The 114,051-nt window shown below is 61.0% G+C and carries 105 protein-coding genes (2 of these 105 cut by a window edge); 75 read left to right on the top strand and 30 right to left on the bottom strand.

Annotation, left to right across the window (positions count from 1 at the left end):
- From VFW72_RS09735 to VFW72_RS09700, 8 genes are all read left to right on the top strand, one after another.
- A protein-coding gene (locus VFW72_RS09735; RefSeq protein ID WP_329674092.1) for a type II secretion system protein crosses the window boundary here: on the top strand, positions 1–155 show its end. Its footprint begins 304 nt before the window's first position; the window shows 155 of its 459 coding nt (coding positions 305–459); the start codon falls outside the window, past its left edge; it ends in the stop codon at positions 153–155.
- A 67-nt stretch (positions 156–222) separates the two neighbouring features.
- The gene (locus VFW72_RS09730) at positions 223–1,047 is read left to right on the top strand and encodes a LuxR C-terminal-related transcriptional regulator (protein WP_329674091.1); all 825 of its coding nucleotides are present in this window, start codon (positions 223–225) and stop codon (positions 1,045–1,047) included.
- 3 nt (positions 1,048–1,050) lie between these two features.
- On the top strand, positions 1,051–1,908 hold the full coding sequence (locus tag VFW72_RS09725; RefSeq protein WP_329674090.1) for an ankyrin repeat domain-containing protein: 858 nt from the start codon (positions 1,051–1,053) through the stop codon (positions 1,906–1,908).
- A gap of 119 nt (positions 1,909–2,027) precedes the next feature.
- Positions 2,028–2,771, top strand: coding sequence for a PEP-CTERM sorting domain-containing protein (locus VFW72_RS09720; RefSeq protein WP_329674089.1), 744 nt, complete (start codon positions 2,028–2,030; stop codon positions 2,769–2,771).
- Between the two features lie 35 nt (positions 2,772–2,806).
- Positions 2,807–4,360: an alkaline phosphatase gene (locus VFW72_RS09715; protein WP_329674088.1), complete on the top strand. Its 1,554-nt coding sequence runs from the start codon at positions 2,807–2,809 to the stop codon at positions 4,358–4,360.
- A gap of 89 nt (positions 4,361–4,449) precedes the next feature.
- Positions 4,450–5,118 (top strand): hypothetical protein, encoded by a 669-nt coding sequence (locus tag VFW72_RS09710; protein ID WP_329674087.1) that lies wholly within the window; start codon positions 4,450–4,452, stop codon positions 5,116–5,118.
- Between the two features lie 51 nt (positions 5,119–5,169).
- Complete coding sequence (locus VFW72_RS09705; protein WP_329674086.1) at positions 5,170–6,354, top strand: MFS transporter; 1,185 nt, start codon at positions 5,170–5,172, stop codon at positions 6,352–6,354.
- Positions 6,351–7,556 (top strand): voltage-gated chloride channel family protein, encoded by a 1,206-nt coding sequence (locus VFW72_RS09700; RefSeq protein WP_329674085.1) that lies wholly within the window; start codon positions 6,351–6,353, stop codon positions 7,554–7,556. Before VFW72_RS09705 ends, VFW72_RS09700 begins: the two co-directional genes overlap by 4 nt.
- Here the strand turns inward: VFW72_RS09700 and VFW72_RS09695 are convergent.
- The 9 genes from VFW72_RS09695 to VFW72_RS09655 form a co-directional block, all read right to left on the bottom strand.
- On the bottom strand, positions 7,550–7,804 hold the full coding sequence (locus VFW72_RS09695) for a DUF2789 domain-containing protein (RefSeq protein ID WP_329674084.1): 255 nt from the start codon (positions 7,802–7,804) through the stop codon (positions 7,550–7,552). The two genes, VFW72_RS09700 and VFW72_RS09695, sit on opposite strands and share 7 nt — an antisense overlap.
- Positions 7,805–7,861: 57 nt before the next feature.
- Positions 7,862–8,809 carry a cation diffusion facilitator family transporter gene (locus VFW72_RS09690; RefSeq protein WP_329674083.1) on the bottom strand — a complete coding sequence of 316 codons (948 nt, stop codon included), beginning with the start codon at positions 8,807–8,809 and terminating at the stop codon, positions 7,862–7,864.
- A 27-nt stretch (positions 8,810–8,836) separates the two neighbouring features.
- Positions 8,837–10,588, bottom strand: coding sequence for an arsenical pump-driving ATPase (arsA, locus tag VFW72_RS09685; protein ID WP_329674082.1), 1,752 nt, complete (start codon positions 10,586–10,588; stop codon positions 8,837–8,839).
- 12 nt (positions 10,589–10,600) lie between these two features.
- The gene (arsC, locus tag VFW72_RS09680; protein ID WP_329674081.1) at positions 10,601–11,026 is read right to left on the bottom strand and encodes an arsenate reductase (glutaredoxin); all 426 of its coding nucleotides are present in this window, start codon (positions 11,024–11,026) and stop codon (positions 10,601–10,603) included.
- A gap of 22 nt (positions 11,027–11,048) precedes the next feature.
- Complete coding sequence (locus VFW72_RS09675) at positions 11,049–11,249, bottom strand: hypothetical protein (protein ID WP_329674080.1); 201 nt, start codon at positions 11,247–11,249, stop codon at positions 11,049–11,051.
- A 73-nt stretch (positions 11,250–11,322) separates the two neighbouring features.
- Entirely contained in the window at positions 11,323–12,381 is a 1,059-nt protein-coding gene (arsB, locus tag VFW72_RS09670; protein ID WP_329674079.1) for an ACR3 family arsenite efflux transporter, read from the bottom strand.
- Positions 12,382–12,391: 10 nt separating this feature from the next.
- Complete coding sequence (locus tag VFW72_RS09665; RefSeq protein ID WP_329674078.1) at positions 12,392–12,895, bottom strand: arsenate reductase ArsC; 504 nt, start codon at positions 12,893–12,895, stop codon at positions 12,392–12,394.
- Positions 12,896–12,899: 4 nt separating this feature from the next.
- The gene (locus VFW72_RS09660; RefSeq protein WP_329674077.1) at positions 12,900–13,376 is read right to left on the bottom strand and encodes an ArsI/CadI family heavy metal resistance metalloenzyme; all 477 of its coding nucleotides are present in this window, start codon (positions 13,374–13,376) and stop codon (positions 12,900–12,902) included.
- Positions 13,377–13,393: 17 nt separating this feature from the next.
- Positions 13,394–13,723, bottom strand: a complete 330-nt coding sequence (locus VFW72_RS09655; RefSeq protein ID WP_329674076.1) for a metalloregulator ArsR/SmtB family transcription factor — start codon at positions 13,721–13,723, stop codon at positions 13,394–13,396.
- Positions 13,724–14,097: 374 nt separating this feature from the next.
- Here VFW72_RS09655 and VFW72_RS09650 point away from each other — a divergent pair, with 374 nt between their 5' ends.
- From VFW72_RS09650 to ubiA, 16 genes are all read left to right on the top strand, one after another.
- Positions 14,098–15,009: a PEP-CTERM sorting domain-containing protein gene (locus VFW72_RS09650; RefSeq protein ID WP_329674075.1), complete on the top strand. Its 912-nt coding sequence runs from the start codon at positions 14,098–14,100 to the stop codon at positions 15,007–15,009.
- A 78-nt stretch (positions 15,010–15,087) separates the two neighbouring features.
- Entirely contained in the window at positions 15,088–16,398 is a 1,311-nt protein-coding gene (locus VFW72_RS09645; RefSeq protein ID WP_329674074.1) for a hypothetical protein, read from the top strand.
- Positions 16,399–16,501: 103 nt separating this feature from the next.
- Positions 16,502–18,124 (top strand): ShlB/FhaC/HecB family hemolysin secretion/activation protein, encoded by a 1,623-nt coding sequence (locus VFW72_RS09640; RefSeq protein ID WP_329674073.1) that lies wholly within the window; start codon positions 16,502–16,504, stop codon positions 18,122–18,124.
- 32 nt (positions 18,125–18,156) lie between these two features.
- A complete protein-coding gene (locus tag VFW72_RS09635) occupies positions 18,157–29,562 on the top strand; it encodes a filamentous haemagglutinin family protein (protein ID WP_329674072.1) in 11,406 nt (3,801 codons plus the stop codon).
- A gap of 177 nt (positions 29,563–29,739) precedes the next feature.
- The gene (locus VFW72_RS09630; protein ID WP_329674071.1) at positions 29,740–31,440 is read left to right on the top strand and encodes a DUF2341 domain-containing protein; all 1,701 of its coding nucleotides are present in this window, start codon (positions 29,740–29,742) and stop codon (positions 31,438–31,440) included.
- A 29-nt stretch (positions 31,441–31,469) separates the two neighbouring features.
- The gene (locus VFW72_RS09625) at positions 31,470–31,877 is read left to right on the top strand and encodes a biopolymer transporter ExbD (RefSeq protein WP_329674070.1); all 408 of its coding nucleotides are present in this window, start codon (positions 31,470–31,472) and stop codon (positions 31,875–31,877) included.
- Positions 31,878–31,898: 21 nt separating this feature from the next.
- Complete coding sequence (locus VFW72_RS09620) at positions 31,899–32,300, top strand: biopolymer transporter ExbD (RefSeq protein ID WP_329674069.1); 402 nt, start codon at positions 31,899–31,901, stop codon at positions 32,298–32,300.
- 2 nt (positions 32,301–32,302) lie between these two features.
- Entirely contained in the window at positions 32,303–33,013 is a 711-nt protein-coding gene (locus VFW72_RS09615; RefSeq protein WP_329674068.1) for a TonB C-terminal domain-containing protein, read from the top strand.
- A gap of 20 nt (positions 33,014–33,033) precedes the next feature.
- Complete coding sequence (locus VFW72_RS09610) at positions 33,034–34,587, top strand: putative porin (protein ID WP_329674067.1); 1,554 nt, start codon at positions 33,034–33,036, stop codon at positions 34,585–34,587.
- Complete coding sequence (locus VFW72_RS09605) at positions 34,574–35,230, top strand: hypothetical protein (RefSeq protein WP_329674066.1); 657 nt, start codon at positions 34,574–34,576, stop codon at positions 35,228–35,230. Before VFW72_RS09610 ends, VFW72_RS09605 begins: the two co-directional genes overlap by 14 nt.
- Before the next feature lie 63 nt (positions 35,231–35,293).
- The gene (locus VFW72_RS09600; RefSeq protein WP_329674065.1) at positions 35,294–35,602 is read left to right on the top strand and encodes a DUF1840 domain-containing protein; all 309 of its coding nucleotides are present in this window, start codon (positions 35,294–35,296) and stop codon (positions 35,600–35,602) included.
- Positions 35,603–35,653: 51 nt separating this feature from the next.
- Positions 35,654–36,319, top strand: a complete 666-nt coding sequence (locus VFW72_RS09595) for a histidine phosphatase family protein (RefSeq protein WP_329674064.1) — start codon at positions 35,654–35,656, stop codon at positions 36,317–36,319.
- Positions 36,320–36,408: 89 nt separating this feature from the next.
- Entirely contained in the window at positions 36,409–37,632 is a 1,224-nt protein-coding gene (locus tag VFW72_RS09590; RefSeq protein WP_329674063.1) for an efflux RND transporter periplasmic adaptor subunit, read from the top strand.
- 13 nt (positions 37,633–37,645) lie between these two features.
- Positions 37,646–40,771: an efflux RND transporter permease subunit gene (locus tag VFW72_RS09585; RefSeq protein ID WP_329674062.1), complete on the top strand. Its 3,126-nt coding sequence runs from the start codon at positions 37,646–37,648 to the stop codon at positions 40,769–40,771.
- On the top strand, positions 40,764–42,254 hold the full coding sequence (locus VFW72_RS09580; RefSeq protein WP_329674061.1) for an efflux transporter outer membrane subunit: 1,491 nt from the start codon (positions 40,764–40,766) through the stop codon (positions 42,252–42,254). The genes VFW72_RS09585 and VFW72_RS09580 overlap by 8 nt, the downstream gene beginning before the upstream one ends.
- Before the next feature lie 8 nt (positions 42,255–42,262).
- Complete coding sequence (gene ubiA / locus VFW72_RS09575) at positions 42,263–43,150, top strand: 4-hydroxybenzoate octaprenyltransferase (RefSeq protein ID WP_329674060.1); 888 nt, start codon at positions 42,263–42,265, stop codon at positions 43,148–43,150.
- Positions 43,151–43,181: 31 nt separating this feature from the next.
- Here the strand turns inward: ubiA and proC are convergent, their stop codons facing one another.
- Both proC and VFW72_RS09565 read right to left on the bottom strand, forming a co-directional pair.
- Positions 43,182–44,000, bottom strand: a complete 819-nt coding sequence (gene proC / locus VFW72_RS09570; protein ID WP_329674059.1) for a pyrroline-5-carboxylate reductase — start codon at positions 43,998–44,000, stop codon at positions 43,182–43,184.
- 44 nt (positions 44,001–44,044) lie between these two features.
- Positions 44,045–44,731 (bottom strand): YggS family pyridoxal phosphate-dependent enzyme, encoded by a 687-nt coding sequence (locus tag VFW72_RS09565; RefSeq protein ID WP_329674058.1) that lies wholly within the window; start codon positions 44,729–44,731, stop codon positions 44,045–44,047.
- A gap of 38 nt (positions 44,732–44,769) precedes the next feature.
- Here VFW72_RS09565 and VFW72_RS09560 point away from each other — a divergent pair, with 38 nt between their 5' ends.
- Genes VFW72_RS09560 through VFW72_RS09545 form a run of 4 tightly spaced genes read left to right on the top strand, consistent with a single transcriptional unit; the run spans position 44,770 to position 48,625 of the window.
- Positions 44,770–45,813: a type IV pilus twitching motility protein PilT gene (locus tag VFW72_RS09560; protein WP_329674057.1), complete on the top strand. Its 1,044-nt coding sequence runs from the start codon at positions 44,770–44,772 to the stop codon at positions 45,811–45,813.
- 1 nt (position 45,814) lies between these two features.
- Entirely contained in the window at positions 45,815–46,492 is a 678-nt protein-coding gene (locus VFW72_RS09555) for a Crp/Fnr family transcriptional regulator (protein ID WP_329674056.1), read from the top strand.
- A gap of 43 nt (positions 46,493–46,535) precedes the next feature.
- Positions 46,536–47,672: a PilT/PilU family type 4a pilus ATPase gene (locus tag VFW72_RS09550; RefSeq protein WP_329674055.1), complete on the top strand. Its 1,137-nt coding sequence runs from the start codon at positions 46,536–46,538 to the stop codon at positions 47,670–47,672.
- Positions 47,673–47,728: 56 nt separating this feature from the next.
- Entirely contained in the window at positions 47,729–48,625 is an 897-nt protein-coding gene (locus VFW72_RS09545) for an NAD(P)-dependent oxidoreductase (RefSeq protein ID WP_329674054.1), read from the top strand.
- A 21-nt stretch (positions 48,626–48,646) separates the two neighbouring features.
- Here the strand turns inward: VFW72_RS09545 and VFW72_RS09540 are convergent, their stop codons facing one another.
- The 3 genes from VFW72_RS09540 to VFW72_RS09530 form a co-directional block, all read right to left on the bottom strand.
- Positions 48,647–49,396 carry a BON domain-containing protein gene (locus VFW72_RS09540; protein WP_329674053.1) on the bottom strand — a complete coding sequence of 250 codons (750 nt, stop codon included), beginning with the start codon at positions 49,394–49,396 and terminating at the stop codon, positions 48,647–48,649.
- A gap of 8 nt (positions 49,397–49,404) precedes the next feature.
- Positions 49,405–49,983: an SIS domain-containing protein gene (locus tag VFW72_RS09535; RefSeq protein ID WP_329674052.1), complete on the bottom strand. Its 579-nt coding sequence runs from the start codon at positions 49,981–49,983 to the stop codon at positions 49,405–49,407.
- Between the two features lie 65 nt (positions 49,984–50,048).
- Positions 50,049–50,450, bottom strand: coding sequence for a YraN family protein (locus VFW72_RS09530; RefSeq protein WP_329674051.1), 402 nt, complete (start codon positions 50,448–50,450; stop codon positions 50,049–50,051).
- Here VFW72_RS09530 and rsmI point away from each other — a divergent pair.
- The 20 genes from rsmI to rplQ all read left to right on the top strand — a co-directional run bounded on the left by rsmI (position 50,410) and on the right by rplQ (position 62,393).
- On the top strand, positions 50,410–51,321 hold the full coding sequence (gene rsmI, locus VFW72_RS09525; protein ID WP_329674050.1) for a 16S rRNA (cytidine(1402)-2'-O)-methyltransferase: 912 nt from the start codon (positions 50,410–50,412) through the stop codon (positions 51,319–51,321). The two genes, VFW72_RS09530 and rsmI, sit on opposite strands and share 41 nt — an antisense overlap.
- 55 nt (positions 51,322–51,376) lie before the next feature.
- Positions 51,377–52,837: a metalloprotease TldD gene (tldD, locus tag VFW72_RS09520; protein WP_329674049.1), complete on the top strand. Its 1,461-nt coding sequence runs from the start codon at positions 51,377–51,379 to the stop codon at positions 52,835–52,837.
- A 228-nt stretch (positions 52,838–53,065) separates the two neighbouring features.
- On the top strand, positions 53,066–53,434 hold the full coding sequence (gene rplN / locus VFW72_RS09515) for a 50S ribosomal protein L14 (protein ID WP_088286487.1): 369 nt from the start codon (positions 53,066–53,068) through the stop codon (positions 53,432–53,434).
- A 28-nt stretch (positions 53,435–53,462) separates the two neighbouring features.
- A complete protein-coding gene (gene rplX, locus VFW72_RS09510) occupies positions 53,463–53,780 on the top strand; it encodes a 50S ribosomal protein L24 (RefSeq protein WP_329674048.1) in 318 nt (105 codons plus the stop codon).
- An 11-nt stretch (positions 53,781–53,791) separates the two neighbouring features.
- On the top strand, positions 53,792–54,343 hold the full coding sequence (rplE, locus tag VFW72_RS09505; protein ID WP_329674047.1) for a 50S ribosomal protein L5: 552 nt from the start codon (positions 53,792–53,794) through the stop codon (positions 54,341–54,343).
- A gap of 8 nt (positions 54,344–54,351) precedes the next feature.
- Positions 54,352–54,657: a 30S ribosomal protein S14 gene (gene rpsN / locus VFW72_RS09500; RefSeq protein ID WP_329674046.1), complete on the top strand. Its 306-nt coding sequence runs from the start codon at positions 54,352–54,354 to the stop codon at positions 54,655–54,657.
- Between the two features lie 30 nt (positions 54,658–54,687).
- Complete coding sequence (rpsH, locus tag VFW72_RS09495; RefSeq protein ID WP_329674045.1) at positions 54,688–55,083, top strand: 30S ribosomal protein S8; 396 nt, start codon at positions 54,688–54,690, stop codon at positions 55,081–55,083.
- A gap of 18 nt (positions 55,084–55,101) precedes the next feature.
- Positions 55,102–55,635, top strand: coding sequence for a 50S ribosomal protein L6 (gene rplF, locus VFW72_RS09490; RefSeq protein WP_329674044.1), 534 nt, complete (start codon positions 55,102–55,104; stop codon positions 55,633–55,635).
- Between the two features lie 14 nt (positions 55,636–55,649).
- Positions 55,650–56,009, top strand: coding sequence for a 50S ribosomal protein L18 (gene rplR, locus VFW72_RS09485; protein WP_329674043.1), 360 nt, complete (start codon positions 55,650–55,652; stop codon positions 56,007–56,009).
- 29 nt (positions 56,010–56,038) lie between these two features.
- Positions 56,039–56,557 carry a 30S ribosomal protein S5 gene (gene rpsE, locus VFW72_RS09480; RefSeq protein WP_329674042.1) on the top strand — a complete coding sequence of 173 codons (519 nt, stop codon included), beginning with the start codon at positions 56,039–56,041 and terminating at the stop codon, positions 56,555–56,557.
- Positions 56,558–56,573: 16 nt separating this feature from the next.
- A complete protein-coding gene (gene rpmD, locus VFW72_RS09475; RefSeq protein ID WP_329674041.1) occupies positions 56,574–56,756 on the top strand; it encodes a 50S ribosomal protein L30 in 183 nt (60 codons plus the stop codon).
- A 25-nt stretch (positions 56,757–56,781) separates the two neighbouring features.
- Positions 56,782–57,216: a 50S ribosomal protein L15 gene (gene rplO, locus VFW72_RS09470; protein WP_329674040.1), complete on the top strand. Its 435-nt coding sequence runs from the start codon at positions 56,782–56,784 to the stop codon at positions 57,214–57,216.
- A gap of 43 nt (positions 57,217–57,259) precedes the next feature.
- The gene (secY, locus tag VFW72_RS09465; RefSeq protein ID WP_329674039.1) at positions 57,260–58,570 is read left to right on the top strand and encodes a preprotein translocase subunit SecY; all 1,311 of its coding nucleotides are present in this window, start codon (positions 57,260–57,262) and stop codon (positions 58,568–58,570) included.
- A 24-nt stretch (positions 58,571–58,594) separates the two neighbouring features.
- Positions 58,595–58,813: a translation initiation factor IF-1 gene (infA, locus tag VFW72_RS09460; protein WP_009855680.1), complete on the top strand. Its 219-nt coding sequence runs from the start codon at positions 58,595–58,597 to the stop codon at positions 58,811–58,813.
- Positions 58,814–58,881: 68 nt separating this feature from the next.
- A complete protein-coding gene (gene rpmJ, locus VFW72_RS09455) occupies positions 58,882–58,995 on the top strand; it encodes a 50S ribosomal protein L36 (RefSeq protein ID WP_058086633.1) in 114 nt (37 codons plus the stop codon).
- 39 nt (positions 58,996–59,034) lie between these two features.
- On the top strand, positions 59,035–59,397 hold the full coding sequence (rpsM, locus tag VFW72_RS09450; RefSeq protein WP_329674038.1) for a 30S ribosomal protein S13: 363 nt from the start codon (positions 59,035–59,037) through the stop codon (positions 59,395–59,397).
- A gap of 65 nt (positions 59,398–59,462) precedes the next feature.
- Complete coding sequence (rpsK, locus tag VFW72_RS09445; protein WP_035036296.1) at positions 59,463–59,867, top strand: 30S ribosomal protein S11; 405 nt, start codon at positions 59,463–59,465, stop codon at positions 59,865–59,867.
- A 295-nt stretch (positions 59,868–60,162) separates the two neighbouring features.
- On the top strand, positions 60,163–60,786 hold the full coding sequence (gene rpsD / locus VFW72_RS09440) for a 30S ribosomal protein S4 (RefSeq protein ID WP_329674037.1): 624 nt from the start codon (positions 60,163–60,165) through the stop codon (positions 60,784–60,786).
- A gap of 139 nt (positions 60,787–60,925) precedes the next feature.
- The gene (locus tag VFW72_RS09435; protein ID WP_329674036.1) at positions 60,926–61,912 is read left to right on the top strand and encodes a DNA-directed RNA polymerase subunit alpha; all 987 of its coding nucleotides are present in this window, start codon (positions 60,926–60,928) and stop codon (positions 61,910–61,912) included.
- 94 nt (positions 61,913–62,006) lie between these two features.
- On the top strand, positions 62,007–62,393 hold the full coding sequence (rplQ, locus tag VFW72_RS09430; protein ID WP_329674035.1) for a 50S ribosomal protein L17: 387 nt from the start codon (positions 62,007–62,009) through the stop codon (positions 62,391–62,393).
- A gap of 93 nt (positions 62,394–62,486) precedes the next feature.
- Here the strand turns inward: rplQ and VFW72_RS09425 are convergent, their stop codons facing one another.
- The 4 genes from VFW72_RS09425 to VFW72_RS09410 form a co-directional block, all read right to left on the bottom strand.
- A complete protein-coding gene (locus VFW72_RS09425) occupies positions 62,487–63,425 on the bottom strand; it encodes a 1-phosphofructokinase family hexose kinase (RefSeq protein ID WP_329674034.1) in 939 nt (312 codons plus the stop codon).
- 70 nt (positions 63,426–63,495) lie between these two features.
- Positions 63,496–65,991 carry an adenosylcobalamin-dependent ribonucleoside-diphosphate reductase gene (locus VFW72_RS09420; RefSeq protein ID WP_329674033.1) on the bottom strand — a complete coding sequence of 832 codons (2,496 nt, stop codon included), beginning with the start codon at positions 65,989–65,991 and terminating at the stop codon, positions 63,496–63,498.
- Between the two features lie 127 nt (positions 65,992–66,118).
- Complete coding sequence (locus VFW72_RS09415; protein ID WP_329674032.1) at positions 66,119–67,294, bottom strand: cyanophycinase; 1,176 nt, start codon at positions 67,292–67,294, stop codon at positions 66,119–66,121.
- A gap of 84 nt (positions 67,295–67,378) precedes the next feature.
- Positions 67,379–67,918: a lipocalin family protein gene (locus VFW72_RS09410; RefSeq protein ID WP_329674031.1), complete on the bottom strand. Its 540-nt coding sequence runs from the start codon at positions 67,916–67,918 to the stop codon at positions 67,379–67,381.
- Positions 67,919–68,068: 150 nt separating this feature from the next.
- Between VFW72_RS09410 and VFW72_RS09405 the strand changes: the two genes are divergently transcribed.
- The 6 genes from VFW72_RS09405 to VFW72_RS09380 all read left to right on the top strand — a co-directional run bounded on the left by VFW72_RS09405 (position 68,069) and on the right by VFW72_RS09380 (position 75,332).
- On the top strand, positions 68,069–69,016 hold the full coding sequence (locus tag VFW72_RS09405; protein ID WP_329674030.1) for a fasciclin domain-containing protein: 948 nt from the start codon (positions 68,069–68,071) through the stop codon (positions 69,014–69,016).
- Positions 69,017–69,094: 78 nt separating this feature from the next.
- Positions 69,095–70,165 (top strand): HlyD family secretion protein, encoded by a 1,071-nt coding sequence (locus tag VFW72_RS09400; protein WP_329674029.1) that lies wholly within the window; start codon positions 69,095–69,097, stop codon positions 70,163–70,165.
- On the top strand, positions 70,162–72,927 hold the full coding sequence (gene rbbA / locus VFW72_RS09395) for a ribosome-associated ATPase/putative transporter RbbA (RefSeq protein WP_329674028.1): 2,766 nt from the start codon (positions 70,162–70,164) through the stop codon (positions 72,925–72,927). Before VFW72_RS09400 ends, rbbA begins: the two co-directional genes overlap by 4 nt.
- 1 nt (position 72,928) lies before the next feature.
- Positions 72,929–74,056: an ABC transporter permease gene (locus VFW72_RS09390; protein ID WP_414638789.1), complete on the top strand. Its 1,128-nt coding sequence runs from the start codon at positions 72,929–72,931 to the stop codon at positions 74,054–74,056.
- Between the two features lie 71 nt (positions 74,057–74,127).
- Positions 74,128–74,691, top strand: coding sequence for a phosphoribosyltransferase family protein (locus VFW72_RS09385; protein WP_329674027.1), 564 nt, complete (start codon positions 74,128–74,130; stop codon positions 74,689–74,691).
- Entirely contained in the window at positions 74,688–75,332 is a 645-nt protein-coding gene (locus tag VFW72_RS09380) for a phosphoribosyltransferase (RefSeq protein ID WP_329674026.1), read from the top strand. The genes VFW72_RS09385 and VFW72_RS09380 overlap by 4 nt, the downstream gene beginning before the upstream one ends.
- On the opposite strand, the gene VFW72_RS09375 is transcribed toward VFW72_RS09380, so the two are convergent.
- Positions 75,333–77,534 (bottom strand): hypothetical protein, encoded by a 2,202-nt coding sequence (locus VFW72_RS09375; RefSeq protein ID WP_329674025.1) that lies wholly within the window; start codon positions 77,532–77,534, stop codon positions 75,333–75,335.
- 175 nt (positions 77,535–77,709) lie between these two features.
- On the opposite strand from VFW72_RS09375, the gene VFW72_RS09370 reads away from it, so the two are divergent.
- Genes VFW72_RS09370 through VFW72_RS09355 form a run of 4 tightly spaced genes read left to right on the top strand, consistent with a single transcriptional unit; the run spans position 77,710 to position 82,175 of the window.
- A complete protein-coding gene (locus tag VFW72_RS09370) occupies positions 77,710–78,411 on the top strand; it encodes a DUF3348 family protein (RefSeq protein WP_329674024.1) in 702 nt (233 codons plus the stop codon).
- Positions 78,411–80,819, top strand: coding sequence for a DUF802 domain-containing protein (locus VFW72_RS09365; RefSeq protein WP_329674023.1), 2,409 nt, complete (start codon positions 78,411–78,413; stop codon positions 80,817–80,819). The genes VFW72_RS09370 and VFW72_RS09365 overlap by 1 nt, the downstream gene beginning before the upstream one ends.
- Positions 80,816–81,523, top strand: coding sequence for an OmpA family protein (locus VFW72_RS09360; RefSeq protein WP_329674022.1), 708 nt, complete (start codon positions 80,816–80,818; stop codon positions 81,521–81,523). Before VFW72_RS09365 ends, VFW72_RS09360 begins: the two co-directional genes overlap by 4 nt.
- A gap of 22 nt (positions 81,524–81,545) precedes the next feature.
- Positions 81,546–82,175, top strand: coding sequence for a DUF2894 domain-containing protein (locus tag VFW72_RS09355; RefSeq protein ID WP_329674021.1), 630 nt, complete (start codon positions 81,546–81,548; stop codon positions 82,173–82,175).
- A gap of 18 nt (positions 82,176–82,193) precedes the next feature.
- On the opposite strand, the gene VFW72_RS09350 is transcribed toward VFW72_RS09355, so the two are convergent.
- Positions 82,194–83,117: a class I SAM-dependent methyltransferase gene (locus VFW72_RS09350; protein WP_329674020.1), complete on the bottom strand. Its 924-nt coding sequence runs from the start codon at positions 83,115–83,117 to the stop codon at positions 82,194–82,196.
- A gap of 55 nt (positions 83,118–83,172) precedes the next feature.
- Here VFW72_RS09350 and VFW72_RS09345 point away from each other — a divergent pair, with 55 nt between their 5' ends.
- Positions 83,173–83,382 (top strand): hypothetical protein, encoded by a 210-nt coding sequence (locus VFW72_RS09345; RefSeq protein ID WP_329674019.1) that lies wholly within the window; start codon positions 83,173–83,175, stop codon positions 83,380–83,382.
- 28 nt (positions 83,383–83,410) lie between these two features.
- On the opposite strand, the gene VFW72_RS09340 is transcribed toward VFW72_RS09345, so the two are convergent.
- A complete protein-coding gene (locus VFW72_RS09340; protein WP_329674018.1) occupies positions 83,411–83,770 on the bottom strand; it encodes a RidA family protein in 360 nt (119 codons plus the stop codon).
- A gap of 120 nt (positions 83,771–83,890) precedes the next feature.
- Here VFW72_RS09340 and VFW72_RS09335 point away from each other — a divergent pair, with 120 nt between their 5' ends.
- Both VFW72_RS09335 and VFW72_RS09330 read left to right on the top strand, forming a co-directional pair.
- Positions 83,891–84,697, top strand: a complete 807-nt coding sequence (locus VFW72_RS09335; protein ID WP_329674017.1) for an N-acetylmuramidase domain-containing protein — start codon at positions 83,891–83,893, stop codon at positions 84,695–84,697.
- A 177-nt stretch (positions 84,698–84,874) separates the two neighbouring features.
- Positions 84,875–86,596 (top strand): response regulator, encoded by a 1,722-nt coding sequence (locus VFW72_RS09330; protein ID WP_329674016.1) that lies wholly within the window; start codon positions 84,875–84,877, stop codon positions 86,594–86,596.
- 41 nt (positions 86,597–86,637) lie between these two features.
- Here VFW72_RS09330 and VFW72_RS09325 read toward each other — a convergent pair whose 3' ends face one another.
- Complete coding sequence (locus VFW72_RS09325; RefSeq protein WP_329674015.1) at positions 86,638–87,387, bottom strand: serine protease; 750 nt, start codon at positions 87,385–87,387, stop codon at positions 86,638–86,640.
- A gap of 118 nt (positions 87,388–87,505) precedes the next feature.
- Between VFW72_RS09325 and mgtA the strand changes: the two genes are divergently transcribed.
- Complete coding sequence (gene mgtA / locus VFW72_RS09320; protein WP_329674014.1) at positions 87,506–90,082, top strand: magnesium-translocating P-type ATPase; 2,577 nt, start codon at positions 87,506–87,508, stop codon at positions 90,080–90,082.
- On the opposite strand, the gene VFW72_RS09315 is transcribed toward mgtA, so the two are convergent.
- Complete coding sequence (locus VFW72_RS09315) at positions 90,057–91,526, bottom strand: RNB domain-containing ribonuclease (protein ID WP_329674013.1); 1,470 nt, start codon at positions 91,524–91,526, stop codon at positions 90,057–90,059. The genes mgtA and VFW72_RS09315 overlap by 26 nt on opposite strands.
- Before the next feature lie 141 nt (positions 91,527–91,667).
- On the opposite strand from VFW72_RS09315, the gene VFW72_RS09310 reads away from it, so the two are divergent.
- Positions 91,668–92,111: a universal stress protein gene (locus VFW72_RS09310; RefSeq protein ID WP_329674012.1), complete on the top strand. Its 444-nt coding sequence runs from the start codon at positions 91,668–91,670 to the stop codon at positions 92,109–92,111.
- Here the strand turns inward: VFW72_RS09310 and ftsH are convergent.
- Positions 92,101–93,939, bottom strand: a complete 1,839-nt coding sequence (gene ftsH, locus VFW72_RS09305; protein ID WP_329674011.1) for an ATP-dependent zinc metalloprotease FtsH — start codon at positions 93,937–93,939, stop codon at positions 92,101–92,103. The genes VFW72_RS09310 and ftsH overlap by 11 nt on opposite strands.
- Positions 93,940–94,091: 152 nt before the next feature.
- Positions 94,092–94,643, bottom strand: a complete 552-nt coding sequence (locus VFW72_RS09300; RefSeq protein WP_329674010.1) for a porin family protein — start codon at positions 94,641–94,643, stop codon at positions 94,092–94,094.
- A 163-nt stretch (positions 94,644–94,806) separates the two neighbouring features.
- On the opposite strand from VFW72_RS09300, the gene VFW72_RS09295 reads away from it, so the two are divergent.
- From VFW72_RS09295 to VFW72_RS09265, 7 genes are all read left to right on the top strand, one after another.
- Positions 94,807–95,787, top strand: coding sequence for a helix-turn-helix transcriptional regulator (locus tag VFW72_RS09295; protein ID WP_329674009.1), 981 nt, complete (start codon positions 94,807–94,809; stop codon positions 95,785–95,787).
- A gap of 488 nt (positions 95,788–96,275) precedes the next feature.
- Positions 96,276–98,669 (top strand): EcoAI/FtnUII family type I restriction enzme subunit R, encoded by a 2,394-nt coding sequence (gene hsdR / locus VFW72_RS09290; RefSeq protein ID WP_329674008.1) that lies wholly within the window; start codon positions 96,276–96,278, stop codon positions 98,667–98,669.
- A gap of 19 nt (positions 98,670–98,688) precedes the next feature.
- Positions 98,689–99,900, top strand: a complete 1,212-nt coding sequence (locus VFW72_RS09285) for an HNH endonuclease (protein ID WP_329674007.1) — start codon at positions 98,689–98,691, stop codon at positions 99,898–99,900.
- Positions 99,901–99,926: 26 nt separating this feature from the next.
- Positions 99,927–101,396 carry a class I SAM-dependent DNA methyltransferase gene (locus VFW72_RS09280; protein WP_329674006.1) on the top strand — a complete coding sequence of 490 codons (1,470 nt, stop codon included), beginning with the start codon at positions 99,927–99,929 and terminating at the stop codon, positions 101,394–101,396.
- Positions 101,393–102,997: a restriction endonuclease subunit S gene (locus VFW72_RS09275; RefSeq protein ID WP_329674005.1), complete on the top strand. Its 1,605-nt coding sequence runs from the start codon at positions 101,393–101,395 to the stop codon at positions 102,995–102,997. Before VFW72_RS09280 ends, VFW72_RS09275 begins: the two co-directional genes overlap by 4 nt.
- Positions 102,994–106,848, top strand: coding sequence for an RNA-directed DNA polymerase (locus VFW72_RS09270; RefSeq protein WP_329674004.1), 3,855 nt, complete (start codon positions 102,994–102,996; stop codon positions 106,846–106,848). Before VFW72_RS09275 ends, VFW72_RS09270 begins: the two co-directional genes overlap by 4 nt.
- A 9-nt stretch (positions 106,849–106,857) precedes the next feature.
- Entirely contained in the window at positions 106,858–107,349 is a 492-nt protein-coding gene (locus tag VFW72_RS09265) for a hypothetical protein (RefSeq protein ID WP_329674003.1), read from the top strand.
- An 18-nt stretch (positions 107,350–107,367) separates the two neighbouring features.
- Here VFW72_RS09265 and VFW72_RS09260 read toward each other — a convergent pair whose 3' ends face one another.
- Complete coding sequence (locus VFW72_RS09260) at positions 107,368–108,420, bottom strand: XRE family transcriptional regulator (RefSeq protein WP_329674002.1); 1,053 nt, start codon at positions 108,418–108,420, stop codon at positions 107,368–107,370.
- 186 nt (positions 108,421–108,606) lie between these two features.
- On the opposite strand from VFW72_RS09260, the gene VFW72_RS09255 reads away from it, so the two are divergent.
- The gene (locus tag VFW72_RS09255; protein WP_329674001.1) at positions 108,607–109,089 is read left to right on the top strand and encodes a hypothetical protein; all 483 of its coding nucleotides are present in this window, start codon (positions 108,607–108,609) and stop codon (positions 109,087–109,089) included.
- Positions 109,090–109,154: 65 nt separating this feature from the next.
- Here VFW72_RS09255 and VFW72_RS09250 read toward each other — a convergent pair whose 3' ends face one another.
- A complete protein-coding gene (locus tag VFW72_RS09250; protein WP_329674000.1) occupies positions 109,155–109,538 on the bottom strand; it encodes a hypothetical protein in 384 nt (127 codons plus the stop codon).
- 254 nt (positions 109,539–109,792) lie between these two features.
- Here VFW72_RS09250 and VFW72_RS09245 point away from each other — a divergent pair, with 254 nt between their 5' ends.
- Complete coding sequence (locus tag VFW72_RS09245; protein WP_329673999.1) at positions 109,793–110,167, top strand: hypothetical protein; 375 nt, start codon at positions 109,793–109,795, stop codon at positions 110,165–110,167.
- A 62-nt stretch (positions 110,168–110,229) separates the two neighbouring features.
- On the opposite strand, the gene infA (VFW72_RS09240) is transcribed toward VFW72_RS09245, so the two are convergent.
- Positions 110,230–110,496, bottom strand: coding sequence for a translation initiation factor IF-1 (gene infA, locus VFW72_RS09240; protein ID WP_329673998.1), 267 nt, complete (start codon positions 110,494–110,496; stop codon positions 110,230–110,232).
- Between the two features lie 445 nt (positions 110,497–110,941).
- Here infA (VFW72_RS09240) and VFW72_RS09235 point away from each other — a divergent pair, with 445 nt between their 5' ends.
- Complete coding sequence (locus tag VFW72_RS09235; protein WP_329673997.1) at positions 110,942–111,505, top strand: hypothetical protein; 564 nt, start codon at positions 110,942–110,944, stop codon at positions 111,503–111,505.
- An 87-nt stretch (positions 111,506–111,592) separates the two neighbouring features.
- On the opposite strand, the gene VFW72_RS09230 is transcribed toward VFW72_RS09235, so the two are convergent.
- Entirely contained in the window at positions 111,593–112,198 is a 606-nt protein-coding gene (locus VFW72_RS09230; protein ID WP_329673996.1) for a YSC84-related protein, read from the bottom strand.
- A 130-nt stretch (positions 112,199–112,328) separates the two neighbouring features.
- Here VFW72_RS09230 and VFW72_RS09225 point away from each other — a divergent pair, with 130 nt between their 5' ends.
- Together VFW72_RS09225 and VFW72_RS09220 are read left to right on the top strand one after the other, a co-directional pair.
- Positions 112,329–112,733, top strand: coding sequence for a DUF4398 domain-containing protein (locus VFW72_RS09225; protein WP_329673995.1), 405 nt, complete (start codon positions 112,329–112,331; stop codon positions 112,731–112,733).
- A gap of 27 nt (positions 112,734–112,760) precedes the next feature.
- Complete coding sequence (locus tag VFW72_RS09220; RefSeq protein ID WP_329673994.1) at positions 112,761–113,654, top strand: OmpA family protein; 894 nt, start codon at positions 112,761–112,763, stop codon at positions 113,652–113,654.
- Here VFW72_RS09220 and VFW72_RS09215 read toward each other — a convergent pair.
- Positions 113,641–114,051, bottom strand: the final stretch of a protein-coding gene (locus tag VFW72_RS09215; RefSeq protein WP_329673993.1) for a GH36-type glycosyl hydrolase domain-containing protein. Its footprint extends 8,151 nt past the window's final position; only the last 411 of its 8,562 coding nucleotides appear in the window; the start codon falls outside the window, past its right edge — the gene reads right to left on this strand; its stop codon occupies positions 113,641–113,643. The two genes, VFW72_RS09220 and VFW72_RS09215, sit on opposite strands and share 14 nt — an antisense overlap.

The raw sequence follows: 114,051 nt of genomic DNA, 5'->3' as shown, positions 1-114,051 counted from the left end.
TGACGGGCCGCCCGTGGGGTCTGATTCGCGAAGGCCCCGGGATCAAGGGGGTCTACAGCCAGGCCCAGGGCCATCCTCTGCGTGGTCCGGATGGCGTGGACTCTTACGAAGCCTGGCGATTCGAGCAAGGTCAACCCGCCATTCGGCCCCGTTGAACGTGAAATCGTCAACAAACCGTCATTCAAGCTGCATAGACTGATCGCGCTATCAAGCCCAAGCAACATGTCACACCAACACATCGCACCCGAGCAGTCTGAGTGCCTCCTTCGAATCATCGAAGCGGCGCCCCAGGTGCGTCGGCGTCACCAGTTCTTCATGTGGAGCCAAGGGGATCTGCAGCGCTGGTTGCCGCACAAGGTCAGCGTGTGCGGCGCCTATGACCGCGAGCAGCGCGACGTGGTGTTTGACATCTTCAACAGCATTCCGGTTCCCCCCGATGTGATCGAAGAGCTGAAGGATGCGCGCTCGGAGATCATGAGCGCCGCCTTGCAGAACTGGAAGCGAACCCGCCAGCAATCGTGTCGGCTGGATCTGAACGAGTTGGCCTCGGAGCACCCCGTCTGGGCCTCCCTGATGGACCTCGGCTTTGAGCAGTTGCTGGTGCATGGCGTGACCCGACCAGGCCGCCCGGACGAAATCGAGAGCTTTTTCTTGTTTGCCCAGCCTCGCACGCATTACAGCGACGACGCGGTGGCCGCGCTCGACATGCTCTTGCCGTGCGTGCACTTGACCTATCAGCGTGTGTGCGTGACCGAGCGCCAGATGGTGCCCGTGCGGGCCCCCACCATGCATCAGGTGCTGAGCACACCGTATCAGCGCATCACCCCCATCACCGAGCGTGAGCGGGAAATCCTGTTGTGGGTGCGTGATGGGCTGAGCAACCAACAGATCAGCGAGAAGCTGGGCATCAGCGCGCTGACCGTCAAGAACCACGTTCAAAAAATCTTGCGCAAGCTGGGGGCGGCCAACCGTGCACAGGCTGTGGCCAAAGCCATGACCATGAATGCGTTCGGCTCCAACTCGGCGGGCAGCGAATCCTATCCCTGAGTCATGAATCGATTGCCTTTGAATGCCGCCCAGACGGTGGTCTTGAGTACGGTGCTGTTTTGTTCCGTGGCCTTGTCTGCCCAGGCGCAAGAAACGACCGACTGGTCGGCCTTTGCTGTGCCTGCCGTGGAAGCCGAGCGCCATGGGCCGCTGGCTGACGAGACGTTTGCCCTCATCAAGCAGGGCGGGCCCTGGCATCAACTCGAATCGTCTCGCGAAGGCGCGGTCGAGCGAGAGTGGATGCGCTTGCTGCAGCAGCGCCAGTGGGCCGATGCCATGGCTTATCTGAAAAAGGCCAATCCTGACATCAATGTGAAAGACCCGGTCACAGGTGCCACATCATTGACCTTGGCTTCCGCGGCCGGGCAACTGGAGTTGGTGCGAGAACTCATGCGCCGTGGCGCCGAGTTGGACCGCATCGGCGCGGCAGGCTGGACGCCCTTGGCCGCGGCAGTGGTGAAGGGGCATGAGCTGGTCGTGCGCGATCTCTTGCGAAAGGGCGCCCGCGTGGATGTGCCGAGCGCCAGCGGCCAGTTGCCTTTGCATCTGGCCTGTGCCACGGGGCAAGTTCGTCTGATTGATCTGCTGATCGCGCAAGGTGCCGACTGGCGCGCCTATAACCGCCAGGGGCGTCATGCGATGGCCGAGGCCGCGCTGTTTGGTCAGATTCCTGCCATGCACGCCTTGGCGCGCGCCGGGGCCGTGTATGCCGAGCCTGATCGCCATCGCCTCAATGCCGTGCATGCCGCCGCCTTGGGTGAGCAGCGTGAAACGCTGGCCTTTCTGCGTGCGCAGCATGTGGCCGTGCCGTCGGTCTTGTCGCAAGTGTTGATCGACCGCCTCGACGCGCCACAACCTTGAAAGGGCTCATGCCCGCATTCATGTCGCTGTCACGGTAGAACGCGACGATTGCTCCTGAAACAAACACGCGGCATTGCACCTTCGCGATGCCCCTTCAGAGTTGTTCTAGGAGTCAATCAATGAAGTTCAAACTGTTGACAGTCGCCCTGGCTGCCGCCGTGCTGGGTCAGGCCCATGCCGCCAACGTCATTCAAAACGGTGGTTTCGAAGCGGATGGCCATTTCGTTCAATCGCCTGACGCCATCTCTGGTTGGCAGGTTGCCGAAGAGGGCATCTTCGGTGGGGTCATGGTCAATGACAGCGCCGTGTCACCCGTGTCGGGCTACGGCACAGTGGGTGCGGCCTCTGGTGCTCACTACGCCCTGATCGATCTGCTGGCCCCTTCGCGCGCCAGCTTGTCGCAAACCTTCACCATCGGGGCCGGTGCTGTTCAATCGGCCATTCTCTCGTTTGACTCGTTCGTCAACTACGCCACCATTGGCAGCGAAACGGCCTTCAGCGATGCAGCCCAGGGGCTGAGCCTGGATCTTGACAACGTGCAGCTGCGCGTCGATCTGCTCAAGGCCGGTGTCGATGCCTTTTCGACCCAAGCGGCTGATCTGCTGCGCTCGTTTGCGGTGTCGCCCGCTCTGGTCGCTGGCCCTAACGCCTACCAACACTACGAATTCTCTTTGGCCGATCTGGGCTTGCAAGCAGGCCAGAGCTACACCCTGCGCTTTGCGGGTGTGAACACCCTGGGTTCGATGCAAGTGGGCGTGGACAACGTGGCGCTGAATGTGACCGCCGTGCCCGAACCAGAGAGCTTCGCTTTGGCCCTCGTGGGCGTGGGCCTGCTGCTGGGTGTCAAAACCCGTCGTCGCTGATTTCTGTTCTGATCTGATACCGAGGAGTAACCTTCATGTTCAAACTGACTCTTTCCACCGCTGCCATCGCAGCTTTGCTGGTCTCCATGACCCCCGCACAGGCCGCCGCCCCCGTGGTGCAAGGCGCTGAAGCCGTGACCGATTGGTACAACGCCGGCAACCAGTTCATTGCCGATGCCAAGAAGCTGGCCCCCAACACCCGCCGCGCCAAGAACGTGATCTTCTTCGTGGGCGATGGCATGGGCATCTCCACCCAGACCGCCGCACGCATTCTGGAAGGCCAACTCAAGGGCAAGACCGGCGAAGAAAACCGCCTGTCGTTCGAAACCCTGCCTTACTCGGCCCTGTCGAAGACCTATTCCTGGGACCAGCAGACCTCTGACTCTGCCCCCACCATGACCGCCATGGTCACTGGCTACAAGACCCGTGAGGGCATGCTGTCGGTCAACCACACCACCGCACGCGGTGAGTGCGATGCCAACGTCGTGGCCGCCAACTCGCTGCCCACCATGCTGGAAATCGCTGCCAATGCTGGCAAGTCCACCGGTGTGGTCTCCACGGCTCGCATCACCCACGCCACTCCGGCCGCCAACTACGCCCACACCCCTGTGCGTGATTGGGAAGCCGATTCGAACGAGCCCGCAGGCTGCGGCGTCAAGGACATCGCTCGCCAGTTGATCGAAGTCTCGCCCACCGTGCGCAACAGCCTGAAGGTTGCGCTGGGTGGTGGTCGCACCTACTTCCTGCCCAAGGCAGTGAACGGCGCTTCGTTCTACGATCCAGAGTACCCCGCCACCAAGGGTCGTCGCAACGACGGTCGTAACCTGACTGCCGAGTGGGTCAGCACCCGCGGCAACGGCGCTCAGTATGTGTGGAACAAGGCGGGCTTCGACGCCATCGACCCCAGCAGCACCGAGTACCTGCTGGGCTTGTTCGAGCCCTCGCACATGCAGTACGAAGCCGATCGTGCCACCGACACGGGTGGTGAGCCTTCGCTGACCGAGATGACCGAAAAGTCCATCAAGATGCTCCAGAAGAACCCCAACGGCTTCTTCCTGCAAATTGAAGCCGGTCGCATCGACCATGCCCACCACGCCGGCAACGCCAAGCGCGCTCTGATCGACACCATCGAGTTGTCGAACGCTGTGCGCAAGGCCATGGAAATGACCAACGAAGCCGACACCCTGATCGTGGTTTCGGCTGACCACAGCCACACCTTCACCATCGCTGGTTACCCACACCGTGGCAACGACATCCTGGGCCTGGTCAAGGAAGTGCCTGCTGTGGACGGCAACCAGCCCGTGGCCTCGAAGGCCGACGATGGCAAGCCCTACACCACCCTGGGTTACCAGAACGGTCCTGGCGTGACGGCGGCCACTCTGGCTTCGGGCGTGCGTCCTGACCTGAGCAGCGTGGACACCACTTCGCTGAACTTCCTGCAGCAAGCGGCCATTCCTCTGGCGGGTTCCGAAACCCACGCCGGTGAAGACGTTGGCATCTGGGCTCGTGGCCCCAAGGCTTACCTGGTGCGCGGCAGCATGGAACAGAACTGGATCTTCCACATCATGAAGGAAGCCTTCGGTTTCTGATGCTGAATGTGAGTTGAGTCACATGGGCCAACCTTCGGGTTGGCCTTTGTGCTTGGCTCTTGCCTTTCCCCAAGTTGTAGAGAGATGTCATGCGTGCATTGTTCTTGAGCCTGATCCTGTGTGTGACCAGTGTGGTGGCCCAGGCGGCCGATCCCGTCACCGCGTCCTATCGCGTCGAGTTGCAATCCGGCAAGCGTGCCGTGCAGAGCCAGACCTGGTACATCCAGCGTGAGCCGCAGCGCATCACGATTTACAAGCCCCAGATGGACGACATCTGGCGTCGTGATCAGGCTGGGCAGATTTCCTTTGAACGCGTGTTTCATGACGACCGCACGATCGTCGAGTACACCGCAGGCGAATTGCGCACCCTGGGTGTGACCCCCGTGTGGGACGAGTTGGCCTCGATCTTTGACCCGACCAAGCTGAGCAAGCTCAAGCCCACAGGGCGCAAGGCCGGCGTGGCCTCGTACCAAGGCCGGTTGGGTGAGGAGCAGGTGAAGGTGGAGTGGTTGGAAGAGCCCTCTCTGCCACGTTCGCTGCTGCGCTCGGCGCATGGCAAGTCGGTGCGCTTCACCTTGCTCAAGCAGCCGGCCACGTTGCCTGACGCCATCGTGGCGGCGCATCAGGCACTGGATCACTACACCCGCCTGGATGCCTCTGACTTTGGCGACATGGAATACAACCCCGTTGTCAAGAAAGCCATGCACCTGGATGTGCAACTGGGCTGGCGAGTCGAGCACGAGCACGGCCACGACTGAGGCCGTTTCTGACGAAGGCACGATAATGAAGGCCTTCCCTGGAGGGCCTTCATGCTGCAAGCCATTCTGGCGCTGCCGCGTACCGTCTGGCTGATCGGCTTGATCAGTCTGGTCAACGACAGCGCTGGCGAAATGCTCTACCCGATCATTCCGCTGTACCTGTCGTCGGTGTTGATGGCAGGGCCACGCGCGCTGGGGCTCATTGAAGGGGTGGCCGAGGCGTCGGCCAGTTTGCTCAAGTTGTTCTCCGGGGTGGTGGTCGACCGTACCCAGCGCTCGCGCCCGTGGATCGTGTTCGGGTATGGCTTGGCGGGGTTCAGTCGGCCCCTCATTGCTTGGGTCACAGCTTGGCCCGGGTTGATGCTGGTGCGCTTTGCCGATCGGGTCGGCAAGGGCTTGCGGTCGTCTCCGCGCGATGCCTTGCTGGCCGCCAGTGTGGCGCCCGGTCAGCGGGGGCTGGCTTTCGGTCTGCATCGGGCCATGGACAACGCTGGGTCGGTTCTGGGCCCTGTGCTGGCTGCGGGCTTGCTCGCGGCGGGCATGCCCTTGCGCGATATTTTCTTGTGGGCCTTGTTGCCCGCGGTGCTGTGCCTGTTGCTGGCCTTGGGCATTCGCGAGGCGCCCGTTGACGTGTCGGCTGCGCCCCCTGCGTTCGATTGGCGGGTCGGCAATCTGCCACCGGGGTTTCGGCGCTATCTGCTCGTGGTGGCCTTGTTCACCTTGGGCAACTCGTCGAACATGTTCCTCCTGCTGCGCGCGCGCGAGCTGGGCGTGCCTGCGGCTCAGGTGCCTCTGCTGTGGGCTGCGGTGTCGGCTGTGGCCATGTTTTTTTCCACGCCCTTGTCCGCCTGGTCCGACCGTGTCGGGCGCATTCGCATGTTGGTGGCAGGCTATGGGGCTTATGCCCTGTTCTATGCGGCCATGGGAGGGCTTCAGGGTGGGGGGCTGACGCTGTTTGCCCTGTTCGGTTTCTATGGCTTGTTCATGGCGGCCACCGAAGGGGTTGAAAAAGCCCTGGTCGCCGACCTGGCCCCTGCGAACCGACGTGGGGCCGCATTTGGCTGGTTCCATCTCACCGCCGGGGTGGGCTTGTTGCCGGCTTCGTTGGCGTTTGGTTGGCTCTACGAAGGGCTGTCGCCGACGGTGGCCTTCGGTTTTTCTGCCAGTTGCGCGGCTTTGGCTGCTGTCTTGTTGCTGGTCTGGGTGAAGGTGCCGCCTAGGGGTGTCGAGTCATGAAGGTGTTGCGGTATGTGTTGAAGTGGGTGGTCTTGTCCACCTTGGTCGCAGGGCTGGCGGGCTCGGCCTCGGCTGCTTTCCTTTTCTTGCTCGACTGGGCGACTCAAACGCGTGAGGCCCATCGGGAATTGGTGTGGGGGCTGCCCTTCATCGGCTTTGTCGTGGGGTGGGTGTATTGGCGATTTGGCCGGTCGGTGGAGGCAGGTAACAACCTGCTTATCGATGAGATCCATGACCCGAGGCAAGTGGTGCCTTTGCGCATGGCGCCGCTGGTGCTGCTCAGCACGGTGCTGTCCCATCTGTTTGGCGCCTCGGTGGGACGCGAGGGCACGGCGGTGCAAATGGGCGGGGCCTTGTCCGACCAGTTGACACATGTGTTCCGGCTTCGGCGCGAAGATCGTCGTCTGATTTTGATGGCGGGCATCAGCGCCGGGTTCGCGTCGGTGTTCGGCACGCCCTTGGCTGGGGCCGTGTTTGGTCTGGAAGTGCTGGCCTTGGGGCGCTTGCGCTACGACGCCTTGTTGCCGTGTACGGTGGCGGCGGTCGTGGCCGACCAGGTCGCGGCGGCATGGGGCATTGCGCATACCCACTATGCGGTGTCGGTCATGTCGGCGCTCAGTGTGAGCTCGATGTTGGCGGTGGCGGCGGCCGGGGCCTTGTTTGGCCTGGCCGGTCGGGCGTTCGCGCGGGGCGCGCACGCGCTGTCAGGTGCCATGCGTCAGCATGTGACCTATCCTCCGCTGCGCCCCTTCGTGGGTGGACTGGTCCTGGTGGCTTGCCTGATGGGCTTGGGTGCCTGGCGTTACGCCGGCTTGGGCGTACCCGTGATGGTCGAGGCTTTCGCGAAGCCCGTGCCCATGTGGGACTTTCTGGCCAAGGGGGTGTTGACCGTGCTGTCGATTGGCACAGGCTTCAAGGGCGGGGAGGTCACGCCCCTGTTCTTCATCGGGGCCACCCTCGGCAATGCGCTGTCAGCGGTCCTGCATCAGCCCTTGGGCATGATGGCGGCGCTGGGCTTTGTGGGGGTGTTTGCCGGCGCGGCCAACACCCCGTTGGCCTGCACGCTCATGGCCATGGAACTCTTCGGCGCCGACATCGGGGTCTACGCCTTGCTGGCTTGTGTGTGCAGCTACCTGTGTTCCGGACACACGGGTATCTACAAGGCCCAGCGTGTCGACCACCGAAAGTGGTCGGGTCAGTGAAGGGTTCGAATCACCAACCAGCGCAGGCGGGCATCGAGCATGTCAATTACCTCGGCCCAGTCTGCATCGTCGGCCAACTCTTCGCGTAGGAAGCTGGCCTGAGTCGGAGCCCAGAACGGCGCGTCGGCCAAAACCTGGCCTTGCGGCAGGGGCGCATGAATGGCCACGAAGCGATCGATTTCGTAGATGCTGTCGGGCAAGCCGAGTTGACGAAACAGTTCGCTGAGCGAGTGAAATCCATTGTTCATGGCAACTCCCCGACCTCGTGTAGAGGCATCACACAGGAAGCTGTCTTTTTACGCCTGTCAGTGCTCGTGCGTCAAGTTGAGGCACGGTTCCATGAAGGGTTGTTTGACCACCTGAACCGTGCTGTGGTCGATGCGGAAGCGGTGTTGGAGTTCTTCGCTCAGGTGGCGCAGGAAGGCATCGTCAGCGCCGCCCTCGGGCATGACCAGATGGGCTGTCAGCGCGGTGTGCGAGGTGCCCATGGCCCAGATGTGCAGATCATGGACGCGCGCCACGCCGGGCTGGTGTTCCAGCCAATGCTGAACGGCATCGAAGTCCACATGGGCAGGGACGCCGTCAAACAGCAGGTGAACCGACTGCCGAAACAGGCTCCAGGTTCCCACCACAATCACCCCCGCGATCAGCAGGCTGGCCACCGGGTCCAGCCAGGTCCATCCCTGCCACAGGGCCAGGCCACCCGCCACCACCACGCCCGCCGATACGAGCGCGTCAGCGGCCATGTGCAGGAAGGCGCCGCGCAGGTTGAGATCGTGCTCGCTGCCTCGCATGAACAGCAAAGCGGTGGCCGTGTTGATCACAATGCCGATGCCGGCGACGACCATCACCGTCAAGCCGGCCAGCGGTTGGGGCGATTGCAACCGCAGCACCGCTTCCCAGGCCAGCGAGCCCATGGCCACGAGAAGCAGCAAGGCGTTGATGAAGGCCGCCAGAATGCTGGCCTTCTTGAAGCCATAAGAATGACGTGAGCTGGCTTGTACCTTGCCCGCCAGCGCGCCGCCCCAGGCCAGCACCAGCCCGGCCACATCGCTGAGGTTGTGGCCGGCATCAGCCAGCAGGGCCAGAGAATCGGCACGCCAGCCGTAGAAGGCCTCGATGATCACGAACAGCAGGTTCAGCCCAATGCCGGTGGCAAAGGCGCGATTGAACGAGCTGGGCGCGTGGTGATGGTGGTGATGGGCATGACCGTGGTGGTCATGATCATGGGCGTGATCGTGGTGGTGAGGCATGCCCCACATTGCACCACAAGCCGAGAGTCACAAGAGCTGATCGAGCCCGGACACGCCCACCGGGCGATCAGGCAACCATGGCACCACATGGCAGCGCTCGCTCAGCCCATCGCGAATGCGTGCCATCTGGCGCAATTCACCTTGCAGACGGCTTTGCAGCAGAGGGTCGGTGGTGCCGGTGGCCGCAATCGACTTGTTGACGACCCAGGCATAAGGTTGAATGCTCGCGCGCTGAAGGTCTTCCTGCAGCGCCTGAGCCTGAGACACAGGCGTGATCTCGGGCAGGGTCACCAGGATGACGCGGGTGTAGTTCGCATCCTGCAGTCGCATCAGTGGGGTCACCAGATGAACCGACGTGCTGGCTTGCTCGAACTCCCGCGTCATTTGTCGGTGGTAGGCCCCCGTGGCATCCATCAGCAACAGAGAGTGGCCAGTGGGCGCGGTATCCAGCACCACAAAGGCGCTGCGGGCCTGCGCCACTGTGCGAGAAAAGGCGTGGAAGACGGCGACTTCCTCTGTGCAGGGCGACTGCAGATCCTCCAGCAGCAGGGCGCGTTCGTCCGGGCTGAGTTTGGCGCCCTTGCTTGACATGACCTTGTCGATGTAGTGGCGGGTTTCGGCCTTGGGGTCAATGCGGCTTACCTCCAGCCCGGGCACCTCTTCCTGCAGGGTCGACGCCAGATGGGCGGCCGGGTCGGTGGTGCTGAGGTGAACCGCATGCCCCTTTCTGACCAAGGCCAGTGCCAGGGCGGCTGCGATGGTGGTTTTGCCCACGCCGCCCTTGCCCATGACCATGATCAGCCCTTTGCCCTGGGTACTCAGTTCGTCGGCCAACTCGCGCAATTTGCGTGCTGGCAGCGGTGCCGGGGTGCTGATGGCCCCAGAGGCTTGGGGTGTGAGGGGTTGGTCTGACAGCAGGGCGCGCAGGGCCGTCAGGCCCACCGTGTCAAACGGGCGCATGGGCACCTGCTGAATGGGCAGCGTGTTCAGTGGGGAGGGGAGTTGCGACAGCGCCGCTTGCCCCATCGACTCCATGGCCATGGCGGTTCGGTCCTGCCGGTCGCTGGCATGGAACACCGCATTGATGACCAACTGTTGATGCTGCAAGCCCATGGCGTGCAGCTCTTGTGCCGTGAGGGCGGCTTCGTTCAAGGTGCTCGGGTCGGGGCGAGCCACCAGAACCACGGTGGTCAACTCGGGGTTCGCCAAAGCTTGCATGGCCGCATTGAAGCGGGTTTCTTGCATTTTCAGGCCCGAGTGTGGGCCCAGGCATGAGGCACCGCGATCGTTGCCGGCCAGGAATCCGCTCCAGGCTTTGGGCAGGCTCAGCAGCCGCAGGGTGTGGCCGGTGGGCGCGGTGTCAAAGATGATGTGATCGTAGTCGGGGTGGTCGTTGGCCAGCAGCGAGGAGAATTCGTCGAACGACGCGATCTCGGTGGTGCAGGCGCCAGACAACTGCTCTTGCACGGTGCGGCGTTCCTCATCGCTGTTGTGCGCCATCTGGGCCAGCACGCGCGCCCGATAGGCTTGTGCAGCCGCTTGCGGATCGATGTTGAGCACCCACAAACCCGGCGCGCCCGCCACGGCTGTCGGATGGTTCAGCAAGGGCGTGCCTTCCAGCATCTCGTCCAGGTTGGATGCGGCGTCGGTGCTCACCAGCAAAACCCGCTTGCCTGAGTCAGCCAGGGCCAGCGCAGTGGCGGTAGACAGCGAGGTTTTGCCGACCCCACCTTTGCCAGTGAAGAAAACGTAGCGTGTGGGGTGGGGCAGCAAATGCATGTCAGGGCTCGCTTACTTCACCCGACGCCCTTGGGCGTCGATCACCACTTCGCCATCTTCCTTGGTGAAGGGGCCTGTTTGCGCTTGCGTGAGGATGTCGAGCACCAGTTCGGACGGGCGACACAGGCGCGTGCCTTTTGGGGTGACCACAATCGGGCGGTTGATCAAGATGGGGTGGGCGACCATGAAGTCGATCAGCTGGTCATCGGACCACTTGGGGTCATCCAGCTGAAGGGCGTCGTACACCTCGCCTTTGCTGCGAAGCACTTCGCGCACGCTCAGGCCGCAGTCACGGATGAGTTGCACCAGCTCATCGCGGGTGGGGGGTGCTTCGAGATAGGCCACCACCCGGGGCTCGATGCCCGCATTGCGGATCAGGGCCAGGGTGTTGCGAGAGGTGCCGCACTTGGGATTGTGGAAGATGATGGTGTCGGTCATATTCTTGTTGAAAGCGAGCGCGTCAAGCCGATGCGCCCATGATGCCAGCCGTCAGCGCAATCGATGCATTCAGCGCAAGCGGCTTAGGGGATTCTGCGAGGCTTATTGCGGGTGGGGGCTCCGAAGCGTCGCAGATCAACGCGCCCCAGCGTTCCAGCGAATGTTCGCGCGCGCTCAGTTCCTGAGCGCAGACCCAGATCTTGATGTCTTTGGCGTAACCCATGCACATGATTCATCTCCTGAATGGTTCACTGAAGAAGACGCAACACCAGCGAAAAGGATGCAGACGCGCGGCTTTATGCGCGGTGCGCCCCCATCTCATACCAGTCCTTGCTTTGGTTCACGATGCGAACCACCAGCAGCATGACGGGCACTTCAATCAGCACGCCCACCACGGTGGCCAGGGCTGCGCCCGATTGGAAGCCAAACAAGCTGATGGCGGCCGCCACCGCGAGTTCAAAGAAGTTGCTTGCGCCAATCAAGGCCGATGGACAAGCGACGTTGTGCGATTCGCCCAGACGACGGTTCAGCCAATATGCCAGTGCTGAGTTGAAAAACACCTGAATCAGGATCGGCACGGCGAGCATGGCGATGACCAGGGGCTGTTCAATGATGGCCTGCCCCTGGAAAGCGAACAGCAATACCAATGTAGCCAGTAGCGCTGAAATCGACCAGGGGCCGATTTTGGCCAGTGCCGCGTCGAAGGCCGCCTGTCCACGCGCCAGCAAGGCTTTGCGAATCAACTGGGCCAGGATCACTGGAATCACGATGTACAGCACCACAGAGGTCACCAGGGTGTCCCAAGGCACGGTGATGGCCGACAGGCCCAGCAGCAGACCAACAATGGGCGCGAAGGCGAACACCATGATGGTGTCGTTCAGTGCGACTTGGCTAAGCGTGAACAAGGGGTGCCCGTTCGTCAGCCGACTCCACACGAACACCATGGCCGTGCACGGTGCAGCCGCCAGCAGAATCAAACCCGCTATGTAGCTATCGAGCTGATCGGCTGGCAACCAGGGGGCAAACACCTGACGGACAAACAGCCAACCCAGCAGGGCCATGGAAAAAGGTTTGACCGCCCAGTTGACGAACAGGGTGACTCCGATGCCTCTCCAGTGTGATTTCACTTGTGAGAGGCTGCTGAAGTCGACCTTGATCAACATCGGAATGATCATGACCCAGATGAGCAAACCCACAGGGAGGTTGACCTGGGCGACTTCCATGCGACCAATGGCCTGGAAGGGCTCGGGCGCAAACTGGCCCAAAGCAATGCCCACCACGATGCAAAGGAACACCCAGACCGTGAGGTAGCGTTCAAACACGCTCATGGGCTGTGCGCTGGCTTGTGACGACATCGTGATCTCCTCAGCTGTGCGCAATCGCGCTCAGTGCATCTGCCAGCGCCGACTTGTCCATCGACTCCAGGGGCAATGCCAACAATTGCAGCATCTTGTAGCCAATCGCCTGACGGGTCAGCTCGAATGCGCGGCGCTTGCCTTCATCGCCGCCCTCGGCATTCGACGGGTCGGGGTAGCCCCAGTGCACTTTCACGGGCTGCCCGTTGCCACCAAAGAAAACCGGGCAGGCCTCGGCCGCTGCGCTGTCGCACACAGTGATCACGATCGACAGGGGTGGGGCCTCCGGCGTGGTGAACTCATCCCAGCTTTTGCTGCGGTAGGCCGAGGTGTCGATGCCGGCTCGGTTCAAGGCTTCCAGCGCGAACGGGTTGAGGCGCCCACTGGGGGCGCTGCCCGCACTGTGGGCCTTCACGTCTTTACCCAACTTGGCTGCCAAGTGGTTGAGCATGCCTTCGGACAGCACGCTGCGCGCGGAATTGTGGGTGCAGAGAATGAGAACGTGTGTGGTCATGACTTCAACAGCAAGACGATTTGACAGGAATGCCAACCGGCTTGCCGGTGACTTTGGGCGTGCAGCACGCATTCGCTTCGGCCGAAGCGGCCACCGGCTCGCCTTCACGGAACACGGGAATGCTTCCCAGGGTTTGGAAGTGTTCCCATGGCAGCCCTTGCGGATCGACGATCCAGTGCTTGTCGCTCTTGGCGTAGCAGCACGTGGTGGCACCTTCGTCAATCAAGGACAGATCAGCCGCTTGGGCTTGGGCCTTCATGGCCTGCAGGTCTTGGGCGTTGTCGACCTGGATGCCGAGATGATCGACCCCCGTGTGGCCATGTCCGCGTGTCGAGATCGCAAAGTTGACGGCTGGATCGTCCAGCATCCACTTCGCGTAGTCAGATTCAACTCGGGCGGGCTCGGCGCCAAACATCTTCGAATAGAAGGCGATGTTCTGGGCCAGATCGGTCACATGAACGTGAACGTGGAAGCGCTTCATGGCAGGCTCCTTGTGAGTTAACAGCTAGAACAGCCCTGTTTGGCAGGGGCAGGGGTGCACGACTGCCCTTGGCAGCAGTGCTCGGTCAAATAGCTCAGCAGCGCGTTCATGTGTTCGTAGACCGCGCGGTAAATCAGGTTTCGGCCTTGGCGCTCCTGTGACACCAGATTGGCGTGCGCCAACTCTTTGAGGTGGAACGACAGGGCCGTGGCAGGCACATCCAGTGACTGCGCCAGAACGCCGGGCGTCAGCCCTTCTGGGCCGGCCACCACCAGGGCCCGGAAGATGCGCAGCCGCACGGGCTGCGCCAAGGCTGATAAAGAAGTGACGACGTCTTGCTCTTGCATGTTTCAATAATATTTGAATTATTGAATTCATGCAAGCGAGCCGACTCGGGCGAGTTGAGTTCCCCACTTTGTTGGCCGCCCCCCCAGACACGGGGGCAGCGGCGGCTATTGCATGCCGGGCGTGCAGTTGTCACGCGGGGTGATCCAAACGGATCACGTCTCGGGCCGCCATTCCAGGGGGGCAGCGTCACACCCCCTGGCTATCTTGAGCTACGTCAGATCACGAATGGCAAAGCATGTCCAAACGGCTCATGGCACCCCAGGGTTAGCCCCCAACGCCTGTCACACGCCTTTTCGACACTGCGAGCACTTCGGGATGCAGTCCGCTCGGAGTCCCAAAAAATTTTTGACTTTCCTTCAATCGGAGCAAGTAAATGAAACTGCAAAAGATCGTGGCCGCTGTGGCCCTGCTGGCCGCTGGCGCTGCCAACGCTGCTGTTGACATGTTTGACGGCGTGAGCGCTGCTGGCAATGGTTCCCTGATTCTGGTGATGGCCGACACCACCGGCACCACCACCCAAGGTCTGACCGTTGACCTGGGCTTCCACTTCGCTGATTTCCTGGCCGGTGGCGCTCTGTCGCAAGCCAACCAATCCGTGGTGTGGGACTTCTCGGCCAACACCATCTCGGTGAACGGTTCGATCCTGGGGGGCATCACCAACGACTGGGCTGACCAGTTCGCCGCTTTCGCTGCCAACTCTGACGCCGCTGAAACCAAGTGGGCCGTGATCTCTGGTTCGCAAAAGGGTACGACCGTCACTGGCTTCCTGACCACCGGTACGCCTTCTGCCTCCCAACTGTCGCAACAAATGTCTGGCGTTACCGCCAACATGGGTCAGGTGAACAACCCTCTGCTGAAGAACGCTCTGACCAAGGGCACCCTGGCTTCGGCTGACAACGGTGCATATGCCATGGCCAGCACCGACAACGCCTATGTTGGCACCGCTTACTCGGTGACCACCGTGAACGGCTGGAAGAACAACATCAAGTGGAGCACCTGGAACGTCGACGGCGCCAGCACCAACTTCTGGCAGGTTAATGCGCCTGGTACCGAGTCGCGCGTTGCTGACTCGGCAACTTACGCCTTTGATGCAAGCAAGTTCGCTCTGAACACCACCGGTCTGTTGAACGGTTCCGGCACCCTGACCCTGTCGGGCAACACCCTGACCTGGAAGACCGCTTCGCTGGAAGCCATCCCTGCCGTTCCTGAGCCCGAGTCTTACGCCCTGGCCCTGGTTGGCCTGGCTGCCGCTGGTTTCGTGGCCCGCCGCCGCGCCGCCAAGTAATGGCTGATGGGCAGGAGGGCTTGTCCCTCCTGTCTCTTTCCCTTCGTGTCCTCTCCTCTCGCTGTCAAAAGGTTCATCATGCAAATCAAGCAAATCGCTCTGGCCACCCTGGCCGTGGTTGCCGCCGCTCAAGCCCACGCTGTGACCCGCGTGTCTGGCGCTTCCGCTTCTTCCATTGCCTACGTGGAAGCCCTGGCTACCAACAACAGCTGCCCCAGCAACAACGTCTCCATCTACAAGCGTGGCACCTCCACCGTGTCTCTGGGCAACCAGTTCACCGTGAAGTGCAACAGCGGCAACTTTGCCGGCACCACTGAAAACGAAGTGCAATTCGACGTGACCGGTGGCTCGCTGAACGCCATCCTGTTCTCGGCTGACGGCTCTGGCGAAGCCCTGGCTGCCAACGGCAACTTCCTGCCCTCCACCACCGCTGGTTGCACCGCCACCACCGTGTCGGCTGGTCCTCTGACTTTTGCATCTGGCAAGCTGATGAACTGCGCGGCCAACGCTTCGCTGGTCTCCGGCAAGTCGGTCGGTGGCTTCCTGGACGTGGAACCTGCCATTTTCCAGGCTCAAGGCACCATCGCTGGTGACTACAGCGCTTCCGTCGTGCCCGCGACTTTCAGCCAAGTGTTTGGTGTGGCTGTGTCCAAGGCTCTGTACGAAGCCCTGCAAACCGCTCAAGGCCTGACCGTGGGCAGCACCACTCCCGCCAACCAGCCCACCATCTCGCGCGCCCAAATCGTGTCGATGATGAATTCGAACGACTTCAACGAAGCCAAGAACAAGGGCCCCAAGTTCTTGCTGCCTTCCACCACCGAAACCAACATCACCTACTGCCGCCGCCCTGCCACTTCGGGCACCCAGGCTGCAGCTGAGGTTTACTTCCTGCAAAACCCCACCGCTACCGGCGTCTTGGGTGGCGCTGGATCTGCTCACGAGCCTGCTCTGGTGTCGGCCGTTGCTGCCAACAACACCGTGGTCGTGAACAACGGCACTGGCAACACCCTGACCGTCAAGGTCAACAGCGGTTCGGGTGACGTGAAGTCCTGCTTGAACGCCGCAGGCTTCGCCTTCGGCATGCTGTCGGCTGAGAACAACCCCATCGGTGGTTCTGACACCTTCCGCTTCGTCAAGCTGAACGGTCAAGAGTTCTCCGAAGGTGTGGCCGGTGCTTCGCAAACTGCTGCTGCCATCGCTGGCAAGTACGACTACGTGTTCGAAAGCGCTCTGTTCAACCCCACCGGCTCCGCCGTTCTGGACCTGATCAACAGCAAGGTTGTGACTGGTTCCGGCACCCCCGGCGTGTTCCTGAACATCAACTCGGCTAACCCTGAGTCGCAGTTCACCCGTCTGGGCAACTCGCTGAACGTGTACTCCTCCAACTAATGGGAGTCATTCGGGGCGGCCTCGCGCTGGCCCCGAATTTTCATGCTGTGTAAGTCAAGCAGTCCCCACTGGTTGGGGACTGCTCTTTTGCGTTTGAACCCAAATGAAAAAACTGGCCCTTGGTGTTGCATCCAGTTTCCTGATCTTGTCGGCCGGGTCGGCTCATGCCGCGCCCGCCCCGCGTGAGGTGCGCTTTGATGTGCTCGAATACCTGGTCGAAGGCAACACGGTGCTGCCGCCCGGTGTGGTCGAGCAGGTGCTGCAGCCCTTCATGGGCCCGGGCAAAACCTTCAAGGACCTGGAATCCGCGCGTGAAGCGCTGGAAAAGGCCTATCAAGACGCAGGCTACTTGTCGGTGGTGGTGAGCCTGCCGAACCAGCGTGTGGACCGGGGCGAAGTGCGCCTGTCAGTCGTGCAGGCCAAGGTAGACAAGTTGTCGGTCACTGGCACCCAGTACCACCTGCCCAGCCAGGTCAAGGCGCAGGTGCCGAGCCTGGCGCCCGATCAAGTGCCGTATTTCCCTCAGGTTCAGCAAGAGCTGGCGGCTGTGCAAGGAGCCGACATGCAGGTGACGCCGCTGATCAGCGGGGGCAATGAACCTGACAAGATTCACGTGGAATTGAAAGCGCAAGACACCTTGCCGCTGTCGGGCTCGATTGAGCTGAACAACCGCCAGAGCTTCAACACCACACGGGGCCGTGTGGCCGCCAATGTGCAATACGCCAACCTGTGGCAGGCTGGGCATCGCCTGGGTTTGAGCTGGCAATACGCCCCCTGGCGACCTGGTGACGCGAACACCTTGTCATTGATGTACGGCTTGCCCCTGAGCAAGACGGACGACCTGACTTTCTCTGTCACACAAAGCCGAAGCGACACGCCCATTCAAACCGGCGATGGTGGCAGCACGCTGACACGTGGTCATTTCCTCGGTTTGCGCTGGCAGCACGAACTCGACCCCCTCAACTGGGCGCTTCGTCACAATCTTTTCGTATCGCTTGATTACAAACACAACGAAGACAAAACCGAAATCGTTGATGCGCTGGAATCATCGAAGCCGCCTTTGCGTTACACCACGGTGTCAGCGGGCTACTTCCTGAACTGGCAGGTCAATGCCGAACAGATGCTGACCTGGACCACCTCGGTCAATACGTCGAACAAGGCCCTCTCCGGCCGACTGGTCGACTGTGATGGCCGTGTGGTGGACCAGTTCGCTTGCAAACGCAGTGCGTCGAGCCCAGATTTCCTGACTTGGCGCACCGGCCTCGACTGGCGTCAGCCGGTGTGGGGCAAGTGGCGCCTCAATGCCTCGCTGGATGTGCAGCTGGCTTCGGGCGCCTTGGCGTCGGGTGAGCAGTTCAGCCTGGGTGGCGTAGACACAGTGCGTGGGTACTACGACTACGAACAGTCTGGCGACTGGGGTGCCAACAGCCGACTGGAGTTGGTCACCCCCGTCTGGCTGGATGCCGTGGGCGTGCGGGCCACCTCGCTGGCGTTCATCGATCGCGGTTTTGTCAAGCTGCAAAACGCCCTGCCAGGGCAGACCGCCAGTGCACAACTGGGCAGCGCGGGGTTCGGCTTGCGGGTCGACGTTGCCAAGGGTCTGCAACTCAGTGCCGATGCCGCACGAACCTTTTTTGAAACCAGCCGACCTGTGGATAGCGGGGAATACAAGCCCGCGACCAAGCGCCAATGGCGCGCCCACGTCAGCCTGAAGCAGGCCTTCTGACCTGCCGCGTCCGAGTTTGAGGAGTTGTTGTCATGAATAAGCGAGTTCACCGTCTGGTTTTCGACCGCAAGCGAGGCATGCGTGTGCCCGCTGCCGAGCACGTGCGCTGTGCCGGCAAGCAAGCAGGTGGTCAGACCCGTGCGGTGGCGGTGGCGGTGGCCTCGCTTCTGGCAGCAACGCAGGCGGAGGTGGTCGATGCAGCCCAGCCGATACGACCGGTGGTGGGCAACGCTGCCCAGGCCTGGTCGGCTCGGACCAACAACCTGCCGGGTGCGGCGGGCAATCTGCCTCAGCGCAACGTGGCGCGTTGGGCTGACAACTATGGCAAGCCGGTAGACCTGCAATACGGCGACACCACCTTGACCATCAACCAGGAAGACCGTCGAGTCATTCTGAACTGGGACACCTTCAACATTGGCTCGGGCTACAGCGTTCATTTCCAGCAGCCCGTTGGTGGCTCGGCCCTGAACAAAATCTGGGATACCAATCCCACCGTCATTCTGGGCAAGCTGACGGCCACGGGCGAAGTCATTCTGGAGAACACCAACGGCGTGTTCTTTGGCCAGACCGCACGGGTCGAAGCGGGTCGCTTTGTGGCCACGGCTTTGTCTTTGTCGAAAGAGGCCTATCTGAAAGGCATTCGTGCCCAGACCGATGGCAACACACCGGTGTTTGGCAGCGATGCAGACAAGCCCAAGGGCGTGGTGTCCATCGAAGCCGGTGCCGAGGTGAAAGCCCTGGCCGGTGGCGATGTGATGATGATCGCGCCCAAGGTGGTCAACGAGGGCAGCATCAGTGCCACGGGCGGCCAGGTGGTGATGGCTGCGGGCCAGAAGGTCTACCTGTACAGCTCGTCTGACCCGGCGCAACGCGGCCTGCTTGTGTCGGTGGATGGCTTCGTGCCGCCTGCCCCTGCGGCCGAGGGCGAGCCGCAGCCTGCCGTCTTGCCAGCAGGAACCAACGGCATCGAAAACAGCGGTGTGATTCGCTCTGAAAAGGGCTCGATCAACCTGGTGGGCATGAGCATTCGCCAGAACGGCGTGCTCACGGCCACCACCGCGGTGAAGGGCGAAAACGGCGCCATCTATCTGCAGGCCAGCAAGACCAGTTCGGCTGGCAGCGGCATGCCCAAGCCCGCCGAGTTGGGCGAGGTGGAGTTGACCGCCAACAGCCGCACCGAGGTGAAGCTCGACGCCAGTGGGGCCACGCAGAAGGACGCGGAGACGTTCTACCGCTCCAATATCCAGATTCTTGGCAAAGACATCCGTGTGCGCAGCGGCGCGCGGGTCGAGGCCAAGGGTGGCAACATCGACCTGTTGGCCACCGAGAACTACCAACCGGTTGGCAGTTTGTCTGCCATCGATGGTGGTGCGACCTTCAGTCAGGATGACGCCACGCTGATCGTGGAAAAGGGCGCCAGCATCGACGCTTCGGGCGTGCGAGATGTCAAGCTCGACATGTCGCGCAACCAGATGTCGGGCCAGTTCTTCAAGATCGAGTTGGCCGATTCGCCCGTGCAGCGTGACGGCGTGCTGTACCGCCAGAAAGTGCAGTTTGACGGTCGCAATGCCGTTACGGTGGGCAACACCAAGGGGTTTTACACCGCGGTCGAACGCACGGTCGATGAGCTGTCGACCAGGGGTGGGCATGTTCGCTTGAATTCCACCGGCAACACGGTGCTGGCCGATGGCGCCGAGGTGGATGTGTCGGGCGGGTCTGTGCGCTATCAGGCCGGTGTGATTTCCACCTCGCTGCTGCGCCGAGGGGATCAACTGATCGCCCTGAACAATGCTCAGGCTGATGTCAAGTACGACCAGTTGATCTCGGCCAGCCAGAGTCTGGCTGTCGATGGCTATGTGCAGGGTAACGACGCCGGTAGCCTGAGCATCGCCGGCTCGCATCGAACCTATGCTGGCTTGTCCGGTGTGAGGGCAGGCGTGGTGGTCGGTCCGTATCAGCGCAGCGGTCAATTCGCATCGAAGGACGGGTACAAGGCCGAAGACAACGCCCCTGTTCCTACAACAGCATCGCGTTCCCTTTACCAGGGGCCTTCGAATCTTTTGATGGGGAACCCTAGCCAGTACGCTAGCCTGCGGCCCCAGTCAGGGTTGATTTCTATTGGCTTCGACTATGGCAATGATGCGAATTTGAAGTCGCAGTTCTTGAGTCAAGTCAATCTGATGGGACCTCGTTCGGCCAGCATCACCACCGTGCCCGAGGCGCACACTTTGGCTGGCAACGCCTTCTTTGATGCCTTGCCTGAGGGCGTGCAGGTCTCGGCTCAAGAGGTACAGCAGACAGGTGCAGGACAGTTGACCTTGATGGCCGACCGTGTCAGCGTAGCGCCCGATGTGAACTTAAATCTGGGTGCATCAGGGGTGTTCGTGGCGCAGGCCAAGGATGATCTAACAGTCTCGGGGCGCATTGAAGCCGCTGGTGGCAAGGTGGTGCTTCGCAGCTATAAGGGTGACGTTCACCTGGAGGGCCAAGCCAGCCTCGACCTGGCTGGCACCGAGTTGGATGAGCGTGGTCGCAGCGCCGGTGCCCAAGCAGTTTCGGTGAAGGGTGGCGAAGCGGTGTTGCAGGCTGGGCAGTCGATCGAGATCGATTCCGGCACGCAGATCGATGTGTCGGCGGGAGTGTGGCGCAACGGCAAGGGCGCTGTGATGAAGGGCGTGGCCGGTTCGATTTCTCTCGCGGCCAATACCACCGAGGTTAAGTTGGAGGAAGGGGTTCCTCGCCCGGTCTACCCCCGCCACGGGCACGTGGCCCTGAATGGCAAGCTATCGGGCTTCGACTTCAGCTCAGGCGGGACATTGAGCATTTCGGGTCTGCCGTCGCTGACCCTTGGGGGGCAAACTGCCAGCTCCGACAAGGGGCTGCAACTCGGGCAGGACTTTTTCTCAAATCACGGTTTCGGTACCTTCAAGCTGTCGGCCTTGGGTGATGTCACGGTGGTCGACAATGCCCTGATCACCCCCACGCTGCGCAATCTGGCCTTCCAAGCTTCTAGCCGCAACCCCAACGACCGTGGCGTGCTGGTGACCCAGACCTTGGAAAAGGGCTTGCGCAAAGGCGTAAACCTTTCCTTGGAAGCGACGTCGAAACCTGTAGGCCCCGATGCGACGGATGTCCCTAGCGAAGGCTACGAGGAGGGCGCGAGCCTAACCGTGGGCCACGATGCTTTGATCGATGTCGGCGCAGGCGGTTCGATCAATCTGCGTGCGGGGCGCAACCTGGTGGTGGATGGCACCTTGCGTGCACAAGGGGGCACGATCAGCTTGAGCCTTCTGGGTAGCCGCGGCTCTGACGTACCCCAGTCCGAAGCAGGCGGTTCGGCCGACGGCGCTGGCTATATTGCCGATCAAATGCTGCGTTTGGCCAGTCATGCCCACCTCGACGCCAGCGGATGGGCCAAGGTCTATACCGATGCCGCGGGGCGCCATATTGGAGAGGTGCTCGGCGGTGGTACCGTCAGCCTGAACTATGACCTGGGTTCGGCGGTTCGCGGCAAGTTGCTGGCCGAGGCTGGTTCGGAGATCGACGTCAGCGGTGCCTCGGGTGATTTGACCTTGGGACGTGGCACGGCGCTGAGCCGCATCAGTAAGGCAGCGGGCACCATCAATGTCGGGGCGACCGATGGCTTCGTGCTGCTGAGCAAGCTCACGGCGAAACGGCCAGATGAGTCCGTGGCTGGTGGCGTGTTCAATGCCAATATCAGCCGGGCGGGATTGGGTGACGTTGTGAAGCCTGGCGGGACACTTTACGAATCCAGCGAGCGCAGCATCATTCTGGCGGCCGACGTTGAGCAGGCCCAACAGCAGGCTGCTGCTGCCCCGTTTGCGGGCGTGGTGTCAGCCAAGACCCTGAACGAAGCCGGCTTCGATCACATTCAATTGCGTGCGGATGACCGTGTGGTGCTGGCCGAGGGCGCGAATCTGGTTGGCAAGACCCATGAGTTCCGCTCCGTCAGCCTGAACACTCGCGTCATCGAGGCGGAAGGCGCAGGAACACACCTTGTTCGTGCTCAGCATGTGGCCTTGGGCAACCGGAATCTGGTAACGCAGTTTGGTGAGTCTGACACGGTTCCGGTTAGCAACTCAGCCACGTCCGGTGAGTCCTCGTTGACCGTACAGGCTGGCCTCATCGAAGTCTATGGCCATAGCGCGCTGCGCGGCCTGAATCAAACTGAATTGGCCGCTACCTTGGCTGCCAATGGCACCTTGACGCGCCGCGATGGCGAGGTGCGCCTCATTGGCCGCCCCATCATCAACAAGGGCGGTCAGGTAACCCAGCCTGAGCTCAGCGGTGAACTGAACTTTGCCGGCGAGCTGACCATTCGGGCAGGCCAGACTTACGCCACCACCTTGTCTGACTTCCATGTCAATGGCGCTGCCGGGGCATCGAGCTTGCAGGTGGCCATGCCAGCCGGTGGTAGCACCAGCCAGACGCCTTTGAGCGCCCTGGGCAGCCTCACGCTCACGGCCCAATCCATCAATGTGGACGGTGTCTTGCGCCAGCCATTTGGTCGCATTGTGATCAACGGCGAAGACACGCCCCAGCTGGGTGCCAACAGCGTGTTGTCGGTGTCGGGCGATGGGGTGAAGGTGCCGGTCGGCACCACGATCAATCAGTCGCAATGGCTGTATCTGGCCGATGGATCCACCCTGGCGGTGGACCCCACTTCGCCTGCCGCCATTTCGTTGGACCAACGCGTGCTGAGCAAGGGCATTCTGGTCAAGGGCAAGAGCCTGTCGATCGATGGCCGTTCACAAATGCAGGCCCAAGCGGGCGGCGACCTGGTGGCTTGGGAGTTTGTGCCCGGCACGGGCGGCAGCACGGACACGCTGAACAAAGCGAACGTGTTTGCCATCTTGCCGAACTACACCTACGACTTCGCCCCGTACGACACCGAAATTGCGCAAGCCACAGCCAAGGCCGGCACACAATTGACTGCCGGGGATCAGGTCTACATTGACTCGGCCAACGGTTTGCTGGCTCCGGGCAAGTACACCCTCTTGCCGGCTCGTTACGCAGTCTTGCCAGGGGCGGTGCTGGTGTCGGAAACCACGGTCAAGAGCGCGGGCCATCTGGCCGAAGGCGTGGTGCGAGACGACGGTAGCGTGACCGTGTCAGGCTACAAGACGGCGGTGGGCACCACCATCAGCGGCGGGGCCGACCCGCGTCTGGCCTTGGTGCTGGAGCCCGAATCAACTTTCCGGGCGCGCAGCGAAATCCGTGTCACCTCGATCAACGACTACCTGGCCGACGCCGAGGGCATGTCGAAGCTTCCGGGCGAAGCCGGGCGCATTGCCTTGCAGTCGACCGACAGCCCGTTTGCCTGGGCGGCTCGCTACAACCTGGCGGGCTTGAAAGACAAGGACGGGAAGGAGGTCTTCGCAGGCGGGCAGTTTGACCTGGCCATGCAAGACATGACCGTGGTGCAAAGTGGCACCGATGCCGCAACGGCCAAGAACGCCGTCACCGTGGAGGCCTTGAAGGCCACTGGGGCGGACAGCATCTTGCTGGGTGGGCATCGTGAAGACACGCAAGCCGGCACCGTGGTGCACCAGACTGCCACCCAGGTGGCGGTGGCCGCCGACTTGAGCGCAAACGAATTGATTGTGGTGGGCCGCAAGGGCGTGACCGTGGCCGATGGGGTGACCATCCGCAGCGATGGCGCCAGCAGCAACCAGGCTCAGCGCCTCATCGTGGAAGGAGAGGGCGCCGCCCTGGTGGCCAGCAACAAGCGCAACACCGCCTTGTCGCGTGACCTTGCTGGCGTGGACCGCACCGCCGACGACGCCAGTCTGACCTTGGGCCGAGGGGTGCAGGTCCAGGCCGCGGCTGTGGAGTTCGATTCCAGTGCCCAGATTACCAAAGCCGAGGGCGTGGCCGTGCGCTCGCAGTCTTTCGGGATGGGCGCTCGCCACATTGCCTTGGGTGGAGCGGTGAAGGACGCGAAGGCGGTCGTGGCTGACGAGCGCCTTCTGGCCGACAAGTCGCGCTTGTCGTTGCGCGCGTACGATGCCCTCGATCTGGTCAACGGCTACAGCTTGCGCCAGAGCGGCTTGACCGACATCACGCTGGATGCACCGCTGATTCGCGGCGTGGGCCAGTCGGGGGCGGTTGCCACGGTGGCTGCCGAGCACGTGACCGTGCGCAATACCTCGGGTGTGGTTGCCGATGCGAAGGCAGACGCAGGTCAGAACGATCTGAAGATCGAGGCTCGCCCAGGGGTGGCCGATGCCACGGCGGAAGGCATCACCCTGGGCGAAGGCACCGTGAAACTGGCCTTTGGCACCGCGGTGTTGCAAACCACGGGTGACGTGGTCATGCGCGGCCAAGGTGGCGTGACCACTCAAGGCGATGCCACGGTGGTGGCCGCGCGTGTCACGGCCGATGCCAAGGCCGATCACGGTGTGACCAGCCAGCAGACGCTGCGGATCACCCATGGTGCTGATGAACGCACCCTGGGTGACCGAGTGGGTGCCGGTGGCAAGGTGCAGTTGGAAGGCCAGCGCGTCATTCAAGATGGCCTGATCGATGTGGCGTCGGGCAAGATTGACATTCATGGAACAGGTCAAGCGGGCCAGGCCACCACAGTGGAACTGACCGCGCGTTCGGAAACGCGGGCGGCGGGTTGGGTGGCCCCAGCCGGCAATGACTGGAGCGTGGCCGCTCCGGGCGGCAAGATCAAGGTTCGTGCAGACGCGGGCGATGTGCTCGTGAATGGCACGCTGGACGTGTCCGCACCGGTGGTGACCCGAGAAGACGGAACCCGTCTGGGTGCGAATGCGGGCAGCATCGAGATCGCTGCCGCAGGCGTGGCCACAGCGGGTGAGGCGTCGCGCGCTCAGGTCATTTTGGGCGAGTCGGCCAAACTCAAGGGGCAGGCCCTTGCTGCAGCGACCTCGGGTCGCATTTCGGTAGATGCCGGCAAGCTCGCTTTGACAGCGGCAGCGCAGGCTGCCGACGCGAACCGTTCCGCGCTCGACACCTTGGCGCGCTTGACGCAAGACGGCGGCTTCCACCAGGAAGTGGCGGTGCGCGTGCGTGAGGGCAATCAGTCCTTGAACAGCACCATGCAGGCGACCCGTGTGCAGATCAGCGCCGACTCCGGTTCGCTGACCTTGGGCAAAGATGCCGTGATCGATGCCCGTGCCGAGCGCGGTGGCGTCGTTCAGTTGACCGCAGGCAAGGATCTGACCTTGAGTGCGGGCAGCCAGGTGTTGGCCGACTCTTCGGCCGACGGCCAAGTGGGGGCCAATGGCGGCGACATCCTGCTGGGTTCGACCGAGGGTTGGGTGGATCTGCAATCGCAGGCCGTGGTGTCTGCACAAGGTGACGATGCCGCAGATGGCCGCATCGTGATCCGCGCCAAGGTGCAAACCGATGTGGATCAACTGGGCGACCAAGCCGATGCCAACCGCATCCAGGTGCGCAAGATTGGCGCCACCCTGAAGGCCGCCGACATTCAAGTCGAGGGCGTTCAGACCTATCGCACCACCGAAGGCAACAATGCCCATACCCAGACAGTGGTGACGACCAGTCGTGGCCCGGTCACCCGTACGGTGGTGACCTTGGAAGGCAAGCAATCGGTTACCACCACCCAGAAGGGCAATGGCATTCAGACCCTGACCACCACGTATGTGACTGACCCGACTACGGGCGAAGTCACCACGTCCACCGTGACCAGCAGCATTGCCTTTGACGAGGGCGTGGTGCCTGTGACCACGATCAAGAAGGCCACTGCGCCTGCCGGTTTCAAGCCGCCTGCCGAGAAGGTGGCGTTTGACACCCCGGCCAAGAACAAAGTGGCAGTGACCCAGTCTGATGCCTTGACGCTGGGCGGCCGCGATGTCGTGGCCGAAGGCCAGAACCTGATGCAGCATCAGGACGGCATCGCCAAGGCGATTGGGCTGGACCAGGCGGGCGGCACCGTGCGTGCCGGGGTCGAAATTCAAACGCCGGGCGACTTCACGCTGGCGCGTGATGTGAACCTGCTCGACAGCCTGCACTTGGGCAACCAGGCCACCAATCTGACCGTGCGTGCTGGGGGCAACCTGAACCTCAATGGCAGCCTCAGCGATGGCTTTGCCAGCGCCAACCGCGCCGATGCTGCGGCCACCACACCTGTGGCCATGGTGGCTGGGCCTGCTGCATCCTTCCGCCTGGTCGCCGGGGCCGATGCCTCAGCGGCCAACGTGCTGGCCACCCGCTCTGCCGCAGACGCAGGAACCTTGACCATTGCGGCAGGCAAGGTGGTTCGCACCACCACCGGCTCGATTGAGATGGCGGCCTCGCAAGACGTGGTGTTGCGCGCCGGTTCGGGCAGCGCCCCGGTACAGGCCGCCGTTTATGTCGCGGGAGGCCCCTCGGCCGACCCCGCGCGTGCCAGCACCGCCGAGCGTGGGGCCTGGCAGCAGTTCACTGCCCATGGTGGCCGACTCGATGTGCGCGCAGGTCGCGACATGGTTCAGCCGCTGGCCTCGCAGTTGTTCAACAACTGGTTCTTCCAGGCTGGCGCCAAAGCGGCCAACGTGTCCTGGGCTTCCAGCTTTGATTCGTTCAAGCAAGGGTGGGGCTCGTTTGGTGGCGGCAACCTCAGCCTGAGCGCGGGCAACAACATCGTCAACCCCGGTGTGGTGGCGCCCACTTCGGCGCGCACCGTGGCCAGTGGTGATGAGAACCCGGTGTACAGCCAGGTGGTCGAGAACGGCGGCGACATCCTGGTTCGCGCCGGCAACGACATCATTGGTGGCGCGTACTTCCTGGGCCGAGGCCAAGGCCGAATCGAGGCCGGCGGTTCGATTTTGAAGGGGGCCCCTGTGGCGGGCACCGAGACCGAGACAGGTCTGGTGCTGGGCTTGATGGACGGCCAATGGTCGGTGCAGTCGACGGGCGACCTGTCGCTGTCCGCGGTGTACAACCCGACCATGCTGGGTCTGGCTGCTGGCAAGGGCGGACGTAAGGCCGCCGGGGCCCAAGCGGGCACCACGTTGACCAATGTGGCCTACGACACCTATGCCGACAACGCAGGCCTGTCGCTGAGCAGTGTGGCGGGCGACATCGATTGGGCCGTCGCGGGCAAGGGTGACTTCGTGGCGGCCTTCCTGGCCCTGCACAAGGGTCAGAGCGCAGCGGGTGAGCAACTGTCGGCTTTGTCGGGCGATGCCTCCGAGCGCGCCGAGTTGATGTACCTGCCCGCCGACCTGAAGGCAACGGCCCTTCAGGGGCAAATCAGCCTGGCCATCAACTCACCCAGTGCCACCGCCGTGGCTCAGAAACAGTCGGATCACACCAACCTGAATCTGTTTGCGGGCGATGAACTGCTGCTGTCGGGCAACAACGCTTCGTGGGCCGTGAACCCTGGGACAGGCCAGGCTTGGACGACACGCACTGTCAATGCGCCGGCCAACTCGGACCCGAGCTTGAAATCGAGCGCGACCAAGAACCTGCTGGCCACTCAGTTGATCAATTCGACTGACCCGCAAGACATGGGCGTGGCCGCAGGCCAGGATCCAGTTCGCATTCACGCGGGGGGCGATCTGGTGTTCGATGGCCTGACCTTGAATGTGGCCAAGGCCAGCTTGATCAGCGCCGGTGGCGACATCGTGGAGCCGAGCTACGTGGGCCAACACCAGTTGAGCACGGATGTGACCCGCATCGCAGCGGGCGGCAATATCGTGGGCCACTTGAATGCCGGCACGTCTCGTGAGTTCGGTGTGGTTCAGGTGTCCGGTCCTGGTGAGCTGCAAGTCGATGCGGGCAAGAACCTCGACCTGCGCAACGCTTACGGCATCGAGACCGTGGGCCTGCGCCAAGCCGACGGCTCGGTCGGTGTCGGGGCCTCCTTGCGGGTGGCAGCTGGCACGGCCAAGTCGGTTGACGCTCCAGCTTTTGCCCAGCGCTACCTGAAAGACACGGGTAACCAACAAGCCCTGATCGCCTATGTGCAAGACGTGCTGAAAGTGAGCGGCCTGAGCTATGAGCAAGCCTGGACCGCCTTCCAGACCTTGAGTCAGGCGCATCAGGTGGCCTTCGCTGAGCCCTTGGTGTCGGCTGCTTTCGTGCAGCGCTACATCGAGGGGGGGCGCTCGTCCGACCCGGTGTGGGCGCAGGTGGCACACGATGGTGGTGTGGCGGTCGACGATCTGCAGTCAGACCTGTACAAGCAATACACCAAAGCACAGTCGGCTCTCGTCTCTTATGTGGAAGGTGTGCAGAAGGTATCGGGCCTGAACTTCGAGAAGGCGCTGCAAGCCTATCGCGGTATGAGTGCCACCGAGCAGGCGGCCTTGGTCGACAAGAAAAAGAACCTGTCGCCCGCGGTGCTGGCGGCGTTGATGGCCGCCGACACCAGCTATGCCTATGCCAGCCAGTGGCAGGCGCGGGTGGAACAGGCGCGAGCTGTGAACCCGAAGGTGCAGACTGGGTATGACTCCCTGCTGTTCGCGCAATTCCGCGACGATGTGGTGATGGCCGAGCTCAAGCGTCTGGGTGGCATCGTGTCCAACGTGGCGGACTCGAGCAACCCCTTGATGAATGCGCGTCGTGAGTCGGTGCGTCAGGCCATCTGGGGTCAGGCGCGCGACATGACCGAGGTGGCAGGCCTGGCGGCACCCTTCTCTTTCCAGGGGGAAATGAACCTGGCTTCGAGCAAGATCCACACCCAGGGCTATGGCGATGTGCAGCAAGGCGGCATCGATCTGTTCGTGCCTGGCGGTGGGGTGCAGGTCGGCCGCGCGGCCGCATCGGCCTTCGATCGTGGCGCGGAAGAGGCGGCCCGCCGCGGTCTGATTGCCACCCATGGCGGCAGCATCCGGTCTTACTCGGCGGGGGACTTCCAGGTCAATTCGCAGAAGGCCTTCGTGGTGGGTGAGGGGGACCTGCTGGTCTACTCAGCCAAGGGCAACATCGACTCGGGGCGTGGTTCCAACACCGACTTGGCCGTGCCGCCACTGTCGGCGCAGACCGATCCGTTCACGGGCGGCAAACAGTTCATCGCCAAGGCCCCGACTTCGGGTAGCGGTATCGGCATTCTGAAGAACGCCGATGGCACCTCGAGCGGCAAGGTCTTGCTGCTGGCGCCGGAAGGTGAGGTGCGCGCACTGGATGCCTTCATCCAGGGGCCTGAGGTGGTCTTGCCAGGCAAGGTGCTGGGTGCGGACAACATCAAGGGCGATGTGAAGGGCCAGAGCGCACCGCCGGCTGTGAGCGTGAACCTGGCCATCAACACCGGCTTGGGTACCGAGACGGCCGCTGGCGAAAGCAAGGACCAGATCGAATCGAAGAAATCGCCCGCGAAGAACCGCTCTTCGCTGGTGACAGTCGATGTGCTGGGGATGGGTGACGCCGAGCCCCCCGCCGCTGGGGCGCCGGCCGATGACGATAAAAAGTCATCTTGCAAAAACGAAAAGGACTGCAAGCGCTGACTTCGCGGGCTGACTTCACACCCTATGACTCCCCCTACCCATGGGGGAGTTTTCTTTTGTGACGATGGCGTGACGGTGGTTTGTTTCGGGGTGATCCGATGGGACTAATCGTTCGTCCTCACCACGACACACGCTGTTTCGACAATCACGGCTTCCCTGCGTGTGATGGATGTCGTCATGAAAGTAATGCGTTCTCTGACCCTGGCGCTGGCCCTCGGTGCCGGCTTGATGCCCCTGTCTTCCCATGCCTGGTGGAATGGTGATTTCAAGCACCGCACCAAGGTCACCCTCAACACCACAGCTCAAGGGGTGGAAACGAAGGAAGCCTTGTCGGGCGTGGTGGTGCCCGTGCGCCTGCACTCGGGCAACTTCGACTTCCTGGCTGCCAAGCCCGATGGCTCAGACATCCGCGTGGTGGGTGCTGACGACAAGGCCCCGTTGAAGTTCTGGGTGGAGCGCTTTGACGCCACCAACGAACTGGCCGTCCTGTGGGTGCAGGTGCCCAACGTGGCGCCGGGTACCGACAAGAACCTGGTCTATGTGTACGCAGGCAATGACAAGGCCGCGGCAGAGGCCACCAGCGCCACCATTTTTGACGGCGCCATGCTGGCGGCCATCACCATGAGCGGGCAAGCAGGCGAGGCCGTCGATGCCTCGGGCCAGATCAAGTCGGGCGCCGCCATTGCGCGCGAAGCCAACGGCCTGATCGGCGCCGCCGCGCGCCTGGATGGCCAGCAAGCCCTCTCGTTCAGCAGCGACAAACTCAAGGCTGGCGCCACAGGCCCCTACAGCATCAGCCTGTGGGTCAAGCCTGAGGCAGCGGCTGGCAAGCTGATTCGCCAAGGGGCTTTGGTGGTGTCGCTCGAAGGCGGCAAGCTGAGCGCGAGCTTGGGTTCGGTGCAAGCGGCCGGTGGCGAGCTGCCTGCCAATGCCTGGGCCCATGTGGCCGTGACCGTAGGTGCCGGCAAGCTGACCACTTATGTGAATGGCGCACAAGCCGCTCAGGCTGATCTGGGGGCGGGCGCAGCGATCGAAGGCCCACTGACGGTGGGCGAGGGTGTGAAGGGCTTGGTCGACGAGCTGGAAGTGGCTTCCACCGTGCGCAGTGCTGACTGGATCAAGCTGGCGGCGGCCGCTCAGAGTGCCGATGCCAAGCTGGTGGCCTCGGTCACCCAGACCGCCGACAGCGCCGATGCGGAACAGGGCGGCGAGCCCGGCTACTTCGGCATCCTGGTCAAGAACCTGACGGTCGACGCCTGGGTGGTCATCATCATCCTGGCCATCATGTTTGCCGTGGCTGCCTGGGTCATGGCCAGCAAGGCCATGTTGGTGGGCCGTGCCGACCGCGACAACCAGAACTTCCTCAAGCGCTTCCGCGATGCCCGCGATGTGATGGCCGTGGGCGATCTGGCCTACAAGCACTCCACCTTGGCGCGGCTGTACTCGGCTGGCCTGCGTGAGCTGACCAAGCGCGATGTGGGCAAGGAAGGAACCGCGGGCTTGTCGGGGGCCTCGATCGATGCCGTGAAGGCCGCCATCGATGCCGACCTGGTTCGCGAGAACCACACCCTGAACGCCAAGATGGTCTTGCTGACGATTGCCATTTCCGGTGGCCCCTTCCTGGGCCTGCTGGGTACCGTGGTGGGCGTGATGATCACCTTCGCCGCCATTGCTGCCGCTGGCGACGTCAACGTGAACGCCATTGCCCCCGGCATCGCAGCAGCGCTGCTGGCCACGGTGGCGGGGCTGGGCGTGGCGATTCCCGCCCTGTTTGGCTACAACTACCTGGCCGCCCGCATCAAGAACATTTCGTCTGACATGCAGATCTTTGTCGACGAATTCGTGACCCGCGTGGCCGAGACCTACGGTGCCCGCTGATCGCGCCCCGACACTGACAGGAGCAGGCCGTGTCCGCAGACGTTAAAGGCGACAACCAGCCGTACGACGACATCAACATCACCCCGATGTTGGACCTGGCGTATGTGCTGCTGGTGACCTTCATCATCATGACCACCGCGTCCGTTCAGGGGGTGAAGGTGACGCCGCCCCTGACCTCGGCGGCCAACAACCTGGCCAAGCCGCAGACGCGCGGCATCACGATCACGGCCGATGGTCAGGTCTATCTGGACGCCTACCCCGTGAGCATCGACCAGTTGCAGACCAACCTGGCTCAGTACAAGGCCGCCAACCCCAACTTGCCCGTCGTGTTGAAGGCCGATGCCGCCGCGCAATACGACAAGGTCATGGAGGTGCTGGAGGTGGCCAAGCGACTGGATATCACCGAGATTGGTCTGGCGACCAAGCGTTCGCAGTAAAGCGCAGCAAAGGAGAACGGCATGCACGTTCAAGAGGACGCCAAGCCTTACGACACCATCAACGTCACCCCGATGTTGGACCTGGCCTATGTGCTGCTGGTCGTGTTCATTCTGATGACGACGGCCTCGGTGCAGGGCTTGAGCATCAACATGCCCAAGCCGAGCAACAAGCCCAGCACCGAAAAGCATGAGCTCAAGGTGGTGCAGGTCATGCCCGATGGGGCTGTGCTGATCAACGGGGCTTCCGTGAGCTTTCCTGAGCTGGAAGCTCAGTTGCAGCAAGCCAAGGCCCGCGATCCAAAGATGAGCGTGGCCATCAAGGGCGATGCCCGCACCCAGTACGCCAAGGTGGTGTCGGTCATCGATCTGTGCAACCGGCTGGAGGTCCCCATGGGCCTGGTCACTTCACGCATTGGAACCTGATCATGAGTGCCGTGTTATCGGGTGACCCCGCGTTGAACGAGCCCCTGGACGACGGCAGCGAAGGCCGTTGGCAGAAGTTTCTGATTGCGGCGGTCATCGTTTCGATTCTGGTCACGCTGGTGTGGTGGGGCGTTCGCGCCGCCAGCCAAGGCAGCGCTGGCCCCAAGCGACAGACCGTCAAGATCGCGGTACTGCCTGACACCCCTCCGCCTCCACCGCCGCCCAAGCAGGAAAAGCCGCCCGAGCCTGAAAAGCAGGATCTCAAGCCGCAACCTCAGCAGGAACAGATCAAGCCGCAAGAAGCTCAGCCAGCTCCTGCGCAATTGAAGATGGATGGCCCGGCAGGCGATGGCCCGAGCGCCTTTGCTGCGGGGGCAGTGTCGTCTGAATACAAGGGCGGCGAAATTGGCACCGGCACGGGCGGTGTCAACAAGTTGCAGTTCGCCTTCTTCACCTCGCAGTTGCAGAAGCACATCCAGCTGCAACTGGCCAAGAACAGCGCCATCAAGCTCAACGACTACCGCGTCAACGTGCAGGTCTGGCTGACACCGTCAGGCGACTTCCAACGCGTGGAACTGTTGTCGAGCACGGGTGACGCCCAAATGGATGAGGCCTTGCAAGGCGCGCTCAACCACATGGCCGCGATGCGCGACGTGCCAGCCAATTTGCCGCAACCCATTCGCCTGCGAATCACCAACCGGATGACCGGTTGAACCCTATCGAGAAGTCAATGATGAGCAAGAAACCTATTGGTCTTCCCCAGATTTCCGCACTGACCCTGGCGCTGTGCGCAGCGCTGGCTCATGCCCAAGCTGAGCCCGCAGCCAGCGGTGAGGCCGCTGCGGTTCCGCCGACTGTGCAGCGCGTGCCTTACCTCAGCGAGGCCATGAAGACTCAGATCCGCAACGAGATCAAGGAAGAGATCCTCACCCAGGCGCGAGCCGAGCGCTGGGGCGTGCCCAATGCCAGCCCCGCCTGGGCCGACCGCATCAAGATCGACGGCGACATTCGTTATCGTCATCAGGCCGATCGTCCCGGCAAAGACAACACGCCACCGTATGTCTACCTGGGTGCCGAAGGCGCGAATGACAACGGCATCAGCCGCGCGCCAGACTTTGCTGCTTTCAACAGTTCGGGTTATGCCACGGCCAGCACCGAAGACAAGCGTGACCGCGAGCGCCTGCGCCTGCGTCTGGGCTTGACGGCCAAGGTGTCCGACGAAGTGGGGGTGGGCGTGCGTCTGGCTACCGGCAACACCACAGACCGTGTTTCTACCAATCAGACCTTGGGCCAAGGCTTCAACAAGTATCAGTTGCTGGTTGACCGTGCCTTCATCCGACTCGATCCCCTGGAGTCGCTGACGGTGCATGCCGGGCGCATGCCCAACCCCTGGTTCGCCACCGAAATGGTGTGGAGCGACAACCTCAACTTCGAAGGCCTGGCAGCCACCCTGCGCCGGGTGCCAGAAGAAGGCACCTTCGTGCCGTTTGCCACCATGGGCTGGTTTCCCCTGCGCGAAGCGTCCAAACCGGCGCGTGGTTCGCGGGCTTTGACGGGCGCCCAGGTGGGCCTGTCGTGGGAGCCGGCGTCTCGCATGCGTGTCAAGGCTGGCTTGGCCATCTACTCCTACAAGAATATCGCCGGCCAGCAAGACCTCGACTACATCACCGACGGCACCCAAGTCACCGGCGTGGGCGCCACTTATGGCCAGTACGAATACGCCAGCAACATGCGCCAGAAGGGCAACACCGTGTTCGAGACGAACCCGGCCTTCGATCGCAATCAGTCGCCCGTGTGGGGGCTGGCCTATCAGTTCCGCCCCATGGTGTTGACCCTGTCGGCCGAGCTGACCCATTTCAGCCCCTACTCCTTGCTGCTGTCGGCCGAGTACGCCCGCAACACTGCGTTTGACGTCGACAACTTCCACAAGCGCGCGGGGGCCGCGTTCGCCAACGTGAACCCCGGTGGCAAAGACTCGGGCTATCACCTCAAGCTCGCCTTTGGCGCCCCAGAAGTGCGCGAAGAAGGCCAGTGGCAAGTCGCCACCACCTATCGCCATGTGGGCTCCGATGCCGTGCTGGATGCCTTCACCGACAGCGACCTGGGCTTGGGGGGCACCAACCTGAAGGGCTTCACGATGGGGGCCAGCTATGGCCTGTATCGCAACACGTCCCTGGGCGCGCGTTACCTGTCGGCCCAGACCATCGAGTCGCCACTGAACGCGTCCTACCCTGACGCGAAGTACAAGGTCAACACATTGCAGGTGGATTTGAATGTGCGCTTCTGATCAATCTCAAGTCAAATCCGTGACCCGCACGGTGGGGCTGGTGCTGGCCTTGGCTTTGGGCGCAGGGGTCTTCCCCGCAGCCCATGCCGCAGGCGATCGAGACCAGGAACAGGTGCGCCGCCTGAAGTTGCAGATGCGCCAGATTCAGCAAGAGCAGGCCGATGCACAAGCCAAAGTGGCGGCTGACAAGGCCGAGCTGGAAAGCTCGGTGAAGCAAGCCCGCAGTGAGGCAGCGGCCACCAAGGCGGCAGCCGCTCAGGCCAGTCGGCGCCTGGCTGCGCTCAACAGCGAACTGCAAAGCCTGCGCGACGAGAAAGTCAGCCTGCAAGCCCAACTGGCTGACCTTCAGAAGAAGCTCGACGACCAAAAGGCCTCCGCTCAGACTCAGGCGGAAGACGCTCGCACCCGTCTGACCGAGCAGAAGGGCCAGTACGAGGCCCTGCAAGCACGGCATGCCCAATGCAGCAAGGACAACGCCGACTTGTATCAGGTGGGGCAAGACTTGCTGGCCCGCTACGAAGACAAAGGTCTGGCCGAAGTCTTGTACGCCAAGGAACCGGTTGTGCAACTGGGGCGTGTGAAGCTGGAAAACCTGGCCGCGCAGTATCGTGATCGTCTGGAGGCGGGACGCAGCCAACCCTGATGGCTTCTGGGGGGTTGACCAATTCAGACCTGCGGCGACAATGAGTTCCAGAGGAACACACACATGGCAATCAAGTTCAAGTCGCAGGCCACTGGAGATCTGGTGATGGTCCAGGCCACCGCCCAGGCTGTACTGCAACTGCTGGGCAAGTCAGCCGACGGGCCCGGCATCATCGAGCCGGCGGACATGCCTCAGGCGCTGGCCGCTTTGCGCGCGGCGTCGGATGAGGTCGTTCAGCCTCCCGAAGACGACGATCACCCCGCGCCAGCCTTTCCGGATGAGGTCGTCAGCCTGCGCAAGCGGGCCTACCCCCTGGCGCAGATGATCGAGCGCGCCCTGGCCGAAGGCAAACCCATCGTCTGGGGAGTCTGATACGCGGGCAGGGGATTGTGCGGTGCAGCAACTGTGCGGCATGATGTCGCCATGGCTGAGAACATCACCCAACTGCTGGTCATTCGCCATGGCGAAACGGCCTGGAATCTGGAAACGCGCATCCAGGGGCAAATCGACATTCCCCTCAACGACCATGGGCGTTGGCAGGCCGATCGCCTGGCGCGTGCGCTGCGCACCGAGGGCATTGATGTGCTCTACGCCAGTGATCTCAGCCGCGCCACCGAAACCGCTGAAGCGGTTTCGCGCCATCTCGATTTGCCTTTGACCCTCGACATGGGCCTGCGTGAGCGCCATTTCGGGCGCCTGGAAGGCCTGACCCACGATGAAATCGCCCAGCACTGGCCGGATGACGCCCGTCGCTGGCGCGGGCGCGACCCGGCGTATGGGCCCGAGGGCGGCGAAACCCTGACTCAGTTCTATCAGCGCTGCGTGGGCACACTGGAGCGGCTGGCTGCGCGCCACCCGGGGCAGACCGTGGCCGTGGTGGCTCACGGCGGCGTGCTCGATTGTTTCTACCGGGCGGCCAATCGCATTGATCTGACCGAGCCCCGAGCCTGGAAGATCACCAACGCCAGCATCAACCGCTTGCTGTACACCCCTCAGGGCTTCAGTCTGGTCGCCTGGGCCGATTGCCGCCACCTCGAAGGCGACGACGATCTCGACGAGGCCACCGACGGCTCGCTGGCCCCGGCCTGAGTTCACAACATATTGCGCTGCAAGGTTTTGGAAAAACTTGTATAGTCAATCTAATTGTTGACTAGGCAAACATTTCCGGAAGGTAAACCATGTTCCGTCGATTGGGATTGAGCGCGCTGTTGGTGTCGATGCTGGCCGCCTGCGGTCAGGGTGGGGATGAGGGCAAAGCTGCGGGCGCGAAGCCGGCCGGGCCGGCCATGCCGCCCGCCCAGGTGGGCGTGGTGAAGGTGGGGCTCGAGCGTGTGCCGGTGATGGCCGAGTTGCCGGGGCGCCTGGAAGCCGTGCGCACAGCCCAAGTGCGCGCTCGCGTGGCGGGCATCTTGCAAAAGCGGCAGTTCACCGAAGGCGCCGACGTGAAGGCGGGTGAATCGCTTTTCCAGATTGATTCGGCCACCTACAAGGCGGCACTGGAAAGCGCGCAAGCCACCCAGGCCAAGGCCGAGGCGAACCTGGCGCAGGCCACCGCTTTGGTCGAGCGCTACCAGCCTTTGCAAGCCGCCAAGGCCATCAGCCCACAGGAATTCCTCAACGCCCAGGTGGCGCAACGCCAGGCGCAAGCCGATGTGGCTGCGGCCAAAGCGGCCGTGCAAACCGCCCGCATCAATCTGGGCTATGCCTCGGTTGTGGCGCCCATTTCGGGCCGCATCGGCCGCGCCTTGGTGACCGAAGGGGCCTTGGTGGGCCAGGGTGAAGCCACCCAGTTGGCCGTCATTCAGCAAATCAACCCGCTGTATGTGAACTTCACCCAGCCCGCCAATGAAGTCATCAAACTGAAGAAGGCCATGGAAGCCGGCACCCTCAAGAAGGCCGGCAAGCACGCTGCTGCGGTGCGTGTGGTGCTGGACGATGGCACCGAATACCCGCTGCAAGGCAAGCTGCTGTTCTCTGATCTGACCGTGGACCCCACTTCAGGCCAGGTGTCGCTGCGTGCCGAGTTGCCCAACCCCGATGGCTTGCTGCTGCCCGGCATGTATGTGCGCGTGCGTCTGGAGCAGGCCGAAGTGGAAGGGGGCATGCTGTTGCCGCAGCAGGCGGTGACGCGTAGCAACCAGGCCGACACCGTCATGGTGGTCGATGCCGAAGGCAAGATTTCGCCGCGTCCCATCAAGTTGGGCGGCGCGCGGGGCAACCAGTGGGTCGTGTTGGGTGGCTTGCAGCCGGGCGAGCAAGTCATGGTCGATGGCTTCCAGAAGATCATGATGAACCCCAAGGCCCCGGTCAAGGCCGTGCCCTGGACGCCTGCTGCACCGGTGACGCCGTCGTCGGCGGCCGCGCCCGCCGCAGCATCGGCCGCTTCCGCCGCTTCTCGCTGAAGGGAGCGCAGCCATGCCACGTTTCTTCATTGACAGGCCCATCTTTGCCTGGGTGATTGCGCTGTTCATCCTCGTCTTCGGCGGGGTGGCCCTCACCAAATTGCCGATTGCCCAATACCCTACGGTGGCGCCGCCCTCCGTGGTGATCAGTGCCACCTACCCGGGCGCCTCGGCCAAGACGCTGGATGAAAGCGTCATCAGCGTCATTGAGCAAGAGCTCAATGGCTCGCCGGGCCTGGCCTACATGGAATCGGTCAGCCAGGCCAATGGCACCGGCACGATCACCGTGACATTCGAGACCGGCACCAACATCGACCTGGCACAGGTCGACGTACAGAACCGTTTGTCTCGCGCCACGCCTCGCCTGCCCGCCGCGGTCACGCAGCAGGGGGTGAAGGTCGACAAGTCGCGCAGCAACGTGCTGATGTTCGTGATGCTGTCTTCCACCAATCCGGCATTTGATCCGGTGGCCTTGGGTGACTATGCCTCGCGCAACATCCTGCCCGAGCTGCAGCGTGTCACCGGCATCGGTCAGGTCCAGCTGTTCGGCACCGAAAAGGCCATGCGCATCTGGGTCGATCCCGCCAAGCTCGTGTCCTATGGCTTGAGTCTGTCTGAGGTCAATGCGGCGATTCGGGCGCAAAATGCCTTGGTGCCCGCGGGCTCCTTGGGTGACCGCCCCAACCTGATCGACCAGACCATGACCGCCACCGTGGTGGTCAATGGGCAGCTGGAAAGCACCGCGCAGTTCGGCAACATCGTGCTGCGCGCCCGCACCGATGGTTCCACCGTGCGTCTGAAAGACGTGGCCCGCATCGAGCTGGGAGCCCAAACCTACGGCACCTATGCCCGACTGAATGGCAAGCCCGCGCTGGGCATGAGTGTGCAGCTCTCGCCTACCGGCAATGCGCTGGAATCGGCCACCCTGGTCAAGGCCCGCATGGCCGAGTTGAAGAAGTATTTCCCCCAAGGGGTCGATTACTCCTTCCCGTATGACACATCGGGCTTCATCAAGATCTCGATCAGTCAGGTGGTGGAAACCTTGGCCGAGGCCGTGGTGCTGGTGTTCCTGGTGATGTACCTGTTCCTGCAGAACATCCGCTACACCCTGATCCCGACTTTGGTGGTGCCCGTTGCCCTGCTGGGGACGTTTGGGGTCATGGCGGCGGCTGGGTTCTCGATCAACGTGCTGACCATGTTCGGCATGGTGCTGGCCATCGGCATCCTGGTGGACGATGCCATCGTGGTGGTCGAAAACGTCGAGCGCCTGATGGCGCAGGAAGGCTTGTCGCCTTACGAGGCCACCAAGAAGGCCATGGGGCAGATCAGTGGCGCCATCATCGGCATCACCGTGGTGCTGGTGTCGGTGTTCATTCCGATGGCGTTCTTCGCCGGTTCGGTGGGCAACATCTACCGCCAGTTCTCGATGTCGATGGTCGCGTCGATGTTGTTCTCGGCCTTCCTGGCCTTGTCGCTGACGCCGGCGCTGTGCGCCACCTTGCTCAAGCCCGTGCCCGATGACCACCATGAAAAGGGTGGCTTCTTCGGCTGGTTCAACCGCTTCTTCACCTCCACCACGCATGGCTACGAAAACCTGGCGGCCAAGCTGGTGCGCCGTGGTGGTCGCGTGCTCATCATCTACGCATTGATCGTGGGTGCGGTGGGCTGGTTGTATGTGCGCATGCCGTCGGCCTTCCTGCCCAACGAAGACCAGGGCAACCTGATCGTCAACGTGCAGTTGCCCCCGGGCGCGACCGCGCCACGCACCGAAGCCGTCATCTCGCAAGTCGAGGACTACTTCATGAAGCAGCCCGAAGTGCAATCGGTGGTGGGTGTCGTCGGTTTCAGCTTCTCGGGTACCGGCCAGAACGCGGCCCTGGGCTTTGTCACCCTCAAGGACTTCGATGAGCGCAAGGGCGAGGCCCATTCGGCTCAAGCCTTGGCCAAGCGGGCGTTTGGTGCGCTCATGGGCATTCGCGATGCCTTCATCTACCCGCTGAACCCGCCGCCCATTCGCGAGCTGGGCAATGCCACGGGTTTCTCGCTGCGCTTGCAAGACCGTGGCGGCCTGGGTCACGATGCTCTGCTGGGGGCGCGCAACCAGTTGCTGGGCATGCTGCGCGAAAGCAAGATCGTCACCGGGGTGCGTCCTGATGGTCTGGAAGATGCGCCTCAGTTGCAGCTCGACATCGACCGCGACAAGGCCTATGCCTTGGGCGTGAGCTTCGATGCGATCAGTGCCACCTTGTCGACGGCTCTGGGTTCTTCGTACATCAACGACTTTCCCAACCAGGCTCGCTTGCAGCGGGTGGTGGTGCAGGCCGATGCTCAGGCGCGCATGCAGCCCGAGCAGATCCTGCAGATCAACGTGAGCAACAACCAGGGCCAGAGTGTGCCTTTGTCGGCCTTCGTGCGTGCCCGTTGGGTGAGTGGTCAGATGCAGGCCGTGCGCTACAACGGCTACCCCGCCATGCGTTTGGCGGGCGATGCGGCACCCGGTTATTCCACCGGTCAGGCCATGGCCGAAATGGAAGCCCTGGCGGCGAAGTTGCCTCCTGGCATCGGCATCGAATGGACGGGCTTGTCGCGTGAAGAGCAGTTGTCCGGTTCGCAGGCCACCACCTTGCTGGTGTTCTCCTTGCTCGCCGTGTTCCTGTGTCTGGCAGCTCTGTACGAAAGCTGGTCGATTCCGTTTGCGGTGATGCTGGTGGTGCCTCTGGGCATCTTGGGCTCGCTGTTGGGGGCCAATCTGCGTGACCTGCCCAACGACGTGTTCTTCAAGGTGGGCCTGATCACCATCATTGGCTTGTCGGCCAAGAACGCGATCCTGATCATCGAGTTTGCGCGTGAGCTGCAAAGCAAGGGCATGGGCGTGCTGGAGGCCACCTTGCAGGCCTGCCACCTGCGCTTCCGCCCCATCATCATGACCTCGGTGGCGTTCATCCTGGGGGTGTTGCCTCTGGTGGTGTCCACCGGCGCCGGTTCTGCCAGCCAGCGTGCCATTGGCACTGGCGTGATGAGCGGCATGATCGCCGCCACCGTGCTGGCCGTGTTCTTTGTGCCTGTGTTTTTCGTGGTGGTGCGTCGCTTCTTCCCGGCGCGTCCTGCAAACCAGGCCGTGGAGTCGTCTCATGAATAAGTCTTTGCGTTCACTGCTGTCGGTGGTCGCCGTGTCGAGCCTGGCCGCCTGTTCGCTGGCCCCGGTGTATCAACGCCCTGAGTTGGCCGCGCCAGCGCAACTGCCCGGCGATACTGTGGCGAAGCCGGCGTCGTCCGCCTCCGCACCCGCTGTAGCCGAAGTGCCCTGGAAGCAGTACTTCCCAGATGCCCGTCTGCAAGGACTCATCCGTCAGGCCCTGGACAACAACCGTGACCTGCGGGTCGCGGTGCTCAATGTGGACCAGTTGCGTGCGGCGTACCAAATTCAAAATGCCGATCGCTTCCCCACATTGAACGGCACGGTCAGTGGCTCGCGCGGCCCGTCCAATGCGTCGCCTTACCCGCTCACCACCACGGTGACTGGCGGCGTGACTGTGGCTGCTTACGAGCTGGACCTGTTCGGCCGAGTTCGTTCTCTCAGCGAGGCCGCTTCGGCCCAGGTGCTGGCCTCGGAAGAAGCTCGCAAGTCGGCGCACATTGGCCTGGTCGCTTCGGTGGCCAACCAGTACTACGCTTTGTGGGCCGACCGTTGGCAACTGGCGCTGACCGAGCAGACCCTTCGCTCGCGCGAAGAGGCGCTCAAGCTCCTGCAGCTGAAGTTCGACAGCGGTGTGCTCAACGAACTGGACTTGCGTTCGGCCCAATCGCTGGTTGAGGCGGCGCGTATCACCCGGGCTCAGGCCCAGCGCCAGTGGTCGCAAGACCTCAATGCGCTGGCGGTGCTGGTCGGCGGTCCGGTTGCGGCCGACCGCTTGCCACCCGAGCCCCAACTGGATGTGCAGACCCTGGGGCGCAGTGCCGACAGCCAGGGCGCTGCCCAGGCGGTGCTGGCTACCTTGTGGCCCGATCTGAGCGAGTTGCCTGTGGGCTTGTCGTCGGATGTGCTGCTGCAGCGTCCCGACATTGCTCAGGCCGAGCAACAGCTCATTGCGGCCAACGCCAACATCGGTGCCGCACGTGCAGCGCGTTTCCCTCGTATCAGCTTGACCGGCAGCGCTGGCGTCGTCAGCGACTCCCTGTCGGGCCTGTTTGACGATGGTCGCAACGCCTGGACCTTTGCACCTTCTTTGAGCGTGCCCTTGTTTGATGCCGGGCGAGGCAAGGCCGGCGTCGATGCCGCCCTGGTCAAGCGCGACATTGCCGTGGCTCAGTACGACAAAGCTGTGCAAACCGCTTTCAAGGAAGTGGCTGACGCGTTGACTGCGCGCCGCACCTACGCCGAGCAAGCGCAAGCTCAGTTGGCTCAGGCCCAGACTGAAGCTGCGCGCCTGCGCTTGTCGACCTTGCGCTACGAAACCGGCGTGGCCAGCCAGTTGGATCTGCTGGATGCCCAGCGCAGCCTGTTTGCCTCGCAGCAGGCCCTGATTGCTTCGCAATTGGCGCGGCAACAGGCCCACATCGGCGTGTACCGTGCCTTGGGTGGTGGCTGGGTCGAGTCGCAGGAGGGTTCCCAGTCGCGATAATCACGGGTGTGAATACCTCGACTGCCCCTTTGAGCCTGCGCGAGCGCTGGGCCCTGTACCTTGATCTGATCCGCTGGAACCGGCCTCAGGGCTGGTTGCTGCTCCTGTGGCCCACGCTGATGGCCTTGTGGCTGGCGGCGGGGGGCTTTCCGGGGTGGCATCTGCTCATCGTGTTCACGCTGGGCACGATTCTGATGCGCAGTGCGGGCTGTGCGGTCAATGACGTGGCTGACAAAGACTTCGACCGTCACGTCGAGCGCACCGCTCAACGCCCCATCACCAGCGGCAAGCTCTCGGTGAAAGAGTCCCTGGCTGTCGGGGCGGTGCTGGCCCTGGTGTCCTTCGCCTTGGTGCTCACCACCAACCCGTTCACCGTCGGGCTATCGTTCGGGGCGCTGGGCGTCACCATTCTCTACCCCTTCACTAAGCGCTTCTTTTCGATGCCCCAGGCCGTTCTGGGCGTGGCGTTCAGCTTTGGCATCCCCATGGCATTCACCGCCATTCAGAATCAGGTGCCGTCCGTGGTCTGGTGGCTGATGGTGGGCAATCTGGGGTGGGTGTTGGCCTACGACACCGAATACGCCATGGTCGATCGCAATGACGACCTCAAGATCGGCATGCGCACCTCGGCCATCACCCTGGGACGCTTCGATGTGGTCGGCGTGATGGGCTTTTATGCCCTGTGTTTGTTGTGCTGGTTCATGGCTGGCCAGGAAGCCGGTCGCGGCCTGTGGTTCAACCTGTCGTTGTTGGCGGCTGGGGCGCAGGCCCTGTGGCACGGCTGGCTCATCAAGGGGCGTGAACGGATGGCCTGCTTCAAGGCCTTCCGCTTGAATCACTGGCTGGGGCTGACCGTGTGGGTGGGCCTGGTGGTTGACACGGCCCTGGCTCGTTGATGCCCGAACCAGGGTACGGCGACACCGAATCTCACCGCCCGAACTCGTCACCCAACTCGCCAGCGCGCTTTTGCGCTGCACGCATGGCCTGAACAAAGGCGGCTTTCACGCCCGAGTCTTCCATGCTGGTCAAGGCCGCATAAGTGGTGCCGCCTTTGGAGGTCACGCGTTCGCGCAGCACGGCAGGGCTTTCGCTCGATTGGGTGGCCAGGGTGGTGGCGCCCCCGAAGGTGGCCAGCGCCAACTGGCGGCCTTGCTCGGCGCTCAGGCCCATGTCCTGCGCTGCCTGCATCATGCCTTCGATGAAATAGAACACGTAAGCAGGGCCCGAGCCGGACAGGGCGGTCACCGCGTCCAGATCGGCTTCCTGTTTGACCCACATGGCTTGTCCGGTGGGTTCCACCATGCGCTCAATTTGCTGTCGCTCTGATTCGCTCACCTCGGGGCGGGCAAACAGGCCGGTCATACCCTGGCCGACCAGGGCCGGGGTATTGGGCATGGCCCGCACGATGCGCGGCGTGCCCAGCAGGCGGGCGATGTCGTCGGTACGCAGGCCGGCCATCACGCTGTAGTGCAGTGCATTGCCAGTCAACGCGGCGTAGGTCTGGGCCGCATCCTTGAATTGCTGGGGCTTGACGGCCCACACCACGGTTTGCGCCTGTTGCAGGTTGGCTTGCGGGCCTTCTGCCGTTTGCACGCCCAGCGTCTCAGTCAGACGCTGGCGTTGCTCGGCCACCGGGTCAATGACCAGAATGGACGAAGGGACGCGACCTTGCCGCAGCAGGCCGCCAATGATGGCGGTGGCCATGTTGCCGCCGCCGATGAATGCGATGTCGATCGAAGTACTCATGGGCCCAATCATGCCTGAACCACGCCAGCCTGCCGCCGAGGCGGTCACCGGTGGCCAAAAATGGCGGTGCCAATGCGAACCAGGGTGGCGCCTTCTTCCACCGCGGCTTCCAGGTCATTGCTCATGCCCATCGACAGGGTGTCCACAGCCAGTCCAGCAGCGCGCCACTGCTCGAACAGCGTGCGCACCAGACGCAGAGCGGCGTGTTGCACGGCGGGGTCGGGGCTAGGGGCGGGTAGGGCCATGATCCCGCGCAGGGTCAGTCTCGGCAACTGAGCCACAGCCTGAGCCAAAGCCAGTGATTCCTCGGGCGCGCAGCCGCTCTTGCTGTCTTCCCCGCTGGTGTTCACTTGCACGCACACCTGCAAGGGCGGCAGGTGTGTGGGGCGCTGTTCACTCAGGCGCTGGGCAATTTTCAGTCGATCGACTGTGTGGACCCAATCAAATGCCTCGGCCACAGGCCGGGTTTTGTTGCTTTGCAGCGGCCCGATCAGGTGCCATTCCAGTTCGGAGCGAATATCCGACAGGGTGGCAATCTTGTCGAGCGCCTCCTGAACGTAGTTTTCTCCAAACAGTTTTTGCCCCGCGTTGAATGCTTCACGCACATTCTCCGCAGGAAATGTCTTGCTGACCGCCAGCAGCGTCACACTGGTCACTTCGCGGTGAACCTTCAAACAAGCCTGGGAAATACGGTTTCTAACGAGTTGTAGGTTGTTTGCGATCGTCGCCATAATGGTCCGTCGAGGATTTCTCTAGCCGAATATCATCCATGGATATCACCCAACTGCTCGCGTTCTCGGTCAAAAACAAGGCATCTGACTTGCACTTGTCTGCAGGCCTGCCCCCCATGATTCGCGTGCACGGCGATGTCCGGCGCATCAACGTCGACGCCCTGGACCACAAGCAGGTCCACGACATGGTGTACGACATCATGAACGACTCGCAGCGCAAGCACTACGAAGAAACGCTGGAGTGCGACTTCTCGTTCGAAATTCAGGGCCTGGCCCGTTTCCGGGTCAACGCGTTCAATCAGAACCGTGGTGCGGGCGCCGTGTTCCGGACCATTCCGTCCAAGATCCTGACTTTGGAGCAGCTCAATGCACCCAAGGTCTTTCAGGATCTCGCGCTGAAACCGCGTGGCCTGGTGCTGGTCACCGGCCCCACCGGTTCGGGTAAATCGACGACCCTGGCGGGCATGGTCAATCACCTGAACGAAACCGAATACGGTCACATCCTCACGGTAGAAGACCCCATCGAATTCGTGCACGAATCGAAGAAGTGCCTGATCAACCAGCGCGAAGTCGGTCCGCACACCATGAGTTTTGCCAACGCTTTGCGTTCGGCCTTGCGTGAAGACCCCGACGCCATCCTCGTGGGTGAAATGCGTGACCTGGAAACCATTCGCCTGGCTTTGACCGCCGCCGAAACCGGTCACTTGGTGTTTGGCACCTTGCACACCTCCAGCGCTGCCAAGACCATCGACCGCGTGGTCGACGTGTTCCCCGCAGCCGAAAAGGACATGGTTCGCGCCATGTTGTCAGAGTCCTTGCAAGCGGTCATTTCGCAAACGCTGTGCAAGACCAAAGACGGGCAGGGGCGGGTTGCCGCCCACGAAATCATGGTCGGCACCGCGGCCATCCGTAACCTGATTCGCGAAAACAAGATCGCGCAGATGTACTCGGCCATCCAGACCGGTAATGCCCAGGGCATGCAGACGCTGGACCAAAACCTGGCCGATCTGGTGCGTCGCAATGTGATTTCGCCGGCTGAGGCGCGCGCCAAGGCCAAGTTCCCAGAAAACTTCCCAGGCTGACATGAAACGACTGCTGGACCGATTCGTATCAGGCGTCTCTTCGGCGTCGAACACCCGCCCGGGCGATCTCGGCAGCGCGCGGCCCACCCAGCCGCAAGCCGACGACGAGGGCTTTTTTGCCACCCAGTTCCTGGAGCGACCCGAGCAAGCTCGTGCCACGTCGGCCTGGACGGCTCGGGCTTTGGCTGTGGGGGCGCATGCGCTCGAACCCGCACATGGTCTGGAGCTGCTGCTCAAAGCCTGGGGCAGCGATGCGCTGATGGCCTCGCTCAGCAACGAAGACCGTCGCAAGCTGCTCGACCACCTCGACTTCATTTCAGTGCCCCCTGGGCGCGAGCTCATCCAGCAAGACGAAAAAGGCGATTACGCTTTGATCGTGCTGGAAGGGCTGGTGGCGGTTGACCGTGTGCAGCCCACCGGCGCGCGTGCGCGACTGGCTGAAGCACGCGAGGGCGATGTCCTGGGTGAAATGTCTCTGCTGGATGCGGGGGCCCGTTTCGCGTCTTGTATGACCCTGAGCCGTTGCTCCATCGCCGTCCTCACCAGTGGGGCGCTGGATGAGTTGGCCATCGAAGAGCCGCGCCTGGGCATGGCCCTGATGGCCTCGACTGCGCGCCGCTTGTCCCTGCGCATGCGACAACTCAGTGCGCGACTCGGCGCTTTGCTGGCGGCGGGCTGAACCGATCAGCTGATCTCAGCATCCATTTTTTAAGGACGGTGCGATGGAACGCGACCAGGCTTCGAAATTCATCAACGATCTGCTGCGCCTGTTGGTGGCGCGCGGCGGCTCCGATCTGTTCCTGACGGCCGATTTCCCGCCTGCGATCAAAGTCGATGGCAAAGTGACCAAGGTGTCGCCTCAGCCGCTCACCGCGCAGCACACCATTTCGCTGGCGCGTGCGGTCATGAATGACAAGCAGGCCGCCGAGTTCGAGCGCACCAAAGAGTGCAACTTCGCGATCTCGCCCGGCGGCATCGGGCGCTTCCGGGTCAATGCCTTCGTGCAGCAAGGTTGCATCGGCATGGTCATGCGGGTCATTCCGCAGCAGTTGCCCACCGTCGATGGCCTGGGCCTGCCTCAGATCCTCAAGGAAGTCGTCATGGCCAAGCGGGGCTTGCTCATCCTGGTGGGGGCCACCGGGTCGGGCAAGTCGACCACGCTGGCGGCCATGGTGGACCACCGCAACGAAAACTCCTACGGCCACATCATCACCATCGAAGACCCGGTCGAATTTGTTCATCCACACAAGAACTGCATCGTCACGCAGCGTGAAGTGGGCATCGATACCGATGGTTGGGAAATGGCCTTGAAGAACACCCTTCGCCAAGCTCCCGACGTCATCCTGATGGGGGAAATTCGCGATCGCGAGACCATGGAACACGCCGTGGCCTTCGCCGAAACCGGTCACCTGTGCATGGCCACCCTGCACGCCAACAGCGCCAACCAGGCGCTCGACCGCATCATCAACTTCTTCCCTGAAGAGCGTCGGGCTCAGTTGCTGATGGACCTGTCCTTGAATCTGCGCGGCCTCGTGTCCCAGCGTCTGTTGCCTCGCCAGGAAGGCAAGGGCCGGGTCGCTGCGGTCGAGATCTTGCTCAACACCCCCTTGGTGTCCGACCTGATCTTCAAGGGTGAAGTGGGTGAAATCAAAGAGATCATGAAGAAGTCGCGTGAGCAGGGCATGCAAACCTTCGACCAGGCGCTGTACGACCTTTACGAAGGCAATTACGTCACGTACGAAGATGCGCTGCGCAACGCCGACTCCATCAACGACCTGCGCCTGCAGATCAAGCTCAACAGCCAGCGCGCCCGCAATCAGGATCTGTCTGCCGGCACCGAGCATCTCCAGATCGTCTGATCTGCCAGAATCGGTGTCCTGCGTCGCCCCCTCTGTCGGCGACCTGAAGGACACCGATGATTGCCTCCCGACCCTACGACGCCACCCCCGCTCGCCGCATCGCCTTCATCGGCCTGGGCACCATGGGGGCCCCGATGGCCGCGCACCTCGCGCGTGCAGGGCATGCCGTGACTGTTTACAACCGGACCGCAGCCAAAGCGCAAGCCTGGGCGGCTGAGTTTGGGGGGCGTGTCGCCTTGTCTCCGGCCGAAGCGGCTGAAGGCGCTGACCTGGTCATCACCTGTGTGGGCAATGACGACGACTTGCGCCAAGTCTGCGTCGGGCCTGACGGGGCCTTCCAGCGCATGCCTGCGGGTGCCGTTCTGGTTGATCACACCACCACGTCGGCGCAAGTGGCCCGAGAGTTGGCGCAGCAAGCCTCAAACCAGGGCCTGCACTTCATCGATGCCCCGGTTTCCGGTGGCAACCTCGGGGCCATCAACGGCGTGCTCACCGTCATGTGTGGCGGCGAGTCCGATGCATTTGACCGGATTCGACCTGTGGTGATGGCCTACGCTCGGGCTGTCACCTTGCTGGGTGAGGCGGGGGCTGGGCAGTTGGCCAAAATGGTCAATCAAATCAGCGTGGCTGGCTTGCTGCAAGGCTTGGCCGAGGCCCTGGCCTTCGGTCAGAAAGCCGGGCTCGATATGCACAAGGTGCTCGAAGTCATCTCACAAGGTGCCGCCACCAGTTGGCAAATGCAGAACCGTGGCCCCACCATGATCGACGACCGCTTTGATTTTGGTTTTGCCGTGGACTGGATGCGCAAAGACCTGGGCTTGTGTCTTGACGAAGCTCGCAGGCAAGGCGCAACCCTCCCGACCACGGCCTTGATCGACCAGTTCTATGCCGACATCCAGGCGCAAGGCGGCGGTCGCTGGGATACCTCCAGCCTCATTCGCCGCCTGCGCTGAGTCCGCTCAGCTCGGCTCGGCTCAGGGCTGCGCTGGCGGCAGCGGCTGCACCTGCACCGGGTCAGCCGGCGACAACGGGGTGGTGGTGGCGCCCGGGGCCGCTGGGGTCGGGGTAGGCGAGGTCGACGGCGTCGTGCTGTTCAGGGGCACTCCGTTGAGGCGAGTGGGCGCTGGCAACTTGTTGGCCAGTTCGTTTTCCGTCAGGATCTGGAACACCTTCACCACCCGGCGCACGCCCTTGATGGTGGCGATCAGCTCCGAAGCACGCTTGGCTTCGCGCTCGGTCACCATGCCCATCATGTAGACCTCACCGCGCTCCACCACCACCTTGTAGGCGTTGGACACCAGGTCGGGGGCATCCACCAGGGTGGCGCGTACCTTCGTCGCCAGCACGATGTCATTGCCGCGAGTCGAGATCGAGGACGCGGGCATCACCGCAATCTCGTTGATCACCCCGTTCAGATTCTCAATGCCTTGAACGGCCTGCTCGGCGGCGGCGCGCTCCGCTTCCGTTGGCACTTCGCCAGTCAGCAGCAACAGGCGGTTGTAGGCATTGGCATTCACATGTCCCTTTTCGCTGACCACATCACGAAGCCGATTGCCGGCCTTCAGCTCAATGGTCTGGTCTTCCACTTGTGTGCCCGAGGTGCGGCGATCGGTCGCCATGAAGGCGCCACCAGCGGCCGTGCCCAGCACGAGCGGGGCGCACCCCGACAAGGAACCCACCACCATCAGGCCGGCGGCCCAACGCGAGGCAGAACGTGTCCACATTTGATTCATCATGAGCCTTGCTCTCCAAGCAAATACGTATCCACGGCCGCGCACAGGCCATGCAGCCCCATCCAGGCCATGGCAAACAGTTGAGCCGTCTGAGTTCCCGGAACGGGCACCCACACATCGGTATCCCGCAGCAAGGGGCCGACCACTGCTGCAGCCTCACCGGTGAACGCCACCAGAATCAGATCCAGGTCGCGCGCCACTTCCGTGGCCGCCACCAGATCAGGCGAATCCGTTTCCAGCGAAAACACCAGCCACACGTCCCCCGGGTGGCCCAAGGCCTGAACCTGCTGAGCCAAAGTCGGCTGCAATTCGTGTGTGGGGTTGGACAAGGCCAAAGCCGACAGAGGTGGGCGCTCACGCCCGCGACCCCGGACCAGCACGCCCGCGGCTTGCTGTGCCAGCCATCCTGCTTCGGCGTCGCCAGCGCAAATCACCTTGCCGCCGGTCGTCACGGTATGCACGATCGCCTGCGCGGCGAAATTCAATTGTTGCGCCAGCCGATCGGACGACTGGTACAGCAGATCAGCCATCTCCAAAAACGGCTGCTGCAGATAGGGCTGAAAAGACGCTTCCGACATGGCGCGGATGATAAGCCCAATGCAACGCCAATTCGGTGGGGCTGAATCGGTCCCGGTCCCCCCATTCAGCTGGCATCAAATGCCGCGGGGATCCAGTTCAGCGCTTCGCCATCGATGGCCACCACATCGAAGCGGCAAGGCGGCCAAGGGTGCACAGACTGCAAATAGTGTCGCGCTCCTCTGATGCAACGCAACTGCTTGCCTCGGCCCACTGACGCCGCCGCTCCGCCATGGTCGCTGTTGGCTCGCGCACGCACCTCCACAAAGACCAAGGTCCCATCGGATGCCCGCATGATCAAGTCCACCTCGGCGCCTGGCGCGCCTGGGCCTCGGGCCACCCGATAATTGCGCTCTACCAATACCAAGCCGCGCGTTTGCAGATACGCCAATGCGCGGTCCTCCGCCTCATCGCCCCGGGATTTTGTTGTGACCTTCGATGCCAAATCGCTGCTCCAGGCAGCCGCCAACGTCGCTGCCGGCCAGCAGTATCCCAAAGGTGCGCTCTATCTCGTGGCCACCCCCATCGGCAATCTGGCTGACATCACCCTGCGTGCCGTTCAGGTGTTGCAACTCGCCGACCTCGTCGCCTGCGAAGACACGCGCGTCACGGGGCAATTCCTCCGCCATCTGGGCTTGGACAAAAAATTGGTCGCCCTGCACCAGCACAACGAAGTCGGCGGCGCTCAGCAGCTCCTGGGGCAACTCCAGGCTGGCGCACGCATTGCCTACGTCAGCGATGCCGGCACGCCAGCCGTGTCCGATCCTGGCGCTCATCTGGTCAGCGTCGCCCAGTCGGCGGGCATTCAGGTCATCCCCCTGCCTGGGGCCAGCAGCGTCACCACCGCCGTCAGCGCGGCTGGCGACACCCTGGCCCAAGGCTTTCGCTTCCTCGGTTTTCTGCCCGCCAAAGGCGTCGCCCGCCAGACGGCCCTGCGTGAAGCACTCATACCCGGGTGCAGCCTGGTCCTGTTCGAGGCCCCGCATCGCATCGAGGCTTTGGCGCGGGACCTGATCGAGGTGCTGCCCCAAGGTCGCGTCACCCTGTGTCGTGAGCTGACCAAGCAGTTTGAAGAGATCGACACCATCGACATCTCACTCATGCCGGCCTGGTTGCAAGCCAACCCACACCGGCAACGCGGTGAATTTGTCCTGGTGGTTCACGCCCAGCCGGCGCGCGACGATGCCGCCACCTTGACCCCAGCTCAGGCTGAGTTGCTCAAGGCCTTGTCCACCCACTTGCCCGTCAAGCAGGCAGCCGGTCTCGTGGCCGACGTCACCGGCTTGCCGCGCAAGGCGCTATACGAGCAAGCCCTCCAGTGGCGGCAGGAACAACCCTGATGGCGGTTTTGCCTCAGCACTCACGCCAACAGGGCCAAATGTCTACAATGGTCCCATGATCGCCGTCGAAGCCACCCTTGCCCGCCTGCAGACCGCCCGTGAGCTCCTGCTCGCCCCTTACGGTCTGGATGAATCCACTCTGCTCAAAGCGCTCAAAGTCATCACCCAGCACAGGGTAGACGACGCGGACTTGTACTTTCAGTACACCCGCAGCGAAGGATGGAGTCTGGAAGAGGGCATCGTCAAATCGGGCAGCTTCGGCATCGACCAGGGGGTGGGCGTGCGCGCCATCGCTGGCGAAAAAACCGCCTTCGCCTACTCCGACGACATTTCTGAAGCCGCCTTGCTCGACGCGGCGCGCACCGTTCGCACCATCGCAGCAGCCGGACAAAGTCGCCGCATCAAGGTGGATGCCCACCGCGTCGCCGGCAGCCGCAGCCTGTATCCCTCGTTCGACCCCATCGCCTCGCTCGACAGCGCCGCCAAAGTGGCTTTGCTCGAAGACGTCGAGCGCCGCGCCCGTGCTAAAGACCCACGCGTGTCCCAGGTCATGGCGGGTTTGGGGTGCGAATACGACGTCATCCTCGTCGCTCGTGCCGACGGCACCCTCGCGGCCGACGTCCGCCCTTTGATTCGCCTGTCCCTCACCGTGATTGCCGAACAGAACGGCCGCCGCGAGGTCGGCTCCAGCGGTGGCGGTGGGCGCCACAACCTGTCCTACTTCACGCCTGAACTCACCCAGAAATACGTCGACCAGGCCGTTCATGCAGCCTTGGTCAACCTCGAGTCTCGTCCGGCCCCTGCGGGCGAGATGACTGTCGTCCTGGGCAACGGCTGGCCCGGCATCCTCTTGCACGAGGCCGTTGGCCACGGGCTGGAGGGCGACTTCAATCGCAAAGGCTCCAGTGTGTTTTCCGGTCGCGTGGGCCAGCAGGTCGCGGCCAAAGGTGTCACCGTGCTCGACGACGGCACCCTGCCTGATCGCCGAGGCTCGCTCAATGTGGACGACGAAGGCCACGCCACCCAACGAACGGTCCTGATTGAAGATGGCATCTTGCGTGGCTACATGCAAGACGCCACCAATGCCCGCCTTATGAAAGTGGCCCCCACCGGCAACGGTCGCCGCGAAAGCTATGCGCACCTGCCCATGCCTCGCATGACCAACACCTACATGCTTGCCGGTGACAAAGACCCTCAGGAAATCATCGCCTCGATCGATCGCGGCTTGTATGCCGTGAATTTCGGCGGCGGTCAGGTCGACATCACCAGCGGCAAGTTCGTCTTCTCGGCCTCAGAAGCTTACTGGGTCGAAAACGGCAAGATCCAGTACCCCGTCAAGGGGGCCACCCTCATTGGCAACGGCCCCGAGGCCATGACCCGTGTCAGCATGATCGGCAACGATCTCGCCCTTGATAGTGGGGTAGGAACCTGCGGCAAAGAGGGGCAGAGCGTGCCTGTTGGGGTTGGCCAGCCCACGTTGCGCATCGACGGCCTGACCGTCGGTGGCACAGCCTGAAATAGTTGTTGACATCAATTTGCGAAGTCGTGCATAATGCAAGGCTTCGCTGATTGATCCTTTGTTTTCAGCCCAAAGCCCTCGGTTTGACGTCGTTTGTCAGGCTGCTGTGGTGGGAAACCGGAAAACAGAGAGTCCTTCAGATCCGCCCGTTCTACGGGCCCAAGACTGACCGTCCGTTGTTGTGCAGTGGTTTGTGCAGCCGGTCGGGCCAAGTTGGGGTACACCATGATCCAAATGCAATCGCGACTTGACGTCGCTGACAACACGGGTGCTAAGAGCGTCATGTGCATCAAGGTGCTCGGTGGCTCAAAGCGTCGTTACGCCGGTATCGGCGACATCATCAAGGTCAGCATCAAAGAAGCTGCACCTCGTGGCCGCGTCAAGAAGGGCGAGGTCTACAGCGCTGTGGTCGTCCGCACTGCTAAGGGCGTTCGTCGTCAAGACGGCTCCCTGGTTAAGTTCGACGGTAATGCCGCCGTGCTGCTCAACGCCAAGCTGGAGCCAATCGGCACCCGCATCTTCGGCCCAGTTACGCGTGAACTGCGTACTGAGCGCTTCATGAAGATCGTTTCGCTGGCTCCCGAGGTTCTGTAATCCCTCGGCGCAACGCAAAGGACAGCTCATGAACAAACTCAAGACAGGCGATCAGGTCATTGTTTTGACCGGTCGCGACAAAGGCAAGCGTGGCACCGTCTCCGCTCGCGTGGATGCTGACTACTTGTTGGTCGAGGGTGTGAACGTTGCCAAAAAGCACGTCCGTCCGAACCCAATGAAGGGCACCACCGGTGGCATCGTTGACAAGACCATGCCTATCCACCAGTCCAACGTGGCGATTTTCAACCCTGCCTCTGGCAAGGCTGACCGCGTCGGCATCAAGCTCCTGGAAGACGGCAAGAAAGTGCGCGTCTACAAGTCCAGCGGCGAAGAAATCAAGGCTTGACGAGGTCACACATGTCTCAACAACAAGCTCGCCTGCAACAGCTGTATCGCGAAAAGATTGTTCCCGAACTGATGCAAAAGTTCGGCTACAAGTCGATCATGGAAGTGCCTCGCCTGACCAAGATCACCCTGAACATGGGTGTGTCTGAGGCGGTGTCTGACAAGAAGGTCATGGAGCACGCCGTTGGCGACCTGACCAAGATTGCTGGTCAGAAGCCCGTGGTCACCATGTCCCGTAAGGCTATCGCCGGTTTCAAGATCCGCGAAAACATGCCTATCGGTTGCATGGTCACCCTGCGTGGCGTCACCATGTACGAATTCCTGGACCGTTTTGTCACTGTTTCGCTGCCTCGCGTTCGTGACTTCCGCGGTATCAATGGTCGTTCCTTTGATGGTCGCGGCAACTACAACGTTGGCGTCAAAGAACAGATCATTTTCCCGGAAATCGAATACGACAAGATCGACGCCCTCCGTGGTCTGAATATCAGCATCACCACGACGGCCAAGACCGACGAAGAAGCCAAGGCTCTCCTGGCTGCATTCAAGTTCCCGTTCAAGAACTGAGGTACATCGTGGCAAAAGTCTCTCTGAAGCAACGCGAAGAAAAGCGCGAAAAGCTGGTTGCCAAGTACGCCAAGAAGTACGCCGAACTGAAGGCCATCATTGATGATGCCAAGAAGTCGGAAGAAGAGCGCTACGCTGCCCGTCTTGAGCTGCAAAAGCTGCCCCGCAACGCCAACCCAACCCGCTTGCGCGCTCGTTGCGGCCTGACCGGCCGTCCTCGTGGCACGTTCCGCCAGTTTGGTCTGGGCCGTAGCAAGATCCGTGAATTGGCTTTCGCTGGCGACATCCCTGGTGTCACCAAGGCGAGCTGGTAATCCCAGCAGGGCACGAATAGGAGTTATCCCATGAGCATGAGTGATCCCATCGCCGACATGCTGACCCGCATCCGTAACGCACAAATGGTTGACAAGGCCAGCGTTTCGGTTCCGTCGTCTAAGCTGAAAGTCGCGATCGCCCAGGTCCTGAAGGACGAAGGCTATATTGACGGTTTTGCCGTCACCGGTGAAGCTGCAAAGCCCACACTGGAAATCTCGTTGAAGTACTACGCTGGTCGCCCGGTTATCGAGCGCATCGAGCGTGTGAGCCGCCCTGGCCTGCGCATCTACAAGGGCCGTCACGACATCCCTCAAGTCATGAACGGCTTGGGTGTTGCCATCGTGACCACCCCCAAGGGTGTCATGACCGACCGTAAGGCTCGCGCTGCCGGTATCGGTGGCGAAGTGCTCTGCTACGTCGCCTAATCCTGAGGAGCAATCGCAATGTCCCGCGTTGGAAAAATGCCGATCGCCGTCCCTCAAGGTGTGGACGTGAAGATCACCCCCGAAGCCGTGACCGTCAAGGGCGGTCTGGGCACCCTGTCGCTGCCGGCGAATAGCCTGGTCACCGTGTCGCAAGAAGGCGCCACGTTGAAGGTTGCTCCCGTCAACGACTCCGCTGAAGCCAATGCCATGTCTGGCACCTTCCGCGCCCTGCTGTCTAACTCCGTGAACGGTGTCAGCAAGGGTTTCGAGAAGAAGCTGAGCCTGGTTGGTGTGGGTTTCCGTGCCCAAGCCCAAGGTCAGAAGCTGAACCTGCAGATTGGTTTCTCGCACCCCGTCGTCAAGGAAATGCCCGCTGGTATCAAGGTTGAGACACCCTCTCAAACCGAAATCCTGATCAAGGGCATGGACCGTCAAGTGGTGGGTCAGATTGCAGCCGAAGTGCGTGCATTCCGTCCTCCTGAGCCTTACAAGGGCAAGGGCATCCGCTACGTCGACGAGCGCGTGGTCTTGAAAGAGACCAAGAAGAAGTAAGGAGCTGATTCATCATGGCAATGAGCAAGAAAGAACAGCGCCTGCGCCGCGCCCGTCAGACTCGCGCACGCATCGCTTTGCAAGGCGCAGTGCGCCTGACCGTTACTCGTTCGAACCTGCACATCTACGCCAGCGTCATTTCTGGCGACGGCTCCAAGGTCCTGGCTTCTGCTTCGACCGCCGAGAAGGAAGTGCGCGACCAAGTCAAGAACGGTGGCAACGCAGCCGCTGCAGCCTTGATCGGCAAGCGTATCGCCGAGAAGGCCAAGGCTGCTGGCGTCGAGAAGGTCGCTTTCGACCGCGCTGGCTACCAGTACCACGGTCGTATCAAGGCTTTGGCTGATGCCGCGCGTGAAGCCGGTCTTCAGTTCTAAGCCTAGTCTGCAACCGGAAGGAATTTCAAATGGCTAAGTTTTCACCCAAGGTAGCAGACGAAGGTCGCGACGACGGTCTGCGCGAAAAAATGATCCAGGTGAACCGCGTGACCAAAGTGGTCAAGGGCGGTCGGATCATGGGTTTCGCTGCTCTGACAGTGGTTGGCGATGGCGATGGTCGCGTTGGCATGGGCAAGGGCAAGGCGCGTGAAGTGCCGCTGGCCGTGCAAAAGGCCATGGACCAGGCTCGTCGCAACATGGTCAAGGTTCCGCTGAAGAACGGTTCCGTGCACCACAACGTGACTGGTGAGCACGGTGCAGCCAAGGTGCTGATCGCTCCTGCTGCTCCTGGTACCGGTATCATCGCTGGCGGCCCAATGCGTGCTGTTTTCGAAGTGATGGGCATCACTGATGTGGTGGCCAAGAGCCTCGGCTCCTCGAACCCCTACAACATGGTTCGCGCCACTTTCGACGCCCTGAACAAGGCGACGACTCCTGCTGAAGTCGCTGCCAAGCGCGGTCTGGCTGTTGAACAGCTGTTCAACTGATCGCTGGAGATTGAGCATGAGCGAAAAGAAAACCCTCACCGTCAAGCTGGTTCGCAGCCCGATCGGCACCAAGGCTGATCACCGCGCCACCGTGCGTGGCCTGGGTCTGCGTCGTTTGAACGGCACCCGCGTCCTGGAAGACACGCCCGCAGTGCGCGGCATGATCAACAAGGTCCGCTACATGGTCGAAGTGGTCTAAGCCACTGCTGATTTGGGATAACACCATGGAACTCAACACCATCAAGCCCTCCGAGGGCGCCAAGCACGCCAAGCGTCGCGTCGGTCGCGGCATTGGCTCGGGCCTGGGCAAGACTGCTGGTCGTGGTCACAAGGGTCAGAAGTCGCGTTCCGGCGGCTACCACAAGGTCGGTTTCGAAGGCGGTCAAATGCCTTTGCAACGTCGTCTGCCCAAGCGTGGCTTCAAGTCTCAGTCGCTGAAGTACAACGCAGAAATCACCTTGTCCGAGCTGCAAGCTCTGGGCGCTGCTGAGGTGGATCTGCTGACTCTGAAGCAAGCTGGTCTCGTGCCTCAGTTGGCCAAAGTCGTCAAGGTGATCAAGTCGGGCGAATTGTCTGCCAAGGTTGCTTTGAAGGGCATCGGCGCAACCGCTGGCGCCAAGGCTGCCATCGAAGCCGCTGGTGGCTCGCTGGCTGAATAAGCCAGGCAATACAAGACCGTAACGACTGAACAGGACTCAGAGCGTGGCGACTTCACCCAATCAACTGGCACAAGGCGGCAAGTTTGGCGACCTCAAGCGTCGCTTGACTTTCCTGCTGCTCGCGCTGGTCGTCTACCGAATCGGGGCGCACATCCCCGTGCCCGGTATCGATCCGTCGCAGTTGCAGCAGCTGTTCAAGGGCCAGCAGGGCGGCATCCTGAGTCTGTTCAACATGTTCTCCGGTGGTGCGTTGTCGCGCTTCACGGTCTTTGCTCTGGGCATCATGCCCTACATTTCTTCGTCCATCATCATGCAGATGATGGGCTACGTGATTCCCACGCTGGAAGCCCTCAAGAAAGAGGGCGAGGCCGGGCGTCGCAAGATCACTCAGTACACGCGTTACGCTACTGTGGGTTTGGCGGTATTCCAGTCGTTTGGGATTGCCGTCGCTCTGGAAGGCACCGCGGGCTTGGTGATCAATCCAGGTTTTGGCTTCAAGCTGACCACGGTCATCAGTCTCACTGCTGGCACCATGTTCCTGATGTGGTTGGGTGAGCAAATCACCGAGCGTGGCCTGGGTAACGGTATTTCGATCCTGATCTTCGGTGGCATCGCTGCGGGGTTGCCTGCTGCCATCGGTGGTCTGTTTGAATTGGTTCGTACTGGTGCCATGAGCATCCCTGCTGCGATTTTCATCGTTGCTCTGGTGATCCTGGTTACCTATTTTGTGGTGTTCGTTGAGCGAGGTCAGCGCAAGATTCTCGTCAACTACGCCAAGCGCCAGGTCGGCAACCGTGTCTACGGTGGTCAGGCGTCTCACTTGCCGTTGAAAGTCAACATGGCTGGTGTGATTCCTCCGATCTTCGCTTCGTCGATCATTTTGCTGCCGACCACTGCGGTGGGTTGGTTTGCCACGGGTGACAGCATGCGCTGGTTGAAGGACATCGCTTCGATGTTGTCGCCGGGCCAGCCGATCTACGTGATTCTGTATTCTGTTGCGATCGTGTTCTTCTGCTTCTTCTACACGGCGTTGGTGTTCAACAGCCGTGAGACGTCGGAGAACCTGAAAAAGAGCGGGGCCTTCATTCCGGGGATCCGTCCAGGTGATCAAACCGCTCGATACATTGATAAAATCTTGGCCCGTTTGACTTTGGCTGGTGCTGTGTACATCACTGCGGTGTGCTTGCTGCCTGAGTTCCTGGTCCTGAAGTACAACGTGCCCTTCTATTTCGGTGGGACCTCCCTGCTCATCATCGTGGTCGTCACGATGGACTTTTGGGCGCAGGTGCAGTCCTACGTGATGTCTCAGCAGTATGACTCACTGCTGAAGAAGGCAAATTTCAAAGCTGGTTAAACACGGTAGGCAACGTAGGTAGACATGGCGAAAGACGACGTCATTCAAATGCAAGGCGAGATTCTTGAGAACCTGCCTAACGCAACCTTCCGTGTGAAATTGGAAAATGGACACGTCGTTCTAGGTCACATTTCCGGCAAGATGCGCATGCACTACATTCGCATCCTGCCGGGAGACAAAGTGACCGTGGAATTGACACCGTACGATTTGAGTCGTGCTCGCATCGTGTTCCGGGCGAAGTGAGCTGGAGTTTGTGACCCCGGAAACGTGGGCGAATTTCCGTTGAGTTATCAACGGTTCAGGAGAAGACCATGAAAGTCTCGGCATCCGTCAAGGTTATGTGCCGCAATTGCAAAATCATCCGCCGCAAGGGCGTGGTTCGTGTGATCTGCACCGATCCCCGTCACAAGCAGCGCCAGGGTTAATCCCGGCCAGGCGACGACACACGCGTTCTAAGGACAGTTATGGCACGTATTGCTGGCATCAACATTCCGCCGCACAAGCATACCGAAATCGGTCTGACTTCGATCTACGGCATTGGTCGCACCACCGCGCAGAAAATCTGCACGGCTGCAGGTATCGCTTTCGATAAGAAGGTGAAAGATCTGACAGATAGCGATCTGGAAAAGATTCGTGAAGAAGTGGGCAAGCTCACCATTGAAGGTGATCTGCGTCGCGAACTCACGATGAATATCAAGCGCCTGATGGATCTGGGTTGCTACCGCGGTTTCCGTCACCGCCGTGGCCTGCCTTGCCGCGGCCAACGCACTCGCACGAATGCTCGTACCCGTAAGGGTCCGCGCAAGGCGATTGCCGGCAAGAAGTGATTCGGGCATCGTTCAATAAGATCTGAACCAGCCCCGTACTGGTCTAGCTTCGAGAGAAGGTTTTTATGGCTAAAGCACCTGCCAACAGCGCTGCTCGTCGTGTTAGCAAGAAGGTCCGCAAGAACATTGCTGACGGTATTGCTCACGTGCACGCGTCGTTCAACAACACCATCATCACCATCACCGACCGTCAAGGCAATGCTTTGTCTTGGGCTTCGTCGGGTGGTCAAGGTTTCAAGGGCTCGCGTAAGTCCACCCCCTTTGCTGCCCAGGTGGCTGCTGAAGTGGCAGGTCGCGCTGCTCAAGAACAAGGTATCAAGAACCTGGACGTCGAGATCAAGGGCCCAGGCCCTGGCCGCGAGTCTTCCGTTCGTGCTCTGGCATCGCTGGGCATCCGCATCAACTCGATTTCGGATGTGACTCCTGTGCCTCACAACGGCTGCCGTCCTCAGAAGCGTCGTCGCATCTAATGACGGTGAGAGGGCTCGTCCCTCTCATTTGAACGCGATTGCTAAGCGCCACCATCGTGTGGCGCTTAGTCGCCTCCGAACTTGGCTGATCGCGTTGCTCAGGTCAGGCTTTTGCTTGCCTGGGCTAATTTCGTTGCTATAATCACGAGTTTTCTCCGTTCGCCAAAGTGCGCCCGATGGGCGTCGCTGTGGCGGTTTCGTTGAAGCCCACCGTCTGAGCGAATTTCATAATACCCGCCAGACTCGCGTTGGATGCGACGGCATCTGACGTCAGATTCACATCAAGGATATACAAGTGGCACGTTACCTCGGACCCAAGGCCAAATTGGCCCGCCGCGAAGGCACCGACCTGTTTTTGAAGAGCGCCCGTCGCCCCATCAGCGACAAGGCCAAGTTCGACACCAAGCCTGGCCAGCATGGCCGTACCTCCGGTTCGCGTACCTCTGACTTCGGCGTGCAATTGCGCGAGAAGCAAAAGGTCAAGCGCATGTACGGCGTGCTGGAGAAGCAATTCCGTCGCTACTTCGCTGAAGCTGACCGCCGTAAGGGCAGCACCGGTGCCAACCTGCTGTTCCTGCTGGAATCGCGTCTGGACAACGTCGTGTACCGCATGGGTTTTGCCTCCACTCGCGCTGAAGCTCGCCAGTTGGTGGGCCACAAGGGCATCGTGGTGAACGGTCAAGTGGTGAACATTCCTTCTTACCTGGTCAAGGCCGGTGACGTGGTCGCCGTTCGCGAAAAGGCCAAGAAGCAAGTTCGCGTTCAGGAAGCATTCAAGCTGGCCGAGTCGATCGGTCTGCCCGGTTGGGTTCAAGTGGACGGCGCCAAGCTGGAAGGCGTGTTCAAGAAGACCCCCGATCGCGATGAGTTCGGTTCCGACATCAACGAATCGCTGATCGTCGAATTGTATTCTCGTTGATCGGAAGACTGGCTGCGCTGCACGACTGGGTCGTGTCGCGCGGCTTTTCGTCTTTTGTTTTCAGGGCCGAAGCTTTGGCTTCGGTTAGTCCAGCAGCCTTATCGGTGTAACGAGCCGAGGGTATTGACAGGAAGACTTCATGCAAACGAATTTGCTGAAACCCAAAGCCATCCAGGTGGAACCGCTCGGCGGTCACCGCGCCAAGGTGACGCTCGAGCCTTTCGAGCGCGGCTATGGCCACACACTCGGCAACGCCCTGCGGCGCGTGCTGTTGTCCTCGATGGTGGGTTACGCTCCAACAGAAGTCACCATGGCTGGTGTGTTGCACGAGTACTCGACCATCGATGGCGTGCAAGAAGATGTCGTCCACATTCTGCTGAACTTGAAGGGTGTGGTGTTCCGCCTGCACAACCGTGACGAAGTCACTCTGGTGCTGCGTAAGGATGGCGAAGGTCCTGTGACCGCCGCTGACATCCAGACTCCTCATGACGTCGAGATCGTCAACCCCAACCACGTGATCGCCCATCTGTCGCAAGGCGGCAAGCTGGATGTTCAGATCAAGGTGGAAAAGGGGCGCGGTTACGTGCCCGGTAACGTGCGTCGTTACGGCGAGGAAAGCAGCAAGGCCATCGGCCGCATCCTGCTGGATGCGTCGTTCTCGCCCGTCAAGCGCGTGAGCTACACCGTGGAAAGCGCTCGTGTCGAGCAGCGTACCGATCTGGACAAGCTGGTTGTTGAAATCGAGACCAACGGCGCCATCTCGCCCGAGGAAGCGATCCGTGCTTCGGCCAAGATCCTGGTCGAACAGCTGGCAGTGTTTGCTCAGCTGGAAGGCTCGGAAATTGCTGCTTTCGATGCACCAGCCAAGTCTGCTCAGAACTTCGATCCGATCCTGCTGCGTCCTGTCGACGAGCTGGAGCTGACCGTGCGTTCGGCAAACTGCCTGAAGGCCGAAAACATCTACTACATCGGCGACCTGATCCAGCGTACCGAGACCGAGCTGCTGAAGACCCCGAATCTGGGTCGGAAGTCGCTCAACGAAATCAAGGAAGTCTTGGCTTCGCGTGGTCTGGCTCTGGGTTCGCGCCTGGAAGCTTGGCCTCCTCAAGGTCTGGACAAGCGTTGATCTTTTGAAAGTGCATGGTCCTCTCGGGGGCCATGCGGTGCACCCGGCGGTACCTTGAAACGGCCGTCGGTTTAATAAGGAAAGGACTAGCACCATGCGTCACGGAAATGGACTCCGTAAACTGAATCGTACTTCGGCTCACCGCGCTGCCATGCTGCGCAATATGGCCAACTCGCTGATCGAGCACGAAGCCATCAAGACCACCGTGCCCAAGGCCAAGGAACTGCGTCGCGTTGTCGAGCCGCTGATCACTCTGGCTAAGGAACCCACTGTTGCCAACAAGCGTCTGGCTTTTGCCCGTCTGCGTAACCGCGACAACGTGGTCAAGCTGTTCAACGTGCTGGGCCCTCGCTTCGCGACTCGTCCCGGTGGCTACACCCGCATCCTGAAGATGGGCTTCCGCGTGGGCGACAACGCTCCGATGGCCTACATGGAGCTGGTTGAGCGCACCGAAGAGGCTGCCGAGCAAGCCGCTGAATAAATCGCCGTGAGGTGATGTGTCCGTCGGATCGTGATCCGAGCGGACATTGAAAACCCACCAAGCCTTAGGCTGGTGGGTTTTTTTATTTCAGGATCAGACGGCCTGAATGCGCACCATGGGCCGCATCCGTGCGATGTCGGCTGTCGTACACAGTGTGGTGCCTGGATTCAACAGAGCGGCTGTGGCTGCGGCGACGCCAAAGACGAAGGCATCTTCGGCTGCGAAGTGTTGGCTGAAGGCCCAGGTCAGGCCGGCCACAAAGCTGTCTCCGGCGCCTGTGGTGGTGGCGACTGGGACGTCGATGGCCGGGGCGAACCAAGCGTGTCGCTCCGAAACGAGCAAGGCGCCTTCGTCTCCGAGTGAGAGCGCAACCCAGGCGGCTTGTTGTTTGGAAATGAGTCGTCTTGCGGCCGCGATGCGACCAGCGTTTTCGGGCAGCGCTTGGCCGGTCAGCTCTTCCAGTTCCCGGAGACTCGGTTTGAAGAGGTGGACGCCGACCTGTAGTGCCAGACGAAGGGGCGCGCCGGACGCATCCAGGACGATGCGCGTGGCCGATGCCTTGAGCGCGTAGACGATCTGGGCATAGAAGTCGTCGGGCACACCGGGTGGCAGGCTGCCGCTCAGTACGAGGTAGTCCGGGGTGGGCGCGAGTTCGGTGAGCCAGGTCAGAGCGCTACGCCATTCCCGCTCTGTTAGATTGGGGCCAGGCAAGACGAAGCGAAACTCTTCGCTGGAGCCTTCATCGATCACGGAAAAGCTTTCTCGTGTTTCGCCTTCGATGTCGATGAGATGTTGGGGGACGTCTTCTTGCGCCAGCAATTGGGCCAGGGTGCTGCCGGTGGCCCCCCCGCGCGGGTAGGCGGCCAGACAGTCAGCGCCGAGGCGGCGCAGCACCCGAGCTACGTTGATGCCTCCGCCTCCAGCGTGGTGTTGGGGCGGCGCGCAACGGAGCTTGTGTGAGGGTGTCACATGGGGCGTGGACGTGGAGACGTCCAGCGCGGGGTTCATGGTGAGGGTAACGATCGCTGCCATGCTCGTTCAGGTCAATGCGCCAGAGTCAGTATAGGGCGGGGCCGCGATCGCCGGCCTTTGGTGCTGGCACTCAACCGCAAGAGCCAATGTGGCCGCAATTGGTGCAGCGCATGCATCCATCGACCTTGTGCAGTTCGTTGGCGCCACATTCCGGGCACTTCTTGCCCATGCCAAGCAGGGCTTGGCGGTTAGCCTGGTCTGCGGTTGGGGTGCTGAGGGGATCGGCCAAGAGGTTGAACTGGCTGTCGCGCTGTGCCAGCCGTTCGGCGAGGACCCGCAACGGAACCTGGTTGCCTGCGGCGTCGAGGAAGCCGCGTTTCATCAGAATCTGTTGCAAGGCATAGCCGATGGCGGCGACTTCGGAGTCGTGGAACATCGGGCGTTGGGTGCCGTCTTCCTTCACCATCACACCGCAGCGAACTTGTCCTTTGTCCCAGACCACTTCGCGCAGGCTTTCCAGTGTCTTGGCGACCGAGCCGCCCGATCGGGCCACCGAGGACAGCAATCGCATGGTGGAGGTGATCCACTGCTGGCCGTCGTCGCGCTGGCCTGCTGGCATGAAGAATTCGACCGGGCGTTCGATGGTGATTTCCTGCCCACCCACGACGCCGGTGACGCGCATGAAGTTGACGGTGAGGTAGACCGTCTTGTTGCCTTGGAAGGTCTGCAGCACGATCTTGGCGGTGACGCCTTCGAGGTCGCCCAGCGGGCGGCTGTCAAAGAGTTTGCGCAGAGGGTCTTCGTCCGGGGTGGCGTGGACCGTTGACGCCGGCGCATCGGCCGGTTTGTCGACGGAGAGTACCGCGCCGAGCACGCTATTGGGCCGGTAGGTGGCCAAGCCTTTGAGGCCGGCTTTCCAGCCTTCGAGATACAGGTCCTTGAACTCGTCGTAGGGGTAGTCGGCCGGGACGTTGACGGTCTTGGAGATGGAGGTGTCAATGAAGGGCTGGACGGCTTCCAGCATCTTCATGTGATCGAGCGCCGACATGTCGAGCGCGGTGACGAAGGCGGGGGGCAGGGCCTGCAGGTCGAAGCCCATATGGCGATAGAGGCGCCAAGCGTGGTCTGCTACTTCGTAGTAGCGGTGCCCGCCATCGGCCAGGCGCTTCTTGCGGTTGTAGCTCCAGCTGAACGCGGGCTCGATGCCGTTGCTGGCGTTGTCGGCAAAGGCGAGGGTGATGGTGCCCGTGGGGGCAATGGACAGCAGGTGGCTGTTGCGCAGGCCGAACCGAGCAAGGTCATGACGGATGTCTTCAGGCAGGCGGCGCGCAAAGCCGCCTTGGAGGAAGGCTTCGGCTTCGAATTTGGGGAAGGCGCCCTTTTCCTTCGCCAGCTCAATCGAAGCGCGGTAGGCGGCGTTGCGCATGCACTTGGTGATGCGAGCAGCCAGGTGGCGGCCGTCGTCGCTGTTGTAGCGAATGCCCAGCATGACCAAGGCGCTGCCCAGCCCGAGAAAGCCCAGGCCTACCCGTCGCTTGGCCATGGCTTCCGCCTGCTGTTGAGGCAGGGGCCAGAAGGTCACGTCGAGCACGTTGTCGAGCATGCGGATGGCGACCTTGGCGATGTCGGCAAAGGCCTCGAAGTCGAAAGTTGCCTCGGGTGTGAAGGGTTGACGAACGAAGCGCGTGAGGTTGATGGAGCCGAGGTCGCAACAGCCGTAGTCAGGCAGGGGTTGTTCAGCGCATGGGTTGGTGGCCTCGATGGTCTCGCAATACCAGAGGTTGTTTTCCGCATTCATGCGGTCGATGTAGAGGATGCCGGGCTCGGCGTGATCGTAGGTCGAGCGCATGACCTGCTCCCACAGGTCGCGTGCGGGAACGGTGCGGTAGACCCACTTGCCATCGGCTCGCTGGTGAGCGCCTTGGGCGATCAGGTCGGGGTGGGGGGCGGCGGTGTGGACAAGGTCAAACGTGCCGTCGTCGATCACGGCTTGCACGAACGCGTCGGTGACCCCAATGGAGATGTTGAAATTGGTGAGCGCGCCGGTGTCTTTGGCGTGGATGAAGGTTTCGATGTCGGGGTGGTCGCAGCGCAGCACGCCCATTTGCGCGCCGCGCCGTGCGCCGGATGACTCGACCGTGGAGCAGGAGGCGTCGAACACTTTCATGAAGGACACGGGGCCGGATGCACGGGAATGCGTGCCGCGGACATAGGCGCCTTCTGGGCGGATCTGGGAGAAGTCGTAGCCCACGCCCCCACCACGGCGCATGGTTTCAGCGGCTTGCGCCACAGCGGTGTAGATGCTGGGTTTGGAGCCGGTGGATTCGGTGACGGCGTCGCCCACGGGCTGGACGAAGCAGTTGATGAGGGTGGCCTGGATGTCGGTGCCAGCCGCGGAGCAAATGCGCCCGGCGGGCACGAAGCCCATGGACAAGGCGCGCTGAAATTCGTTTTGCCAGTGTTCGCGCTGATCCGCAGGCTCGACTTCGGCCAGCGCGCGGGCCACACGGGCGTGGATGTCGCCAATGGAGGTTTCGTCGCCTTTGGCGTACTTCTCAAGCAGGACGTCAGTCGAGACTTCCTGGGGCTCCATCTTGATCAGGTTCAAGTCTGCGGGCGCGTTCATGCGGGTCTCCAGTGTGCGGGGCAATCGTGTGTCTACGGTAGACGGCGATTGTGGAGAAGGCGAACCCGCGCCGCCCTGATGCAAGACAGGGATCTGCGAAATCAGGGCAGATCCCGGCGCGCGATGGTCAGTACGGGTTGCTTGTGAGCGATCCAGAGATGGCGTCCACGTAATAGGGTGGGATGCCACTCCAGTCGCTGAGGTTGAACTCGGTCTGGCTGTTGTCGAGGCGACGAATTTCGACGGCGGTGGAAGTCAGGGGGTGGCCGCTGGCGCATTGGGTGGGAGGCGTCAAGGGCCGAACGAAGTACACCGCGCTGGGGGTGGTGGTGGACACGTTGGTGACGCGGCGGGCGGTGACGGGCTGGTGGGCTCCGTTGCCCTGAACCAGCAGCGCAGTTTCCACGCTCAGACCAATGCCGCGCGCTCCGTAGGAGCCGGCCGGCAAGACGCCGCCGGGGCAACCGGTGCCACCGTTGGGCATGACCAGGCGGGCGACGAAGGTGATGAGGCGGCCCATGCGGTCACGGCTGTCGAGGTGCGAGTCGGTGATGGTGTTGGCCAGGGCGGGTGGGGCGATGAAGCCGCCGGTGAGGCTCAAGGGCGCGGGGTCGAGCGTGATGTATTTGTTGTATGGGTCGCTCAGGGCTTGTGTTGAGGTCACGGTGCCGCGCAGGGCTGCATAGTCGAACTGGCCCAGAACGGCCAGGCCGGCGCTGGTGCCGCCGATCGGCACTTGGCGCGCCATCAGGGCTTGCAAGGTGCGGTCGAGTTCGGTGCCTTTCCAGTTCTTGATGTAGTCGGCCTGGTCGCCGCCTGCAATGAACACGGCGTGGGCTTGACCGACGACTTGATTGACGAAGGCGTCGTTGGCTGCGGCCGTGCTGGGAATGACCAGGGTTTCGACCGAGCTGAGGCCCAAGGCTGCGCCACCGACCCAGCCATCGGCGCCGGTGCCGTTGGTGTTGTTGGTCGCGTCGCTGTAGTAGATGTAGGGGTTGTAGGCGTCGGTGCCGGTGGCGCGGATGATGACGAAGCGGCCGCCGGTGCCAGGGCGGATGCCGGCGCGGGTGATCATCCAGCGGAAGGCCTCATCTACATCGGGGCCGCCCCCCATGAGCACGAACGACGGGGTGCCGGGTGGGGTGGCAATCGACACCGCGGCCTGCGGGTTGCCCACGTAGTCGTACGAATAGGGCTTCTTGCCGGCGTGCGCGGTGGTCAGCGCGGTGGCCAGCGCCAGACCCAGGCCGAGGCGGGTGAGGCGACGCAGGTAGGCGAGGGCGGATGGGGTAAAGGGCATGGTCGAACGGGGTGGAGGGGTGGGAATGTCTTGTCCGATTGAACCCCAAACCCCGTTCGCTGAGAAGCCCTGATCAGGTGGGGCTCAAGGGTTGGGGGTGCGATGGGGCGTCAACTCCAAAGCGCTGAGGTCGAAGCCCTGTGCGCGGGCCACGTCGAGCGCTTTGGCTTGTTGATCGGCCGCCAGGGTGGGGGTGCGTGAGAGCAGCCATAGGTACTTGCGGTTGGGGTTGCCGACCACAGCCCAGCGGTATTCGGGATCCAGCCCAATGATCCAGTAATCGGCCTTGAACGGCCAGAAAAACGAGACCTTCAGTTTGGCGTTGCCGCCGCCTTCAACGGGGGTGGCTTGGCCATGGGCCTCGTCAAACCCGGTACTGGTGCGGCAGCGGTTGGTCACGGCAATGCTGCCGTCCGGTTGGGGGGTGTACAGCGCCGTGGTGTCGCCCACGCACTGTCGCTGGAAAAACATGGGCAAGTGGGCCACCTCATACCAGGTGCCGGCGTAGCGGTTCAGGTCAACGCTGGCAACGGACTGTACGGGCAGGGCGGCCTGCGGCGGCTGGGTGGTGGTTTGACAGCCAGCGATCAGACCGAGCAGGGGAATCCAGGACCAAAGCTTCATGACAGGTCTCCGATCGAGAGGGGGGTAAATAACCATTAAGTTTACAAGGAAAACCTTGTGGAATAGCATTTGAACCGTGCAGTTCACCAACTGAACCAGCCGTTCGTGCCGGCTGGTCGTGTTTGACCTAACCCCAATGGAGAGAGACCCATGTCTGATCTGAGCAAGCGCCGTTTTCTGCAGTTGACCGCCGCGAGCGTGGCGGCGTTGACCTTGTCTGCCTGCGGAGGCGGAGACGATGATCCCCATGATGTGGTGGAGGTCATCCGGTCTGACAAGAACCTGAGCGTGCTGGCCGAGGCCCTGGATGCCGCCGGCCTGAGCTCGACCCTGCGTACAGGCGGCCCCTACACCGTCTTTGCTCCGACCAACGACGCTTTCACAGCTTTGCTGGCCGAACTGGGGGTGAGCAAGTCGGCGCTGTTTGCTGACCGTGCCTTGTTGACCTCGGTGCTGACCTACCATGTGCTGGGTGCACGCGTGAAAGCCGCTGACATTCCCTTCGGCAAGGCGATCACCACGGTGGAAGGCGACATCTTCAAAATCTCGGCAGGCGCCAGGCCCTTCATCACCGACGGGCGCAACCGCACCGCCAACATCACGGCCACCGACCGCGATGGTGGCAATGGTGTGATCCACGTGATCGACAAGGTCATCTTGCCGGCCAACAAGGACATCGTGGCCACGGCGCAGGGCATTTCTGACTTCTCCACGCTGGTGGATGCCGTCGTGGCTGCTGGCCTGGTGAGCACCCTGCAGGGCACCGGTCCCTTCACCGTGTTCGCCCCCACCAATGCGGCCTTTGCGGCCGCGTTGACGGAACTGAACGTCGACGCTGCCACCCTGTTTTCGGACACTGCCCTCCTGACTCGAATCCTGACCTATCACGTGGTGCCCGGCCGCGTTCTGAAGGCCGAGGTGCCGGTTGGCTCGCCAGTCACGACCGCGCAAGGCGATACCTTGACGGTGAATGCCAGCCTGCAGATCACGGACCAGGTGGGGCGCACGGCGAATATTTCGGCCACCGATGTGTTGACCAGCAATGGCGTGATCCACGTCATTGACAAGGTGATCTTGCCCACGGGTGTCATTGTTTGATGTAGCCCCCTTCGAGTCGCGGTGAGCTTGGGTCAAAATGGACTTCCATCTTGACCCATTGCTCACAGGCGGCTTGCGATGACCCTGAACTGGAAGAAATGGCTGATCCCGGTTGTGGTGCTGATCGCCGCGGGGGCGGCTTATCAGCTCTGGCGCCCATTGCGTGGCAACGGCTCCGTGCCCACGGTGGTCAGCGGAAACGGCCGGCTCGAAGCCACCGAAATTGACGTCGCCACGAAGGTGGCGGGTCGCCTTGACGCCGTGTTGGTGGCGGAGGGCGAGTTTGTGAAGGCGGGGCAGATTCTGGCCCGCATGCAGGTGCAAAGCCTGCTGGCCCAGCGCGATGAAGCCGCGGCGCGTTTACAGCAGGCGCGTGACGGTGTCAGTGGTGCCATCGCGCAGGTTTCTTTGCGAGAAAGCGACCTGGAGGCGCTGCGTGCGGTGGTGGTGCAGCGTGAAAGTGATCTGGATGCCGCTCAGCGGCGATTGAAGCGCTCCGAGACCTTGGTGCGAGAAGGTGCCGCGACCGATCAGGTGCTGGATGACGATCGCGCCAAGGTACGCAGCCTGGAGGCGGGACTGGTGGCCGCCAAGGCTCAAGTCAATGCAGCGAAAGCGGCTGAGGCTGCGGCTCGCACGCAGGTCAACAGCGCCGAGTCTGCCGTGAAGGCGGCGGCAGCCACGCTGGCTCGCATCGACGTGGAACTGGCTGACTGCGAACTGAAAGCGCCCCGCGATGGCCGCGTGCAGTACCTGGTGGCACAGCCTGGCGAAGTGCTGGGCGGGGGCGGCAAGGTGCTGAACCTCGTTGACCTGGCCGATGTTTACATGACCTTCTTCCTGCCTGAAACCGTGGCGGGCAAGGTTGCCTTAGGCAGTGAGGTGCGCATCGTGCTGGACGCGGTGCCGCAGTTTGCCATTCCGGCCAAGGTCTCGTTTGTGGCCAGCGCCGCGCAATTCACACCCAAGACCGTGGAAACTGCGAGCGAGCGCCAGAAGCTCATGTTTCGGGTGAAAGCGCGCATTGACCGTGCCCTGCTGCTCAAGCACATCGAGCACGTGAAAACAGGTCTGCCGGGCGTGGCCTGGGTGCGTCTCGATCCAAATGCGCCCTGGCCCGCTGAACTGAACGCAAAGGCGATCCCGTGACCGAACCAGGCTTGCTGCCCCCTGTGGTGAGCCTGCAGAACGTGGGCTTGCGCTTCGGGCCCACCCGGGCCTTGCGCGATGTGTGCCTGGATCTGCCTGCGGGCGGCATGGTGGGCCTGATTGGGCCCGATGGCGTGGGCAAATCCAGTCTGCTGTCTTTGATCGCCGGCGCACGCGCCGTGCAGCAAGGGTGCGTGCTGGTGCTGGGAGGCGATATGGCCGATCCGGCGCACCGTGCCCAGGCTTGCCCGCGCATTGCCTATATGCCGCAAGGCCTGGGCAAGAACCTGTATGCCACCTTGTCGGTGGAAGAAAACCTGCAGTTCTTCGCGCGCCTGTTCGGGCATGACGAGGGCGAGCGGCGCCGGCGCATTGATCGGCTGACCCGCAGCACGGGCTTGCACGCCTTTCTGGACCGTCCGGCTGGCAAGCTGTCTGGCGGCATGAAGCAGAAGCTGGGCCTGTGCTGTGCACTGATCCACGATCCCGACTTGTTGATTCTCGACGAGCCCACCACCGGTGTGGACCCGCTGGCGCGTGCGCAGTTCTGGGCTTTGATCGATGGCATTCGGCGCAGTCGGCCGGGCATGAGCGTGCTGGTGGCCACGGCCTACATGGACGAGGCCCGGCGTTTTGACTGGCTGGTCGCGATGGACGAGGGCCAGGTGCTGGCGACAGGCACGCCCCAAGCCTTGATGGACCGTGCAGGCGTGGCCACGCTGGAGGCCGCGTTCATTGCGCTGTTGCCTGAGGCCAAGCGGCGTGGTCACCAGCCGGTGGTGATTCCGCCTTTGCTCAACCAGGGTCTGCAGGATCTGGCCATCGAGGCGCAAGACCTCACCATGCGCTTTGGCGACTGTGTGGCGGTCGACCACGTCAGCTTCCGCATTCGGCGGGGGGAAATCTTCGGCTTTCTGGGGTCGAACGGCTGCGGCAAGTCCACCACCATGAAGATGCTGACCGGACTCTTGCCGGCCACCCATGGGCAGGCCCAGTTGTTCGGTCAGAAAGTGGACCCGCATGACCTGGCCACCCGCCGCCGGGTGGGCTATATGTCGCAATCGTTTTCCTTGTATGGCGAGCTGACGGTGCGACAGAACCTGGTGCTGCACGCCCGCTTGTTTCATGTGCCTGAGGCCATGCTGGCCGAGCGCGTGGGCGAAATGGTGCGACGCTTCGATTTGCACGACGTACTCGATGCCTTGCCCGAGAAGCTGCCTCTGGGCATTCGCCAGCGGCTGTCGCTGGCGGTGGCCATGGTGCACAAGCCCGAGTTGTTGATTCTGGATGAACCGACCTCGGGCGTGGACCCCATTGCACGCGACAACTTCTGGCGCCTGATGATCGAGTTGGCGCGCCAGGACAGCGTGACGATCTTCATCTCGACCCATTTCATGAATGAGGCCGAGCGCTGTGATCGCATTTCGCTGATGCATGCCGGTCGTGTGCTCGACAGTGATACGCCAGCTGCCCTGGTGGCGCGCCGCGGCGCGGTCAACCTGGAGCAGGCTTTCATGGACTACCTGCGGGAAGCCGATGGCGCCAGAGAGGCGGCAGTCGAGCCTGAGCCTGTCGACGCCCCAGTGTCGCCTGAGATGAGTTCAGCCGACGCCAGGCGCAGCATTCTCCATCGTGTCAGACAAAGTCTGCGCCGCATTTACAGCTATGCCTGGCGCGAGGCGCTCGAGCTGAAACGCGATCCGGTTCGCGGGGCGCTGGCCATGCTGGGGTCCTTGCTGCTCATGTTCGTGATGGGCTATGGCATCAGCATGGATGTGGAGAACCTGCGCTACGCCGTGCTCGATCGGGATCAGACCCCACTGAGCGAAAACTACGCGCTTAACTTGTCGGGCTCTCGCTACTTCGTGCAGCAGCCCCCCATTGCCGACTATGCCGAGATGGACCGGCGCATGCGCAGTGGCGAGTTGTCGCTGGCCATCGAGATTCCGCCGGGCTTTGCTCGGGCAGCCGAGCGCGGACAAACGGTGGAAGTGGGTGCCTGGGTCGATGGGGCCATGCCCCAGCGCGCCGAAACGGTCAGCGGGTTTGTGCAAGGCATGCATCAGCAATGGGTGATGCAGCAGGTGCAGGCGCGCACCGGTGTCAAGCTGGCAGGGCTGAGCACGGTTGAAACCCGCTACCGCTACAACCCCGATGTGAAGAGCCTGCCGGCCATGGTGCCGGCGGTCATTCCGCTGTTGTTGCTGATGCTGCCGGCCATGTTGACGGCCCTGGCCGTGGTGCGCGAGAAAGAGTTGGGCTCGATCATCAATTTCTACGTCACCCCCACCACGCGCACCGAATTCCTGTTGGGCAAGCAACTGCCTTACGTGGTGCTGGCTTTGCTGAATTTCGGCTTGATGGCGGTGGCGGCTGTCACGGTATTTGGCGTGCCGATCAAAGGCAGCTTGGCGGCTCTGCTGGTGGCCAGCTTCCTGTTCAGCGTGTGCTCAACCGGCATGGGCTTGCTGGCCTCGGCGTTGACGCGCAGTCAGATCGCGGCCATGTTCTTCACCATGCTGGGCACCATCATTCCGGCGGTGCAGTTTGCCGGCCTCATCAATCCGGTGTCGTCACTCGAAGGGGCTGGGCGCTGGGTTGGCGAGGTCTACCCGGCCACCTACATGTTTGCCATCAGCCGGGGGGTGTTCAGCAAGGCCCTTGATTTTGCTGATGTGCAGGCCGCCCTGTGGCCTTTGCTGGTGGCCATTCCGCTCATTCTGGGTGGGGCCATCGCCCTGCTGCGAAAGCAGGAGCGTTGAGATGATGCGCCATCTGGTCAATGTCTACCGTCTCGGCGTCAAGGAGTTGTGGAGCCTGTGGCGCGACCCGATGATGCTGGTGCTCATCGTCTACACCTTCACCGTGGCCATCTATGTGGCGGGGACCGCCATGCCCGAAACCTTGAATCGGGCGCCCATTGCCGTGGTGGACGAAGACGATTCGGCGCTGTCGGCACGCATCGTGTCGGCGTTCTACCCCCCGCAGTTCACGCCGCCGCAACGCATCACCCAGGCCGAGGTGGACCCGGCCTTGGACGCCGGACGCTACACCTTCGTGCTGGTCATTCCCCCCGGTTTTCAGCGCGAGGTGCTGGCGGGCTCGCAGCCGCAGGTGCAGCTCAACATCGATGCCACCCGCATGAGCCAGGCCTTTGCCGGCAACGGTGCCATTCAGCAAATCGTGCTGGGCGAGGTCAATGAATTCGTGCAGCGCTATCGGGCTGACAGCCATTTGCCGATCGAGATGGCCGTGCGCATGCGCTTCAACCCGGCACTGGAGCCCTCGTGGTTCGGCTCGTTGATGGAGGTGGTCAACAACATCACCATGCTGTCCATCATCCTCACCGGGGCGGCGCTCATTCGCGAGCGCGAACATGGCACGGTCGAGCACTTGCTGGTCATGCCGGTCACCCCCACCGAAATCATGCTGGCCAAGGTCTGGTCCATGGCGGGCGTGGTCTTGCTGGCGGCCAGCGTGTCGTTGACGCTGGTCATCCAGGGGGCCTTGCGGGTGCCGATTGAAGGCTCCATTGCGCTGTTTCTGGTGGGCACCACCTTGCACCTGTTTGCCACCACGGCCATGGGCATTTTCATGGCCACCGTGGCGCGCAGCATGCCGCAGTTCGGTCTGCTGCTGATGCTGACCATGATGCCGCTGGAAATGCTCTCAGGCGGCATGACACCGCGCGAGAGCATGCCCGTCGGCGTGCGCACCTTGATGTCGTTGGCACCCACCACACATTTCACCGAACTCAGTCAGGCTATCCTCTACCGTGGGGCCGGGCTGGAGGTGGTGTGGAGCTCGTTCGTGGCGCTGTTTCTGATTGGCGCGGTGTTGTTCGCCCTGTCATTGGCGCGGTTTCGCAAGGCGATTGCGCAAATGGCATGAGCTTGGATTAGGGGCTTGCCCGTCGGGGGGAACTGCAGGACACTGCCCCGAGACTCTGACCGGAGGGGCCTATGCAAACCGGGCGTGCCCGCAGTTGTCTCTTCAACGCGCAGGAGTTGCAGCAGGTGCTGCGTGCCATGGCGGCCGATCTGGCCCCCTGGGTGCGCAGTTGTGGCTCCATCTTGCTGATCGGCGTGCTGCGGCGAGGGGCCCCCTTGGCCGATGCTTTGGGTGAACGACTGGTCAGCGAGCAGGGGTGCGCGCCGCCGTTGCGGGTCGATCTGCGTGTCAAGCGCTATGCCGATGACCTGACCTTGCTCTACCCCGACACGCATCTGGAAGAGGATCCGCGTCAGGCCGAGAAGGATCTGGCCGGGCGCCATGTGCTCGTGGTGGACGACGTGCTCTACAGCGGTCATTCGATCTTGAAGGTGGTCGAGCACCTCGCGCGCAAACGGCCCGCCAGCATTCGGGTGGCCACGTTGGTGGATCGGTGCATCACGCGCTTGCCCATTCGTGCCGATGTGGTGGGGGTGCGGCTGCAGATTGCCGATGGCGGCATTGTGGAGTGCCATGTGCCGCCATATGAGCCCGAATTTCAAATCGTCTGGGTGCCACCGGGAGCGGCCTCATGAGCTGGCTGGAGCCAGATCGGCTCTTTCGCGACCGAGACGATGCGGCCCGGCAACTCGCGGCACGCTTGCAATCCTATCGGGGGCAACACCCGCTGGTGCTGGCCATTCCACGCGGGGCCGTGCCCATGGGGCGCATCGTGGCCGAAGCCCTGCAGGGGGATCTGGATGTGGTGCTGGTGCGCAAGCTGTGCGCGCCGGCCCAGCCCGAACTGGCCGTGGGCGCGGTCGATGAGCAGGGGGGGACTTATGTGTCGCCCTATGCCGAAACCTATGGGGCCGATGCCGCCTACCTGGTGCAGGAAAAGCGGCGGCAAATGCACACCATGGCGCAACGCCGGGCACGCTACAACGCCGTGCGCCCGCCGGTGGATCCGGCCGGGCGCGTCGTCATCGTGGTCGACGATGGCCTGGCCACTGGGGCCACCATGTTGGCGGCCTTGCATGGGTTGCGTGCCCGTCGGCCCGCGCGGCTGATCTGTGCGGTGCCGGTGGCCTCACCCGAGGCGCTGGAGGCGGTGCGCCCCCTGGCTGATGAGGTGGTGTGCCTGCTGGCGCCAACGGGCTTCGACGCCGTGGGGCAGTTCTATCGGGCCTTCCCCCAAGTCGAAGACGACGAGGTGCTGACCTTGCTCACGCCTTGATCAGGGCTTGGCGGCGGGGGCGCTGCCGTGCGCCTGCAGCAAGAAGGCCTTGATTTCGGCGCCCACGGCAATGTAGAGGGCGCCACCCAATACGACGGCGGCAATCATCACATACAGACCCCAGGGCGTTTTCTTCTCGGCATAGGGGTCGGTCAGCGCGCGATCGGCGCCTTCGGGCAGCTTGGCGGTCTGCGTGAGGGCCGTGCCGAAGGGAATGTTGATGCGCGCGCGGGTGTTCACCGCCCAGCCATTCGCATCCAGGATGGGGCCCAGATTGCGGTTGCGCAGTTTGAAGAAGGCCAGAGCCATGGCGGGCCCCGAAATCAACAGCATCAGCCCGATCAAGGCCAGAGGCATTTGCCAGGCCTTCAGGCCCAGGAAGCCGGTGACGACTGCCGCCAGTGCCGTACCAATGGCGCCAATGGCCAGGCCCACAGCGGCAAAAATGCCGGCGAATTTGCCTGCGTCAAAAGGGGCTGGGGGTTGGGGCGGCGGATTGGCTCCGCCGGCTGCCGGTGGGGTCTGGGCGGTGGCCGCCTTCTCGCCGGCCTTGGTCACGGCCTGCAGGGCCAAGTCATCCGATGCCTTCGCCTTGGCCGCAGCGAGCTTTTGCGCCTGTTCGGCAATCAAGCGGGTCAGTTTTTTGTACGGGGTCCAGAACGCCTGGCGAATGCTGATGGGGTGGTCGATGATCTTGGTGATGGTGGCGTCCCAGTCGCGCCCCATGCGGTCGTAGAACACGCCGTTTCGGCCCACCATGAGCTGGTCGGAGTCGCCTGCGGTGAAGGCCGCGGCAATGGTCATTTTTTCGCCAGGGCGCGTGCATTCGCAATAGGCCAGATACACGCCCGACAAGGCAGCCAGCGCCGCATGACGACCGGCATCCAGCACCTTCACGCACAGGTCGCAGCTGCGCCCATCAAGGTACAGCGTGCCGGCCTGGAAGCTGGACTTGTCGCGGCGGGTGTAGAAGTCAGTGAAGGAGACAAAGTTGTTGGCCAATTTGGCCAAGTCCCGCACATAGCGAACCAGGCGTTCCACGTCACCAATCAGGGCGGCCTCGGTGGCCGCGGCTTCGTCTTGGGTGACCAGTTTGGTCAAGCGAGCGCGCAAGTCGCCCTGCACCAAGGGGGGCAGCGTTTCGGCCGGCAGTTGGTCCAGTGGCGTGACGGGTTGCGCCGCCAGCCAGGCTTGGTATACGGCAAAACGCTGCTTCAGCGATTGCCACTCGGGCTCGGTCAGTTGCTGACGCTCGCCCAGCATGGGCTGCACCACCAGCTCATTGAGCGCGCTCATCGCTGCAGCCCAGCCGGGGTTCACCCCTTCGCTGAGCGGCAGGACGCCGCCTTGGCGCACATAGGCCAGGGGCAGGGCGGCAATGTGTCCGTCGGCGCTGTCGTTGAGCAGATGGGCCCCAATGGCGCGCAGATCGGCTTCGTCGCCATTGAGCAGACTGGCCGCACGAGGGTCGAACGTGGCCAGGCGGCAGCGCATGAAGAAATCATCGACCTTGTCGCGCACGGCGCTCAGCGCGGCAAAGGCCGCGCCGGTCTGCTCTCCCAGGGGCAGGCAGTCGGCTTGGGTCTCGGGGGTCTGACGCCAGGCACACAGGGCGCTGCCTTCGTCAAAGAAGCGGTCGATTGTGGCGAGGTCAACGCCGATGTCCCCGCTGCGGTCGGCTTGACCTCCTAGCGTGTTGATGATGGTGCTCAGCGCTTCCTGAATGGCCGGGTCGTGGCCGTTGGGGGTGATGATGCCGTCGCCATTGAATGCCATGCCGGCAAAGATGCGGGCGTTGTCGGCGCAGTCTTCCACGCTGATCGAGGTGGCATCGGCCTTACCCAGGCTGACGAGAATCTGCCGTGCGGCATTGAGCAGCAGGCGCCCGGCCTCGTGGCTGTCATCGATGGCAGACAAAGGCAAAGAGCCAGATGCCACCAGCGTGTCAGGCGACTTCAATCGCGCCTTGGCCCAGTCGATGGCGGCGATCAACTCCGGCGCCCGCACGTGTCCATCGGCATCGCTGTCAACCAGGGCCAGCGTCTGGCTGTCGAGCTCCAACCCTTGCGTGGGGCAAGACAAAGCCACCCAGAGCTTCTGGTCGAGTTGCGCCAGATTGGCCAGGTCGGCGCCGGTGTCCAGGCGAACTTGGTCAAAGCCGCCGGCACGGAAAAAACGCCAACGGTGGAGGCTCGAATTCATGGGGTCTGCTTTCAGTCAGGGTGAACGGGTTCACGCCGGGCGGCGCCAATCTTCGATGATGCCACTTCTGAGGGGCCGAATCATTACAATGGCGCCCGGTGCCGACGGACTGGGTGTTTGTCGGCCTTTGTGTTTTTCCAGTGCATCTGGGGGTTCTGTTGGAGTACCAGGCCAAGTGAGCAGTCTCAGCCGTTCCAGATTGGTACGCCTGCTCAGTGATCTGGCCTGTGTTGAAGGCGAAGATTCGAGGCAGGACGTGGCCGAGCGACTCAGCCATTGGCTGGACGCGGTCAGTGCCGTTCGGCTCGACGGTGCGCTGCAGTCGATTCAGGCCTACGCCAGGCAAAAAGGGGTTGCGTCGATGGGCGCAGCCGGGCCCTTGCCGGTGGCCGAGCTGGAGCAGGCCCTGCAGCGCATGCGCCTGGGCCTGATGCAGGGCTTCGGTTCAGCCGCCTTGAATCTGGCGGCCTTGCCTCATGAGGGCGAGCCCGACTACGGGCCCTACTACCAGCGCTACCTGGAGTTGCAGCGCCAGATGGAGTCGAAAGTGGCGGCGTTGCGGGCGCAGCTTCGGCAAGCCTTGTCGAGGGGCTCGGTGGCTCAGCGGCAGTTGGCGGCGCTCGACGCCGTGATGGAGCAGATGCTGGGGCCGCGTCAGCAAAAGCTGTGGACCTCGGTGCCGGTGTATTTGGAAAGACGTTTCGAACAGTTGCGACAGACGCGCCATGCAGATGGCGACGCAGGGGGCTCGCCGCAAGCGTGGCAAGTCACCTTTGGCCGGCAGTGGCAAGAGCTGCTGCAGGCCGAACTTCAGGCCCGGTTGGAGCCGGTGATGGGGTTGCTGGAAGCGGCGCGTCAGGAAGTCAGGATTCAGTGATGAACCGTGTGATCTGGAAGGGCGCTCTGGCGCTCGGTCTGCTGGTGGTGGCGTGGGTGGGCAGTGGCTTCGTGGGCACCAGCTGGCTGGCCTTGACCATGACTGTGGCCATTGGCGGCGTGTATCTGTTTGGCGCCATGGAGTTGCGCCGCTTCCGGTCGGCCACCGACACCTTGTCGAATGCCTTGGCCGACGTGACCGAGCCGCCGGCCGACCTGAGCCCCTGGTTGCAGAAGCTGCATCCCACGTTGCAGACGGCCGTGCGTTTGCGCATTGAAGGCGAGCGCGTGGCCTTGCCAGGTCCAGCGTTGACGCCCTATCTGGTGGGGTTGCTCGTCATGCTGGGCATGCTCGGCACGTTCCTGGGCATGGTGGTCACCTTCAAGGGGGCGGTGTTTGCGCTGGAAGGCTCGTCCGATCTGCAAGCCATTCGCGCGGCCCTGGCCGAGCCCATCAAGGGTCTGGGGCTGTCGTTTGGCACCTCGGTGGCGGGGGTGGCCACCTCGGCCATGCTGGGCCTGGTTTCGGCGATGAGCCGCCGCGACCGCATCGCTGTGGCGCGCCAGCTCGATGCCCACATTGCCACCGTGTTCAAAGGCTTCTCCCTGGCGCACCAACGGCAGGAAACCTTCAAGGCCCTGCAAGCCCATTCGCAGGCATTGCCTGCTGTGGTCGACAAGCTGCAGGCCATGATGGACGGACTGGAGCGCCGCAGCGAGCAGCTGGGAGCCCAACTGCAAAGCCAGCAAGAGCAATTCCACACGGGTGTGTCGCAGGCCTATGGCGAGCTGGCCCGCTCGGTGCAGCAATCCTTGCGCGACACCTTGGTGGCCACCGCCCGTGAGGCTGGGCAAAGCATTCAGCCTGCGCTGGAGTCGGCGCTGAGCCGCATTGAACAGGCTTCGCAGCAAACCCATCAGCGGGTGGTGGAAGTCGCGCAGAGCCAGTTGAGCGATCTGTCGAGCCAGTTCGCAGCCACGGCTTCCAACGTGTCGCAAGCTTGGAACCAAGCGGTGCAAACCCACACCGATGCCTCGGCACAGCAGCTCAGTCGCATGGACCGCGCCCTGCAGTCGTTCGCCGAGGTGTTCGAGCAGCGCTCGGCTGCCTTGTTGCTGTCCATTCAAGACAGCACCCAAGCGGCCCGCGAGGCCCAGTTGCTCAGCGACGGTCAGCGCCAGCAGGCCTGGACCCAAGCCCTGCAGGACCTGTCTGCTTCCTTGGTCGGAGAGTGGCAGCGTGTGGGTTCGGAAACCATGGCGCAGCAGCAGGTCTTGTGTCAGCAACTGGAAAGCACCGCTGGCCAGATCACCCAACAGGCCAGCGCGCATGTGGGGCAGACCCTGGGCGAGCTGAGTCGTGTCATGGATCAGTCGGAGTCGATGCTGCGCGCGCGCATGGAGGCCGAGTCGGCCTGGGTGCAGTCGCAAGGCGAGCGCATGGCCGAGTTGTCGGCCGTGTGGCGCACCGAATTGGCGGCCCTGCGTGACGAGGAAGCCGCGCGTGGTCAGGCTGCCGTCGCCCGTCTGGATGCTTTGCAAGAGGCCGTGGCCGGGCATCTGGCGCAACTGGGGGCCTCGCTGGAAGCGCCCATGAACCGCTTGCTGCAGACCGCATCGGAGGTGCCGCAGGCCGCTGCCCAGGTCATTGCCCAGTTGCGTCAGGAAATGAGCAGTCTGACCGAGCGCGACAACCTTGCCTTGGAAGAGCGCAGCGCCATGATGGCCCAGATGAACGCTTTGCTCGATACCTTGAACCATGCCGCGGCTCAGCAGCAGACGATGATCGAATCGATGGTGTCGTCCGCTGCGGCGGCGCTCGACAAGGTGGGGGCACAGTTGTCCGAGTCTCTGGCTTCTCAGGTCGGTCAGGTGGCAGGGGTGGCCGCACAGCAGCAAGCGGTGGTGGAGTCGATGGCTTCGTCGACGGCAGCCGCGCTGGACAAGGCCAGTGCGCAATTGTCCGAGTCGATGGCAGCGCAAGCGACCAAGGTGGCGGATGTGGCTGCGCAGCAGCAAGCCATGATTGAATCGATGGTGACTTCTGCTGTGGCGGTGCTCGACAAGGCCGGCACGCAGCTGGCCGAGTCTTTGGAGGAGCAAGCAGGGAAGGTTGTCGATGTGGCTGCCAACGTCAACGCCAGTGCCATCGAGTTGTCGAGCCTCAGCGAAGCGTTTGCGCATGGTGTGAATCGATTCAGTGAGACCAACGAGAAGTTGATCGACAGCCTCCAGCGCATTGAAGGCAGCTTGCAGCAGTCAATGACGCGCAGTGACGAGCAACTGGCCTACTACGTGGCACAGGCGCGCGAGGTGATTGACCTCAGCATCAGCTCACAACAGGGCATTGTGGAAGACCTGCGCCGTTTGCATGCACGTGAAGCGCAAGCCGGTGGAGGCGCAGCATGATGGCGCTGGACGATCGCGACGATGCGATCGAGGAAACTGCGCCGGTCTGGGCCGTGTTTGGCGACCTCATGGCCGGGTTGCTGGGCGCTTTCGTGCTGATTCTGGTGGGCGTGCTGATCGTGCAGATGGACCTGGTGGCCCATCTGAATGCCGAGATCGAAAAACGTCAGGCTGAAGAGCAGCGGCGCATGGCGCTGGAAAAGGCGCTGGCCATCCCTTTGCAGTCGGGCCGGGTCACCTTGAACAATGGCCGCATTGGCATCAGTGGCAGTGTGCTGTTTGCCGTCAGTTCTGATGAATTGCGCCCCGATGGCCGCCAGTTGCTCAAGAGCCTGGTGCAGCCCCTGAAGGTCTACCTCGGCGAGCGCAATGAGATGCTGATGGTCAGCGGCTTCACCGACGACAAGCGCATGCGTGAAGGCAAGAATCAGCGCTTCGCTGACAACCTGGAACTGTCGGCTCAGCGGGCCTTGACCGTGACGCGCGCCTTGATCGAAGAGGGCATGCCGCCCTCGCAGGTTTTTGCTGCCGCCTTTGGCTCGCAGCAGCCGGTGGCGTCGAATGCCGATGAAAAGGGCCGGGCGCTCAACCGCCGCGTGGAGATGGCGCCCGTGCCGCGCACCGCGGATGTGAAGCCTGACACGCGAGAGCAGGTTTCGGCCGTGCCCGCTGGGTCGGCTGTGGCGCCTGTCGGCGCGCCTTGATCGATTTGCCATGAGTGAAGGCATGAGCGAATCGGACAGCCTCGGCGCGACCTTGCTTGCACGTTGGCAGGCGTGCCTGGCCCAGCAGCCCGCCGGGCTGGCTGACACGGTGCGGGGCAAACACGTCGAACTGATGCTGGCTCGCATGGACGGCCAGCCTATTGGCGTGCAGCAGGCCTTGGCTGCCAGAATCAACAAGGCGCTGGATGTGTTGGAGCAGGGCGCGGTCAGCGGGCAACCCAGTTCATTCCCACGCAACCCGAGCTCGGTCGTTGCATGCAAGCCCAGCCCCTTGGCCGAGTTGCCCGCCTACATTGAAAGCCGCTCACAACAGCCGGCTTCACAAGACCCCTTCGAGTCTGAAACCGTGTCTTCGGAAATGAAGAGCGTGCGTCGGTTCAGCGAAGTCTGGTCGCGCATTGCGGCGGAAACCCAGGTCAAGCAGGCCGTGGGCCGAGGGCCGGAGAATGCCGGGCCGTTGAACTCGCACATGCTCATGCTGCGATCGCTCACGCTGATGAAGCAGTTGTCTACCGACTACTTGCGCCGCTTCCTGTCGGAAATGGACACGCTGCTGTGGTTGGAACAACTGAACCAGAAGCACGCGCTGCCAGACCGCAAAGCCACTCGCACCACACGCTCGCGCAAGTGACCTGGGCGTGGCCTGTCTTCAAGCCTCAGGTCGCTGATAAACCAGGACTTTCAAAGCGCGCTCGATCGAGGCATCGGCAAAGCTGGGCGGGTTGGGCAGACGTTGTGTGAACACCAGTTCGGGCGCTTCGGCTTGCACCACATCTTGCAGAAATGGCATGCCCAATTTAGGTGAGTTCAGGCAGATCAGCGCATGGCCGCCTGGGGCCAGCAGTTCCGGCAGGCGGCGCACCAGCCGAGCGTAGTCTTTGGTGGCCACAAAGCTGCCCTTCTGGTAGCTGGGCGGATCCAGAATGATCAAGCCATAAGGCCCTTGCCGCGTGATCTTGCCCCACGAATTGAAGATGTCGTGGGCCAGAAATTGGGCGCCTTGTTTCAGGCCATTGAGCTGATGGTTTTGTCGCCCAATGGCCAAAGCACCACCGCTCATGTCCACATTGATGACCTCGCTCGCGCCCGCCTGCAAGGCCACCACCGAAAACGCACAGGTGTAGGCAAACAGGTTCAAAACGCGCACCCCAGCATGGGCCGAAGCATATTCCCGCACCCATCGGCGGCCCTCGGCCATGTCCAGAAACAGGCCGTGGTTGTAGCCCTTGAGCAAGTGCACGCGGTACAGGCTGCGCTCTTCGTTCACCACATGCGGTTCGGGCACCGCACCGGCCATCACCTCGGTATGGGCGTGGACTTCTTGCCGGGTCTGAAACACCCAGTTGAAGGGCTGGCCGGGTGCCAAGGTTTCCCAGCGCGCCCGCAAGGCCTGGCCAATGCGGTGAACTTCTTCAGGCGTAACGGGGAGGTAGCTGGTCAGAACCCAGACCGGCGGGTAGGCATCCAGTGTCCAGTGCTCGCAGCCAGGGTAAAGCTCGCCGCGGCCATGGAAGACACGGCATGCGCCCGAAGGCAAGGGCATCGATTCAATCGCATCAAGCAAGGCTTGCATGACAAGGACACTTATTCTTTAGACTGGAAGGTGACAACGCAAACAGGAGCCCAGCTTGAAACACGCCGCTTTCTTCCTCATCTGCTTGACCACGGGTGTTGCCGTCTCGGGGTGCTCGACGGAACAACTGTACGCCGCAGGACGCAATGCCCAGCGTGCCGAATGCATGCGTCAGCCAGATAGCCTTCAGCGCGAGCAATGCCTCAAGGATGCAGGCATGTCGCATGACGCCTACCAGCGTGAAAAGGGCGCTGCTGGTAATTAAGCCGCCCAAGCAGGGCTGCAGCGGGGTGTCAGCCACGCGCCGCGGTCACGATCACTTCGATCTTCCAGTCGGGGTTGACCAACGGCGCCTGAAACGTGGCGCGGGGTGGCGCCGTCACGCCCGCAAACCAGGCCTCCCACACCGTGTTCATGGCAGGCACGTCGTGAATGTCTTTCACAATGACCTGAGCCATCAGGATGCGACCGCGATCGCTGCCGGCCTCCTTGAGCAAGGCCTCGATCTGATCGAGCACCTGCTGTGTCTGGCCCGCCATGTCGGCCGAGGCATCGGTAGGCACTTGGCCGGCCAGGTACACCACAGGGCCGTAGATGGCGGCGTCGGAATAGCGCGGGGTGGGGTTCAGGTAGCGAACGGCGGAGTCAGACATAGTCAGAAAGCGGTAACAAGCCCAAAGGGGGCGGGCTGCTGATTATGGTGGGCGATGCTGGCCAGCCGCAGCGATTGTGATTACGATCAAACCTCACCATACCAATCAGTGGGGTGCAACATGGACTTTGCGGGAAAAGGTCAACCGCTGAATGAAGCCAGTTTGCAGTCGGCTTTGCGTACTTTGGGCATGGATGGCGTGGCCGACCTGCCTGTTTTGTGGTCGGTGCTGACGGTGGAAAGCCGAGGCTTCGGGTTCTTGCCTGACCGACGCCCCAAGCTCCTGTTCGAGCGCCACGTGTTTTACAAGGAATCTGGCGGGCGGTTCGCCTCCAGCGCCCCTGACCTGTGTGCCAAAACGGGAGGGGGCTATGTCGGCGGTGCGGCCGAGTATGACCGTCTGGCCAGGGCCTTGGTGCTGTGCCGTGCCGCAGGGTTGGGCGACGAGCCGGCACTGCGCAGCGCCAGTTGGGGCTTGGGTCAGGTCATGGGGTTCAATGCCGTGGCTGCTGGCTTTGCCTCCGCGCAAGACATGGTCAAGCAGATGTGTCAGTCTGAGCATGCACAGCTGGCGGGCATGGTGGGTTTCATGCGCAGCCAGGGTTTGGACGCGAAATTGCGTGCGCGCAACTGGGCCGCCTTTGCGCGAGGCTACAACGGTGCGAGCTACTGGAAGAACCAGTACGACGTGAAGCTCAAAGCGGCCTACGACAAGTTTGCTTCAGGCATCAGTCGCGACCTGCGTGCCCGAGCGGCACAAGGGGCCTTGCAGTATCTGGGCTATCAGCCGGGGGAGCCTGATGGGGTGGTGGGACAGAATACCCGCAAGGCCCTTGTGGCATTCCGCCGCGATGCCAATATGGGGGCCAGTGGTGAGCTCGATGACGCGGTGTTTGATGCCCTGATGAAAAGGGCAGATTTGATTTGATCTGCCGAGGCGTCGACATGAGCTGACATGGGTTTTCCCGCGAATCGATCCAGAGACAGTCATGGCACTTGTCCTGGAGTCGAAGCGCTTCATACAATCAAGTCGTGCTTCCAATAAGCAAGGTTTTGAGTTGGCATCCCGCATGCCACACAAGAATGGCCGGGGGGTGGCTTGAGCATGACGACGCAGTTCAATGACGCTGACCTTGACTATCGCGCCATCGTCGAAGGCTTGCCAGGGCTTTTCCTGATACTGGATGACCAGCTCAAAATCGTCGGTGTCAGCCATGCCTATACCCAAGGCACCATGACTCGGCGGGAAGATCTGCTGGGCAAGACCATGTTCGAGGTGTTTCCTGATAACCCAGGAGACCCGCACGCCGATGGGGTCCGCAACCTCCATGCCTCGCTTCAGCGCGTTCTGAAGTCGGGGCAGGCCGACACCATGTCCGTTCAGCGGTACGACATTCGCAGGCCAGAGCATGAAGGCGGTGGGTTTGAGGAGCGGTATTGGTCACCGATCAACTCACCTGTCCTGGATGGTGCTGGGCGTGTTCGTTACGTCATCCACAAGGCAGAAGACGTCACCGAATTCATTCGCGTCAAGCTGGCAGGCCAGGAGCAACGTCGCTTCCATGAGGGCTTGAGCGAGCGTGCAGCCGAGATGGAGGCAGAGATTTTTGAGCGCACCCGTGAAGTGGCCGCGGCCAGCGCCAAGCTCAAGACCTCCAATCGGGCGCTGGAAGATGCCAAATTGGCTGCAGAGGCCGCCAACTTGGCCAAGAGTGCGTTTCTGGCCACCATGAGCCACGAAATCCGCACCCCCATGAACGGTGTGTTGGGCATGGCCAGCCTGCTGCGTCGTACGCCACTCGATGGCCGGCAACAAGACTACCTGGACAAAATTCAGACCTCCGGCGAGCACCTCTTGGCCATCATTGACGACATCCTCGACTTCTCAAAAATCGAAGCGGGAAAAGTGCAATTGGCCGATCATGATTTCCTGCTGTCAGACCTCGTCACCGACGCCTGGACCCTGATGGGGGAGCGTGCCAACGCCAAAGGCCTTGAGCAGAAGACTCTGTGCGCTCATCCTGGGCTCGCGCTCAGAGGTGACAAGACACGAATCGAACAGGCCTTGGTCAACTTCCTTGGAAACGCGGTCAAGTTCACAGAGAAAGGGAGCGTGACCCTCAGTTGTCACATCGAGGAAGAAACCGATGCCGGGTACTTGATGCGCTTCGAGGTGGCCGATACCGGGATCGGAATGACCCAGGAGCAACAGGAGCGGGTCTTCGATGCCTTTGAGCAGGCAGACAGCACCACCAGTCGCAAGTACCAGGGCACAGGCCTTGGTTTGGCGATCACCAGAAGGATTGCTCAGTTGATGGAGGGGGAAACCGGTGTCAGGAGTTCGCCTGGGGCGGGGAGTACGTTCTGGTTCACCTGTCGACTGGGCAAGGGTCATATAGCCCAGCCCGTACCCGATCCGATTGCCGAAGCTGCTGAAGTGGTTCTTGCACGCGATTTCAGGGGGAGACGGATTCTGGTGGCGGATGACGAGCCCATCAACCGTGAAATCATGGTTTGCTTGCTCGAAGATGTGGGGCTCGAAGTGGACATGGCCACAAACGGGAAGGATGTTCTGCAGAAAGTCGAGCAGTCACCGTACGACATCGTGCTGATGGACATGCAGATGCCAGAGTTGGACGGTCTGGGCGCGACCCAGGCGCTTCGAGCCCTGCCAGGGCAGGATCGACTGATCATCATGGCTTTGACTGCCAATGCTTTCGACGATGACCGGGCCCGGTGTCTGGCTGCAGGCATGGACGACTTCATCGCCAAGCCCTTCCACCCACCCGTCCTGTTCGAAAAGCTGTTGCGGGCGCTCAGGCGATGAGGTCTTGATCGCCCTGACAAGGGGCCAGCGGTCATGAAGGCTCATGCAATCGACGGGTGTTTTTCTGTAGGGCCCTGGGTCAGCAGCAGCAAGATGTCTGCATACCAGGCGCAATTGAGGCCGAGCGCTTCGTCGAGTTGGAGATTTCGATTTCCCACATCAAACGTGGATGAGTGGATGCCCAGCAAGCGCCAGGGCAATGACTCATCGGCCTCCAGGTCGCGAACCACAACCGGTGCGCCGCTGCACCCACGATGCGTCCTGGCATCCGTCAGGAAGAGCCCCTGGCCTTGAAATCGCATGCCGAAAGACGACGCCACGATGGCGTGACGAACCACTGGCAGGTGATGGAGATGATCGTGAAACCCCAGCGGGAAGCCGACAATCAGCAAGGTTTCCCCAACGTTGACCTGGTCAAACGATGTCACCAGATTACTGGTTGTGAAGGGGCGTAGCGCCACGTTCTTGGGCAGCGCCTGTCGATCCAGACGGATGGCGGCCACGTCAATGCTGCCGCCGCTGTCTCGGCCATCAATCCACACGCTCTTGCCGTCTTGATAGAGCAGCACCGATAGCCTTTCTGATCTCGAAAGGTTGGCTTCGTCGACGTGCAATTCGATTTCAATGCGACTGGGGTGGTGCCCGCTGGGTTCATCCAGCAGCACATGTCGGCTGGTGATGAAGAACAGCGCCTGGTTTCTTTCAAAGAAAAAGCCGCTGGCAGAGGTCAGGGGCTTGTTGCCATCGAATGTCGACACGGCTGCAGTCGTCAGAAAAAGCGGGTCAATCATTGGAAGGCCTCGGGGCGGTTAAGGTGCGTGCCGCACGGCTGAATGATGCCGCGATTCAGACTGGGCGTCCTATACTCGAACGGCTTCGCATTTTGCGAAGTTGGAAAGGGGTGGCGTCATGGCGGACAGCCCAAAACGACCCTGGTGGATCGATCCCCACTTGCCTGGTATCGATTTCCTGCCCACCCTTGATCAGGGTTTGAGCTCCGAGGAAGCAAGGATTCGGCTGGCTCACTTTGGTCCCAATCTGCTTCTTCCGCAAGACGAGAAGTCCCTGCTCAGACAGTATCTGGAGAGATTCAAGAACCCTTTGGTGTTGATTCTCCTGGGTGCCAGCCTGGTGTCTGCCATGACCGAGCAGGTCACCAATTTCCTCATGATAGGTGCGATCGTTCTGCTCAGTGTAACGCTCGATTTCTTTCAGGAGCACAAAGCCAACGCCGCGGCGGCGAAGCTCAGGCAATCGGTTTCCTTGCGGGCCAGCGGCATCCGCGATGGCAAGTCCAAAGACATCGCCGTGTCGAGCCTGGTTCCCGGGGATCTGATTTCAGTATCCGCAGGCGATCTCATTCCGGCTGACGGGGTGGTGCTCGAGGCGCATGACTTTTTCGTCAAGCAGGCGCTGTTGACTGGTGAACCGTATCCGGTTGAGAAACGCCCAGGCGTGCTGACTGATCTGGCCACCGATATTCAAGACGCGACCAACGCTGTCTTCATGGGGACTTCCGTCATCAGTGGCAAGGCGATGGTAAGGGTCATTCAAACCGGAATGACCACGGAAATGGGGCGAATCGCCGAAAGCCTGTCCCGTCAAGTGGCCCCAAGCTCCTTCGAAGTTGGGGTGAGGCAATTCGGCCTGCTGATCATGCGCCTGACCATGGTCATGGTGCTGTTTGTGCTGTTCGTCAACGCATGGTTTCACAAGCCGTGGCTCGATTCATTTCTGTTCGCGGTGGCACTGGCCGTGGGCTTGACGCCTGAGTTGCTGCCCATGGTCATCTCGGTCACTTTGGCGCGAGGGGCCATGCGAATGGCCAGCAAGCACATGATCGTCAAACGATTGGCGGCCATTCAGGATCTGGGGTCCATGGATGTCTTGTGCACCGACAAAACAGGCACCTTGACTGAGGCCAAGATCGTCATGGAGCGGCACGTAGACCCGCAGGGACAGTCAAGCGAACGGGTTCTGGAACTGGCCTATTTGAACAGCTTCTTCGAAAGCGGGCTGAAGAACCCGATTGACGAGGCGATCCTGGCGCATGCGCACCTGGATGTCAGCGGGTGGACCAAGGTCGACGAAGTGCCCTTCGACTTTGAGCGACGTTGCGTGTCGGTGCTGATCGACAACGGTCGCGAGCGTTGGCTGCTGGTCAAGGGGGCGGCAGATGAGATCCTTCGTCTGTGCACCCATTACGAAGTGTCCGAATTGCCTTCGCCCAGAGCCATGGATGCCCATGCTTTGACTGCGGCGCAGTTGCAGTTCCAGACACTGGAATCTCAGGGCTTGCGTGTGCTGGGCATTGCCTGGCGGCAGGTGCCTCTGGATCACCCGCATGCAGTCATCAGCGACGAAGTCGGTTTGGTCTTGGCCGGATTTGCGGCTTTTCTTGATCCGCCCAAGGTCAGTGCGGCACCTGCGCTCGACTCTCTTGAAAAAGCCGGGGTCTCCGTCAAGGTCGTGACCGGAGACAGCGAGCTCGTGACGCGACATGTCTGCACGCAGATGGGCATGGACGTGACGGGCTTGCTGACGGGAAAGGACATCGAACAGATGGACGACCATGCGCTGCGCGCCCGGGTTGACAGCGTCAATCTCTTTTGTCGTGTCAACCCGGCGCAGAAGAGCCGCGTGATACAGGCGCTCAGGGCCCGAGGGCATGTGGTGGGTTACCTGGGGGATGGGATCAACGATGCCCCATCCTTGCACGCGGCAGACGTGGGGCTTTCGGTGGACTCGGCCGTGGACGTGGCCAAGGAGGCCGCCGACATGATTTTGCTCAAGCGTGACCTGCAAGTCTTGCATGAGGGGGTGCTGGAAGGGCGGCGCACCTTTGGCAACATCATGAAGTACATCATGATGGGCGCCAGCTCCAACTTTGGCAACATGTTCAGCATGGCGGGGGCGGCGCTTTTCCTGCCGTTTCTGCCCATGTTGCCAACGCAGATTTTGCTCAACAACATTCTGTACGACGGCTCTGAACTCGCGATTCCCCTGGATCAGGTCGATGAGCAAGACCTGGCCGTCCCTCGTGTACTGGATGTGACCCTCATTCGTAACTTCATGCTGGTGCTGGGGGCCATCAGTTCAGTGTTCGACTTCCTCACCTTCTACGTCATGCTGGTGGTGTTGAAAGCCGACGAAAAACTGTTTCAGACAGGGTGGTTCGTGGAATCCCTGTGCACGCAGGTATTGGTCATTTTCGTGATCCGCACGCGGGGCAACCCGTTCAAGAGTCATCCCCATCCGTTGTTGATCGCCTGTGCCTTGGGGGTTGCCGCTTTGGGGGCGGGCTTGCCCTTTACGCCGCTGGGTGTGCACTTCGGTTTCGTGCGTCCTCCGATCATTTTTTATGCGATGTTGGGGGGCATGGTGCTGGCCTATCTTCTCGCTGCTCAAATGGCCAAGCAGGCGTTTTATCGCGGTACGACGAGCACACGCCGCCGCGCATTCAGGGGGCCCAGACAAAGTCAATGAAGCCTCGTTCTACAGAGGTGGCAGTCAAGCGAACACGGATGGTTTGCCCCACCTTCAGGTCAGGCTGTTCTCCTGTCAATCGCCCCTCGGCCGGCGGGGTCAAGATGCGAACCCAGGTGCTGGCTTCGCTGCAGCCGGTGACCAGGGCTTCAAAAAACTGACCGATTTTGGGATGTAGCAGCAGTGCCGCTTCTGACTTGCGCATCTGTCTTTCAACTCGGCGGGCTGCATCTTCTTGGTTGGTGCAATGACGTGCCAGTTCATGAAGTTCGGTGTGGGTATAGGGTGGCTCCGCGCCTGAGAGAGCCGCCTTGATAAGCCGTAAGGTGATCAGATCAGGAAAGCGACGGTTGGGTGCCGTGGAGTGCATATAGTCCTGGACAGCCAGGCCAAAGTGGCCGATGGGCGGCTCCAGTGGGTGCTCGATCGAATATTCTCCGGCCCCCATCAGCTTCACGATCACGAGGGACAGATCGGGGAAACGCAGGGGGTCCAACTGGTGTTGCTTCGCCAGAAACGTTGCCAGTGCTTTGCCATCCGGGTGGCGGGGCAGAGTCGATCCGTGCATCTTTGCCACCTCCACAATCCGAGGCCAATGCGCAGGAGATCGAACCACACGACGCAACGACACGCTGCCTTGATCGGTCAGGAATCGTGCCGTGCATGTGTTTGTGGCGATCATGAATTCCTCAATCAACTGGCGGGCACGGTTGTGTTGCTGCTGTCGGATGTCGGTAATTCTGTTGCCATCAAACTGAGCACGGGGCTGGAAAGATTCGAATTCCAGTGAGCCCTGGGCTCGACGCAGCACCCTCAACTTCTGAGCAAGCTCGTCCTGCATCTTCAATTGGGATGCCATGCCAGCGATCGCTTGGGCCGGGCTAGGCAAATCGGCCTTGCCTTCGATCCATGCGGAGACTGCGTAGTAGGCAAGTTGGATCTTGTTGCGAACTCGCGCTCGGTAGATCGATGACTCAAACAGGATGCCGTCATCGCTGAATGCCATCTCGATAATCAGCGCCAGTCGGTCCTCGTGAGGTGAAAGCGAGGTCAGGTCTGTGCAAAGCCGCTCGGGCAGCATCGAAAACACATGGGCAGATGTGTAGACGGAGGTGGTGTTATGCATGGCGTGCTGGTCAATGGGCGAACCTTTCTTGACCAACGCATCGACATCCGCAACCGCGACAAAGACTCTGAATTCCCTCCTGGAAAGGGGTTCGATGGCCGTCAGTTGATCGAGGTCTTTCGAGTCATCGTTGTCGATTGAGCACCAAGGCAGGGCGGTCAGGTCGCGAATCTGGGGGCTGTCCTCTTGTGCCGGGCCCTGAATCGCCTCTAACTGCTGTTGTGCCGCTTCCGGAAACTCCGGAGCCAGCCCCCTGCTGAACATGGCCAATGACGCAATGGTTGTCAGCGTGTCTCTGTGATTCGACAAGGCAAGCATGATCGACTCCAGAAGCCTGGAGTCTCATTCTGGGGGAGCGTGGAGCGTCTGTCATGTACCTATGGCTAGGTGTAGACAGACTGCATGAATGGTGCTGAAGTCGCTCAGGCGTGTGTTGCCAACTCAATAGCGAGGTGCCTCATGTACAAAAAGATCCTGGTTGCCACAGACGGGTCCAAGTTGTCCAAGAAGGCGGTCAAAGCGGCCTCCGATCTGGCTGCTGACTTTGATGCCGTCTTGACGCTCGTTCGTGTCGTTCCGCCGTACGAACAGACCTTTGTGGACGGCTCTTCGATTCTGAGCACCCGAGAGATGGAGGAGATCGAGAAAGAGTGGGTTCAGTTGGCTGAGCGCTCGCTTGATCAGCTCTTGAAGAGCTCCGTTGACAAGCACATCAGCGTGAACAAGGTCGTGACCAAATCCAGCAACGTGTCCGAGGCTTTGCTGAAGGTGGCCAAGAAAGCCAAATCCGATCTCATCGTGATGGCATCGCATGGCCGAGGCGGAATCAAGCGCCTCCTGATTGGCAGCGAAACGCTGCATGTTCTGATGCACTCGGAGATACCGGTTTTGGTCATTCGCTGAGGGAATTGCCCGGTGCAGCGTGTAATGTGCCAGCCAACGCCTTCAATGCCGCGGCATCGAGCGTTTCATGCTGAAGCAAGGAGCGGGCGCCGCGCTCCAGAACGTCGCGGTTTGCGCTCAAGATGGCCAAGGCCTGATCAAAATTGGTCATCACGATATGGCGGACGGCTTCGTCGATTCGCTGCTGGGTGGCCTCGGCCACAGGGTTGCGTGCCGCGAGGTAGTCAGCAGGCTGCTCCAGCATCGGGGCACGCATGCTGTCGTATGACACGTAGCCCAGCTGTTCGTCCATGCCATACCGCATGACCATCTCCCGTGCGATCTGGGTGGCCTTGGCCAAGTCATCGGCCGCCCCGGTCGACAGCGTGCCCAGCATCAACTTTTCCGCGGCACGGCCACCCAGCAACACGCACACCTTCTGATGCAGTTCTTCTGCTGTCATCAAGTAACGGTCTTCGGTGGGGCGCTGAATCGTGTAGCCCAAGGCACTGATGCCTCGTGGGATGATCGACACCTTGTGTACCGGATCACTTCCCGGTTGAGACAGTGCCACCAGGGCATGGCCCATCTCATGGTAGGCCACGGCGGTGCGCTCGCTTGGGGTGAGAACCCGGTTGCGTTTTTCCAGGCCCGCCACAATGCGTTCTACCGCCGCCGTAAAGTCGGCCAGCGCAACCACCTCGGCTTGGCGTCTGGTGGCCACAATCGCTGCTTCATTCACCAGATTGGCCAGGTCGGCACCGCAGAATCCGGTGGTGATGGCGGCCACCTCTTCCAAGGGCAGCGTCGGGTCCAGCTTGACCTTGCGTACGTGCACTTTCAGTATGGCCTGGCGGCCTTGTTTGTCGGGCCTGTCCACCAGAACCTGCCGGTCGAACCGACCTGCACGCAACAACGCTGGATCGAGTATCTCTGGCCGGTTGGTCGCCGCCAGGATGATGATGCCGGCGGAGGTGTCAAAACCGTCCATCTCAGCTAACAACTGATTCAGTGTTTGTTCTTTTTCGTCATGGCCGCCGATGCCCGGGAAAGCCCCGCGTGCGCGGCCCAGTGCATCGAGCTCATCGATGAAAATGATGGCGGGCGCTTTGGCGCGAGCCTGCTCGAACAGATCTCGAACCCGCGAGGCCCCCACCCCCACGAACAGCTCGACGAACTCACTGCCTGACATCGAGAAGAAGGGCACACCGGCCTCACCCGCCACCGCTTTGGCCAGCAGTGTCTTGCCCGTGCCCGGCGGCCCGACCAACAACACACCCCGGGGAATGTGTGCCCCCAGCCGCCCGTAGTCACCCGGGTGCTGCAAGAAGTCCACCACCTCTTTCAGTTCGTCTTTGGCCTCGTCTACGCCCGCCACGTCGGCAAAGGTTACGCCGGTGTCGTGCACCACATAAACCTTGGCGTTGCTCTTGCCAATCGACATGAAGCTGCCCATGCCCTGGTTGGCGCCCAGGCGGCGGATCACGAAATACCACAAGCCCACGAAGATCAGCGACGGCAGCACCCACGACATCAGGTCGCGCAGGAGGGTGTTTTCCACCACGCGGGTGTAGGGCACGTTGAATTTTTCCAGTCGCGCGGCCAGCTCTGGCTCGACCCGTACGGCCACCAGTGTGGTCTTGTCCCCATCGGGGGTTTTCAGGCGCCCGGTCATGATGTGGTCGGACACGGTCACGTCCTGAATCCGACCCTCGGTCAGGGCTTGCTCGAATTCGCTGTAGGGCACCGCCTGCGTTTGAATGGCCCCCCTCCATTCCGTCTGGATCCACAGCAGCAGTGAGATGACCAGAATCCAGTAAATGGCGTTCAGGATCTGCTTCTTGTCCATTTCGGGATCCTTTGGACGGATGGGGGCTTCTATGATCCGCCGGTTGTGTTTGCGCTGTTCACTGTTGTATCACTGCGGAGTCAATTTGGCATTCGGGTGACGACCCATGCAACGCCTCCTGCAGGATGAGAACGGATCAGCGCTTCCACCGATCAGAACTGCAGACCCAGCCCGATCGTGAAGCCCTTGGCCGAGTAGTCGGTCTTGTTCAAGTAGCTCATGTAATCGGCGCTGATCGACAACTTCGGGTCGATGCGATAGGTGATGCCCACGCCATAAGAAAAGTCGCTGTCGCTGGCCTCAAAAGAGCCATAGTCAGGTTCGCTCACGGTGGCTGTGGCGTGGGTGTATCCCAGGCGGCCGAACAGTTCAAAGTTCGGGGCAAGCTCAACCTTAGGTTTGACGAACACCCCATACATCGAATCCATCTTGAATTTCACGGTGGGGTAGTTCACGCCATTGGCCGTCACGCTGTCGTTGCCGCCGTTGAACCCGACCATCGCTTCAAGGGCCACGTTCTTGCTCAACTCGGCTCCGCCGATCAGGCGAATCGCTTTGGGCGACGACTTGTAGATGTCACCATCGATGTTTTCTTCGTAGTTCACAAAGGTGTAACCCGCTTCAACATAGAAGTTAGGCTTCTGTTGAGCATGAGCAGACACAGAGGCAAGGGCGACCGCAGTCGAAATGAGAATGAACTTCATGGCTTCCTACTAATTGAAATGTTGATGTGGCGCACATCTGAAAATGCAGAACCTAGGAAAGAGGACAACTTGTTGCCGTCCGCTTCGCGTCGCCACATCGATTGACTATATTCAGCGAAAGCTCAAATAGTGAGCTTGCCAAACATGTCATTCGAGTCAATCGATGGGAACCAAGACAGAACGCATTTACAAGATCGAGCAGATGATCCGTTACCGTTCAGGGGTGACATTTGAGGACATGCTTGATGAGCTGGAGGTCTCGCCCGCCACCCTCAAACGCGATTTGCAATTTTTGCGAGATCGCCTCGGTGCGCCCATCGAGTTTCAGCGCGATGACAAGACCTACCGCTTTGGCCCGGAGTTTCGAGGCCAGAAGCACGAGTTGCCGGGTCTGTGGTTCGATCAGAAAGAGCTCTATTCCCTGCTCATGAGCTATCAGCTCTTGTCTGGGCTTGATACCGACGGCATTCTCAGCCGCCACGTCTCGCCTTTGTTGGACCGCATTCACCAACTCTTGGGCAGCAACGAGGTGGATAGCTCCGAGCTCATGCTGCGTGTGCGCATTGTCAGTTCGGCCAAGCGCGCGGTGCCGAGTCAGTTCTTTGAGCTGATCGCAGCGGCGCTGTTGCAGCGCAAGCGCATTCAGATTCAGTACTACACACGCTCACGCAAAGCCGTGTCTGAGCGTGAGCTGTCACCCCTGCGGCTCATCCACTACCGCAACACCTGGTACTTGGATGCCTGGTGTCACAAGTCAGACGACATGCGGCGCTTTGCGCTCGACGCAGTACAGGCAGCCCAAGCCTTGGAGACCAAAGCCAAAGATGTCTCGCTCAAGCGAGTGGAGCAAGAGCTCGATGGCGGTTACGGCATCTTTGCCGGCAACAAGGTGAAATGGGCCACGCTGCTGTTCACGGCCGATGCGGCCCAATGGGTCGCGAAAGAAGAGTGGCATCCGCAGCAAGAGGTGACTCCTCTGGAAGACGGTCGCTTGCAAATGAAGCTGCCCTTTGTCGATCAAACCGAGCTGTTGATGGATGTGATGCGGTTTGGGCCCGATGTGGAGCTGGTGGAACCGCAAGACCTTCGCCAAGCGCTGATCGACAAGTTGCGCCAAGCCGCAACCCAATACCAAGACCGTTGAGGTCAGGCTTGTCCTGCGACTGTCTTGACCGAAATCGACTTCAATGAGTTGGATGCGATCAGGCGCGACATGCTCTTTGTGGGCTTGACCAGTGCGGCCCCTTTGCCCCTTTGCTCTTGTGCGGGGCGTGCTCCACCTGCAAATCCTTTTGGCGCTGGTTGCGGTGCCGATCTGCGGTGAACATGATGGCGTCCAGTAGCTTGGCAATGGTCAATTCATGCCTCCTGAAAGATTCGATATTCAAACAGATTGACTAACACCCAGCTTAGGGTGGCAATGGCTCACATATTGAGCCAGGCGACGATTAGTCTTCATGGAAATCTGCGCAACTAAACCGAAAGCCCCCCGACACTAAACCTGCGGGGTGATGGGGTTAGATGAAGGAAATCCGGACAGCCATTTGCTTCTGAAAATGTAAAAATATACGGCTGCGCAAACGGAGGCAGATGCCTCTACGCGCGTTGGCTGATCAGGGAAGTTTCAGCGTTATGGAAAAGAAAACAATGTCCGAAAGGGACATCTGCACCAAGTACATCACGCCAGCTATTCAGCGGGCCGGTTGGGACATCCAGCGTCAGGTCCGTGAAGAGTTCAGCTTCACCAAGGGCCGCATCGTGGTTCGGGGCAAGCTTCACTCCCGAGGCAAGGCTCGCCGTGCGGACTACGTTCTGTACCACCAGCTCAACCTTCCTTTGGCCGTCATCGAAGCCAAGGACAACCATCACTCCGTTGGCTCGGGCATGCAGCAAGCGTTGGACTATGCCGATGCGCTCGATGTGCCTTTCGTGTTTTCCAGCAACGGCGATGGCTTCTTGTTCCATGACCGCACCGGTACAGGTGCCCAGCTCGAAACCGAACTGACCCTGGACGAGTTCCCCAGCCCGCAAGAACTTTGGCGCCGATATTGCCAATGGAAGGGGCTGGACGATGAAGTCAGCAAGAAGGTCGAGGCTCCTTACTACGACGATGGCTCCGGGCGTGTGCCTCGCTACTACCAGATCAATGCTGTTAACCGCACGGTCGAAGCCGTTGCGCGTGGGCAAGACCGTGTGCTCCTGGTCATGGCCACGGGTACAGGCAAAACCTACACCGCCTTTCAGATCATCTGGCGCTTGTGGAAGTCGCGCCAAAAAAAGCGCATCCTCTTCCTGGCCGATCGCAACATCCTGGTAGACCAGACCAAGAACAACGACTTCAAGCCGTTTGGCGCGGCCATGACCAAGATCACCAAACGGCAGATCGATACTTCCTACGAGATCTATCTGTCCTTGTATCAGGCCGTGTCGGGTAACGAGGAAGAGAAGAACGTCTACAAAGAATTTTCACCAGACTTCTTTGACCTGGTGGTCATTGACGAATGCCATCGCGGCAGCGCAGCGGAAGATTCCGCTTGGCGCGACATCCTCGATTACTTCTCCAGCGCCACGCACATCGGCCTCACCGCCACGCCCAAGGAAACCAAAGACGTTTCCAGCATCCACTACTTTGGTGAGCCGGTTTATAGCTACACCCTCAAGCAAGGCATTGAGGACGGCTTTCTCGCGCCCTACAAGGTGGTGCGCATTGATTTGGATCGCGACCTTCAAGGCTGGCGCCCGCCCAAGGGCATGATCGACAAGAACGGCGAGCCCATTGAAGACCGCATCTACAACCTCAAAGACATGGATCGCCACCTGGTTCTGGAGGCGCGAACCCAACTGGTGGCTGAGCGCGTCACCGCGTTCTTGAAGGCATCCGACCCGTTCCAGAAAACCATTGTGTTTTGTGATGACATTGACCACGCCGAGCGCATGCGCCAAGCTTTGTCCAACCTCAACCCTGATCGTGTCAAAGAAAACCGCAAATACGTCATGCGGATCACGGGGGATGACAAAGAAGGCAAGGCCGAGCTGGACAACTTCATCAACCCGGAAGAGCGCTACCCCGTCATTGCCACCACCAGCAAGCTCATGACCACTGGGGTGGATGCCCAGACCTGCAAGCTTGTCGTGCTCGATCAACACATCAAATCGATGACCGAGTTCAAGCAGATCATCGGGCGGGGCACTCGCATCAACGAAGACTACGGCAAGTTCTGGTTCACCATCATGGACTTCAAGAAGGCCACGGAGCTGTTTGCGGATCCGGCCTTCGATGGCGAGCCGGTGCAAATCTATGTGCCCAAAGACGGCGAACTACCCGTCCCTCCTGATGAGTTGGTGCCACCCGATTCGGTCGATGGCCCGCCCTTTGAAGATGTGCCCTATGACGATGGTGATGACGGCTCGCAAGGCCAGGGTGAGGGCACAGGCAAGCGCGTGAAGTACGTGGTGCCCGGCTCGTCGGTGTCGGTCAGCATCGTGGCAGAGCGGGTTCAGTACTACGGTCCCGATGGCAAGCTGATCACCGAATCCCTCAAAGACTACACACGCCAGTGTGTGGCCAAACAGTTTTCATCGCTAGACACCTTCTTGCGGCGCTGGTCTGATGCAGACCAGAAGAAGGTCATCATTGAAGAACTGGCTCAACAGGGCGTACTTTGGGATGCCTTGCAGGAAGAGGTCGAGGCCAAGCTCAATCAGCCGCTGGACCCCTTCGATTTGATTTGCCACGTGGCTTTTGATCAACCGCCTTTGACCCGAAAAGAGCGGGCCAACAACGTCAAGAAGCGCAACTACTTTGCCAAGTACCAAGGCACCGCCAAGTTAGTGCTGGAAGCCTTGTTGGAGAAGTACGCCGACGCTGGCCCCGAAGCTATTGAAGACATCAAGATTCTCCAGCTCGATCCGTTCAGCCAACTTGGTTCACCCGTGGAGCTGATCGGTGCTTTTGGCGGCAAGCCAGCCTATGTCAAAGCCCTGGCTGAATTGGAGCAGCAGTTGTATGACAGGCAGCAAGCCTGATCGGATTCGCTGAACAAGTATGACCATCGATAAACGCTTCTGTTTGATCGCTGATAACGGAGACTTGCTCTACCCCTACGTGAAAGAAGCGAGGGATGGCCGTCGAGGTTTTGCTCTGACTGAGCCGGGACAGCGCGATGCAAGAGGTGAGGGCCACTACACCGAGGACCTGGAAGAGGTGATTCGTCGAGTCGTTCAAGACGGCTGGAAAGTACGTGCCAGAACCGAAAAGAAGGCCGAATGCCGTGCTCGCGACGGTAGCTTCTGCCTCGGCCAGCGGGCCATTCATGACTTCCGTGTCGATCCGAGTCTGGCTCATCTTCTCAATCATTTGCGGCCCATCAGCTCTACTGACGCTGGTGGGTTTGTCGGGCATGACGAGTACGAAGACCCCGACATTCAGGAAGCGTTGCGGAAGGTCGATAGCCTAACCGCCGAGCAATACGTAGCGGCTTATCGCCAAGTTGAACCCAAGTTGACCGAAGCGCAGCGCACCATGCTCCAGTCTCATGCCGCTGCAGCTGATGCCTCGCGATCCATGGAGCAATTGGCGATCGCTGCAGGCTATTCTGGGTACGAGGCAGCCAACATTCAGTACGGAAAGATGGCTGGGTTGATTGCGGAGGCGTTGGGCATCAATGGATTGCCGCAGAAAACCATGGCTTTGGCCGAAACGGCTGGGCAACCTGCTCGCGGCGAACATTGGCGTTGGAAGCTGCGTCCCGCATTTTTGCAAGCGCTTCGTGATGTCGGGTTGATTGACTCGTCAGAGGTATGGCTGCGAGATGCAGCCCAGGCTTCATTCGAAGCTGATCCTCAAGCTCAGGGCGTTGATGCCACCACCCGACAAACCCTCGTCGAGGCCCGCGTGGGGCAAGGTACCTACCGGCAAGAGTTGATGAACCTCTGGTCAGGGCGTTGCGCCGTCTCGGGCATTGACATTCCCGAGGTGTTGATCGCGTCGCACATCAAAGCCTGGAGCCGCTCAAACAATCTTGAGCGCCTCGACCCCTACAACGGCTTGCTGCTGGCGGCCAACATCGACAAGCTATTTGACAAGGGGCTGATCAGTTTCGACAACGAAGGCCAGTTGTTGGTCAGTGAGGCCCTTCGGTCGCAAAATCTGGCGGCCTTAGGCCTGGCTCCTGGTAGCCGACTGCGACAGCTTCATCCCAAGCTACAAGCTTATTTGGTTGATCATCGCCAATTTCACGGCTTCAGCCGCGATTGATCGCCCACGAGAAACAGAACAACCTTATGTCCATTTCCTCTGCCATCAAATCCATCCAAGACATCATGCGCAAAGACGTGGGTGTGGATGGCGACGCCCAACGCATTGGCCAGTTGGTCTGGATGCTTTTCCTCAAAGTGTTCGACGACCGCGAGCAAGAATGGGAACTGCTGGACGACCACTACAAGTCACCGCTGCCCGATCAATACCGCTGGCGCAACTGGGCTGCCAACCCCGAAGGCATGACCGGCGATGAACTCAAAAGCTTCATCGACAACGAACTCTTCCCGGGCTTGCAAAGCCTGACCCTACATGGCAACACGCCCTCGGCCGTGGTGGTGCGCAGCGTGTTTGAAGACGCCTATAACTACATGAAGTCTGGGCAGTTGATTCGCCAGGTCTTGAACAAAATTCAAGAGGCGGTGGACTTCAACAAAGCCCAAGAGCGCCACGCCTTTGGCGACATGTACGAACAACTGCTGCGCGACCTGCAAAACGCTGGCAACGCGGGCGAGTTCTACACCCCGCGCCCCGTGACCGAGTTCATGGTGCGCATGGTGGACCCCCAGCTAGACGAAAAAGTGATGGACCCTGCCTGTGGCACCGGCGGCTTCCTGACCTGCACCATCGAGCACAAGCGCAAGCGTTACGTGAAAACGCCTGACGATGAAAAGGCGCTGCAAGCCAGCATCTTTGGCGTGGAAAAGAAGCCGCTGCCCCACTTGCTGGCCACCACCAACATGATCTTGCACGGCATTGAAGTGCCCAGCCAGATCAAACACGACAATACCCTGGCGCGCCCCCTGATCAGCTGGGGCCCGAAAGAGCGAGTGGACTGCATCGTGGCCAACCCGCCCTTTGGCGGCATGGAAGAGGACGGCATCGAGACCAACTTCCCCGCCGCCTTCCGCACGCGTGAAACGGCCGACCTGTTTCTGGTGCTGATCATGCACCTGCTCAAAGACGGTGGCCGCGCCGCCGTGGTGCTGCCCGATGGCTTCCTGTTTGGCGAAGGCATCAAGAGCCGCATCAAGGAAAAGCTGCTGACCGAGTGTGACCTGCACACCGTGGTGCGCCTGCCCAATGGCGTATTCAACCCCTACACCGGCATCAAGACCAACCTGCTGTTTTTCACCAAAGGCCGCCCCACGCGCGAGGTGTGGTTCTACGAGCACCAGTACCCCGCAGGGGTGAAGAACTATTCCAAGACGAGGCCCATGCGCGTCGAAGAGTTCAAGGTGGAAGAAGCCTGGTGGGGCAGCGAGGCCGACGGCTTTGCCAGCCGCCAGGCCAACGAGTTTGCCTGGAAGGTCAGCCTGGATGAGATCAAGGCCCGCAACTGGAACCTGGACTGCAAAAACCCGCATGTCGGCGAGCAGGTGAGCCACGACCCGGCGGAGTTGCTGGCAGCGTATGCGCTGAAGCAGGAAGGCATTGCCCAGTTGCGCGAGCAGTTGAAGGCTGCACTGGCCGAAGCGCTGGAGCGTGACGCATGACGGCGCTGGTGACGAGGCACTTGCCGTTGGTGGCGGGGGCTCCAGACGGGGTGAACAAGCTGCGAAGTCTGGTGCGCGAGCTTGCTGTTCGTGGTCGACTGACTCAGCAAAACCCGGCCGATGAGCATGCCGACGTTCTGCTAAATCGAATCTTTAATAAGCGACGGGCGCTAGCTGAGTCTGTGCGGCAGAAGGCTGTAAGAAACTTTGCAGAGGTCTTACCAACTGATCGTCCCTTTCCAATTCCCGTCGGCTGGGCATTCGACCGGTTGGGTGCGGTCGCGGCCTTGATTACAAAAGGGACAACTCCAACAACACTTGGCTTTGCCTATGCAACGTCTGGTATTCGATTCGTGAAGGTTGAAGATGTTCAGTCTGGGCGTGTTCAGGGGAGCTATGGCGCCACTTACATCAGTACGGATGCAAATGAGGCGCTGGCTAGGTCGAAATTGGCTGAGGGAGACGTTCTCTTTTCAATAGCAGGCACCATTGGTAAGACATGCCTCATCTATAAGGCCGACCTACCGGCCAATACCAATCAGGCCTTCGCAATCATTCGCGGAGCAGGCGAAATATTCGACCTTCATTTTTTAAGGCTTCAACTCGACTCGTTTGTCGCAGAAAAGACTAGGCGGCGTGCTCGCGGAGGAGCGATGCCAAACGTATCGCTCGGCGATTTGAGCGACCTGATTGTGGTGGTGCCGCCACTTGCTGAACAACACCGCATCGTCGCCAAAGTCGATGAACTGATGGCCCTGTGCGACCGGCTGGAAGCCGATCAGTCCGATGCCGAAGCGGCCCACGCCCAGCTCGTGCAAGCCCTGCTGGACAGCCTCACCCAGGCCACCGACGCCGCCGACTTCCGCGCCAGCTGGCAACGCCTGTCCGAGCACTTCCACACCCTCTTCACCACCGAGGCCAGCATTGATGCGCTGAGGAAGGCCATCTTGCATCTGGCTGCAGATGGACGCCTCGTGACCAGTGATGGATCAGTGGACGTTAAAGCAATCGGCGATGTTCTTGAGGGCAATACGCTCAACGGCTGCTCTTACAAGCCAACAGAAGAGCCACGAGGAACACCTATCCTCCGCATTAGTGCTGGGACAGGCCGTGATGACTTCTATGTGGATGAAAGCGATCACAAATGGATCGAACTGAGTGAGTTGGAACGGGCAAAGTTCTGTTTGCAACCAGATGACCTTCTCGCTTGCCGATTCAACGGCAACCTTCACTACGTCGGTTCGTTCTCACTTTATCGTGGCCTGAGTACCGTCGCGCAGGCGTTTCCAGACAAGCTCATCCGCTTTCGAGCTAACCGTCAGCTTGCGCTACCGAGCTATCTAAGGCTAGTAATGAATGCGAAGCCTGCACGCGAGCAGATAGAGTCGTTTTGTGCAACTACTGTAGGCAACATCGGAATTAGCGCTTCGAACCTAAAGACCATCAAGATCCGCATCCCTTCGCTCAACGAACAACGACGCATCGTCGCCAAAGTCGATGAACTGATGGCTCTGTGCGATGAGCTCAAAGCCCATGTTTCCGAAGCTCGACAACACTATGAACAACTGGCGCAGGCGCTGGTAGAGCAGGCCATCTCGTGAGCATCCTGGATACAAAGTACCAGCGACTTGGCCCCAGTCTTGCGCTGCTGACCGACGAGGCTGTGCTGGCACAGGCCTGGAAGAAGACTGACTCAGATGTAAGGCGCCACAACTGGTATGCCGACATCCTTGAGCTGGAACAGGCTTCACTCCTGTTGCCCCAGAAGCTTGAAGCTTGGGCCGCAGAGCTGAATTCTGGTGCTGCGTTACCCGAGACAACCCCGGCCAGAGTCGTCCTCGCACCGAAAAACGCCAAGTGGCATTTCCCTGACAAGAAAGACGGTGGTTGGCGTTTTAAGCCGCAGCTTGATGCCGCAGGTAATGAGGTTGCACAGCCAGAGTTGCGTCCGCTGGCCCACCTGACGATCCGTGATCAGGTGTTGGCCACCGCCGTCATGTTGTGCGTGGCCGATGCTGTGGAGAGTTTGCAAGGCAACACCGATCCGTCTCGCTTTGCCAATGCGAGTGCTGCGCGCAAGCATGTATTCAGCTATGGCAACCGTTTGTTTTGTGATTGGTCAACCGGGCCAGATGGAAAGCAGCAGGCCCGGTTTAGGTGGGGCAACGCGACCACGTATTCCCAGTTTTTCAAGGACTATGAACGTTTTCTGGAGCGCCCCGCCAGTGTTTGCAGGGAGGCGTTGCCTTCACTTCAGGGCCATCGCCTGTACGTCGTCAAACTCGATTTGGCCAAGTTCTACGACTGCGTCGATCAAGCCCGAGTGCTCGATCGCTTGAAGGGGATATGGGCGACTTATGCCGAGCAATTTGGCGCGGATCAAGCCGCTACAAGTGAGGCTGATGAGAACGCATTCTGGTCCGCTGCAGAGCGTGTATTGCGGTGGTCTTGGAACGCTGACGACTGCAAAAAGGCTGGTGCACTCACAATGGGGCTGCCGCAGGGGCTGATTGCGAGCGGCTTCCTGGCTAATGCCTATATGCACGGCTTTGACTGCCGTGTGGCAGCAGAACTGGGCAAAGAGATTGATGTATCGATCTCTGGCACGCTGCCCGTTAAGCTAAAACTGCTTGACTATTGCCGCTATGTGGATGACATGCGGTTGGTGGTTGCGCTACCAATCCAGGATGCGGCCAATCTTGCTATGGAACATTTGGCTTCAGGGGTCAGCGATTGGATCAATCGCGCTCTCGAAGCATACGAGGGCAACAGTTGCCGTTTGATCACTAAGAGAGAGAAGTCTGAAGCCGTTGCATGGGAAGACTTTGCCGTGCAGGGCAGCACCTCACAATTCATGCGGAGCGTGCAGGGCCAAATCAGCAACGCGCCAGATCCCTCCACGCTCCTTCAAGCCACCGGCAGCCTTGATCACTTGTTATGGCTTGCGGATGCTCTCAACGACGATGCACAGGTTGACGGTAACTCGCTTGCATTATCAAGAATTGCGCTGCCTAAGGTCGACGTCAGGGATGACACGATTCGCCGGTTCGCGGCCAACCGTCTGCGTCAAGTCTTGAGGACTCGCAGGAGCATGGCTGATCCGGAGTTGCCGGGTGCAGATGCCATGTCAAGCGCCGAGGTGAGCGAACTGCAAGCCTTGGATCATGAGATGGAAGCTGTTGCCCGCAAGCTGGTGGCTTGCTGGTCACGAAACCCAGCCCTGGTTTCTGTGCTGCGTTGCGGCATGGACATTTTTCCTTCGGTGGAACTTCTGCGGCCGGTGACAGAGGCGTTGGCATCCAAGCTGACGAAGCTCAAGAAGCCGGGTAAGGAGACATTGGTTGCGCTCTATGTACTGGCTGATTTATTTAAGGCCGCTGCGGTTGAGACAGGGCATCATCGACCCGAGAGCTACCCCGAAGACTCCGATATCCTGGCATATCGAGCTGAACTCGTTCAGCTAGCACTTAGTCTGTCCTCAAAGCAAGAGCTGCCTTGGTACCTGCAGCAGCAAATTGCATTGTTCTTGGCGGTGATGCAGTTTCCGATCGATTTGGCCAGTAAACGAGGCGAGCTGGCCCAATATGCCAAGCTCCACGCGGCACTTCGTTATCAGGTTCCGAATAAGGCAGACCCTGACTCACTAACGGCGGGGCTGCTGGTTTTGCGCATGACAGGCGACCGTGCCAAGTTCGTGATCTGGCTAGGACATTGGCTGGATAAACTGTCCAAGCCAGAAGCCGTCAAGATGATCGATCAAGTCGCCATGATCGAGCCGACATTACTGCCCGATGTGCTGCGTGCGAACGGCACCACTTCCAAGAAGGCATGGCCGCAGCGAGTTCGCGTTTACGTACCATGGACCGCGCCGCTTGATTACTCTGAACGATTGGGTGATTGGCGCCCTGGCAACCGATCACTCGCCTACGTCGCAGCTCATCCTGAGAATCCGTTTGTTCAAGAGAACGCGCTGTTGAAGCTGGCCGTAGGCTTGTTGCATGACGCTGACAAGACACTTGCAGTCGACAGCGTTTGCATTCACCGCGTGAACATTGAATGTGACAACTGGGCATCGATTCAGAATCCAGACGTCGGCATCAAAGTCTCATTCAACGACGACGTGGCCTATTCACCCCCGTGGACGGAAACGCCGCCTTGGGTTCAGGACGACATGCGCTGGGCCTATCGCTTGGGCAGAGTTTTGCGCGCAGCAATCATCGGCGAAAGCGACTACACCTCTCGGCATTACCCTCTGCGTGAGCATACTTTTGATCGGTACCGGGGTCTGCAAAGCAGTTGGTACAAGCGGCGGATGGGCTTGATGCCATTGACTGATGGCTTGGGGCCCGAGCCAACGCCAGTTTCGCCTTGGCTCAACGAGCTGATCATGCGTTTGCTGCAGTGGCCGGGTCTTGAGCTTCAAAGAGATGAAGTTATAGGATTTGGTGCAGTCAAACGTCCAAGCGACCTTCTCAGGCTCATAGCGCAGCGCCAACAAGTGCAGCGAGGCTTCTATGGAAAGCTGTCTCAACTGCCAGCGTATCTGCTTCCAGTGAATAGCAGTGCGTCGATGGACCTTCGCCGTTTCAAGGTCGCGCTTGTCCAAACCTTGATGCCGAAGGATGCCGACTTCTCATCAACTGATCCTTTACTTTGGATGCCCGACTACCGTGCACGACATCGAGCCCACTTGGCATCGATGTGTCGATTGCTTACGCAGCAGTTGGCCGCCGGTCGTTTTGCTGCGAAGAAGCCGGAGATCGAGCAAGCAAGAAGACTTGATCTCATCGTGTTTCCCGAATTGGCCATCCACCCGGACGACATGTGGTTGTTGAAGCGACTGTCGGACAGCACAGGGGCCGTTATCTTTGCTGGTCAGACGTTTGTCCAGCATCCTTACCTCAAGAAGCCGATCAACCGTGCCGTCTGGCTGCTTCGCCAAACAACCAACGCCGGGCGCAGTATCGCGACGGTTTACCAAGGCAAGCAAAACGGCATTCCTTGGGAGTTGAGCAATGGCGTGATTGGACACCGGCCTTTCCAGGTTGTCGTGCAGTTTTCGGACAAACAGGGCGCTACCGCCAACTTGACTGGCGCCATTTGCTATGACGCGACCGATCTCAAGCTGTCTGCAGACATGCGTGACATCAGTGATGGCTTTGTGATCGCTGCGCTCAACAAAGATATCAACACGTTTGACACGATGGCGAGTGCGCTCCAGTTCCATATGTATCAGCCTGTCATGTTGGCAAATACCGGGCAGTACGGTGGATCAACTGCGCAAGCGCCATTCAAGGAGCATCACGAGCGGCACATTGCGCATGTGCACGGCAACAACCAGGCTGCAGTGAGTCTGTTTGAATTGGACCTTACTACGTTCAAAAGTATTGCGCCAACGCGTGTCCCTAAGGAGAAGAAGTCTGCGCCTGCGGGCTTCAAAGGGCGAAACTGAGCATTTGGCATGGCGCAGCGCATCTACATCAGCGACACTAACATCTGGATCGACTTTGGTCGAGCCGGTTTGCTAGATGCCCTTTTCGCGCTGCCCTTTACCTTTGTCAGCACAGACTTCGTGGTGAACGAGCTGAGTTACCCCGATCCAGATGGACTTCGGGCGCGTGGGCTGGTCGTTCAGCAATTGAATGAGATCGAGGTACAAAGCCTGTTCGGCCTGATGGCTGAGCACGGTAACAGCTCGCTGGCTGACGTGTCTTGCTACCAGGTGGCTAAGGCGCATGGCCACCCGCTCCTCACGGGCGATGGTCGTTTACGCAAGCAGGCTATCAAGGATGGCCTGCAAGTGCGAGGTGCCTTGTGGCTGCTTGATGAACTGATTGCAAACAAGGTAATCAATCCATTTCAAGCAGCTGACGCTCTTCAAACCATGTTGGAAGAAGGGGCTCGCCTGCCACACCAGGAATGCACCCATCGGTTGACTGCATGGCGCGGTTGAATGAGTGCACCTCTGTTTTCAGTGAGGCAGGTGGCTCAAGCTTGGGTCGAGATCTGAAACCGGGCAGCGCATCAACTCGGCGGCCCTGGGTAGGCTGATCAAATCTTCGGCCAGTGCTCGGTACACCAGCGACTCAAAGCGGCGGGGTTGTTCGGGCCGCAGCGGTTCCGGTTCACTGGTGCGCCAGCCTTTGGCGTTGAACTGAATGTTCATGCTCTGATAGCCTGCATCGGTGAGCAGGTTCAAGTCTTTCAGACGCCGCAAGGCTAAGGCCATAGAGACACCGTGTCGGCGTTTGGCGTTCAATAGCTCCGCTGCCAGCACACGGCTGCGGTGATGGGCACCAAACTCTGCGAGGACGCGCTGCTGTGGGTATAGAAATGCACCTGCGAAACGGTTGCAGCAAGCCTCTTTGTCTTTCTCAGGCATGTCCTCTGGCAGGTCCATCACCCAATGGCCTAACTCATGCGCCGCGGTAAAGCGCAATCGCTCACCTGGGCGCTCTCCGTTCAAAGCGATCAGCACATGTCGTTCGTCTGCAGTTGCAGCGCAGGCCCCGTCAAACCCATCCTGATCCTCCAGCAAGGCGACCTTGATGCCGTGCTCTTCCAGCAACTCAGTCAGGTGGGCAATAGCGTCACCGCCGATGTCCCAGCGATGGCGCAAGGCCTCAGCAGCAATTTCTGCCTCCGCCACATTGTGAACTTGCAATGAACGTGACGGTTCCATGGTTGGGGTGGTGTCGTCCAGCTCAAAGCAGCGCTCCAGGCTGATGTATCGCTCCAGGTGGTCGCGCATTTGCTCGCTAACCTGATGTTGCCGCTTTTGCGGCATTCGTGCCAGCTTGCGAAACTCCAATGCGGCCAGTTGAACAGTTTCAGTTCGGAAAAAATACTCTGGCTTGACATCCAACGCTTTGGCCAGTTGGATCAGACGAGTCGAATTCGGGGTGGCGTCGCCCTTCTCAAACTTGCTCAGGCCCTGCTTGGTGATATCGCCAACGCGCTGCGCGACGGCATCCAAAGTGAGCCCCCGCAACAGGCGTGCACGGCGGATTCGATCGTGAATCATGTGTGCTCCGGTTTGGTTGACTAATTTTAGATCATATGCAATTTTGTCAACCAACTTGTTTAGGTGTTTTTGCCAGGGATTTGCACTTCGGGTCGATCAGGGTGCTGGGAGTGGCGGGGGCTCACCTTGTGAGCTGGTCGTAAGCGACCATAGGCTTCTGTCATTTACAGAATTCGGGAGCCGCCAGTGAACGTCACCACCCCCATCATCCGCTACTCGCCCAAGCCGCTGTCCGAATACGCCAGCGACATCTTCACTGGCCCGGCCAAAGACCGCAGGGTCGACCGGCCAGAAATCTGGAACCTGGCCTACCTGTCGCACGACTATGAAAAGTCGTTGATGCACACCGACCCGCATTTCCTCACGCATGTGCGCCGCACGTGTCAGTTCAATTTGCTGAACCAAAAGATTGACATGGCCTGGGCCCGGGAGGGGAAGTTGTTTTTCAACGTGATGCGCAAGCCCGCGCCTTGGGTGGTGCGTTGGCTGCAGAAGAACCCCGAAATATTGATGGCCTTGCCGCTGTACGAGGCCTATGGGCCCGATTGGTTCGGCACGATCTTGGACCGCTCGCGCCTGTGTGGTGACCATGGGCAGGAGCCAGAACCGGACATCAAGAGCTATGCCCAAGCCAAGAGACTGATAGCACGCGTAAAGTCTCGCCTGTGATGTGCGGTCTCATTGCGAATCTTCAAATGCATGTTGAATTGCCGCGCCAAGTGCCTGTTCGCGGTTCAATCGTGTGGCACCGGGTACAGGCCCTGGCGCCATCTCACTCGCCGATCTTCACCCTTTGGTAACTCCCAATGCAGGCTTTGCCGCTTGGGCGCAAGTTGGTAAAGCGCAAGCGGGTCAGGTAAGTGCCGCAGGCCTTCACATTCCGCAGGGGTGATCGGCATCACCTGTCGATCTTGTGGGTCTTCGCCATCAAGCCAGTCCACCCGCTCGCTGAACACCGACACGAATTGCTGCTGGCAATGCGGGCACTGGTGTAGCTTGACGATGTAGTGCGATTCGTCCACCACCCGCTGGGTGATGACCAGCGACGCATGGTTGATCCATGCTTGGTCGGCGTTGTCAGGCCAGCAGACATCGCAGCCAAATGAGGGGGTTGTCATGGTTCGCATACTTCCGTTGTGTCATCTACAGCTTAGGTGATGAGTGGCTCAACGGGTGAGCTAGGCAGTTACCCAAAACCTAGTTCGATTGAGGCAAGGGTAGAACAATTTCGGACAAATCGTCGCCTAGGCGACTAAGTTGATTTCAACTTAGTCATGCGTATGAGATAGGTCAAGCGACAGGGAAATGAGCGGGCATAGCCTTGGGTCAGGTCTTTGAAGAGCGTGTGCTCGTTAACCGATTGGAGCTAGATATGAACCTGACCAAACATGGCATCGCGTGGATTGTGTGTGTGGCCTTTGCCGGTGGCGCTTGGGCTGTGGGGGCGGACTCGGCCACTGCCAATACACAGGATGGGGCCACTGCGCAAAGCGCTCCTGCCTCCAAGGCCAGCAAGCGCCCGAAGCAGGAAGTCAACTGGTACACCACACCCGGCTGGAAGATCATGACGCCGGACGAGCGCAAGGCGTACCGAGACAAGGTACACGCCACCCAGTCTTTGGAGGAATGCCAGGCCTTTGTGCATGACAACTATCAGCAAATGGCCGAGCGCGCCAAGGCGGCCGGGAAGTCGATTGGGGCCGAGAGCAATCTGGCTTGCAAGCGACTGGCTGCCAAGAAGCCCTAATTCCAGGTCAAGGCGAAGCGCCAAGCTTGGGGCGCTTCGGTGTGGGTGCGCGCCACAGCTGGTCAGAAGTTACGACGCGGAGGCGTAGGACCCGAACCGCCAGTGCGTGGCTCCAGATGGCGGAAGGTGATGCGGCCCTTGGTCAGGTCGTAAGGCGACAGTTCCAGCGACACCTTGTCACCCGCCAGGATGCGGATGTGGTGCTTGCGCATTTTGCCGCCGGTGTAGGCGATCAGGCTGTGGCCGTTTTCAAGGGTGACACGAAAGCGCGAGTCGGGCAGCACTTCTTCGACCTGTCCGCGCATTTCAATGAGTTCTTCTTTCGCCATGGTGTTTCCAGGAAGGGGCGGCCAGTCCTGAAGTTCAGGCGGACTGCGGGTGAGGGGAAATCAAAAATCCGACTTCTGCCGTCAAGCCCTGCCTGACATCCATGCGGGTTGTTGAATGGTTGCGTGGCACTTGCATGCCGCGAACCAAAATTATATGAGATTGTCTCCAAGGCCGGGTCTTCTTTGGTCGGCTTGCAGGGGGATGAGGCCCGTACAGACACGCACGTAGCGCAGAGAAAGCGGGGTGGCGTCAGCCAATCAAATGAACGGGTCTATGTGGGGCAGCGAACGGAAACAACGAGTGCGTTTGCTTAGGCTGAATTCGCCATCACACAACCAAGGAGAAGCATATGAGCTTAGGCACGGTCTTATGGATCATCCTGCTCCTGGTCGCTTGTGATGTTGCTGTCAGAGCAGAAACCCATTCTCTAAACGAAAGGTCATCATGTACTCCGTTCAACCCCGTATATCCCCCCTGGTCGCTACGCTTTTGATGGCATTGACATTGCCAATGGGACTGTCGCAGGCAGCTTCCTTGAGCAAGGGTGACTATGAAACCCGCAAGGACCGAATCACTGCGGACTACAAAATTGAGAAAGCCGCATGCGACTCTCATTCAGGTAACGCCAAGGATGTCTGTGTAGAAGAAGCCAAGGCCAAAGAAAAGGTCGCGAAGGCAGAACTTGAATATGCCTACACCGGCAAAGCAGCGGATCGCAACAAGGTTCTGGTTGTGAAGGCCGAGACGGCCTATGACGTTGCCAAGGAACGATGCGATGACAAGGCCGGCAATGCCAAGGATCTCTGTGTTGAAGAAGCCAAGGCCACCAAGACCAAGGCACTGGCCGACGCCAAGCTAGGCAAGGAGATGCAGGAGTCGCGCAAGGATGCTTCCAAGGACAAGCAGGATGCCGATTACAAGGTCGCCGTGGAAAAGTGCGATGCCATGGCGGGTGATGCCAAGGCCAACTGTATGGCCGTCGCCAAAGCGAAGTTCGGGAAGAACTGAGTCCAGAGGAAATGGAAATCGGATCGCCGAGGGGCCTCATCAATTAGACGAGGTTCCTCGGCGATCCGATTGCTGTGTGATGTCAGATCAGCGCTTGATGCGAGAGATCTTGGTGCCTTCGATGCTGAGGCTAGCCATCAGCCCTTGTTGATCGAAGATGAAGGCGTAGGCGTCCTCCTTCAATGTGGATGAGGACAGGTTCTTCGCGATTCCTTCGTTGACCACCACCAGGCTGGGGCCGATGCCGAATTCCCAGCCCTTGGACTCTTCCAGGTAGGTGACGGCTTTGTCGCTCATCAGGAAGACGACGTAGCCATATGACTCTCCACCGGCTTGCCATCCCCAAGATGCCGATACAGAGTTGTAGTAGCCCATCACGGCGCCGTTCTTGAGCATCTCACCTTCACCATAACTGCCGCCGAAAACCAGCCCTGCTTTGACAATTTTGGGGAACACCAAAATGGACTTGGCCCGCTTGGATAGATCAAGCGCAGCAGGACTGCTTTTATACAAAAGCTGCAAGGCTTGAACCGCGTCTTTGTTCAAGTCCTCGGCGGTGGCGGCCTGCGCAGCATCACTGCCTACGCCAATTGAAAAAGCCACCGCGGTGATGGCCGCGATTTGGTTGAATGCCCGCCGCGTATGACTGGTGGGATCGCGGCTGACTTTGGCTTGAAACGGCAAGATTTCCATGCTCATGCTCCAGTGGGTTGACCGACCACGGAGACTAGACCTTTCCATTCTCTAGCACTGTGCGCCAACGTACCGACGCACCTGAGCTGCGTGGGGCACCCTGGCTTCATCTTCAAGGATGGAGGACATCATGCCAAGACGATTCAACCTGATCGGTGTCGGAGGGGGGGCTCACGGTACATGGCCGTTCGTCCTGGGGGGGGCGGTGTTGGTGCTGGCGGCTTGTGCGAGCAGCGTGCCCCCACCCACGGCATTGATGGCGGTGTCATCGGCGGCGGTCGCGGACGCTGCCATGGCTGGGGCCAGTGAGTTTGCTCCCGCTGAAATGCGTCTGGCTCGCGACAAGATCGATCGGGCCCAGGCCGCGATGACCAATCACGAGTATGAGCGAGCGAGGGTGCTGGCCCAGGAGGCTCAGGCCGATGCGCAGTTGGCCATAGCCAAAGCGCGCTCTGCCAAAGCGGCCAAGGCATCGGCTGCGGTGCGGGATGACAGTCGCGCGCTGCAAGAAGAGTTGCAGCGCAAGTCCAAGTAGCCAGGCAGACAACCAACAGGAGTTGACATGAACCCCACAAACCAGATTTTTACTGCAACGATGGTCCTTCTCGGAGCCTTGTCCGGTTGCAGTACAGCCCCCCCTTACAACGCCATGTTGGAGCAAGCCTCCAATGAGTACCGCATGGCACAAGGCTCATCCAGAGTGAGCGAGTTGGCCCCGGCAGAGATGGCACAGGCCACGGCCGCATTGAGTCTGGCCAATGAGGCTTCCATGCGATCGGCTCCGTCCGAAGAGGTGACTCATCTTGCCTATCTGGCCAAGCAGCGCGTGGCGATTGCACGGGAGGTGGCCTCGCAGAAGCAGGACGAGGAGAACGTCGCCAACGCCAGATCAGCCCGAGAATCGATGCGGTTGACGGCGAGAACGAACGAGGCTGATGAAGCCCAGCGCCGTGCGGCCGCGGCTCAGCAGCAGGCTGCCGTATCGGATCAACAAGCCATCGCGTCGCAGAACATGGCCTCAGAGACTCAGGCGCGTAATGCGGCCCTGGAAGCTCAATTGCGTGACCTGAATGCCAAGCAAACGAGCCGCGGCATCGTCATCACGATTGCGGACGTGTTGTTCGACACCAACCAGGCAGTTCTCAAGGCTGGCGGATGGCGTGAGATTGACAAGCTGGTGAACTTTCTGAATCAGTATCCGCAGAGGCGGGTCCTGATAGAAGGGTTCACTGACAGCGTTGGCGGAGCCGAGCTCAATCAGGTTTTGTCCTCTCGTCGGGCGGATGCCGTGCGAGCGCGCTTGGTCGAGATGGGCATTGCACCCAGCCGGGTTCAGACGCGCGGCTATGGCGAGGCCGATCCGATTGCGAGCAATGCCACGGCAGAAGGGCGGCAGTTGAACCGCCGCGTGGAGATTGTCCTGTCTGATGACAACGGCAACATCACCCCGCGGTGACGGGCTGCTGCACCGCAGATGGATCGACGCCCTCGGGGGTGTCGGTCCGCGATAGTTGAATCACGACAGTGACTTGGGGCGGGAGGTCGACCCACTGAAATGCCTGCCCAGGCGCGAGTGCCATCGCCCCGCCTGCGACCCATTCCGGCTCCGTTTCAGTCAGTTCCGTCAGGTCCTTGTTTGTGACAAAGATGAAATGCATGGTGCGGCCATGACGCCGAAGCGTGAGTTCGGCACGGGACCAGGTGCTGGGCAAGCAGGGTGTGAAGCTGAGTTCAACCGCGCTTTGCTGCAGGCCAAACATCGACTCCACAACCGCGCGGTGCATCCACGATGCAGAGCCGGTATACCAACTCCAGCCCCCCCGGCCGACATAGGGCGGCTGGGTGTAGACATC

It is taken from the genome of Aquabacterium sp. (genome assembly GCF_036273115.1).
In the GTDB taxonomy this organism is placed as follows: domain Bacteria; phylum Pseudomonadota; class Gammaproteobacteria; order Burkholderiales; family Burkholderiaceae_C; genus Aquabacterium.
This window is presented reverse-complemented; position numbering and strand designations above follow the sequence as displayed.

Excerpts from the sequence above, each read along its gene's own strand:
- VFW72_RS09585 (WP_329674062.1), top strand. The coding sequence starts at position 37,646 with ATGCCACGTTTCTTCATTGACAGGCCCATCTTTGCCTGGGTGATTGCG.
- VFW72_RS09285 (WP_329674007.1), top strand. The coding sequence starts at position 98,689 with ATGACCATCGATAAACGCTTCTGTTTGATCGCTGATAACGGAGACTTG.
- VFW72_RS09410 (WP_329674031.1), bottom strand. The coding sequence starts at position 67,918 with ATGAAGCTTTGGTCCTGGATTCCCCTGCTCGGTCTGATCGCTGGCTGT.
- VFW72_RS09715 (WP_329674088.1), top strand. The coding sequence starts at position 2,807 with ATGTTCAAACTGACTCTTTCCACCGCTGCCATCGCAGCTTTGCTGGTC.
- tldD (WP_329674049.1), top strand. The coding sequence starts at position 51,377 with ATGATCGCCGTCGAAGCCACCCTTGCCCGCCTGCAGACCGCCCGTGAG.
- VFW72_RS09275 (WP_329674005.1), top strand. The coding sequence starts at position 101,393 with ATGACGGCGCTGGTGACGAGGCACTTGCCGTTGGTGGCGGGGGCTCCA.
- VFW72_RS09385 (WP_329674027.1), top strand. The coding sequence starts at position 74,128 with ATGCAAACCGGGCGTGCCCGCAGTTGTCTCTTCAACGCGCAGGAGTTG.
- rplN (WP_088286487.1), top strand. The coding sequence starts at position 53,066 with ATGATCCAAATGCAATCGCGACTTGACGTCGCTGACAACACGGGTGCT.
- VFW72_RS09230 (WP_329673996.1), bottom strand. The coding sequence starts at position 112,198 with ATGGAAATCTTGCCGTTTCAAGCCAAAGTCAGCCGCGATCCCACCAGT.
- VFW72_RS09365 (WP_329674023.1), top strand. The coding sequence starts at position 78,411 with ATGAACCGTGTGATCTGGAAGGGCGCTCTGGCGCTCGGTCTGCTGGTG.
- VFW72_RS09420 (WP_329674033.1), bottom strand. The coding sequence starts at position 65,991 with ATGAACGCGCCCGCAGACTTGAACCTGATCAAGATGGAGCCCCAGGAA.
- VFW72_RS09250 (WP_329674000.1), bottom strand. The coding sequence starts at position 109,538 with ATGACAACCCCCTCATTTGGCTGCGATGTCTGCTGGCCTGACAACGCC.
- VFW72_RS09330 (WP_329674016.1), top strand. The coding sequence starts at position 84,875 with ATGACGACGCAGTTCAATGACGCTGACCTTGACTATCGCGCCATCGTC.
- VFW72_RS09245 (WP_329673999.1), top strand. The coding sequence starts at position 109,793 with ATGAACCTGACCAAACATGGCATCGCGTGGATTGTGTGTGTGGCCTTT.
- VFW72_RS09335 (WP_329674017.1), top strand. The coding sequence starts at position 83,891 with ATGGACTTTGCGGGAAAAGGTCAACCGCTGAATGAAGCCAGTTTGCAG.
- VFW72_RS09590 (WP_329674063.1), top strand. The coding sequence starts at position 36,409 with ATGTTCCGTCGATTGGGATTGAGCGCGCTGTTGGTGTCGATGCTGGCC.
- VFW72_RS09665 (WP_329674078.1), bottom strand. The coding sequence starts at position 12,895 with ATGACCACACACGTTCTCATTCTCTGCACCCACAATTCCGCGCGCAGC.
- VFW72_RS09655 (WP_329674076.1), bottom strand. The coding sequence starts at position 13,723 with ATGCAAGAGCAAGACGTCGTCACTTCTTTATCAGCCTTGGCGCAGCCC.
- rpsK (WP_035036296.1), top strand. The coding sequence starts at position 59,463 with ATGGCTAAAGCACCTGCCAACAGCGCTGCTCGTCGTGTTAGCAAGAAG.
- rpsM (WP_329674038.1), top strand. The coding sequence starts at position 59,035 with ATGGCACGTATTGCTGGCATCAACATTCCGCCGCACAAGCATACCGAA.
- rplR (WP_329674043.1), top strand. The coding sequence starts at position 55,650 with ATGGCAATGAGCAAGAAAGAACAGCGCCTGCGCCGCGCCCGTCAGACT.
- VFW72_RS09565 (WP_329674058.1), bottom strand. The coding sequence starts at position 44,731 with ATGGCGACGATCGCAAACAACCTACAACTCGTTAGAAACCGTATTTCC.
- VFW72_RS09720 (WP_329674089.1), top strand. The coding sequence starts at position 2,028 with ATGAAGTTCAAACTGTTGACAGTCGCCCTGGCTGCCGCCGTGCTGGGT.
- VFW72_RS09340 (WP_329674018.1), bottom strand. The coding sequence starts at position 83,770 with ATGTCTGACTCCGCCGTTCGCTACCTGAACCCCACCCCGCGCTATTCC.
- VFW72_RS09660 (WP_329674077.1), bottom strand. The coding sequence starts at position 13,376 with ATGAAGCGCTTCCACGTTCACGTTCATGTGACCGATCTGGCCCAGAAC.
- VFW72_RS09725 (WP_329674090.1), top strand. The coding sequence starts at position 1,051 with ATGAATCGATTGCCTTTGAATGCCGCCCAGACGGTGGTCTTGAGTACG.
- rplE (WP_329674047.1), top strand. The coding sequence starts at position 53,792 with ATGTCTCAACAACAAGCTCGCCTGCAACAGCTGTATCGCGAAAAGATT.
- VFW72_RS09615 (WP_329674068.1), top strand. The coding sequence starts at position 32,303 with ATGAGTGCCGTGTTATCGGGTGACCCCGCGTTGAACGAGCCCCTGGAC.
- VFW72_RS09550 (WP_329674055.1), top strand. The coding sequence starts at position 46,536 with ATGGAACGCGACCAGGCTTCGAAATTCATCAACGATCTGCTGCGCCTG.
- VFW72_RS09635 (WP_329674072.1), top strand. The coding sequence starts at position 18,157 with ATGAATAAGCGAGTTCACCGTCTGGTTTTCGACCGCAAGCGAGGCATG.
- VFW72_RS09620 (WP_329674069.1), top strand. The coding sequence starts at position 31,899 with ATGCACGTTCAAGAGGACGCCAAGCCTTACGACACCATCAACGTCACC.
- mgtA (WP_329674014.1), top strand. The coding sequence starts at position 87,506 with ATGGCGGACAGCCCAAAACGACCCTGGTGGATCGATCCCCACTTGCCT.
- rpmJ (WP_058086633.1), top strand. The coding sequence starts at position 58,882 with ATGAAAGTCTCGGCATCCGTCAAGGTTATGTGCCGCAATTGCAAAATC.
- rpmD (WP_329674041.1), top strand. The coding sequence starts at position 56,574 with ATGAGCGAAAAGAAAACCCTCACCGTCAAGCTGGTTCGCAGCCCGATC.
- VFW72_RS09375 (WP_329674025.1), bottom strand. The coding sequence starts at position 77,534 with ATGAATTCGAGCCTCCACCGTTGGCGTTTTTTCCGTGCCGGCGGCTTT.
- VFW72_RS09695 (WP_329674084.1), bottom strand. The coding sequence starts at position 7,804 with ATGAACAATGGATTTCACTCGCTCAGCGAACTGTTTCGTCAACTCGGC.
- VFW72_RS09645 (WP_329674074.1), top strand. The coding sequence starts at position 15,088 with ATGCAAATCAAGCAAATCGCTCTGGCCACCCTGGCCGTGGTTGCCGCC.
- VFW72_RS09555 (WP_329674056.1), top strand. The coding sequence starts at position 45,815 with ATGAAACGACTGCTGGACCGATTCGTATCAGGCGTCTCTTCGGCGTCG.
- VFW72_RS09360 (WP_329674022.1), top strand. The coding sequence starts at position 80,816 with ATGATGGCGCTGGACGATCGCGACGATGCGATCGAGGAAACTGCGCCG.
- VFW72_RS09265 (WP_329674003.1), top strand. The coding sequence starts at position 106,858 with ATGGCGCAGCGCATCTACATCAGCGACACTAACATCTGGATCGACTTT.
- VFW72_RS09260 (WP_329674002.1), bottom strand. The coding sequence starts at position 108,420 with ATGATTCACGATCGAATCCGCCGTGCACGCCTGTTGCGGGGGCTCACT.
- ftsH (WP_329674011.1), bottom strand. The coding sequence starts at position 93,939 with ATGGACAAGAAGCAGATCCTGAACGCCATTTACTGGATTCTGGTCATC.
- VFW72_RS09310 (WP_329674012.1), top strand. The coding sequence starts at position 91,668 with ATGTACAAAAAGATCCTGGTTGCCACAGACGGGTCCAAGTTGTCCAAG.
- proC (WP_329674059.1), bottom strand. The coding sequence starts at position 44,000 with ATGAGTACTTCGATCGACATCGCATTCATCGGCGGCGGCAACATGGCC.
- VFW72_RS09225 (WP_329673995.1), top strand. The coding sequence starts at position 112,329 with ATGCCAAGACGATTCAACCTGATCGGTGTCGGAGGGGGGGCTCACGGT.
- VFW72_RS09435 (WP_329674036.1), top strand. The coding sequence starts at position 60,926 with ATGCAAACGAATTTGCTGAAACCCAAAGCCATCCAGGTGGAACCGCTC.
- hsdR (WP_329674008.1), top strand. The coding sequence starts at position 96,276 with ATGGAAAAGAAAACAATGTCCGAAAGGGACATCTGCACCAAGTACATC.
- VFW72_RS09220 (WP_329673994.1), top strand. The coding sequence starts at position 112,761 with ATGAACCCCACAAACCAGATTTTTACTGCAACGATGGTCCTTCTCGGA.
- rplF (WP_329674044.1), top strand. The coding sequence starts at position 55,102 with ATGTCCCGCGTTGGAAAAATGCCGATCGCCGTCCCTCAAGGTGTGGAC.
- VFW72_RS09630 (WP_329674071.1), top strand. The coding sequence starts at position 29,740 with ATGAAAGTAATGCGTTCTCTGACCCTGGCGCTGGCCCTCGGTGCCGGC.
- VFW72_RS09700 (WP_329674085.1), top strand. The coding sequence starts at position 6,351 with ATGAAGGTGTTGCGGTATGTGTTGAAGTGGGTGGTCTTGTCCACCTTG.
- VFW72_RS09705 (WP_329674086.1), top strand. The coding sequence starts at position 5,170 with ATGCTGCAAGCCATTCTGGCGCTGCCGCGTACCGTCTGGCTGATCGGC.
- arsC (WP_329674081.1), bottom strand. The coding sequence starts at position 11,026 with ATGACCGACACCATCATCTTCCACAATCCCAAGTGCGGCACCTCTCGC.
- rplQ (WP_329674035.1), top strand. The coding sequence starts at position 62,007 with ATGCGTCACGGAAATGGACTCCGTAAACTGAATCGTACTTCGGCTCAC.
- VFW72_RS09425 (WP_329674034.1), bottom strand. The coding sequence starts at position 63,425 with ATGGCAGCGATCGTTACCCTCACCATGAACCCCGCGCTGGACGTCTCC.
- VFW72_RS09535 (WP_329674052.1), bottom strand. The coding sequence starts at position 49,983 with ATGTCGGAAGCGTCTTTTCAGCCCTATCTGCAGCAGCCGTTTTTGGAG.
- VFW72_RS09600 (WP_329674065.1), top strand. The coding sequence starts at position 35,294 with ATGGCAATCAAGTTCAAGTCGCAGGCCACTGGAGATCTGGTGATGGTC.
- VFW72_RS09295 (WP_329674009.1), top strand. The coding sequence starts at position 94,807 with ATGGGAACCAAGACAGAACGCATTTACAAGATCGAGCAGATGATCCGT.
- VFW72_RS09400 (WP_329674029.1), top strand. The coding sequence starts at position 69,095 with ATGACCCTGAACTGGAAGAAATGGCTGATCCCGGTTGTGGTGCTGATC.
- arsB (WP_329674079.1), bottom strand. The coding sequence starts at position 12,381 with ATGTCGTCACAAGCCAGCGCACAGCCCATGAGCGTGTTTGAACGCTAC.
- VFW72_RS09380 (WP_329674026.1), top strand. The coding sequence starts at position 74,688 with ATGAGCTGGCTGGAGCCAGATCGGCTCTTTCGCGACCGAGACGATGCG.
- VFW72_RS09640 (WP_329674073.1), top strand. The coding sequence starts at position 16,502 with ATGAAAAAACTGGCCCTTGGTGTTGCATCCAGTTTCCTGATCTTGTCG.
- VFW72_RS09415 (WP_329674032.1), bottom strand. The coding sequence starts at position 67,294 with ATGCCCTTTACCCCATCCGCCCTCGCCTACCTGCGTCGCCTCACCCGC.
- VFW72_RS09355 (WP_329674021.1), top strand. The coding sequence starts at position 81,546 with ATGAGCGAATCGGACAGCCTCGGCGCGACCTTGCTTGCACGTTGGCAG.
- VFW72_RS09580 (WP_329674061.1), top strand. The coding sequence starts at position 40,764 with ATGAATAAGTCTTTGCGTTCACTGCTGTCGGTGGTCGCCGTGTCGAGC.
- rplX (WP_329674048.1), top strand. The coding sequence starts at position 53,463 with ATGAACAAACTCAAGACAGGCGATCAGGTCATTGTTTTGACCGGTCGC.
- VFW72_RS09540 (WP_329674053.1), bottom strand. The coding sequence starts at position 49,396 with ATGTGGACACGTTCTGCCTCGCGTTGGGCCGCCGGCCTGATGGTGGTG.
- VFW72_RS09730 (WP_329674091.1), top strand. The coding sequence starts at position 223 with ATGTCACACCAACACATCGCACCCGAGCAGTCTGAGTGCCTCCTTCGA.
- infA (WP_329673998.1), bottom strand. The coding sequence starts at position 110,496 with ATGGCGAAAGAAGAACTCATTGAAATGCGCGGACAGGTCGAAGAAGTG.
- rpsE (WP_329674042.1), top strand. The coding sequence starts at position 56,039 with ATGGCTAAGTTTTCACCCAAGGTAGCAGACGAAGGTCGCGACGACGGT.
- VFW72_RS09545 (WP_329674054.1), top strand. The coding sequence starts at position 47,729 with ATGATTGCCTCCCGACCCTACGACGCCACCCCCGCTCGCCGCATCGCC.
- arsA (WP_329674082.1), bottom strand. The coding sequence starts at position 10,588 with ATGCATTTGCTGCCCCACCCCACACGCTACGTTTTCTTCACTGGCAAA.
- VFW72_RS09650 (WP_329674075.1), top strand. The coding sequence starts at position 14,098 with ATGAAACTGCAAAAGATCGTGGCCGCTGTGGCCCTGCTGGCCGCTGGC.
- VFW72_RS09235 (WP_329673997.1), top strand. The coding sequence starts at position 110,942 with ATGTACTCCGTTCAACCCCGTATATCCCCCCTGGTCGCTACGCTTTTG.
- VFW72_RS09325 (WP_329674015.1), bottom strand. The coding sequence starts at position 87,387 with ATGATTGACCCGCTTTTTCTGACGACTGCAGCCGTGTCGACATTCGAT.
- rpsH (WP_329674045.1), top strand. The coding sequence starts at position 54,688 with ATGAGCATGAGTGATCCCATCGCCGACATGCTGACCCGCATCCGTAAC.
- VFW72_RS09675 (WP_329674080.1), bottom strand. The coding sequence starts at position 11,249 with ATGGGTTACGCCAAAGACATCAAGATCTGGGTCTGCGCTCAGGAACTG.
- VFW72_RS09610 (WP_329674067.1), top strand. The coding sequence starts at position 33,034 with ATGAGCAAGAAACCTATTGGTCTTCCCCAGATTTCCGCACTGACCCTG.
- VFW72_RS09690 (WP_329674083.1), bottom strand. The coding sequence starts at position 8,809 with ATGCCTCACCACCACGATCACGCCCATGATCATGACCACCACGGTCAT.
- VFW72_RS09605 (WP_329674066.1), top strand. The coding sequence starts at position 34,574 with ATGTGCGCTTCTGATCAATCTCAAGTCAAATCCGTGACCCGCACGGTG.
- VFW72_RS09595 (WP_329674064.1), top strand. The coding sequence starts at position 35,654 with ATGGCTGAGAACATCACCCAACTGCTGGTCATTCGCCATGGCGAAACG.
- VFW72_RS09405 (WP_329674030.1), top strand. The coding sequence starts at position 68,069 with ATGTCTGATCTGAGCAAGCGCCGTTTTCTGCAGTTGACCGCCGCGAGC.
- VFW72_RS09300 (WP_329674010.1), bottom strand. The coding sequence starts at position 94,643 with ATGAAGTTCATTCTCATTTCGACTGCGGTCGCCCTTGCCTCTGTGTCT.
- VFW72_RS09390 (WP_414638789.1), top strand. The coding sequence starts at position 72,929 with ATGATGCGCCATCTGGTCAATGTCTACCGTCTCGGCGTCAAGGAGTTG.
- infA (WP_009855680.1), top strand. The coding sequence starts at position 58,595 with ATGGCGAAAGACGACGTCATTCAAATGCAAGGCGAGATTCTTGAGAAC.
- rplO (WP_329674040.1), top strand. The coding sequence starts at position 56,782 with ATGGAACTCAACACCATCAAGCCCTCCGAGGGCGCCAAGCACGCCAAG.
- VFW72_RS09315 (WP_329674013.1), bottom strand. The coding sequence starts at position 91,526 with ATGCTTGCCTTGTCGAATCACAGAGACACGCTGACAACCATTGCGTCA.
- VFW72_RS09280 (WP_329674006.1), top strand. The coding sequence starts at position 99,927 with ATGTCCATTTCCTCTGCCATCAAATCCATCCAAGACATCATGCGCAAA.
- VFW72_RS09560 (WP_329674057.1), top strand. The coding sequence starts at position 44,770 with ATGGATATCACCCAACTGCTCGCGTTCTCGGTCAAAAACAAGGCATCT.
- VFW72_RS09710 (WP_329674087.1), top strand. The coding sequence starts at position 4,450 with ATGCGTGCATTGTTCTTGAGCCTGATCCTGTGTGTGACCAGTGTGGTG.
- VFW72_RS09350 (WP_329674020.1), bottom strand. The coding sequence starts at position 83,117 with ATGCAAGCCTTGCTTGATGCGATTGAATCGATGCCCTTGCCTTCGGGC.